Origin of the sequence: Burkholderia sp. NLJ2 (assembly GCF_049487195.1) — a bacterium.
Classification (GTDB): Bacteria; Pseudomonadota; Gammaproteobacteria; order Burkholderiales; family Burkholderiaceae; genus Burkholderia; species Burkholderia pyrrocinia.
Genome location: NZ_CP137808.1, coordinates 1,649,967 through 1,761,886, shown reverse-complemented (window position 1 = coordinate 1,761,886; position 111,920 = coordinate 1,649,967). Strand labels below are relative to the sequence as shown.

The window sequence follows — 111,920 nt, the reverse complement described above, 5'->3', positions numbered from 1 at the left end:
CACTCCGCCCACCAGCCCCGTATTGCGCTTCGCCATCCTTGGTTCTCCAGTGTTGTCGGTATTGCGATGTCGGGCCAGTCTAACGAACGGGTTACATGATTAAAAATAATCGTTCTTCATTTTTTAATACTCAAAAGTGCTAACGCATACGGGATGGACGGTTGCGGCAGATGAACCGGCGTCCGAACGTCACGAAATCACGCCGGAACCGGCGTGATCGCGTCGAACCTCAAGTAACACTTGAAATTCGCGAAGTACTGTATAAAAATACAGCTCACTGTCTATCCATACAGTTGAGCCATGACCAAACTCACCGCCCGTCAGCAGCAAGTGTTCGACTTGATCCGTCGCGCGATCGAGCGCTCCGGATTCCCGCCCACCCGTGCCGAGATCGCGGCCGAACTGGGCTTCAGCTCGCCGAATGCGGCCGAGGAGCATCTGCGCGCACTGGCGCGCAAGGGCGTGATCGAGCTGGCCGCCGGCGCATCGCGCGGCATCCGCCTGCTCGGCCTCGAAGATTCCCCGCACCAGTTCACGCTGCCGCACGCCAGCCTGATGCAACTGTCGCTGCCGCTCGTCGGCCGCGTCGCGGCCGGTAGCCCGATCCTCGCGCAGGAGCACATCTCGCAGCATTACGCGTGCGATCCCGCGCTGTTCTCCAGCAAGCCCGATTACCTGCTGAAGGTGCGCGGCCTGTCGATGCGCGATGCCGGCATTCTCGATGGCGACCTCCTCGCCGTGCAGAAGCGCACGGAGGCAAAGGACGGCCAGATCATCGTCGCGCGTCTCGGCGACGACGTCACGGTCAAGCGCCTGATGCGCCGGCCGGGCGGTCTCGAGCTGATCGCGGAGAACCCGGATTACGAAAACATCTTCGTCAAGGCCGGCAGCGCGGAATTCGCGCTGGAAGGCATCGCCGTCGGGCTGATCCGCTCGGGCGAACTCTGACATTCCGTCTCGCTTAGGAGAACATCATGGAACGCCTTGCCCGCCTGCTGCCTTTCCGTCAATTCGGTCGCCTGCGTCATCTGCGCGGCCGCACGCCTTGCGCGCCGCTGTCCGCGGCAGCGCCTGTGAAAGAAGAAGTCGCAGTCGAACGGCAGGCGTCCCTGCTGCCATCGGCGCTCCCCGCTTTCGCGCGGGTATCGCTGAACGCCGGCCTGAATCATGCGGAACCCGCGCGCCGCGCCCCGGTGCGCGTCTATCACGGCCGGTCGCGCCTGATCATGGTCGGCACGATCGATGCCGTGTGCCGGATGATCGATCACTGCATCGCGGAGGAACGATCGGCCGCGCAAGGCGGTCTCTGATTGCGGAGCATTCCCGCACCGGAGGCAACGTGACTGGATCCTCGGGCCGCACATGGCGGCTCAAGCCACTGCTGATCGTCGTGCTGGCCGTCGCCGTCATTGCGGCGATCGGCTACGCATACGCATCGCCGTACGTCGCGCTCGGTCGCCTGAAATCGGCGATCGATGCACGCGATGCGCAGGCCATCAGTGAATATGTCGATTTTCCGTCGTTGCGCATCAGCCTGAAGCAGCAGGTTACGGAAGAGTTGATGCGCCGGATCGACGCGGTGAAGAAAGACAATCCGTTCGCGGTGATCGGTGCGTTGATCGGGTCCGCGCTGATCGGCCCGCTGGTCGATGCGTACGCGACTCCGGAGGGCGTGGCCGCGCTGATGAGCGGATTGCCGCCACGCGGCAATCCGGGCGAGCGCCCGCCCGAATGGTCGAATCTGCCGCAAGGCAATGCACCGGGCAGTGCACCGGCCGCACCACCCGCCAATCCGGCTCCGGCGAGCGCAGCCGTTCCGGGCAGCAACGCAGCCGCCGCGGCTGCGTCATCGCCGGCGCCGGCCGCCGCCGCACCGGCCAGCGCGAACGATGCAACGCACACGCCGCATCAGCAGCAAACCAGCGCGGGCTACCGGAATGTCGACGATTTCGTCGTGACCTACCAGCGCAGTGCCGACGGCACGCGCTATGCGGCGATATTCCACCGCTTCGGCCTGTTCTCGTGGAAGCTGTCCGCGATCGACCTGCATGCGTAGCCGGCCGCGGTCAACGCCCGCGCCGCTGATGCGGCGCGGCGCCTGACCGGCGCGCATCGCCGGTCAGGCCGTCATTGCGTCATCAGATCATTTGCCGCTCGCCGTGGCCGCTTCACGCTCGCGCGCGATTTCGGCCTTCTGCTCTTCCGCCGACGAACACGCAACCAGAATGCTGCAGTTCACGCGATCGAGCAGTTGCGTATTGCCCGACCCCATCCACCATCTCGACAGCCCGCTGCGGCACCGGTGGCCGACGACGACGAGGTCGACCTTCAGCTCCGACGCGAGATTCGCGATTTCGTCGATCGGGTAACCGAACGCAAAATGGCCTTCGGCCTGCACGCCGCGCTCGCGCAGCCAGTTCACGCCTTCCTGCAGGATTTCGCGCGCGGTTTCCTCGAAGCGGCCACACGCGACATCGGTCAGCAGCCCTGCGCTTTGCGCAATGCTCGATCGCATGTCGACGACCGACAGCAAGTGCGTTTCGGCCTTCAGGTCCATTGCCAGATTGGCGCCGCAACGCAGTGCCTTGCGCCCTTCGAGCGAGCCGTCGTAACACAGCAAAATCTTGTTGTAGCTAGCCATGAAACCTCCCTATCGCGACAACGAGCCTACGCATTCATCATGGTGCGCCGCAATTCAGGACGCAAGGGATGGAAAACGCTGATTCGCCCCGCTCGGCGCGTGCGCGATGATGCGGTGCACGATCGGTGCGCACATGCATCGCATCGTGCAGGCATGCGCTGAAGAGACGCAGCCGATGCACTAGAATGGCCCGTTCGTACCCCAGCGGTTCGTGACGCGCCGGCGTCGTGCGCTTCGGTCATGCCCATGTGACACGCGTTCGCCCGATCCGTTCGCCAACCGGCCACGCATCGGGCGGCGGAAAGCGCCCGCTTACAACGACAACATACCCATGTCCGTCGCACCGATCGATCTCCGCAACGTCGAAAAGCGCTATGGCGACAAGCTCGTCGTCAACGGCCTGTCCTTCAACGTGCAGGCCGGCGAATGCTACGGCCTGCTCGGGCCGAACGGCGCCGGCAAGACCACCACGCTGAAGATGCTGCTCGGCCTCGCGTATCCTGATGCGGGCACCATTTCGCTGTGCGGCGAACCGGTTCCATCGCGTGCACGGCTTGCGCGCCAACGCGTCGGCGTCGTCCCGCAGTTCGACAATCTCGACCCCGATTTCACCGTGCGCGAAAACCTGCTCGTGTTCAGCCGCTATTTCGGGATGTCGGCGCAGGCTGCGCGCGCGCTCGTGCAGCCGCTGCTCGAGTTCGCGAAGCTCGAGAACAAAGCCGATGCAAAGGTCGGCGAGCTGTCCGGCGGCATGAAGCGCCGCCTCACGCTCGCCCGCGCGCTCGTCAACGATCCCGACGTGCTGGTGCTCGACGAGCCGACGACCGGCCTCGATCCGCAAGCGCGGCACCTGATGTGGGAGCGGCTGCGTTCGCTGCTCGCGCGCGGCAAGACGATCCTGATCACCACGCATTTCATGGAAGAAGCCGAACGTCTGTGCGACCGCCTGTGCGTCATCGAGGAAGGCCGGAAGATCGCCGAAGGCGCGCCGCATGCGCTGATCGAATCGGAGATCGGCTGCGACGTGATCGAGATCTACGGGCCCGACCCGGCCGCGTTGCGCGACGAGTTGTCGGCGTTCGCGAAGCACACCGAGATCAGCGGCGAGACGCTGTTCTGCTACGTGAGCGACCCGGAGCCGCTCAGCGCGCGGATCAAGGGTCGTACGGGGTTGCGCTATCTGCATCGCCCGGCCAATCTGGAGGATGTGTTCCTGCGGCTCACGGGCCGCGAAATGCAGGACTGATCGATCATGGATGTCCGCAACTATTCCGCCGCCGCACCTTCGGCCCCGCCGCGCGAGTCACGCTTCGCGATCGCGATGCCGGCGAACGCAACCAACTGGGTCGCCGTTTGGCGGCGCAACTATCTCGTCTGGCGCAAGCTCGCGCTCGCGTCGATGTTCGGCAATCTTGCCGATCCGATGATCTATCTGTTCGGGCTCGGTTTCGGGCTCGGCCTGATGCTCGGCCATGTCGACGGCGTGTCGTATATCGCGTTCCTCGCGGCCGGCACGGTCGGGTCGAGCGTGATGATGTCCGCGAGCTTCGAATCGATGTATTCGGGCTTCTCGCGGATGCACGTGCAGCGCACCTGGGAGGCGATCATGCATACGCCGCTCGCACTCGGCGACATCGTGCTCGGCGAAATTGTCTGGGGGGCCAGCAAGGCAATGCTGTCGGGTGTCGCGATCATGCTCGTCGCGGGCGCGCTCGGCTACGCGCAGTTTCCGTCGATGCTCGTGGCGCTGCCCGTGATCGCGCTCGCGGGCCTCGCGTTTGCCAGCGTCGCGATGATCGTCACGGCGCTCGCGCCGTCCTACGATTTCTTCATGTTCTATCAGACGCTCGTGCTGACGCCGATGCTGCTGCTGTCGGGCGTGTTTTTCCCGATCACGCAGTTGCCGCCGGTCGCGCAGCACGCCGCGCATGCGCTGCCGCTCGCGAACGCGGTCGAGCTGATCCGGCCCGCGATGCTCGGCCGGCCGGCGACGGACGTTGCGTTGCACGTTGCAGTGCTCGCCGGCTACGCGGTCGGCGGATTCCTGCTGTCCGCGTGGCTGTTCCGGCGGCGGATGATGCGCTGACGGCCGGCGCGCACGGCGCCGGCTTCATGACGACGTTACTCGTCGTCGTCGCTCCACGGAATCTCGACGTCGGTCAGGAACGCGACGGTCGCGAGCGGGCCGCCTTCCTGGCGGCCGAGCTTGCCGTCCGCACGATGCCATTCGACGCGGAACTGCGTGCCCGGATCGTCGGCGACCAGAAAGACCGAGCGCAGCTCGTCCTTGTCGGCCTCGTCCACCGGGCCGTCGAACGACACCAGCATCTTCTGCGGCCACAGGCCGTTGACGGGATCGTAAATGCGGTCGCCCTGCGGAATGTCGATGCTGGCGTCGACGCCGATCGTTGCGGAGGCCTCGATGATCATCGTGCCGAGTGCGTTCAGCACGGCAGTCGCCCGCGCGGAATTGGCCTGGCGGATCGCGAGATCGCCGCGCGTCAGCGCCTTTTCGAGTCGAGGATGAATCTTCGGTTGGGTCATGCGTTTTCCTGTTTGCTTCTTGTAAAGGGCGCCGCACGCGTGCAACGGCGGCGCCGGATGAATACGACGATCGCGCCCGCCCGGCGCGCCGCTCGCGCGCGTCAGAACCCGAACGCGACCGCGAGCAAGCCGCTCGCGATCCCGAACACGACGACGAGCGTCGCGACGATCGCCAGCATGTAAGGCTTGAACGAACGCGCGAGCATCGCGAGCGACGGCACGCTGATCGGCGGCAGCGTCAGCAGCAGCGCGGCGGCCGGGCCGACGCCCATGCCGAGCGACAGCATCGCCTGGATGATCGGCACCTCGCCGGCCGTCGGGATCACGAACAGCATGCCTGCGACCGCGAACGCGACGATCCAGCCGAGATGATTGCCGATGTCCGGGCCGATATGCGGGAACAGCCATGCCCGCGCGGCGCCGAGCAGCAGCACGAGCACGATGTATTCGGGCACGAGCCGCACGGCCATGCGGGCAAGCAGCTTCATCCAGCGGACGAACGGATTGCCGGCCGAGGCCTGCTCGGCCGCCAGCGCGGCGAGCTGCGCGTCGTCGATGCTGCGGTCTTCAGGGCGAGCAATGCGGTTCAGCAGATAGCCGATCCCGAACACCATCGCGATGCCGAGCACGAGGCGCAGCGCGCTCCAGTGCCAGCCGAGCACGAAGCCCATGAACACCAGCGCCGCCGGGTTCAGCACCGTGTTGCCGAGCCAGAATGCGACCGCGCCGCCCGGCGACGCATGGCGCGCACGCAGCCCCGCGACGACCGGCGCCGCGCAGCACGTGCACATCATCCCGGGCAGCGACAGCAGCCCGCCGGCGGCGACACTGCCGAAGCCCGTGCGACCGAGCACGCGTGCGACCCAGTGCGCAGGCAGCAGCGCCTGAACGGCCGAACCCAGCAGCAGGCCGAGCACCATCGCCTGCCAGATCGCCTTGCCGTACGCCCACGCGTAGTCGAGCGCGGCCTTCAGCGACGGCTCGGGCGCAGCCGCCGACGTGCCCATCAGGATCGACTGGCCGATCGAATGGTGCTCGGCGGCAACGAACGCCTTGTTGTAGTACGGAAACCATTTCACATAGAACAGTCCCGCGACCGCGATCAGCAGGAAAGTCATCCAGCCGAGGGCCGGATTGGGTTGGGTGCGTGTGGTCGTCATCGTGTGGTCGTGGTTTGGTCTTTATCGGTTGCAGATCCCGCGCCCGCCGCAAGTGCGGCCGATGCGGACAGCCCGGCCTGCGCGAGTTGGGCCAGCAGCGTCTGTGCCTGATCGCGCGCGTCGGCCGCGTTGGGCCGGAACGCGAACGTCAGTACCCGGTTCGGCTTGTTGTATGCCGCGCGATAAGTGCGCGCATAGGCGGGATCGTAATGCTTGTCGATCAGCGTGGTGAACAGTTCGGCCCGTGCGTTCGCATCGATCAATGCTTTCCAGTTCGTCACCTCATCGCGGCTGTGCAGCCCGATCAGCCGATGGAGCTGCGCCTTGAACGCAGCCGGGTCGTCGAACAGGTGGCCGTAATCGTCGAGCAGGAACGCGATGCGCTCGTCGTGTGCCGCTTCGACCTGCACCCACGGCCCCGCGTGAAACGCTTCGACCAGCGCGATCGGCAACTGCACGAGCCCGATCCTGCGGCTTTCCGATTCGACGAATACCGGCCATTCGGGGTCGAAACGTCCGAGCGTTTCGACGAGCCCCGAATCGAACCCCTTCTGCGATGGCTGCGGCGTGCCCGGCAGCGCGCCGAGCAGCGAGCCGCGATGGCACGCGAGCGCCTCGAGATCGAGCGTCTGCGCACCCGCGTCGCGCAGCGCGTTCAGCAGGCGCGTCTTGCCGCAGCCCGTGTGGCCAACGAGCGCGATATAGCGAAAGCGCGTCGGCAGCGTGTCGAGCGTCGCGCACACCGAGCGGCGATACGCCTTGTAGCCGCCGTCGAGCTGGCGCGCCTGCCAGCCGATCAGGTTGAACCAGGTCGTCATCGAGCCGGAGCGCTTGCCGCCGCGCCAGCAATAGATCAGCGGCCGCCAGTTGCGCGGACGGTCGGCGAACGTCGTGTCGAGATGGCGCGCAATGTTGCGCGCGACCATCGCGGCGCCGACGCGGGTCGCCTCGTACGGCGACACCTGCCGGTACATCGTACCGACGAGCACGCGTTCATCGTTGCTGAGCACGGGCGCGTTCAGCGCGCCGGGAATATGGTCCTCGGCGAACTCGAGCGGCGTGCGCACGTCGATGATCTCGTCGAACTCGCCGGCGCGATCGAGGGTGACAATCAGGTTCTTCAATTTGGCGTCGAACAGGGGCGATGCGGCTCGGTGAGCCGCATGGGCGCGGAAGGCGGATTGCCGATTATCTCACGGGCCGGCGTCTCGGGCCGCGCGCGGCGGCCGGCGGCGACGAAGCGATCTGCATCGCGTCGATCAGATGATCGCGAAACGCCCGTACCGACGCGGGCAGATCGCGCCCCGCCATCGTCTGCACCTGAATGCTGCGTTCGCGAAGCTGCGGGTTCGTCACGGGCACGACGACGAAGCCGTCCGCGTCGCAGCGGTCGCGCACCGACAACAGCCCCGTGAACATCACCGCGCCCGTGCGCCGCGCGTAGCCGTACATTGCCGCCGTGTTGTTGCTCGTCAATTCGGGCTCGAGCAGCAGCCCGTCGAGCGCGCACGCGATGTCGATCAACTGGCGCACCGTCGTGCCGGCCTCGGGTAGCACGTGCGGATGCCGCGCGACATCGGCGAGCGACACCGCGTCGCGCGTCGCGAGCGGATGGTCGCGTCGCACCAGCGCGAAGATCGGCGCGCGCTCGGTGTGCTCGACGCGCACGCCCTTCTCCGGCGCGAGGCTGAAGGTCAGCGCGATGTCCACATCGCCATCGCGCACGCGCCGCGTCGCGTCCGCCGGCGACACGACCCACACGGAGAAATCGACGCCCGGGTGACGCGCCTTGAAGCTCGCGAGCGCGCCGGGCAGGAAATCGATCGCGAACCCCTCCGAGCACGCGATCTTCAGCAGGCTGCCGTGCAGCGCGTCGAGCCCGCCGATGTCCTTCATCACATGCTCGGCCTCCAGCAGGCTGCGCTGCGCGAAGGCCAGCAGCCGCTCGCCGGCCTCCGACAGCGTCATCCCGCGCGGCCGGCGCTCGAACAGCGGCGCGCCGAGCTCGCTCTCAAGCTTCGCGATCTGGCGGCTGATCGCCGACACCGCCACGTGCAGCCGCGCGGACGCGTCGCTGATCGAGCCGGTGCGCGCCACCTCGACGAAATACCGCAGCGCCAGGCCATGCAGGAAAGCCGCCATCGTTCTGTCTCCGCGCCGTTCCCGGCCGCGCTGCTTTGCCTTTTCGGCAAAGGAAGGTTCGAAATTCGATCATTGTGACAAAAAAAACGGCTTTCTAGAATCGATCGCACTTCACGCTGCACGCGCGATCCGCGCACGCCGCCAGCCCGACAGAGGAGACCCGACTTGAGCCGTACCGCCGCCATCCAGCATGCGCTGAACCAGTTCGAATCCGGTGCGTTCTTCACGACCCTGAGCCGCCGCGTCGGCCTGCGCACCGAAAGCCAGGAAAGCGGCACCGAAGCCGCGCTGCGCGCCTACCTGACCGACGAGATCGCGCCCGAGGCCGCGCGCCTCGGCTTCACGTCGCGGATCGTCGACAATCCCGTCGACGGCGGCGGCCCGTTCCTGCTCGCGTCGCGCCACGAAGACGACGCGCTGCCGACCGTGCTGATCTACGGTCACGGCGACGTCGTGCGCGGCTACGACGCGCAGTGGCGCGCGCCGCTGTCGCCGTGGACGCTGACGGCCGACGGCGACCGCTGGTATGGCCGCGGCAGCGCCGACAACAAGGGGCAGCACACGATCAACCTGGCCGCGCTGGCGAGCGTGCTCGACGCACGCGGCGGCCGGCTCGGCTTCAATGCGAAGCTGCTGATCGAGATGGGCGAGGAAACGGGTTCGCCGGGCCTCGACGCGCTGTGCCGCCAGGAGCGCGACGCGCTCGCGGCCGACGTGCTGATCGCGTCCGACGGCCCGCGTATCGCCGCCGCACGCCCGACCGTGTTCCTCGGCTCGCGCGGCGCGGTCAACTTCAAGCTGAGCCTGCGCGCCCGCGACGGCGCGCATCACTCCGGCAACTGGGGCGGGCTGCTGCGCAATCCGGCGATCGTGCTCGCACATGCGCTCGCGAGCCTCGTCGATGCGCGCGGCGCGATTCGCGTCGCGGGACTGCGCCCGCCGCCGATCCCGGCCGCCGTGCGCGCCGCGCTCGCCGATCTTTCCGTCGGCGGCGGCCCCGGCGATCCGGCGCTCGACGCCGACTGGGGCGAGCCTGGCCTGTCCGCGGCCGAGCGCGTGTTCGGCTGGAACACGTTCGAGATCCTCGCGTTCAAGGCCGGCAATCCCGAGCACCCCGTCAATGCGATCCCGCCCGTCGCGTATGCGCACTGTCAACTGCGCTTCGTCGTCGGCACCGACTGGCAAGCGCTGCACACGCACCTGCGCGCGCACCTCGATGCGCACGGTTTCGGCGACATCGAGATCGACATCGAGCGCGGCGCACCGGCAACGCGCGTGCCGCCGGACGATCCGTGGGTCCGCTGGGCCGTCGCGTCGCTTGCGCGAACCACCGGCAAAAAGCCCGCGATCCTGCCGAATCTCGGCGGCACGCTGCCGAACGAAGTGTTCGCCGACACGCTCGGGCTGCCGACACTGTGGGTGCCGCACTCGTACCCGGCGTGCTCGCAGCACGCGCCCGACGAGCACCTGCTCGCGAGCGTCGTCAGCGAGGGGCTGCAGATGATGGCCGGCCTCTTCTGGGATCTCGGCGACGACGCGCCGCCCGTTCGCCGCGCGGCACCCGCCGCGGCCGGCGCCGCCCTGTAACGCGCTTAGCCCCTTTCTCGGGACCTGCACACACGATGAATACGACCACCCTAACCGCGCAGGACGCCGCGCGCCCCAGCGCCGCAAAGATCCGGCGCATCATCTTCGCGGCGTCGATCGGCAACGCGCTCGAATGGTTCGACCTGATCGTCTACGGCTTCTTCGCGGTGACGATCGCCAAGCTGTTCTTCCCCGCGACGAGCGAAGCGACGTCGCTGATGCTGACGCTCGGCACGTTCGGGCTGTCCTACCTGATCCGGCCGATCGGCGGCTTCGTGCTCGGCGCGTACGCGGATCGCGCGGGCCGCAAGGCGTCGCTGCTGCTGTCGATCGCGATGATGATGGCCGGCACGCTGCTGATCGCGCTGATGCCGACCTACGCATCGATCGGCATTCTCGCGCCGCTCGGGATCATGCTGTCGCGGCTGATGCAGGGCTTTTCCGCGGGCGGCGAATTCGCGAGCTCGACCGCGTTCCTCGTCGAGCATGCACCGCAGCGGCGCGGTTTCATGTCGAGCTGGCAGTTCGCGAGCCAGGGCCTTGCGACGCTGCTCGCGTCAGGCTTCGGCGCGCTGCTGACGTCCACGCTGACACCCGCGCAACTCGAAAGCTGGGGCTGGCGCGTGCCGTTCCTGTTCGGTCTCGCGATCGGCCCGGTCGGGCTGTACATCCGCCGCTACGTCGACGAGGGCGTCGAGTTCAAGACGCAGGCACGCTCCGAAGCGCCGGTGCGCGAGCTGTTCGCGGACCAGAAACTGCGGCTGCTGCTGTCGATCGGCGCGCTGGTGATCTCGACCGCGATCAACTACATGATCCTGTACATGCCGACCTATGCGATCAAGCAGCTCGGGCTGCCCGCGTCGACGGGCTTTGCGGCGACGCTCGCGACCGGCTTCGTGCTGACGCTCGTCACGCCGGTCGTCGGCCACCTGTCCGATCGCACCGGGCGGATCCGCATGATGGCGGTCGCGGCCGTCATCATGCTAGTCACCGTGTGGCCGACGTTCGCGTGGCTCACGCGCCAAGCGTCGTTCGCGACGATGCTCGCCGCGCTGGTCTGGATCGGTGCGCTGAAGGCGATGTACTGCGGCGCGCTGCCGGCGCTGATGGCCGAGCTGTTCCCGTCGCAGACGCGTGCGACGGGTCTCGCGGTCAGCTACAACACGGGCGTCACGCTGTTCGGCGGCTTCGCGCCGTTCGTCATCACCTGGCTGATCAGCACGACCGGCAACCGGCTGTCGCCGGCGCTCTACCTGATGGGTTGCGCGCTGCTGAGCCTCGCCGCACTGTTCGTCGCGCGCACGCGGCTCAAGATGCGGTAACGCAACCGACGACGGCGCACCAGTGCGCCGCCGATGCGGCCCGTCGCGGCATCGCTGCCGCGCGGGCCGCACGCCGTTTACGGCGCCGGGTTCGGCTGCAGTTCGTGCAGCGCGTCGATCTCGGCGAGAATCTCGTCGGACAGCGTCACGTCGATGCTGCCGATGTTCTCCTTCAACTGCTCGAGCGACGTCGCACCGACCAGGTTGCTGCGCACGAACGGCCGGCTGTTGACGAACGCCAGCGCAAGCTGCGCGGGCGACAGCCCGTGACGCTGCGCGAGCGCGACGTAACGCGACGTCGCCTCGACAGCCTGCGGCTTGCTGTAGCGCTGGAAGCGCTCGAACAGCGTGATGCGCGCGCCGGCCGGGCGTGCACCGTTCTCGTACTTCCCGGACAGCCAGCCGAATGCGAGCGGCGAATACGCGAGCAGGCCGACGCCGTCGCGATGCGTGAATTCCGACAGCCCGTTCTCGAACGTGCGGTTCAGCAGGCTGTACGGATTCTGGATGCTCGCGATGCGCGGCAGCCCGAGCTTCTCGGCCGCGCGCAGGAACTGCGCGACACCCCACGGCGTTTCGTTCGACACGCCGATCGCGCGCACCTTGCCGGCTTTCACGAATTCCGCGAGCACGCCGAGGGTTTCCTCGATCGGCACCGTGTACGCGTCGTCGACCCACGGATACGCGGGGCGGCCGAACGTCGTCGTGCTGCGGTCGGGCCAGTGCAACTGGTAAAGATCGACGTAGTCGGTCTGCAACCGCTTGAGGCTGCCGTCGAGCGCCTCGGTCAGGTTCTTGCGGTCGAACTGGTTGCCCTCGCCGCGAATATGGCGCGGGTTGTGCGGCTGCCGCGCCGGGCCCGCGATCTTCGTCGCAAGCACGATCCGGTCGCGCTGCGCGCGATGCTGCGCGAGCCAGGTGCCGATGTACTGCTCGGTGCGCCCCTGCGTGTCGGGCTTCGGCGGCACCGGATACATCTCCGCGGCGTCGATCAGCGTCACGCCCTGCGCAACCGCATAGTCGATCTGCTCGTGCGCGTCGCGCTCCGAATTCTGCTCGCCCCACGTCATCGTGCCGAGACCGACCAGGCTGACCTCGATGCCCGAATCGCCGAGTGTGCGGTATTCCATGCTGTTCCTGTCGCGTCGGTGGAAAGCAGGAACGCTATCACATTGAAGCGACCGCTTCAGACGTGCGCCACGGACGCTTACAGGCGGCCTTCGATGCCGCCTTCGATACTCGGGCGACGGCGTTGCAACCTGCATCGCCGGTACGCGGCATCCTCCCGCACCCGGCCCCGCTTGCCACGGTTCGTTACTGAGGCCGCTGAATGAAGCAGGTCGCCGACGCATGCGCGACGATCTTGTCGTCCGGCGTCTTCAGCGTGCCCTCCGCGACGCCCAGCGAACGCGACAGGTGAATCACGCGCCCTTCCGCGATCAGGTCGACGTCGCGCGGCACGGGCCGCAGCATCTTCACATGCAGATCGACCGTGCCGTAGCCGACACCCGCGTCGAGCATCGAATGCACCGCGCAACCCGTGACCGAATCGAGCACCGTCGCGGCGAACCCGCCGTGCACGCCGCCCAGCGGATTCAGGTGCCGACCATCCGCGCGCGCCGAAAACTTCACATAGCCGAGTTCGACATCCAGCGGACGCATCGGGATCGTCTCCGAAATCGACGCAAGCGGCGCATCGCCCACCGCCGCGGCACGCAACAGATCGAGACCAGACTGGGAAAGCGGATTCATCGGGTTGTCTCCGGGTTGAAAGCGCGTCGCCGCGCGAGTAAGTTCTAAATTGGAACTTATTATTGTCAGCGATGCCGGCCGTTGTCAACGCAGCCGCGCCCGTTGCAACCGAAGGCGGGTTCTATAATCGAACCCGCTATTTCGCTGAACCGCCGCAAGACGCAAGAGACTCGACGATGAAATGGGATGACATCGGCACGCTGAACTGTTCGGTCGCGCGCACGCTTGCCGTGCTCGGCGACCGCTGGACCATGCTGATCCTCCGCAACGCGTTCCTCGGCTGCCGTCGCTTCGACGCGTTCCAGGCACAGCTTGGCCTCACGCGCCATGTGCTGGCCGAACGCCTCGCTCGGCTCGTCGACGAAGGTGTGCTGGTCAAGCACGCGTATCAGGAGCGCCCGCCGCGTTTCGAATACCGCCTGACGGAAAAAGGCCTCGACCTGTACCCGGCCCTGCTCGCGCTGATGGCGTGGGGCGACCGCTGGAAGGACGACGGCCAGGGGCCGCCGGTGCAATTGCGTCACCGGACCTGCGGCCAGTTGATGCATGCAGTTACCGTGTGCTCGGCCTGCGGCGAACCGCTCGATGCACGCGACGTGCAGCCGGAGCCTGGGCCCGGATGGATCGCGCCCGTCGAAGCCGAGGCGCCTGCCGCCAAGGATTGACGCGCGGCGCGCGCATGACCGTCTGACTCTCGCGCACCAGTTTTTGCACGCTTGCCTCTGTCACGGGCCACACCGAGCCCGCTCGACTGCCCTCGCGCATTGCTTGCACGCCGATATCCCGCAGCAGCATACGCAATCGCACACTGTCGTCAGCAACATCCCCCCATCGACCTGATCGCACACGCGGATGCCACGAACGCAACTTTGCGTCATCGCCCCCGCTTCCGACGATCATCGCGCGAGCAATCCATTCGCATCCGCACGTGACCGCGCCGCCGCGTCTGCGTTACACTCACGGCCCGCTGTCTCGAAATTGTTCGCTGTCCAAGATGTTGTCGCGCAATCGCCTCGCCGCTGCCTGCCTCGCCGCTTCTCTCCTCGCCACACCGTTCGCCGCCTTCGGCAAGACGCAAAGTGAATCGCTGCTCCAGCAGGCGATCGACTTCGTGTCGCGATGGCTGCCGGCGCCCACCCACGAAGCACCCGCGACGCAGGTGGTCGAATCGGCGTTCTCGCCCGACGGCGGCGCCGAGGCGCTCGTGCTGAAAGCGATCGGCGCCGCGCGCAGCTCGATTCGCGTCGCCGCGTATTCGTTCACGTCGCCGCCCGTCACGCGCGCGCTGCTCGCCGCAAAGCGACGCGGCGTCAACGTCGCCGTGGTTGTCGACGACAAGGGCAACCGCGCGAAGAGCAGCAAGCAGGCGCTAAACCTGCTCGTCAACGCCGGCATCCCGACGCGCACGATCGACGCCTATGCGATCCATCACGACAAGTACCTCGTGATCGACGCCGAACATGTCGAAACCGGTTCGTTCAACTACAGCGCGTCGGCGGCCAGCCGCAATTCCGAGAACGTCGTCGTGGTGTGGAACAATCCGCAACTCGCATCTCGCTACCTCACGCACTGGCAAAGCCGCTTCGACCAGGGCACGCCGTACCGCTCCAGCTACTGACGCACGCCGCGCGCTTTCGCACGACCTTCGACACCTCGCATTCGATCCGCCGTGTTACCGATGATCGCCGAGTGTGGCGCGGGTATCAACTCGGCCGAATGGCCAGCACGCCGCCTCGCGCATCGAACGACACACGCAATGGTCCGCGCGCGCTCAATGGATTTCAGGCAACCGCGCGGTCGCGGCACCGACCTGTGTGGTCGGCGCACAGCGGTTCGCGTGCCCGTCGACGCCGCTTGCCGACGACGTCGACAAGCCGTGGGCGCCGCCCGGCAGCGCGCTGCTCACGCAATCCGTGCTGAATGCCAGTGTGTTCTGAACCATCGGGTAAAGGAGATACAGCGCAAACGCGAGATACCCCGCGTACAGGATTCGAACCATGGTGCGATAGGATGCGATGAACGATTGGACTCGTCCTGTTTACGGCACGGCGACGAGCACCTTGAGGCATCGCGCGGCCAATTCCAAATCGGGGCCCCTTGCGCCCGCTTCTCGCCGCATCTGCATCAATCCGCACCGGCGGCTTGGCGACCCGCCGAATAGTGCGCATTCTGTCCGACATACGTTCCGAGTCCCGGCCTTGCAGCCGGGACTCGAGACAAGGCCCGTGCAAATCGCACCGAAACCGTCCGACGAGGCGGCCCGGTTCGATACACTTCATTCGCTCTCGATTCTCGACACACCGCCCGAAGAACACTTCGACGGCCTGACGCGTCTTGCGCGCCATCACGTCGTCGCCGACCTGCTCGCATCGGCCGATCACCGGATGTACGAGGACAAGCAGCGCGGCAAGACGGCCGGCACATAACCGCGCAAAAACTTGCGCGTGTGGATGCCACCGCGCAACCGTTCAACCGCGGTTGCCTGGCTGTGTCAACTCCCGCACGGCGGCGCGCTGGCCATTGCCTCCGCGATCTGCTCGGGCGTCAGGTCGCGCTGATGCGTCGCGAGCGACCAGCGATGCCCGAACGGATCCTCGACCTGCCCATAGCGATCGCCCCAGAACATGTCGGCGGCCGGTATCGTGACCGTCGCGCCGGCCGCGACAGCCTTCGCGATCGCCGCATCGGTGTCCGGCACGTACAGGTGCAGGCAGACGGCAGTGCCTTTCAGCGCCTTCGGCCCGAGCGCGCCGTGCTCGGGCATTTCATCCACCAGCATCAGTGTCGAATCGCCAATCGCGAGGCACGCGTGCGCGAGCCTGCCGTCAGGCATCGCAAGGCGAAACTGCTCGCTCGCATTGAATGCGCGCTTGTAGAAGTCGATGGCTGCGGCTGCGCCGGCGCAGATCAGGTGCGGCGTCAGCGTGCGCATCCCTTCCGGGATCGGTTTGACGGACGTGGACATGGGGTGTCGCTCCTTCAGTCGGTTGTCGTATCGGAAACGGGACGGACGCGCGATGCGCACGCCTCCGATGCTACGACGGACGAACCCGACGGAAATCGACACGGCACCCGACATTTTTTTGTTTTCTTGCGTGCCGGGGCGCTCCGGTCACGCTAATCGGGCGCCATCAGCCCGTTCGGTCGGCCCGGTCGCCCTGCCCGCCGAACTGCCGGCGGCATGCTTCCAGCAATCCGGCCACCGCGTCGAGCGGAAGATCGGCAAACCGGGCGACCGGCAGCATCACGCCGCCCGGCACCTTGATGCGCGACGAATGCGCCGAGAACTGGTAGCCGATGTAGCGATTTCCGGCAACGCTGATGATCCGGGGCGATGACAGGTCTGGACATGGTCTCGTGCGCGTATGCGCTATTCGCTTTTGCCACCGGCTCGCCACACATCGCGTGACCCGTCAAACCGTTCGGTGCGATCGGCAATGCAGCAAGGCAGTTTGTCCGATACTACGCCTCGCGATCGACGTTGTGCGAGCGGCCTCCCGGCCACGTGTCGCAATCGATGCTGCTGCGAACGCTGCCGGCAGTGCGTTGCCTGATCCGGTCAGATCTGCGGAAGATCCCGCAACGTGCGCGATTCGCTCGTCGCATCGATGTCGAGCTCGATGCCTTCCGACGCATCGCGGTACAGCACGCGTTTCAGCCTCGGCCCGACCGCGGTAGCGTCCGACTCCGAGAAGATCGCGCGGACGTCGTTACCGGACGCGAGTGCGCGCGCCACTTCCGCCACCGGCGCCTCGCTCGGCATCGCCGCCCACGACCGGTCGACCGGATTCACGGCCGCCCAGCGCACGTGCGTCACGCGCGCGCTGAGCGGATCGATTCGGACACCATTCACCGCAAACATCGACATCGGAATCTCCTTCGAATTTTTCTGCGGCCCGCCGCACAAATGCGCCGGGTCACGGACAGCCCCAAATCTCGCATACGTTACCCGCAGGGTCCGCCACAGAAATCGCCATCGTGCCATCGCCGTAGTCCCAGGCGTTCAAGATGCCGACGCCGTGCGACTCAAGTCGCGCAACGGCTTCCGAGACGTGCGCCACTTCGATTGCCAGCGCGATTCCATGGCCGGTCGGACGAAATTCCGGATACGGAAACTCGCCGCCCTTGCCCGTATGAACGGTCAGCGTCGCGCCCTGCACGACAAAGCGATGCCACGGATTCCCCGCGGCCGATACACCGTCGGAATGCATCGGAAGCGCGAGCGCCCGACGATAGAAATCAACCACCGCCCGATAGCGATGGTCTTCGACCGGTACCAGAATGCCCTGACTCGCAATCATGTGCGCTTCTCCGGCGAACGCGATTTTCGATGATACATTGGGACGCTTTGCAACCGTCAACAGACAATCGTGTACGGGAGAAACACATGACCGACGCCTGGGGAACCTTCCCTGCCAGAATGGGCGACCATCAGGCTTTCATCAGCTTCAACCACAGCTTCGCGGAAATCGCCGAAGGCGATCCGCGCACATCGCTGCTCAGCGTGCGCGTCCCCTTTGCGCATCCGACGCCTGAAGGCCTGCCGTCCGGCGACGAATTCGCCGACCTCGCGAAGATCGAGGATCTGCTGGACGCCACGATCACCGCGAAAGGCGGCGTGCAGGTCGGCCGCATCACCGTCGACGGCAACCGCGATTTCCTTTTCTACGTGCCGTTCGACGAAGAGGCAGCAGCCGAGATCGTCGACTCGCTGGCCGAACAGACGACCTACGCACTTCAATTCGCACACCAGGACGATCCGGACAAGGAAGCGTACTGGCAGACCCTTTACCCGACCGACGACGACTGGCAGATCATGCGCGACATGCGCGTGCTGGATGCGCTGCGGCAGAAAGGCGACGCCAGCGACGTGAGCCGGCGCGTGATGCACTGGGCGTACTTCCAGGACCCGAGCGACGCACACCAGTTCGCGGACTGGGCCGAAGCGAAAGGCTATCCGGTCGAATCGGTCGCGCCGACCGAAGACGGCAAGTCTGCCGTACGGTTTTCGCACGAAGGCACCATGGCGCTGGCCGACATCACGCGCCATACGATCGCGATCAATCGCGAGGTACGTTCGCTCGGCGGTGAATACGACGGATGGGAAACCAGCGTCGAACAGGCTGGCTGAGCGGATCGACATGCCCGCTGCGCGCGATGTGATGCGATGCATTCGGCGCAAAAAACATCCCGGCAGCGCGGCTGCACGCCGCCGGGATCAAGGCATCGCCAGCCGAAGCCGGCGATGGGCCTGAGGGTTCGCTCAGGCACGAGGAAAGCGATTCGTGCGGACCAGGCGAACGGATGCCGGAGTGCGCGTGGTGCAATTGCGCAGCCTGCCGAACGCCTGTCCGGTTCCGCCGACGCAACTCTGCGGCGTCGGTCGGTCAAAAAGCCCCCGCTCCTGCGCGAGCGAGCGGGGAAATGGTTGACCGGGCCGGGGAAGAACGGTCAACCGGCCAAATTGTGATCGCGGGTCGCGCGACGGTCTGTGCGGCAACTCACCCTTTGGTGACACTGTGGCGGCCTCAGGGAGGTCCGCGAGCCGCCTGGCGTCACGGTCCTGGCGCAAGACCGGCGGACGGCGCGAGCATCACCACGATGACGGGGAACAACACCACTGCCCCGATCATCATCACGCCATCGGCCGCGAGCGTGACGGGTGTCGCGAGCACGCGAACGGCCTTGCCCGCCGTCAGCAGCGTTAATCTTTTCATGTTTGGTGTTCTATTTTGTTTTAGTTCTGGCGGATGTTTTTCAGACCCGACCCAGTTTCCGGTAAGTCGCGGGTGATGTCAAAGCAGGGTTATTCTATTTTTTCGAATGATTTGATTTCGGCTTAATTTTCTGTACCGAATTTCGTGAAACCATGTTTCGCGAATGCAATAACCTGCGTCAGGGAACCCCGGTTTCGTCATCAGGGCGAGCCGCTGGAAAACCAGTCGACGACCATGTCGATCCAGTCGACATCGCTGACGATTTCGATAACGGTTTCGCCGACGATTTCGGCAGTCGATGGGTCTGCTGCCGCCACCGCCCCTGTCGAGGCAACCGCGCTTGCCTTCGCAATTTCGGCCGACGCGCCGGACCTCGGGTCGGCAAGCCGCTCCAGCCAGTCGACGATATTTGCACGCGCATCCTCTTCGTCGGCGAAGTCATTCCGCTCGAGAAAGCGGTCGAACACGATCCACGGAGCGTCTTGCTTCGCGAAGCGGATTCCAGTTTCCAGTCGATAACGCCTGTCCGGCCGGACTCCCTGATTTCGAGCGTCGCTGTGAAACAGTAATCGAGATATTCGATTTCAAGTTTCGACGACATGGTTTTCACCGGTCAATCTGCCCTCTCTGTTCTTTTGACGATCCGCGCCTGCCCGGCTTCGCGACGCTGCATGAAGCCTGCATGAATTCCGCGCCGCGCGTCCTTTCCGCTGGCAGTATCGCGATATTCCCGCAACCTGCCGATATCGACCACCGACGCGTGACAGCATCCGCTTTGCCAAACGTTCCTTCTGCGCTTCCGGTTCCGCAGTGAATCGTTCCGTTTCCCTATTTCCGGTATCGATTTGCTCCGTTGTTGCAATCGCGCTGCTAAACTCCGGCCACGAAGACCGCTTGCGCCACCAAAGGAAATAATGACGCTCGCCCGCGCACAACAGAACGGCGTAGATGTCTGGATTATCCAGCTTCCCGGGCACGCCCCCTATGCCTATACGCACCTCAAGCGGGTATTCGCGTCCGACGACTCGCGACATCGGGTCGTGACGATCGACCTGAAGAAATTGCTGACCTGCGCCGACCGCGACACGACCGACTACGTGCTGCCGTCAGTGCAGTACTGGGCGCCTGGAAAAGCGGCAGGTATTCGCGAATTCCTCGATCCGGACCAGGACAGAATTCCGGACATGCCGTTCATCACGTTTCGCGAAGCGAGAACGCGAACACTGCTCGGCATTCCCGGCCTGTCGAAAGTCGGTGTCGCGTCGTTCCGCAACGGCCAGCATCGCGCACGCTACCTTGCCTATGCAGGCGCGACAACGATACCCGTCGAGATCCACGAGACAGAGGCCGATTTGCTCGTGCGGTATTGCGGCGAGTAACGACGGAACATATTCCGCTTTCGCCCGGCGTGACATCGTAGCGGTCGGAAGTGGCGGCCTGTCGCGAGATCGCTCGTCCGGATGCCCGCAAGCCTTTACGCCTGTATCGCATAGATCCGATCGGTAACCTCCGTCTGGCCGATCCGGCTCGTTTCGATACCGGCCAATTGCCAGCCGTTGTGCTCATAGAAGCCGATCGCACGGACGTTACCTTCCAGCACCTGCAGATGGACCTTGTCCGCGCAGATCGTCCGGGCCCACGCGCGAACGGCTTCGATCATGCGTTTGCCCGTACCGCTGCCGTGATGCGAAGGATGGACGTGCAGGCAGTCGAGCAGCACGCCGAGCGCCGGATCGACAGGACGTTCGGCACTGACGAAGCCGACGGGCTCGCCATGCGACTCGGCGATCAGCACGAGACCCCACTCATCTTCATTGCGGTCGAGATATTTCCGCCACCGGATCGCGTGCTCCGTCGGCACCTCGTCAGCCAGATACGCCGCCGGAAGGATATGGCTGTATGCGGTTTGCCAACTCAGGGTGTGCAGGCGAGCGATGAGGGGCGCGTCGTGCGTTATCGCGACGCGAAGCGTGGCCCGGGTTTCCGGCATGGGTGCGTGACTCCTTCTGCTTGCTCTCTTGATCGGCATGTCTCGTCGCAAAATACACCGTTCTTTGCGGGATGCGAAGTTCGCCACGAACCCGATGCAGTCGTGCGGCGTGAGTGCGATGTCGCCGTCGATGCAATCGCATCAATGCGCATCAGTCGAACTCGGCGACGAAATCGCATGTTGTGACGGCTCGCGTTCGGGATATCGGCGCGCAGGCAAAAAAAATCCCGACACCTTCACTGGTCGTCGGGATCGAACGGCCCTCCAAAGCATGAGGGCACGAGGAACGCATACATTACATCAATGTAAGAGTGTTGCGCTTTGTCGGTTCGCGCCAACGTCCTGCTCTATTCCGCCAAGTTTTCAGTCCGCAGTCGCCGTAAACGAAAAAAGCCTGCTCGCGCGAAACGCGAGCAGGCAAGAAAACGGATCAGCATTCGAGGCACGAGGGCTGTCCTAGGAAGATAACGGCACGGCGCGCGCGAACCTTAGCCGAGAATGCCGCGTCGCTCGCGGATTGCGGTGAGTGTGTAGTCAACGAAGCGCCAAGGAAAGACAACGCACATCGGGTCCTGGCTCGTCGACGGATTTGCGATCCGCGCCGGCGACGCCGCAAACACGAAAAGAAGCGGTGCTATACGCGCTATACAGCCCGTCGTCGAAGAGGCTTTGACGAAAACCGGCTACACGATGTGTTATACGGACGCCAGAAAGCAAAAAGCCCGGTTCGATGAACCGGGCTTTTTGCTTGAATTTTTGGGGTGGCTGATGGGACTCGAACCCACGACGACAGGAATCACAATCCTGGACTCTACCAACTGAGCTACAGCCACCACTGATACTGCTTTCTGCTCTTCGCTGTTTTTGTTTCAGCAGCGAAGAAGCAAGATTATACGAAGTCTTTTGAATCTTGCAAAGCCTTTTTTTCAAAAAATTCTTCGGCTTCGTTCAGATGCGCACGCGCCTCGTCGAACACGGCCAGATCGCCGCGCGCGAGCTTCTTGTTGTCGGACAGCACGCGACGCCAGCCGCGTGCACCGGGCATGCCGCGATACAGCCCGAGCGCATGCCGCACGATCGCACCGAGGTAGGTCCCGCGCTTCAGCTCAGCCGCGCAGTATTCGATCAGTTGCGCTTCCGCTTCTTCACGCGTCGGCACCGCGCCCGTCGATCCGTAGAAGCGCGCATCGACCTCCGCGAGCACGTACGGGTTGTGATACGCCTCGCGGCCGAGCATCACGCCATCGACATGCTCGAGATGCTGCGCAACCTCGTCCAGCGTCGTGATGCCGCCGTTGATGACGATCTCCAGCGACGGAAAATCGCGCTTCAACTGATACGCATAGTCGTACTTGAGCGGCGGAATCTCGCGATTCTCCTTCGGCGACAGTCCCTTCAGGATCGCATTGCGGGCATGCACGACGAACGTTTCGCAGCCGGCCTCGGCCACCGTGCCGACGAAGTCGCGCACGAACGCGTAGTCTTCCACTGCATCGACACCGATCCGGTGCTTTACCGTGACCGGCACCGACACCGCATCGCGCATCGCCTTCACGCAGTCGGCAACGAGCTGCGGCTCGTTCATCAGGCACGCGCCGAACGCGCCGCGCTGCACACGCTCGGACGGACATCCACAGTTCAGGTTGATCTCGTCGTAGCCCCACTGCTCGCCGAGCTTCGCGGCACGCGCGAGATCGTCGCGTTCGCTGCCGCCAAGCTGCAGCGCGACCGGCGATTCGTTCGGCGTGAACGCGAGATGCCGCTGGGCATCGCCGAACAGTAGCGCACCCGTCGTGATCATCTCCGTATACAGCCACGTATCGCGCGTCAGCGTTCTGTGGAACGACCGGCAATGGCGGTCGGTCCAGTCGAGCATGGGCGCGACGGATACGCGGCGGGGAGGAAGCGAGGACGGTACGGGCATGGAATTCGGGCAACAGGCCAGTCGGCGCGGAAACAACCGAACATTTTACCGCAACATGGGCCATACCTGCCCGGCGCCTGCGCTAGTCGCCCTCACCCAACTCCGCATCGACCGCCCGCCGCGCCTCGTCGAACACACGCTCGATCACGCGCCGTTCGGTCAGCAGCAGCCCGTCGACCTTGACGAGCCGCCAGTCGATCCGCACCGCATCGCCCTGCAGCACGCGGTAGTGCGCATGCTCGCCGTCCCAGACCTGCTCGGTCTTCACCTCGATCTCGAAGCCGCGGTACGGCTCGCTGAAATCGCCGAGGTCGCTGCCTCTCGGTTCCATCGCACGCTCCGTGGCGACGCGGCGCCAGGCCGCCCGTGCAGCCGGCGCCGTGCGCTCAATCGTATTCGTCGGATAAAAAGGATTTGCCATCGGCAGTCAGGTCGACCCGGTCGGCCGCCGCCTGATAGATCAGCCCCTCGTTCAGCAACGCATAGACGACGTCGTCGAACGCAGCGGGAACCGGCCGGCTGTCGCCGAACTGGTCGATCCACTTCAGCGCCTCGATGGCTTCGGGGGAAAGGATGGGGGTCATGCGTTGGCCTCCGGCATCGGTATCGTTCCATCCTAACACTTCATCCGGGCGTCGAATACCGAGGCAAACGCGGTGCGGGAATGCCGGACGACGCCGACGGGCAGGCTGCCCGCCGGCGCCGTACTGGCGCAGGAAGCGCGGTCAGAGACGCGCGATCGATACTTCGGTCGACTTCACGAGCGCGACGACTTCCGCACCGACCTTCAGCTCGAGTTCGTCGACCGAGCGGGTCGTGATCACCGACGTGACGATGCCGAACGGCGTCTCGACGTCGACCTCGGACACCACCGGCCCGCGAATGATCTCCTTCACCTTGCCCTTGAACTGGTTACGCACGTTGATTGCAGTGATGCTCATCGGGTTGATCGCTCCGAAGAAAAAAGTCTCAGAACGGGCGGCCGGAGCCGCCCGGATTAAACGGCCCAGCGGATCTGCCCGACCGGTCGAACGTTGTCTGCTTCATGCACCGCGCCCTGTTCTGCCGCGCCAGGCCCGCCGGCGAGCACGCGCTTCAGCACGCGATCTTCCAGCGCCGCAAACGCCGCCGATGCGCGGGCGCGCGGCCGGTCGAGCGGTACGGCCTGGTCGAGCGCCACGCGCCCCTGCTCGATGAGCAGGATGCGGTCGCCGAGCGCGACAGCCTCCTGCACGTCGTGCGTGACGAGCAGCGCGGTGAACCGATGCTCGCGCCACAACCGCTCGATCAGCGCATGCATCTCGATGCGGGTCAGCGCGTCGAGCGCGCCGAGCGGCTCGTCGAGCAGCAGCAGTTGCGGCCGGTGCACGAGCGCGCGCGCCAGTGACACACGCTGCCGCTGGCCGCCCGACAGTTGCGCGGGCCAGTCGTTCGCCCGCTCCAGCAGGCCGACTTCGTCGAGCACCGCACGTGCGTCGTCGCGCGCGCCGCGCCCGAGGCCGAGCATCACGTTCTGCAGCACGGTTTTCCACGGCAGCAGGCGTGCATCCTGGAACATGATCCGCGTATCGAGCGCGCCGCCGCCCTCGCCGCGCGTCACGAGCGCGCCGCTGCTCGGCTGCTCGAGTCCCGCGACGAGCCGCAGCAGCGTCGACTTGCCGCAACCGCTGCGGCCGACGATCGCGACGAAGCTGCCGCGCGCGATGCCGAGTTCGACGTTGTCGAGCACCGTGCGCGCGCCGAAGCGCTTGCTGACGCCCGACAGCGTCACCGCGTCGTCGGGTGCCGGGCTTCCCGCGCGCCGCCGCGCGAGCGGAACGACGGATGCGCTGCCGTCACGATCGAGAATCGCCGCGTCTCGCGCGTCGCCGTCCGCGACGCGCGCCTGCGCGAGCTCGACCTCGAGGTCTGCGCCGGCGAGCGGGCCGTAGGCGGCCGCCGAAGTCGTCGCATTCATGCCTTTGCTCCTGATTGGTAAGCGGGGTGCCAGCGCAGCGTCACGCGCTCGAGCCATTTCGCCAGCACATCCGCCAGCTTGCCGAGCACCGCGTACAGCAGGATGCCGACCACCACCACATCGGTTTGCAGGAATTCACGCGCGTTCATCGTCATGTAGCCGATGCCCGACTGCGCGGAGATGGTTTCCGCGACGATCAGCATCACCCACATCAGCCCGAGCGCGAAACGCACGCCGACGAGGATCGACGGCAACGCACCGGGCAGAATCACGTCGCGGTACAGCGCGAAGCCGCGCACGCCGTAACTCTTCGCCATCTCGATCAGGTTCGCGTCGACCGAGCGGATCCCGTGATACGTGTTGATGTAGACCGGGAAGAACACCCCGAGCGCGACGAGGAACAGCTTCGCCTTCTCGTCGATGCCGAACCACAGGATCACGAGCGGAATCATCGCAAGCGCCGGGATGTTGCGGATCATCTGGATCGTCGAATCGAGCGCGACCTCGGCGGCCTTCGACAGACCGGTCGCAAGCCCCAGTGCGAGACCGACGCCGCCGCCGATTGCAAAACCGAACAGCGCGCGCCACGTGCTCACCTTCACGTTCGCCCACATTTCGCCCGACGTCACGAGCGACCACGCCGCCCGCACGACCGCAACCGGCTCAGGCAGCACGCGGGTCGACAGCCAGCCGGTCCGCGCGCCGACTTCCCACGCGACCAGCAGTGCAAGCGGCACGAGCCACGGCGCGACGCCGCGCCATGCGCGGGCGGCCACGACGGCACCCGTCGTCGACGTTTTCGTTGTCATAGCAGGCCTCCGTTCGCTCAGCTCTGGCTTGCCTTCGGCAGATAGCTGTTGCCGACGATCTCGCCGAACGGCCCCGACAGCGGGCCGGCCGGCCGCTCCGCGCCCTTGCCCTTGATCAGCGGGAACACGAGTTCGGCGAAGCGATACGACTCCTCGAGGTGCGGGTAGCCGGACAGGATGAACGTCTCGATGCCGAGATCCGCGTATTCGCGCATGCGTTCGGCGACCTGCTCGGGATTGCCGACGAGTGCCGTGCCCGCGCCGCCGCGCACGAGGCCGACGCCGGCCCACAGGTTCGGATACACCTCGAGCGCCTCGCGGCCGCCGCGCTTGCCGCCGTGCAGCGCGGCCATCCGACGCTGGCCTTCGGAATCCATGTTCGCGAATGCCTTCTGCGCACGAGCGATCGTCTCGTCGTCGAGGCGGCTGATCAGGCGCTCGGCGTCACGCCATGCTTCGTCCTCGGTCTCGCGCACGATCACGTGCAGTCGAATGCCGAATTTGATCTTGCGGCCGCGCGCCTCCGCGCGGGCGCGGATGTCGGCGATCTTCTTCGCGACGGCCTCGGGCGGCTCGCCCCAGGTCAGATAGGTATCGATGTGATCGGCTGCGATCTCGTGCGCGGCCGGCGACGAGCCGCCGAACCACAGCGGCGGATGCGGGCGCTGCACGGGCGGATAAAGCGCCTTGCCGCCCTTCGACTGCAAATGCTTGCCGATGTAGTCGAAGCCGCCGTTGTCGTGCGACGCGGCAAGCAGCCCGCGCCAGATGTTCAGGAAGTCGTCGGTGATCTCGTATCGCGTATCGTGATCGGCGAACAGGCCGTCGCCTTCGAGTTCGGCCGCATCGCCGCCCGTCACGACGTTGATCAGCAGGCGGCCGCCCGACAGGCGGTCGAACGTCGCGGCCATGCGCGCCGACAACCCCGGCGACGCGATGCCGGGACGGATTGCAACCAGGAACTTCAGGCGCTGCGTTGCCGGAATGAGGCTCGACGCAACGACCCACGCATCTTCGCAGGAACGGCCGGTCGGCAGCAGCACGCCTTCGTACCCAAGCGTGTCGGCCGCGACGGCGACCTGCTTGAAATAGTCGTAACCCGCGGCGCGCGCGCCTTCGGCCGTGCCGAGGTAGCGGCTGTCGCCATGCGTGGGGATAAACCAGAACACATTCATCTGCTGCTCCTGCTTGACTGTTCTTGCCGAAATTTGGGAAAAACCTCGCGCTGCTCGCGTCGCGGATGAGCGGCGCATGCATGGTGTGCGTTCGAATCGGGATGGTTCGCCGGTCAGGCCGTGCGGCGGGCGAATACGCGATTGCACGGCTGTTTCTGGGAAATCAGTCTAGGGATCGGTGCAAGGCTTTGGAACGATTTTTTTGAGCTTAGGTTTTCCGCTTTCGTGATTAGCACGACGCTGGAGCGAATATCGCGGCGGCCGGGCCCTATAATGACGCACCTATCCGAATAACTCCGCGCGTACGGCCCCGGCCGGGCGCGCCTGCGGTGCACTCATCGATGCAGAAAGTCATCCTGCCGTTCCTGTCCGGCTTCCTTGCCGCCCTGTTCTTTCGCGAGGCCACGCTCGCACTCCTTCACACAGCGGACCTGATCGCCGCGGCCGGCTTCTCGACGCAGCCGTTCGCGCCGCTCGGCATTCCTGAATTTGTCGCGAACGCGCTGATCAGCGCGTGCTGCGCGATCCCGATGGCATGGCTGTTGCGCGTGTCGCCGGAACGCGAAGCGTCGTGGATCGGCGCACTCATGTTCGGCGGCATCGTGCTGACTGCAGCACGCGTGTTCGCGATCGATCCGCTGCGCGGCATCTGGCCGTCGGGCAACATGATGCCCGTGCTCGCGGCCGGCTTCGCAGCGAATGCGGTGTGGGGCTTCGGCGCACTCGTGTTCATGCGCGCGTTCATGTCGGACGACGCGTGCGACGCGTAACACCGGAACGGGCTCGGCGCCCTTCGAACGCAGGCCGATCGACATCCATAAACGAAAAGGCCGCCTGCATGTGTGCAGGCGGCCTTTTTCGTTTCTGTCTCGCGCTTTGGTCAGTCCTTCAGGCGCCGCAGCGGATGCGTGTCGGGCGTCCACGGGCTGTCGAACATCGCGAGCACGTCTGCGCGATCGATGTCGGCGGCCGACCTGAAGCGCCAGACCGGCTGTTGATCCTTGTCGACGATCAGCGCACGCACGCCTTCGATCACGTCGCCGCGCGCGAACGTCGAGCGCGTGAGATCGAGATCGCGTCGCAGGCAATCGGCCATCGTCGCGCCGCGTGCGCGTTCGACGACCTCGAGCGACACGGCCATCGACAGCGGCGACAGTTGGCCGCGCATCGCGTGGGTCGCCTTCTCGATCCATCCGTCGACGGCCGCGCAATCCGGCTCGGCATCGAGCGATGCGAGGATCGCGTTGATGTCGGGCTGCGCGAAATGCCGGTCGATCCCGGCGCGCGCATCGGCCAGCGCCGACGTGTCCGGTGTCGGCACGACCTTGTGCGCGGCAGCCGCATCGGCCACGCAGGCGACGGCCTGCGCACCGCTGTCGATGCGCGCGCTGCGCAGCGTGTCGAGCAGCGCCGGCAGCGCGGCATCGGGCAGATAGACATCGGCGAGCTGCGCGTACAGCGCACCGGCCGCATCGAGCGTCGCACCCGTCACGGCGAGATAGCGGCCGAGCGCGCCGGGCGTGCGCGCGAGAAACCAGCTCATCCCGACGTCCGGGAACAGACCGATGCGCGTTTCGGGCATCGCCATCTTCGTCGAATCGGTCACGACGCGCAGGCCGCCCGTATGCCGCGCTGCCTGCGAAATACCCATGCCGCCGCCCATCACGACGCCGTGCATCAGCGCGATATAAGGCTTCGGAAACGTGAAGATCGCATGGTTCAGCGTGTATTCGTCGATGAAGAACGTGTCGACCGCATCGCGGTCGCCGCGCTGCCACGCCTCGTGGAAGAAGCGCACGTCGCCGCCCGCGCAGAAAGCGCGCGGGTGCGGACTGTGCACGACGACCGCGACGACCTCCGGATCGTCGCGCCACGCGTCGAGCGCCTGGTGCATCAGCCGGATCATGCCGACCGACAACGCGTTCAGCGCCTTCGGCCGGTTCAGTTCGAGAAAGCCGATGCGGTTCGCGACATAGGCGCGCACGTCGGGCTGGGCGGATTCGGCGGAGACGGCAGCGGAAGTGGAATCGGTCATGAGGGCCATCCGGCAAATGGCAGTCGCACGTTCAGTGCGCCTGCATCTTCGAGAACAGGTTCAGCACCACGACGCCCGCGACGATCAACCCGAGGCCGATCACTGCCGGTACGTCCGGCACCTGGCGATAGAGCAGCATCGCGACGAGCGTGATCAGCACGATGCCGGCGCCCGACCAGACTGCATAGATGATGCCGACGGGCATCGTGCGCAGCGTCAGCGACAGGCAGTAGAACGCGATGCCGTAACCGGCGACGACGAGCGCCGACGGCCAGAAGCGCGTGAAGCCGTCCGCCGCGCGCAGCGCGGACGTGCCGATCACTTCCGCGACGATCGCGATCGCGAGCCAGGCGTATCCGGGAAGCTGCATCGCTCAGCTCCTCGCGAGGGCCAGCACGGCGTAGTCCTGGCCGAGCTCGGCACACAGCGCCTCGACGACGAATTCGTGGTCCGCGCGCTGCGGCAGCCCCGACGCGGTGATCGAGCCGATCACGCCGGCGCCCGCGACGGTCAGCGGAAACGAACCTCCATGCGGCGAATATTCGGCGATCGGCAACCCGTGCTTGTCCGCCAGCGTGGCGCCGGCCTGCTGCATGCGCAGCCCGATCGCATACGAGCTGCGCCGGAAATGCGCGACGACGTTGCGCTTGCGGCGCACCCAGTCGGCGTTGTCGGGCGTCGCACCGGCGAGCGCCGCGTAGAACAGCGGCTGGCCGAACGTGACGATGTCGATCGCGATGGCATGGCCGCGCGACGTCGCGAGCGCATGCATCCGGTTGCCGAGCGCCCACGCGCGTGCCGGGTCGAAATGGGGAAACACGAGCGCCTGTTCCTGCGCGCCGATCGATTGAAGATCGTGAGCGATGTCCATGAATCCGTCGATGCAATAAGGTGAGTTGCAACGGTGCCGATGCGATCGCGCACGGCGCTGCTGCCGAAGAGACGAAACAAACCGCTCGATTCTAGCGCACGCACCCACCGTGCCGTCCCCACGAGACGCGACACGCGATTGTCAGAAAGTGCTTGCACGCGATCGGGGAACTCCTTATAATTCATTTCTTCGACGGACGCGGGGTGGAGCAGTCTGGCAGCTCGTCGGGCTCATAACCCGAAGGTCGTAGGTTCAAATCCTACCCCCGCAACCAACCCGTCCAGATTCATGCAAAAAGCCCGGTCTCGTACCGGGCTTTTTGTTTTTCCGCACCCGATCCCCGCCCCTTCTTCGCGCACGCACGCCGCTTCGCGCGGCACGCCGCCCGCATGCGCAGGCGTTCAAGAATGCCGCGCCCCGGTGATACACTCGCATCACCTCGTCCCTTCCACTCGACATGAAATTCTGCTCCGTCTGCGGTCACGAAGTCATCGCGCGCATTCCTCCCGGCGACAACCGCGAGCGATTCGTCTGCGATCACTGCGGCACGATCCATTACCAGAATCCGCGCAACGTCGTCGGCACGGTCCCGGTCTGGGGCGATCAGATCCTGCTGTGCCGCCGCGCGATCGAACCGCGCTACGGGTTCTGGACGCTGCCCGCGGGCTTCATGGAAATGGGCGAGACGACGGCCGAAGCCGCCGCGCGCGAAACGCTCGAGGAAGCCGGCGCGCGCGTCGAGGTGCAGAACCTGTTCACGCTGCTCAACGTGCCGCACGTGCATCAGGTCCACCTGTTCTACCTCGCGCGGCTCACCGATCCGGGTTTCGAAGCCGGCGAGGAAAGCCTCGAGGTGAAGCTGTTCGACGAGGCCGACATTCCGTGGGACGAAATCGCGTTCCCGACCGTCAGCCAGACCCTGCGATTCTTCTTCGCCGATCGCGCCGCGGGCGACTACGGCGTGCACACCGGCGATATCTTCCGCTCGCTGCGCAACGGCTGAGCCCGCCCCCATGGTCCCCTGGCTCGGCCCGGACGAACCGTTTCCGCCCATCGAACGCGCGCTCGGTCCCGCGACCGGCGCGCCCGGGCTGCTCGCCGCGAGCGCCGACCTGCTGCCGTCGCGCCTCATCGACGCATACCTGCGCGGCATCTTCCCGTGGTATTCGGACGGCCAGCCGGTGCTGTGGTGGAGCCCCGACCCGCGCATGATCCTCGTGCCGACCGAATTCAAAGTGTCGCCGTCGCTGCGCAAGACGCTGAAGCGCGTGCTGCGCGACCCTGCATGGGAAGTGCGCGTCGATCACGACTTCGCGGGCGTGATGCGCGCCTGCGCGCAGGCGCCGCGCCGCGGGCAGCGCGGCACGTGGATCACGGCCGAGATCATCGACGCCTATACCACGCTCTACCGCTCCGGCAACGCACACAGCATCGAGACGTGGCACGACGGGCGCCGTGTCGGCGGCCTGTACGGCGTGTCGTTCGGGCGGATGTTTTTCGGCGAGTCGATGTATGCGGATGCCACCGACGCATCGAAAATCGCGCTGGCCACGCTCGTCGCCCACCTTCGCGACCAGGGGCTGGAGATGATAGACTGCCAGCAGAATACGTCGCATCTAGCGTCGCTCGGCGGCCGCGAGATCGCACGCAAGGCCTTTGTCGCTCACGTGCGCAGCGCGGTAGCCGAACCGCCGATTCCGTGGCAGTTCGACAAGCGCGTGCTCGCCGCGCTGACGGGCCCCGCCGAAACGGCGGCGCCCTCCGGGATCGAGCGCTAGCGCGGCACTCCTTCCCTGCATCGAGAGCTGCCCATGACTCACCCGACTGAGCTGCCGCTTTCACCGCTTTCGGCGCTGCAATTCTATGCAACGGCGCCCTATCCGTGCAGCTATCTGGACGGCCGTATCGCGCGCTCGCAAGTCGCGACACCGAGCCACCTGATCAACTCCGACATCTACACCGAACTCGTGAAGGCCGGCTTCCGCCGCTCGGGCGTCTTCACGTATCGCCCGTACTGCGACGGCTGCCGCGCCTGCGTGCCGGTGCGCGTGCCTATCGACGCGTTCGTGCCGTCGCGTACGCAGCGCAGGATGTGGAAGCGGCACCGCGCGCTCGTCGCAACGGTCTCGCCGCTGCACTACGACGAAGAGCACTACGCGCTGTACATGCGCTACCAGTCCGCGCGCCACGCGGGCGGCGGAATGGATCGCGACAGCCGCGACCAGTACGAGCAGTTCCTGCTGCAGAGCCGGATCAACTCGCGCCTCGTCGAATTCCGCGATCTCGACGCGCCGGGCGGCGAGCCCGGCAAGCTGCGCATGGTCAGCATGATCGACATCCTCGGCGACGGGCTGTCGTCGGTCTATACATTCTTCGAGCCCGACGACCGGCACACGAGCTACGGCACCTACAACATCCTGTGGCAGATCGAGCAGGCCAAGAGTCTCGGGCTGCCGTACGTGTACCTCGGCTACTGGATCCGCGAGAGCCCGAAGATGGCGTACAAGGCGAACTTCCATCCGCTCGAGGGGTTGATCGACGGGCGCTGGAAGATACTCGATCCGGATCGGGTCGACCTGCCGCCCGTTGACGCGGCGCTGGCCCGCGCGCCGTTGCCGGGCGGGCATTCCGGCTCGGGCTGACGTGCGCCGCGGGGGCGACGAAGCAAAGCACGCCCCTGCCGCGCAACTCCCGGTAAAATAGCGGGTTGTCATTCATTCCGGCTGTCCGCCCAATTCCCGTGTTCAGTTCCCTTTATCCGCTGGCCCGCGCATCCCTGTTCAAGATGGATGCGGAAGACGCTCACCACCTCACGCTGCGCGCGCTCGGCGCGGCCGGCCGCACCGGCCTCGCCTGCGCGCTGTCGGCCCGCGTGCCCGACGCGCCGCGCACCGTGATGGGGCTCACGTTCCGCAACCCGGTCGGCCTCGCGGCCGGCCTCGACAAGGACGGCGCGGCCATCGACGGCCTCGCGGCGCTCGGTTTCGGCTTCATCGAGGTCGGCACGGTCACGCCGCGCGCGCAGCCCGGCAACCCGCGCCCGCGGATGTTCCGCCTGCCGCAGGCCGAAGCGCTGATCAACCGGATGGGCTTCAACAACCACGGCGTCGACCAGTTCGTGAAGAACGTCCAGGCCGCCCGCTATCGCGGCATCCTCGGCCTGAACATCGGCAAGAATGCCGATACGCCGATCGAGCGCGCCGCCGAGGACTACCTGTACTGCCTCGAGCGCGTGTATCCGTTCGCGAGCTACGTGACGATCAACATCTCGTCGCCGAACACGAAGAACCTGCGCCAGCTGCAGGGCGCGGGCGAGCTCGACGCACTGCTCGCCGCGCTGAAGGACAAGCAGCAGCGTCTCGCCGACCTGCACGGCAAGCTCGTGCCGCTCGCGCTGAAGATCGCACCCGATCTCGACGACGAACAGGTCAAGGAAATCGGCGACACGCTGCTGCGCCACAAGATCGAAGCGGTGATCGCCACCAACACGACGCTCTCGCGCGCGGCCGTCCAGGGCTTGCCGCATGCGGACGAAGCCGGCGGCCTGTCGGGTCGCCCGGTGTTCGACGCGTCGAACGAAGTGATCCGCAAGCTGCACGCCGAAGTCGGCAGCGAAGTGCCGATCATCGGCGTCGGCGGCATTTTCTCGGGCGAGGACGCCCGGGCGAAGCTCGCGGCCGGTGCGTCGCTGGTCCAGCTTTATACGGGCTTCATCTACCGCGGCCCCGCGCTCGTCTCGGAATGCGTGAAGGCGATCGCCCGCGAGCGCACCGCATAAGTAATATAGGCATAAACAAACGATATTTATCGATCGATTGCGTTTTTGCTATCATCGGTCGCACTATCAGAATCATTGACCCGGACAGGGCAAGGAAACACACGATGAAATTTTCGCTGCTGAAGAAGCTGCTGGTTGCCGGCCTGATCGGCACGTCGTTCGCCGCCGCCACCGCGCATGCGGCCGACCTCCTCGAGCAGGTGAAGCAACGCGGCACGCTGCGGGTCGGTCTCGAAGGTACGTTCCCGCCGTTCAACTCGAAGAACCCGCAAGGCGAACTTGTCGGCTTCGACGTCGACATCGCGAAGGCCGTCGCAGCGAAGCTCGGCGTGAAAGCCGAGTTCGTGACGACCGAATGGAGCGGCATCATCGCGGGCCTGCAGGCCGGCAAGTTCGACGTGATCGCCAACCAGGTCGGCATCACCGACAAGCGCAAGGAAACGCTCGACTTCTCGCCGGCATACACGTACTCGTCCGCGCAACTGATCCAGCGCAAGGACGACTCGCGTGACTTCAAGTCGCTGGACGACCTGAAGGGCAAGAAGCTCGGCGTCGCGCTCGGCACGAACTACATGGACATGGCGAAATCGGTGCCCGGCATCGACGTGAAGACGTACCCGGGTGCGCCCGAGTACCTGCGCGATCTCGCGGCCGGCCGTCTCGACGCAGCGCTCAACGATCGCCTGATGCTCGCGTACCTGACGAAGAATTCGCAGCTGCCGCTGCGCCCGGGCGCGAACGTCGGTTCGGCGAACCCGTCGGGCATCCCGTTCAAGAAGGGCAACCCGAAGTTCCAGAAGGCGATCGACGACGCGATGGCGCAACTCGCGGCCGACGGCACGTTCACGAAGATCTCGGACAAATGGTTCGGCATCGACGTCACGAAACCGATCAAGTAAGCACGCCTGCATTTCCCGCCTGACGGCGGGCCGGACAGGGCGGCATCCGCAACGATGCCGCCCTTTGTTTTATTCGTCCGGTTTATGATTGCGCTTTCGCGCTCGCATTCGATTCGTATTCCATGTCGACAACGTCCCTGCTCGTCCAATCGCTGCCGGTGCTCGCCCAGGGCGCCGTACTGACCGTCAAGTTCGCCGTACTGTCGATGGTGTTCGGCCTGCTCGGCGCCGTCGTGCTCGCGATGATGGGCATCCGGCAAAGCGAGCCGCTCGACGGCTTCGAACGCATCTGGGTCAACGCGCTCGCAGGGCTCGCGCGCGCGTACGTGAGCCTGATGCGCGGCACGCCGCTGCTCGTGCAGATCTTCGTCATCTACTACGGGCTGCCGAGCCTCGGCATCTCGCTCGACCCGACGCCGGCCGGCGTCATCGCGCTGTCCGCGAACGTCGCGGCTTACATGTCCGAAAGCATGCGCGGCGCGATCAACGGCATTCACCGCGGCCAATGGCTCGCGTCATACAGCCTGGGGCTGTCGTGGGGGCAAACGCTGCGCTACGTGATCGGCCCGCAGGCGCTGCGCATCGCGGTGCCGAGCCTGTCGAACAGCCTGATCAGCCTGATCAAGGACACGTCGCTCGTGTCCGTGATCACCGTGACCGAACTGCTGCGCAGCGCGCAGGAGGTGATCGCGGCGACTTACCAGCCGCTGCCGCTCTATCTGGCCGCCGCGGCCGTGTACTGGATCCTGTGCCAGATCCTCGAATGGGCGCAGCGTTGGTACGAAAAGCGCCTGTCGCTGCCGTCGCGGCACTGAGCGCACGCCATCCGCCGGGCCGCGCACGCGGGCCCGGCACCTTCCCGCCTATTCGCCCGAATAGCGCACGCCGAGCGCGGCACGCGCGGCATCGGTCATCGCGATCATCTGCCGCGAATGTTCGTGCGTCATGATCGGGCTCTCGGTTTTGCCCGCGCGCAGCAGGTCGCAGAAATGCGCGGTCTCGTAGTTCAGCCCGCCGCCGTCGACCGGCGCGTCGAGTTCGACGGTGCGCCCGTCCGCATAGCGGATCGTCGCGCGCGAGGGGTTCCACCACTTTTCGTGAATCGTCACGTGCCCGCCGGCCGCGGCGATCAGCGCGTCGCCGCGCCCCATCACGTCGAGCCCGCAAAAGAGCTGCGCGATCCCGCCGTTCGCATGCAGGCTGTTCAGGCTCGCGAACATGTCGACACCCGTCGTGCCGACGCGGCCGAGCGTCTGCACGTCGAGCGCCGCGCCGAGCCAGTCGACCGCGAGAAACGCCTCGTAGATCCCGATATCGAGCAGCGCGCCGCCCGCGCGATCGAGGCGATAGACGGAATGGTCGCCGGGTACCGACGACGATGCGCACCCCGCGCGCACGAGCCGGATCTCGCCGATCGGATCGTCATGCAGGCGCGCACGCAACTGACGGTACAGCGGAAAGAACGGCGGCTTCATCGCTTCCATGAAGAGCCGCCCGGCGTCGCGTGCCGCACGCAGCACGGTGTCGAGTTGCGCCGCGTTCAGCGTCGCGGGTTTTTCGCACAGCACGGCCTTGCCGGCGGCGAGCGCGGCCAGCGTGTACTGCGCGTGACTGTCATGGAGCGTCGCGATGTAGATCGCGTCGAGATCGCTCGCGAGGAGCGCTTCGAGGCTCGCGGCAGGCGTGCCGCCGCATGTCTCGCAAAAGGCTGCCGCTGCGTCGGCGCGGCGGGCCCAGGCGCCGGCGAGCGTGGCGCCCGGCACGTGTGCGAGGCTTTGCGCGAAGCGGCGCGCAATGCTGCCTGCACCGACGATGCCGAAGCGCACCGGGCGATGGTCGTTGTCGTTCATCCTGATCTTCCGTGTCGGTCGTATGACGGTGGCCGGCACGCTGCCGACCGGCCGTCATGATAAACGGCTCGCCGGCACACGGATGAGCGACACGAGCAGCGTCAGGCGCGCACGGGCACGTCGACGGAGAAATCGCGCGAAATCTCGTCGGCGCTGAAATCGATCAGCGCGAGCGAGGCCGCTTCGGCTTCGCGCGGATCGCGCCGCTCGATCGCGTCGACGACACGCGCATGCGCTTTGACGACGATTTCGTGTGCGCCCTCCTTCTTCACGACACGCGGATTCACGAGGCGCACCGCACCGCGCACGATCGCCGCCATCTGCTGGAAGAACTGGTTGCCGCTCGCCTGCACGATCCGCGTGTGCAACAGTTCGTCCGCCGTGTCGTAGCCGGGGTCTCCCGGATGCAGCACCTTGAACGCATCGAATGCTTCGCGAATGCCCGCGATGTCGGCGGCCGTCGCGCGCACGGCCGCCTGCGCAGTCGCGCGCGGTTCGATCAGCATCCGGAATTCGATGACGTCGCGCATGAACTGTGGATCGGGTTTTGCCCGGAACCGCCAGCTCACGACGTCTTCGTCGATCATGCGCCAGTCGCGCATCGACCGCACGCGCGTGCCGACTTTCGGCCGCACGTCCAGCATGTCGCGCGCAAGCAACATCGACAACGCTTCCCGCATCACAGTGCGACTCACGTCGAACTCTTTCGACAGCACGTCCTGCGGCGGCAAGATGCCGCCGTACTTGTCTTCGACGATACCCGAGACAAGCCCATCCATCACTTTGGCGACCAGTGACCGGTCTTTGCCCTGCTCCATGACACCTCCCCGTGCGTCGATTTGCGAACACCTGCTCCGCAGTTCCGCCGGCCCTGGTTACTACTGTTCTTATGATCTATAAGTTGATGAGTTCGAGGATATTTCGCTATCTGGTAAACACCTGACAGGGTTATCCCTCTTTTTGACGGGGTGATTTATAAGGCTACAAAAAAGGCCCGGGAAGCGCGCTGCGCCTGCCGGGCCTTGATTTCCACAAGATTTAAACATGCAATCCATTACGGGTCCCTGACACCGTTACGGACTGCTTCTCATTCAATTCGATTCGGCCGAATAAACGATCGTTTCAACGCCGTTTTCCGTGCCGAGCAAGCACAGATTCGCGCCGCGCTCGGCAAACAGGCCGACCGTCACGACGCCCGGCCATGCATTCACCTGCGCTTCGAAACCGCGCGGATCGGCGATCTGCAGCCCCTTCACGTCGATGATCTCGTTACCGTTGTCGGTGATGTAGGGTGCGCCGTCCTTCGTCACGCGCAGCACGGGCACGCCGCCGAGCGCAGTCACACGCCGGCCGATCGCCGTGCGCGCCATCGGCACGACCTCGATGGGCAGCGGGAACGCGCCGAGCACCGGCACGCGCTTGCTGGCATCGGCGATGCAGACGAACGTGTCGGCCACCGACGCGACGATCTTCTCGCGCGTCAGCGCGCCGCCGCCGCCCTTGATCATCGCGCCGCTCGCGTCGATCTCGTCGGCGCCGTCGACGTACACCTGCAGCGAGTCGACCTCGTTCAGGTCGAACACCTTGATGCCGTGCGATTTCAGGCGTTCGGTCGTGGCGACGGAGCTCGACACGGCGCCGCGATAGCGCGACTTGACGACGGCGAGCGCGTCGATGAAGCAGTTGGCGGTCGAGCCGGTGCCGACGCCGATCACGGCGCCTTCCGGCACGTTCTGGATCACATAATCGGCGGCGGCCTGGCCGACGAGGCGTTTGAGTTCGTCTTGAGTCATGGCGTAGTAATGCTGCTGGATTGCGGAAAACCGCCAGTTTACCGGACTCGGATGACGGCCCGCGTTTTTCGGCGCGCGGTGCGCCGTGCGTTCAGGGTGCGCCCGCCGCGGGCGCGTGGTCCGCCGGTTGCGTGCCGGGGAAGTATTTGTCGAGCAACGCCTGCGCGATCGCGTCGCTTTCGGCGTCCGGATTGCCCGCATAGTCGGACGGACGGAAATGCATCTGGAACGCCGCGAATACACGCCGCGTGCGTGCGTCGAGCACGCCGTCGGTCGGCACTTCGTAACCGTAGCGCGCGAGCTTGAGCTGCAGTTCGCGCACGTCGACCAGTGCGTGCGGATCGTGGCCGCCGAGCCGTGCGGCCACGGTCGCATCGTCCGGCCATGCACCGACACCGGCCAGTGCGAGCGCGTGCCACGGGAACAGCGGACCCGGATCGATCTTGCGTTGCGGCGCGATGTCGCTGTGCCCGACCACGCGCGTCGGCGGGATCGCGTGGCGTGCGACGATGTCCTTCGACAGGCGAATCAACGCATCGACCTGTTCGGGCGGATACGGCTGCCAGGTGCGATTCTGCGGATCGAGCGGGCCACGGTTCACGTTCTCGATGCCGATCGACGCCGCGTTCAGCTCCGTCGTGCCCTGCCACTCGCTGACGCCCGCGTGCCATGCGCGTTTCGATTCCGGAACGAGCTGGTAGACGACGGGCATCCCGTGCTCGATGCGCGGCTGCGGCAGCACGACGTAATGCACGCTGACCGAATCGCCTGTCAGCGTGCGCAGCGATTTCGCTTCGTCGCTTTCGGTGTAATGCATCACGAGAAAGCGGATCCGCGAATCGGCACCGCGTGCGTGCAGGCTCGTGTCGGCGTAGTAGGCGCTGCGTTCGACGAGCGACGGCGACGTGCAGGCAGCCAGCAGGCATAGCACGGCGCATGATGCGCCGAGGCGAAACAGGGTCATCGGTCGCGAGTTCCGCAGAGCCGCGTGCCGCATCGCGTCGCGGCACGCGTCGTTCGGGTCATCCCGGGCCCGCGCACATCGCGCGAGACAGGTTGCGTCAGCCCTTCACGCGCCGCTGTCGCACGGCTTCGTACAGGCACACGCCGCTGGCAACCGACACGTTCAGGCTTTCCACGCTGCCGGCCATCGGGATGCTCATCACGTCGTCGCAGGTGTCGCGCGTGAGCCGGCGCATGCCTTCGCCTTCCGCGCCCATCACGAGCGCGACGGGGCCGTCGAGCTTCGTATCGTAGAGCGTCGACGACGCCTCGTCCGACGTGCCGATGATCCACACGCCGGCTTCCTTCAGCTCGCGCAGCGCGCGCGCGAGGTTCGTCACCGTGATGTACGGCACCGTATCGGCCGCGCCGCTCGCCACCTTGGCCGCGGTCGCGTTCAGGCCGACCGCACGGTCGCGCGGCGCGATCACCGCGTGCGCGCCGGCCGAATCGGCAACGCGCAGGCACGCGCCGAGGTTGTGCGGATCGGTGACGCCGTCGAGCACGAGCAGCAGCGCGGGCCCCTGGATGCCGTCGAGCAGCTCGGACAGGTTCTGCGCGAGCGGCACGTCCTCGACACGCGCGACGACGCCCTGGTGGCGCTCGGTATGGGCGAGGCCCCACAGGCGCGTTTCGTCGGCCGCGATCAGCCGCACGCCCGCTTCTTTCGCGGTGTGCAGGAAGTCCTGCATGCGGCGGTCGCGGCGCGTCTGGTCGTACAGCACCTCCGCAACCGTCGATGCATCGTGCCGCAAACGTGCGGTCACCGCATGAAAACCGTAAAGAACCTTCAGACGTGACATGACTGGAACAACCTTCGATCAAACGTGCGGCCGCGCGACGCGCGCAGCCGCGATCCATGGAAAAGGAAAGCGCCGCGTTGCCGGCCGATGACCGGTGACGCGGCGTCTCTCGATACTGCAGGGCGTGCGCATGCGCCGCCCCGAATGCTCAATACTTCTTGCGGGCGCGCGGCTTCTTCGCGGTCGGTTTCGCCGTCGCGCCGCCACTGCCACCGCCGCTCTTCTTCTTCGCGGCGGCACGCGCAGCCTGCGCTTCCTTCACCGCGGCGCTCGGCGCGCTCGCGGCCTTCTTGCGACGCGGCGCGAACTCCTCCGCCGGCGGCAACGCGCGTACGCGCGGGCCGTTGCGATCGGCACCGGCGCCTGCGGCAGCCGGCGCGGGCGCCGGGCGCGGCGCCTTCACCGGCGTATCGCGCACGAGGCGGAAATCGATCTTGCGCGCGTCGAGATCGACGCGGCTCACCTGCACGCGTACGCGGTCCGACAGGCGATAGCGGATGCCCGTCCGTTCGCCGCGCAGCTCGTTCTTGATCTCGTCGTACTGGAAATAGTCCGAGCCGAGTTCCGTGACGTGCACGAGCCCTTCGATGAACAGCGTGTCGAGCTGCACGAAGATGCCGAACGACGTGACGCCGTTCACCATCCCGCCGTACTCCTCGCCGAGCTTGTCGCGCATGAAATAGCACTTGAGCCATGCTTCGACATCGCGCGACGCTTCGTCCGCACGCCGCTCGTTCGCCGAGCAGTGCAGGCCGAGCTCTTCCCAGATCGCCGTGTTCGAGCGCGAGCGATTGCGCGCCTCGTCGTCGGCCTGCTGCATCGCGCGGGCGCGCGGCGACAGCGCGGTGTTCAGTTCGAAGCCTTCCGGCGCCTTCGGCACATACTTCTTGCCGGACAGGATCGAGTAGATCGCGCGGTGCGTGAGCAGGTCGGGATAACGGCGGATCGGGCTCGTGAAGTGCGCGTACGCCTCGTACGCGAGACCGAAGTGGCCGATGTTGTCCGGGCTGTAGACGGCCTGCTGCATCGAACGCAGCAGCATCGGCTGCAGCATCTGCGCGTCGGGCCGGTCGCGGATCTGCGCCATCAGCGCCGCGTAGTCGCTCGCATGCGGCTTGTCGCCGCCGCCGAGCGACAGGCCCATGCCGCGCAGGAACGCGCGCAGGTTCTCGAGCTTTTCCGGCGTCGGCCCCGCGTGCACGCGGTACAGGCCCGGATGCTTGTTGCGCTTCAGGAAGTCGGCCGCGCAGACGTTCGCGGCCAGCATGCATTCCTCGATCAGCTTGTGCGCATCGTTGCGCTGACGCGGCACGATCTGCTCGATCTTGCCCTGCGAGTTGCAGACGATGTAGGTCTCGGTCGTGTCGAAGTCGATCGCGCCGCGCTTCTGCCGTGCGGCGAACAGCGACTTGTAGACGCCGTACAGGTTCTGCAGGTGCGGCAGCAGGTCCGCGCGGCGCGCGGCCTCCGGCCCCTTCGTGTTCGACAGCACGGCCGCGACTTCGGTGTACGTGAGGCGCGCAGCCGAATGGATCACGGCCGGATAGAACTGGTACGCCTTGATCTCGCCGCGCGCGGTGATCACCATGTCGCACGCGAGCACGCAGCGATCGACCTGCGGGTTCAGCGAGCACAGGCCGTTCGACAGTTTCTCCGGCAGCATCGGGATCACGCGGCGCGGGAAATACACCGACGTGCTGCGTTCGAGCGCGTCGGCATCGAGCCCGTTGCCCGGCTGTACGTAGTACGACACGTCGGCGATCGCGACGATCAGCCGGAAGCCGTCGCCGCGGCCGACCTTGACCGGTTCGCAGTAGACGGCGTCGTCGAAGTCGCGTGCGTCCTCGCCGTCGATCGTCACGAGCGGTACGTCGCGCAGGTCGACGCGGAATCGCAGGTCGGCCGGCCGTACCTTGTCGGGCAGCGCGGCGGCTTCGTCGAGCGCCGGCTGGCTGAATTCATGCGGCACGCCGTACTTGCGCACCGCGATTTCGATTTCCATGCCCGGATCGTCGATGTCGCCGAGCACTTCGACGACACGGCCGAGCGGCTGCGAATGACGGCTCGGGAAATCGGTCAGCTCGACGACGACGACCTGCCCGACCTTCGCCTTCTTCACGTTCTGCGTGATCAGGATGTCGTGGCCGATGCGCTTGTCTTCCGGCGCGACGATCAGTGCTCCGTTCTCGTTGAGCAGGCGGCCGATCACGCGCTTGTTCGCGCGCTCGGTGACTTCGACGACATGCCCTTCCGGCCGGCCGCGGCGATCGTAGCCGACGATTCGCGCGAGCACGCGATCGTTGTGCATCACCTTCTGCATTTCGCCGTTCGGCAAGAACAGGTCGTCCTGGCCGTCGTCGCGGATCACGAACCCGTAGCCATCGCGATGCCCCTGCACGCGCCCGGCGACGAAGTTCGACGGATGGGTCAACTGGTAGTGGCCGCGCTTGTCGAGTCGGATCTGGCCGTCGCGCTCCATCGCGGCGACACGCCGGAAGAACCCCTCGCGCTCCTGCCGCTTGATCGACAGTGCTTCGGCGATGTCGTTGGCAGCCAGCGGCGCGTCGCTCGTACGCAGCACGCCGAGAATTTCTTCACGGCTCGGAATGGGGTACGGATATTTGCTCAAGGGTTTGTCGATGATTGTTCTCGTTGCGTTGACTGATGGTGCACGGCATCAACATAGAGGTGTCCGTCAGACAGTTCTATATTGACGGCGGCGGGTCATTCTATCATCCGGCTGTGTCGCCAAATGACGGGAATGCCGCGGGTAGCCGCGACGGCGGCCGGTTTGCGATGCATCGCAAAAAAGTGTTGACACGAATAATTGGGGCGCTATAATTTCGCTTCTTTGCAGCAAGCAGCTACTGCAAAACGTGCCCAGGTGGCGGAATTGGTAGACGCACTAGGTTCAGGTCCTAGCGGTGGCAACATCGTGGAGGTTCGAGTCCTCTCCTGGGCACCATCTGTTTTCAAAAAAAGGTCGGCTTTTGCCGGCCTTTTTTCATTTCAAGCCCAGGAAGCAAAGCGCCTGCGCGCTTTGCGTGAGGACTCGAAAGGCTGCGCTTGCAAGCGCAGCCGGGGTCGCGCTCGTGTGACCGAGTCCTCTCCTGGGCACCATCTGTTTTCAAAAAAGGTCGGCTTTTGCCGGCCTTTTTTCATTTCCGGCCCGGAAAAAGGCGCGACTTACTCGCCGATGAACTTGCGCAGCAACCGGCACAGTTCGTCGAACCCGGCCTTCGTAAATTTCCGCAGAAGGCATTGAGCACCTTCGGTGCGATCTCCGGAATCCGCGCGGCGACAGCCTGCCCCGCTTCCGTCGGCGCGAGGTTCACAGCCCGCCGATCGCTCATGCTGCGCGAACGATCGACGAGCCCCTTGCTCTCCAGTTTGTCGAGCAGGCGCGTCATCAACCCCGTGTCGACCCAGAGCAACTTCGACAACTCGAAAGGCGTCGTCGTGCTGCCAGTCCGCATCGACAGCAGGACGCCCATCTGCTGAGTCGTGATGTCGAGATCCTTCCATGCCGCATACCGTCGCGCCTTGATACCGGCGGGTATCCGCCTCCTTATGCCCGCCAGTCGGATTGATAGCAGAATTTATCGGTTATCGTCTGCCCTTCCCGTTGGTACGTTTGCCGACTCGATTCACCGCAACGAACCCGACGAGGAACAAGACTCATGACGCCGATGAACCGTCGCGTGTTCACGCGCGCAATGCTGGCCGCTGGCCTCACTGTCGCGGGCGTCCGAACGCACGCCGAGAACGCGCCTGCCGCACTGCGCATCGGCTACCAGAAATCGTCGACGCTCATCACGCTGCTCAAGACGCGCGGCACGCTCGAGCAGGCGCTTGCGCCGCTCGGCCTGCGCGTGTCGTGGCATGAGTTCGCGAGCGGGCTGCCGCTCACCGAAGCGCTCAACGTCGGCGCCGTCGATTTCAGCGCCGACGTCGCCGACACGGTCCCGGTCTTTGCGCAAGCCGCGCGTGCACGTTTCGTGTACGTCGCGCAGGAAGCGCCGTCGCCGAAAGCACAGGCGATCGTCGTCAAGCAGGACAGCGCACTGCGCACGCTCGCCGATCTCAAGGGCAAGCGCATCGCGGTCACGAAGGCCGCCGGCAGCCACTACCTGCTGCTCGCCGCGCTCGCCCGCGCGAAGCTCGCACCCGCCGACGCGGCGATCCACTACCTGACGCCCGCGGACGGCCGCGCGGCGTTCGAGCGCGGCAGCGTGGATGCATGGATCACATGGGATCCCTACGTCGCGTCGGTCGACCGGAATCCCGACGTGCGGATTCTGGCCGACGGCAACGGACTCGCGTCGTACCAGCGCTACTACCTCGCATCGAGCAGTTTTGCCGCCGCGCGGCCCGACGTCGTGCCAATCCTGTTCGACCAGTTGTCGCAGGCCGGCACGTGGCTACGCGATCACCAACAGGAGGCCGCGAATACGCTCGCGCCGATCTGGGGGCTCGACGCGGCGACGATCGTGCGCGCGAACGCGCGACGCAGCTACCTCGTCCGCGCAGTCGTCGCGCAAAACTTCGGCGAACAACAGAAAATCGCCGACACGTTCCTCGTGGCCGGACTGCTGCCGGCCCGCGTCGATACGGGACAGGCGCTGCGCTGGAATTTCGCGGCGAAACGCGCGGATCCGGTCGGCGCGTGAGCCCCCGTCGCACAAGAGCGCCATATTTTTATCGTTTCGGATGAAATTGTGTTGACAGTCTCCGAAGACACGCTATAATAGCGGTCTTCGCATCGCAGCAAGCGAAACGTGCCCAGGTGGCGGAATTGGTAGACGCACTAGGTTCAGGTCCTAGCGGTGGCAACATCGTGGAGGTTCGAGTCCTCTCCTGGGCACCATCTGTTTTCAAAAAAGGTCGGCTTTTGCCGGCCTTTTTTCATTTCAAGCCCAGGAAGCAAAGCGCCTGCGCGCTTTGCGTGAGGACTCGAAAGGCTGCGCTTGCAAGCGCAGCCGGGGTCGCGCTCGTGTGACCGAGTCCTCTCCTGGGCACCACTTATTTAAAAAGGTCGGCTTCTAGCCGGCCTTTTTTCATTTCCAGCCCGGAACACCAAGCGCGATCCGGGCCGCGAATTCGAGATATTCAACGAACGTAGCCGGCACGCGTCAAGCACTTCGATCACGCATCGGCCCCACCCATCTGCCAGCCTGACAACCATCAAGACACGGCCGCCCGGCCATCGATTTCAGGCGCCGTTCCAGCGTTTCGCGGCAATCGCGACGCGCTCGCCCAGCAGTTCGGCCGTCTTTTGATCGCTATCGAGAATCGCATCGCCACCCTCGTCCGCATTCGCCTGCGCCATCGCACCGAGGAACGACCCGAGCCGATTCAGATCGTTGACCGAACCCTTGCTGTTGTTGTTGCCGGGCATCAGGCCGAGGCTGACCCACAGCATCTGATGCTGGGCAGCGAAGATAGCCAGCTGCTGCAGTGTCGCCAGCTTGTCGCCGCTTTGCGATGCCGACACCGTAAAGCCGGCCGCCAGCTTGTCTCGCCACTTGCCCCAATGCTTCGACGATGCATCCATGAAGCCCTTGAACTGCGCGGACGCGCTGCCCATGTAGGTCGGCGAACCGAAGACGATCGCCTTGGCGTCGCGCTCCAGGTACTCCCAGTGTTCGTCGATCGCGTCGACGGGGATCAGCTTGACCGACGCTCCATCGACTTTCTCGACACCACGAGCGACTGCGTCCGCAATGACGGCCGCATGGCCGTAGCCGCTATGAAAAACCACTGCGATTTCAGACATGAGGAACTCCTTGGCGCGGACCATTCCGCAAAAACGTTACTGCGATGGTAACAGAAATAATCACGATGCAAATGACTTCGCTTGCATGTGCCGCGCGCTCCATTGCGGCCGGCGAATACACGATGCGCATGGTGTCGCCAAGCAAGCGGACAATTGCGGCGCCCGCTGCCTGCATTCGCGAGTCGGCGCGGCACGACAGGCACCCACCGACGATAACTTCTCCGGCAACGGACTTGAACATGCGTTCTGGAAATTCGCTCGTTCGTCTCCGGCGGTAATCCTTCGCATCGGGATCGACCCGGCGGCGATATCCAAACAGGCGCATCAAGCACGCACCTCTTTCTCGCATCTCCCCAAAAGCCGCGCAAAATCTGTTGACAAGCCGTTCGGGCACGCTATAATTGCGGTCTTTCGCATCGCAGCAAGCGAAACGTGCCCAGGTGGCGGAATTGGTAGACGCACTAGGTTCAGGTCCTAGCGGTGGCAACATCGTGGAGGTTCGAGTCCTCTCCTGGGCACCATCTGTTTTCAAAAAAGGTCGGCTTTTGCCGGCCTTTTTTCATTTCAAGCCCAGGAAGCAAAGCGCCTGCGCGCTTTGCGTGAGGACTCGAAAGGCTGCGCTTGCAAGCGCAGCCGGGGTCGCGCATGTGTGACCGAGTCCTCTCCTGGGCACCACTTATTTAAAAAGGTCGGCTTTTGCCGGCCTTTTTTCATTTCCGGTCCTGCATCATTCCCACCGCCCCGTTGATCCAACGGTGTGACATCCCCCTTCCCTCGCCATCTTCCGGATGGACAAATCGTCGTCGCTTCCCCGGCGAACGCACGCCCACCCGGCGAATTCCAAAGGTTTCTCCCCCGGCATCAGCGACCCGTCCCCGTTTCCCAAGGCCCGCACCGCCCCCTTCACCCACGGCAAGAACCGGGATTTCCCTAGGCTGACATGCCGGCGCTCACGCGGTTAAATAAATCAACGTGATTTATTTAATGCGCCGCCGCATGGCGCAACATGGAAGGAGACGCCATGAGAAGCCCGCACATCGGCCAGGGAAGCAATTCGGCCAACGTGCGCCGTTACAACGAGCGCCTGCTGCTGAAGACGCTGCGCCGCGCAGGCAGCGCGTCGAAGGCCGACCTTGCGCGTCTCGCGAGCATGACGGGCACGGCGGTCGGCAGCATCATCGCGTCGCTCGCCGACGCGAAGCTGATCGAATTCGCGGGCCGCACCGAAGGCCAGCGCGGCCAGCCGGCGTCGTTGATCCGCCTCGACCCGCGCGGTGCATTCGGCATCGGCGTCCATCTCGACCGGATGCGCATCGAGACCGCGCTCGTCAACTTCGCGGGCGACGTGCTCGGCCGCCGCTCGCACGACACGCTTCTGCCCCCGCCCGCCGACGTGCTCGAGATCGTGCGTCACGACATCGAAGCGATGCAGGCCCTGCTCCCCGACCACGAACGCGCCCGCCTGACCGGCATCGGCGTCGCGCAGCCTTACAACCTCGGCGCGTGGATGCGCGAACTCGGCCTCGCGCCCGACACGTTCCGCGCGTGGGAAGACGTCGATTTCGCGAGCGATCTCGGTCGCGCGCTGTCGCTGCCCGTGTTCGGCGAAAACGACGGCAACGCGGCCGCGATCGCCGAACTGTTCTACGGATACGGCCGGCAGTGCGACGACTTCGTCTACCTGTTCATCGGGCCGGCAATCGGCGGCGGCATCGCGATCGACGGCGACTGCCTGCGCGGCGTGACCGGCAATGCAGGCGACATCGCCGTGATTCCGGTACCGCCAAGCCGGCTGGCATCCGCGCCGCCGCCGCGCGGCCCGTGGGACATCCTGCTCGCGCGCGCCTCGCTGCATGCGCTCGTGCGCCATCTGCGCCATCACGGCGAGACGGTCGAGAACCGCGCCGATCTCGAAGCGTGCATCGCCCGCGGCCTGCCGGCCGTCGACGAATGGATCGACGACTGCGTCGACGCGCTCGCGCCGGCCTTGCGCGCGGTGCTGTGCGTGGTCGATGCGCCGGTGGTCGTGATCGACGCCGATACCGACGCCGGCCTGCTCGACGCGGTCACGACGCGCCTGCGCTCGGCGCTGGTTGCCACCGCACCCGAAGCGCGCGGCACGCCGACGCTCGTGCGCGGCACGTTCGGCGCCGACGCCGGCGCAATCGGCGCGGCCACGCTGCCGATGTACTTCAACTTCTCCCCGCGGGCCGGCATCCTCAAGGGCGCCCGCACCGATTCGCAGGAGGTCAACCATGTCGCGATCTGAGTCGCCCCGCCCGCTGCTCGAAATGCGCCGGATCAGCAAGACGTTCCCGGCCGTGCGCGCGCTCGACAACGTCAGCCTGACCGTCTACCCGGGCGAGATTCATTCGCTGATGGGCGAGAACGGCGCCGGTAAATCGACATTGATGAAGATCCTGTCGGGCGCGTACCGCGCCGACGCCGGCGGCGAAATCCTGATCGACGGCGAACGCATCGACATCGACGGCCCGCTCGCCGCGCGCGACGCCGGTGTCGCGGTGATCTACCAGGAGCTGTGCCTCTCGCCGAACCTGACCGTCGCGGAAAACATCTACGTCGGCCGCGAACTTCGGCGCGGCAACCGGCGCTGGGGCACGATCGACCGCGCGGCGATGGCGCGCGGCTGCCAGGACGTGCTCGCGCGCCTCGGCGCATCGTTCGGGCCCGAAACACTCGTCGACACGCTGTCGATCGCCGAACAGCAGCTCGTCGAGATCGCGCGCGCCGTGCACACCCGCGCACGCATCCTCGTGATGGACGAGCCGACGACGCCGCTGTCGTCGCGCGAGACCGAACACCTGTTCCGCCTGATCCGCCAATTACGCGAGGAAGGTCTGGCGATCATCTACATCAGCCACCGGATGGCGGAGATCTACGAACTGTCCGACCGCGTATCGGTGCTGCGCGACGGCGCGTACGTCGGCACGCTCGAACGCGAATCGCTGTCGGCGGAGCGTCTCGTCTCGATGATGGTCGGCCGCGACATCTCCGGCTTCTACAAGAAGGAACATGCGCCGTACGACCCCGGCCACCTGCTGCTGTCGGTGCGCGACATCGCCGACGGCGCGCGCGTGCGCGGCTGCAGTCTCGACCTGCATGCCGGCGAGGTGCTCGGCATCGCCGGGCTCGTCGGCGCGGGCCGCACCGAACTCGCACGGCTGATCTTCGGCGCCGAACCGCGCGTGCGCGGCGACGTGAAGCTGGGCGACCGCACGTTCGGTTCGCACTCGCCGCGCGACGCGATCGACGCGGGCCTCGTCTACCTGACCGAAGACCGCAAGCGCCAGGGCCTGTTCCTCGACATGAGCGTGCGCGACAACATCAACATCTCGGTGTGCAACCGCGATGCACGGCTCGGCGCGCTCGACCTCATGCGCGGCGCCGAACGTGCGCGCGACGCGATTGCGTCGCTGTCGATCCGCGTGCCCAACGCGAACGTCAACGTCGGCGCGCTGTCGGGCGGCAACCAGCAGAAAGTGCTGCTGTCGCGCCTGCTGGAGACGAAGCCGCGCGTGCTGATCCTCGACGAACCGACGCGCGGCGTCGACATCGGCGCGAAATCCGAGATCTACCGGATCATCAACGAACTGGCCCGTGCCGGCGTGGGCGTGATCGTGATCTCGAGCGAGCTGCCGGAAATCATCGGCGTCGCCGACCGCGTGCTCGTGATGCGCGAAGGCGAGATCGCGGGCGAACTCGGCGGCCACACGCATACCCCCATCACGCAGGAAGCCATCATCGCGCTCGCGACCGGCTCGCAGGCCGAACTCGCCGACGCGCACTGAGCCGCGCTCTTTCACTCGACTCTTACATTCAGGTTACCGAAATGATCAACCCGACCAAGCAGCGGAATCTCGCTTCCGCGACAGCCCATCCGGTGGGCGATCGTACGCCTCAGGTGCGCGCCGCCGATCATCGCGCACGCATGCAGTCGCTGATACGCACCGCCGGCATGCTGCCGGTGCTGCTGGTTCTGTGCATCGGCTTCGGCTTCCTGACCGACGGCTTCTTCACGCTGCAGAACCTGTCGATCGTCACGCAGCAGGCGTCGATCAACATCGTGCTCGCCGCCGGCATGACCTTCGTGATCCTGACGGGCGGCATCGACCTGTCGGTCGGCTCGGTGCTCGCCGCCGCGGCCGTCGCCGCGCTGCTGGCCTCGACCATCCCCGGCTGGGGCTGGCTCGGCGTGCCCTTCGCGCTCGTCGTCGGCCTCGTGTTCGGCGCGATCAACGGCGGCCTGATCTCGTTCCTGCGCCTGCCGCCGTTCATCGTCACGCTCGGTGCGATGACGGCCGTGCGCGGCGTCGCGCGCCTGATCGGCAACGACACGACCATCTTCAATCCGCAGTTGCCATTCGCGTTCATCGGCAACGGCACGATCCTCGGTGTGCCGTGGCTCGTCGTGATCGCGTGCGCGGTGATCGCGATCTCGTGGTTCATCCTGCGCCGTACCGTGCTCGGGATGCGGATCTATTCGGTCGGCGGCAATCCGGAAGCCGCACGCCTGTCGGGCATCAACGTGCGGGCGATCCAGATGTTCGTGTATGCGGCGTCGGGGCTGCTCGCGGGCCTCGGCGCAGTGATGTCGGCCGCGCGGCTCTATGCGGCCAACGGCCTGCAACTCGGCCAGTCGTACGAACTCGATGCGATCGCCGCGGTGATCCTCGGCGGCACGAGTTTCGTCGGCGGCGTCGGCTCGATCGTCGGCACGCTGATCGGCGCGCTGATCATCGCAGTACTGACAAACGGCCTCGTGCTGCTCGGCGTGTCCGACATCTGGCAATACATCATCAAGGGGCTCGTGATCATCGGCGCCGTCGCGCTCGATCGCTACCGCCAGCGCGATTCGGCGCGCACCTGACCCCTTCCCGTCCATTCAACCTTGCGGCGCAGGCCGGTCCTCCTGCGCCCGTTTGCCCACAGACCTCACGGAGACACAACGACATGTTCAAGCACAAAGCCGCCCTGACCGCCATCGCCTGCGCGCTCGCATTCGGCGCTTCCGCCGCACACGCAGCCGACAAGCCGCTCAAATCGATCGGCGTCACGGTCGGTTCGCTCGGCAACCCGTACTTCGTCACGATCGTCAAGGGTGCCGAAGCGCGCGCCAAGCAGCTCAACCCGAACGCGAAAGTCACGGCCGTGTCGGCCGACTACGACCTGAACAAGCAGTTCACGCAGATCGACAACTTCATCTCCGCACACGTCGACATGATCCTGCTCAACGCGACCGACCCGAAGGCGATCGAGCCGGCGGTGAAGAAGGCGCAAGCGGCCGGCATCACGGTCGTCGCGGTCGACGTCGCGGCAGCCGGCGCGAACGCGACCGTGCAGACCAACAACGTGAAGGCCGGCGAGCTGGCGTGCGACTACATCGCGAAAAAACTCAACGGCAAGGGCAACGTGATCATCGAGAACGGCCCGCAGGTGTCGGCCGTGATCGATCGCGTCAACGGCTGCAAGACCGTGCTCGCGAAAAACGCGGGCATCAAGCTGCTGTCGAGCGACCAGGACGGCAAGGGCTCGCGCGAAGGCGGGATGAACGCGATGCAGGGCTACCTGACGCGCTTTCCGAAGCTCGATGCGGTGTTCACGATCAACGACCCGCAGGCGATCGGCAGCGATCTCGCCGCGAAACAGCTGAACCGTCCGGGCATCGTGATCACGTCGGTCGACGGCGCGCCCGACATCGAGGTCGCGCTCAAGTCCGACACGCTCGTGCAGGCGTCGTCGAGCCAGGACCCGTGGGCGATGGCGCAGCAGGCCGTCAACGTCGGCTACGGGATCATGAACGGCCAGAAGCCGGCCAATCCGATGATCCTGATCGAGCCGACGCTCATCACGCGCGACAACGTGAAGACCTACAAGGGCTGGAGCTCCCCGCGCTGATCGCGCCGATCGCTCTACTCGCCCACCGAACCGGGCGGTGCCGGGCCACGTCGCCGCGCGCGACGGCCGGCGCCGCCCGCCCGCTCACTTCAACCGCTGCACGGCCGCGCCACAAGGTTTCAACATGACGACGACGCTCCCCCGCCTGATCGTATTCGGCGAAGCGCTGACCGATTTCATCCGCGACGACGCGCAACGCTGGCACAGCGTCGCCGGCGGCTCATGCTGGAACGTCGCACGCGTCGGCGCGCGACTCGGCGTGCCGACGGCATTCGCCGGCACGGTCAGCCGCGACATCTTCGGCGACGAACTGATGCGCAAGAGCGCCGACGCGGGGCTCGACATGCGCTTCATCCGGCAGGTCGACCGCGCGCCGCTGCTCGCGATGGTCGTGTCGAAGCAGCCGCCCCACTATTTCTTCATCGGCGAGAACAGCGCCGATCTCGCGTTCGATCCGGCAGATCTGCCCGCCGGCGCGCTCGACGCCGCCGAGATCGTGCACATCGGCTCGCTCGGCGTCGTGCGCGAACCGCTCGCGTCGCGCCTGATCGAGGTGGCGCAGGCCGCGCGCGCGGCCGGCAAGCGAATCTCGTTCGATCCGAACTACCGTGCGCCGATGGCCGCGCCGTCGTATCGCGACACGCTGCGCCGGCTGGCCGGGCTCGCCGACTGGATCAAGGTATCCGACGAAGATCTTCACGGGCTGTTTCCCGAACTCGACGAAGCGGCCGCACTCGCGCAACTGCGCGCGTGGGCGCCCGACGCGACGATGCTCGTCACGCGCGGTGCATCCGGCATGCAGCTCCTGCATCGCGACACCGTGCTGTTCCAGCCCGCGTTCCCGACCGAGGTCGCCGACACGGTCGGCTGCGGCGACGCCAGCATCGGCGGCTGGCTCGCGAGCCAGCTTGCGAGGCCCGATGCATCGGCCGCCGAGCATCTGCGCTACGCGGCCGCGTGCGCGGCCGTCGCCTGTGCGCACGCAGGCGCCTATGCGCCGACGGCCGCGGAAGTGGCCGACATGATCGATCGCGCTGCCGACACCGTGCTTTCGCAATAGCCCGCGGCGACGCGCCGCCTCGTCACGCGGCGGTCGTTCCGTCGCTGCCGCCCGGCGGCATGCCGGCCTGCAGCAGTTGCAGGCTCTCGTCGACGCTCAGTTCGGACATCCCTTCGTCGTGCAGCGTATCGTCCGCCGCGCGGCGCAACGCATGCAGCGCGTGCACCTTGAGCCGCACGATCGCGAGCCGCAGCCCGCGCGCCGTGCATTCGGCCGCGAAGGTGCGCAGAGATTCAATCGTCGTACCGTCGACATCCGGCGTTTCCTCGAGGCTCAGCAGCACGGTATGCGTATCCGGCGCGGCCTTCATCAGCGTGCGCACGCGATTCAGCATCCGGTCCGCGTTCGCGAAGAACAGTTGCGCCTCGGGCCGCACGATCAGCACGCCCGGCACCGGCTTCGCTTCGGCATGGCTCGCGACGTCGACGAAGTCATGGCTGTCGCGCAGCCGGCCGAGCACGCTGACGTTCGGCTCGGACAGCTTGCGCAGCGTCAGCAGCAGGCTGACGCCGATGGCCGCGAGCAGCCCGTGCAGCACGCCGAGCACGAGCACCGCGAGCAATGCGGCGATCACGACGAGCCGGTCGCGATGCCAGGCCCAGTACGGCTTGAATACGGACGGATGCAGCGAGTGGCTGACCGCGAAGATCACGATCGCCGCGAGCACGGGCTCCGGTGTGCGCGCGAGCTGCGGCAGCAACAGCCAGACGATCAACGCGACCACGCCCGCTGCCCACAAGCCGGCAAAGCGCGACTGCGCGCCGGCCGCTTCGTTCGCCGAGGTCGCCGAATAACCGGCGCCAACCGGCATCCCGTGCAGCAGGCCCGACACGAGGTTCGCGCAGCCGAGCGCGACGAGGTCGCGGTTCGGCGATACGCTGTCGCCGTGCTTCAGCGCGAAGTTGCGGATCGACCCGTACGACTCCGCGTACAGGATCAGCATCAGCGCGAACGCGAGCTCGACTGTCTGCATCCACGCATTGCGGTCGAGATCCGGCAAGCCGAATTCGAGGTGCCGAAAGTCGATATGGCCGACGATCGCGATCCCGTATCGCTGCCAGTCGATCGCATAGCCGGCCGCGATCGACAGCACGATCACGACAAGCGTCGCGGGCACGCGCGAGCGGCGCCCGAGCACGAACAGCAGCGCCAGCGCGGTCGCGCCGACCACGGCACTCGCGAGGTTCGCATGCGGCGCACCGGTGACCAGGTCGAGCGCGACATGCGGCGCATCGCTGTGCTGCACCGAAATCGCAAGAATCTTCGGCAACTGCTTGATGACGATCGTCAGCGCAAGGCCGAACGTGAAGCCGCGCAGCACGGGCCGCGCGACGAAATCCGACATGCCGCCGAGCCGCGCGGCGCCCGCCAGGATGAACAGCACGCCCGTCATCGCAACCAGCGCCGCCGCAAGCGCGAGTTGCGCGGCCAACGCCATCCCCGATTCGGCGAGCACGGTCGCCGCGAGCACGGCGGCCGACGACGACGTCGACGACACGATCGCGAAGCGGCTGCTGCCCGTGAGCGCATAGACGACGAGCCCCGACAGCAGCGCGATGAGACCGGCCTGCGGCGGCAGGTTGGCCAGCCCCGCATACGCGACCGCCTCGGGAATCAGCAACCCGGCGATCGACAGGCCGGCCAGCGCATCGAGGCCGATGCGCCGCGTGGGCGGCGGCGGGGCCGCATCGAGCGCGGAGAAATGGTCGGCATGCTGCAGGCCGGCGTCGGGGCGGATCGGGGCGCTCGTCATGAGGCGGTCGGTGCCGGTCAGGGTTTGACGGCGATGACGCCGGACCAGCCGGGCAAGTAGCGCGCATCCTGCTCGTGCGCGCGATGCAGCGCGACGTCGAGCGCCTTCGCGAAGTTTTTGCGGATCTGGTCGAGCGACACGTGCTGGCGCAGGTAATCGGCCCACAGGAATTCGCTGAACGGCGTCGCGTCCTTCGCGTAGCCGCCCGCCGTACGCAGTTCGCCCGCGAGGCTGCGGTACGGATCGTCCTCGAGCCCGGTCAGCACCTTCGGCAAATTCGCATAGTCGCGGCGCGTCCCGTCCGCGCCGAACGGATGCACCCACTGGTTGTGCTCCATCATCCGCCAGAAGATCGTGTCGTCGAGCCACGACAGATCCTTCAGCAGCATCGCGTTCACGCGCGACTCGCCCTCCTCGATCAGCGCGAGGCCGAGATGATGGTGATCGGTGATGTAATGCAGCCCGTCCGGGCCGAGGACGGCCGGGAACCAGTGCGATTCGATCGCGGCCTTGCGCGCGCGCTTGTCGAGCGCTTTCCAGTGCTTGCGCTTCGCCTTGACTTCGCGATAGCCCACCGTCATTTGCGTCGGACGCAGCGCGTCGAGCCTGACGGGAATGAGATGAACGTCGGTGCCGAGTGCCATGGTCGTACCCCATGTTGCGAAATTCTGGCAACGATACTCCTGATCGCACGAGCCGTTAATACGTCATGACCTCGATACGCCGGCGATTGACGATCTCTGACAACCGCCCGCACGCGCGCACCACGCGACACTAGGCGCGCAGATCGTTGCGCTCGAGACGATGACGAATGTAAGGAATGCCGTCGTGCACGACGCTCACGCGACGCATTCCGAGCTTGCGCGCGACGTTCAGCGACCCGCTGTTGGCCTCGGCGATATCGGCGATCACGCGCGGCAGGCGCACGGTATCGAATGCGTGACGCACGACAGCGGCCGCGGCCTCGCTCGCGATGCCGCGCCCCCATGTCGTGCGCACGAGCCGCCAGCCGATCTCGACGTCGCGCGCACCGTCCGCATAGTCTGGGATCAGCAGGACCCAGCCGATGAACGCATCGGGCGCAGTCTTCTCGAAGATCGACCAGTAGCCGAGGCCCGGCGGGTAGTCGCGCGTGATCCGGTGCGTGACGAAGCGGCCATGCTCGTCGGGATCGTGCCACGGGCCCGCGATGTGCCGCGTGACCTCGGGATCCCGATCCATCGCGACGCATGCATCGAGATCGGCCAGCACGCGCGGACGCAGCCACAGCCTGGCGGTTTCGAGCACCGGCAGCGCAGCGGCGGAACGTTCGTTCATCGGGACTCCTGATTCGGTGACGATGCGCATCGAGCGCATTACAGAACAAATACAAAAACCTTCCGGAATGATACAGATGCCTGTCGCCGGTCCGGCGCGGCGCCGTTTCAGTTTCCGAAACAGTTCATTTCGTAGGGATTATTCCCGATTCGGCGTTATCGCGCCCCACATCGCACGGCGCCGCGGCCTACACTCGATCCGTGCCCCCGCACCGCGCGCGCAAGCCGGGCCGGCATCCGCATGCACATGCGTGAGCGCGCAAGCCAACGAGGAGACTTCGGACATGAGCTGGACCCGCGAACAACGCAACGTCACGATCGCCGCCTACCTGGGCTGGACGCTCGATGCGTTCGATTTTTTCCTGATGGTTTTCGTGCTGAAGGACATCGCCGCCGAATTCGCGTCGACGATCCCCGCCGTTGCGTTCGCGCTCACGCTGACGCTCGCGATGCGGCCGCTCGGCGCGCTGATCTTCGGCCGGCTCGCCGACCGCTTCGGCCGCCGCCCGACGCTGATGGTCAACATCGCATGTTATTCGCTGCTCGAGCTCGCGTCGGGTTTCGCGCCGAGCCTGACCGCGCTGCTGGTGCTGCGCGCGTTGTTCGGCATCGCGATGGGCGGCGAATGGGGCGTCGGCTCCGCGCTGACGATGGAAACCGTGCCGACCCATGCGCGCGGCTTCGTATCGGGATTGCTGCAGGCAGGTTATCCGAGCGGCTATCTGCTCGCGTCCGTCGTGTTCGGCCTCTTCTACCAGTACATCGGCTGGCGCGGGATGTTCATGATCGGCGTGCTGCCGGCGCTGCTCGTGTTGTACGTGCGCACGCACGTGCCCGAATCGCCCGCGTGGAAACAGATGGAGAAGCGGCCGCGCCCCAGCCTCGGAGCCATGCTGAAGCAGAACTGGAAGCTCACGATCTACGCGATCGTGCTGATGACGGCGTTCAACTTCTTCTCGCACGGCACGCAGGATCTTTATCCGACGTTCCTGCGCGAACAGCATCACTTCGATCCGCATACCGTGTCATGGATCACGATCGTGCTGAACATCGGCGCGATCGTCGGCGGGCTGTCGTTCGGCACGATCTCGGAGCGGATCGGCCGGCGTCGCACGATCTTCATCGCCGCGCTGATCGCGCTGCCCGTGCTGCCGCTGTGGGCGTTCTCGAGCGGCCCGCTTGCCCTCGCCGCTGGCGCGTTCCTGATGCAGATCTCGGTACAGGGTGCGTGGGGCGTGATTCCGGTTCACCTGAACGAGATCTCGCCCGACGAGATCCGCGCGACCTTCCCCGGCGTCGTCTACCAGCTCGGCAACCTGCTCGCGTCCGGTAACGCGACGATGCAGGCCTCGCTCGCCGTTTCGCACGGCAACAATTACAGCTTGGCGCTCGCGCTCGTGGCCGGCACCGTCGCCATCGTGATCGCCGTGCTGATCCCGTTCAGCCGCGAGCGGCGCGGCATCGACATGACGCAATCGGTCAATACGCGTAGCGCGGTCGGCTAAACCTGCGCATTGCCGCATCGCACCATCGCGCGTGCCCCGTCCCGCCGGGGCCGCGCGCCATACTTTCCGCATTCGCACATCGAACTAGAGGAATTTGTCCAGATTCCCCGCTTGCCCGCTCGGCCCGCGATTTTTTATCTTAATAAAAACGACTGTTTGAATCAGATAATCAAATCACCTGTTCGCGGCCGGGCGACCGGCATGGGAGGCGGAACATGGCAGTAAGTCAGGAGGGGCGGCCGTCCGCGGGACGGCCGTCCGGGGCACGGTCATCCGGCACTCGGCAGACCGGCGGGACGAAGGCGCGCATCCTCGATGCGGCCGAGGACCTGTTCATCGAGCATGGCTTCGAGGCGATGTCGATGCGGCAGATCACGTCGCGCGCGGCGGTCAACCTCGCGGCGGTCAACTACCACTTCGGCAGCAAGGAAGCGCTGATCCACGCGATGCTGTCGCGCCGGCTCGATCAGCTCAACCAGGAGCGCCTCGGCATCCTCGACCGCTTCGATGCGCAGCTCGGCTCGCACATCACCTGCGAGCACGTGCTCGGCGCGATGTTCATTCCCGCGCTGAAGGCATCGCGCAACCCGGACCGCGGCGGGCCCGGGTTCCTCCGGCTGATCGGCCGCGCGTACACCGATCCGTCGCCGTTCGTGCGCAACTTCCTGACCGCGCACTACGCGAGCGTCGCGGGCCGCTTCTTCGACGCGTTCCAGCGCGCGTTGCCGCACCTGCCGCGCACGGAGCTCGGCTGGCGGCTGCACTTCGCGATCGGCGCGCTGTCCGGCGCGCTCGCGGGGGCCGAGACGGAAAGCCTGATCGACGAGTTCTCGCAAGGCCGCACGATGAACGACGTGCAGATGATCGCGCGGCTGTCATCGCTGATCGTCGCCGCGCTGAAGGCGCCAATGCCCGACAGCGCGCAACTGTCGATCTTCGCGGCGGTACTCGACGACGCGGGAGCAAGCGAAGCGTTCGGGCTGCCGTCGGGTGCGGCCGCCGCCGATACGGCGACGCTGCATTCCGCGAACTGAGCGCACGAGGCCACGCGCGACTTCCTGTTCACGAATCGATTTGTACGCGGGGTCATGCGGCGCGTCGAGGCGCCCGTGTCGATCGCGCGTGAAGCATGGGGCGCGGGCAGGCGTTGAAGCGCCTGCCCGCGCCGAAAGCAAAGACCGGAGACACGTCATGTCATCTTCCGCAGCAACCGCAGCGCCCCAGGTTCCGCCGAACACCGACGGCATCTGGTACGCGTCATACCCGCCCGGCGTACCGCACGAAATCGACGTCGCGCAATACGCGTCGCTCGTGCAGTTCTTCGACGAATGCACGACACGCTTCGCCGGGCGCGTTGCCTACGTGAGCGCAGGCGCATCGATGACCTATCGCACGCTCGCGCAGAAAGTCGACGCGTTCGCGTCGTATCTGCAAAGCCTCGGCGTGAAACCCGGCGACCGCGTCGCGATCATGCTGCCGAACACGTTCCAGTATCCGGTTGCGCTGTTCGGCACGCTGAAGGCCGGCGCGATCGTCGTCAACGTCAACCCGCTCTACACCGCGCGCGAACTCGCGCACCAGTTGAAGGACAGCGGCGCGCAGACGATCGTCGTGTTCGAGAACTTCGCGAGCACGCTGCAGGAGGCGCTGCCGGAAACGCAGGTGAAGAACATCGTCGTCACCGCGCTCGGCGACCTGCTCGCCGACGGCTTCAATGCGAAAGGACGCCTGATCAATTTCGTGCTGAAGCACGTGAAGAAGCTCGTGCCGGCCTACCACCTGCCGCAGGCGATCCGGCTGCGCTCCGCTCTCGCGCTCGGCGCGCGCGGCAAACCGCAGCCCGTGCAGACGACGCGCGACGACCTCGCGTTCCTGCAATACACGGGCGGCACGACCGGCGTCGCGAAAGGCGCGATGCTCACGCACGGCAACCTGATCGCGAACCTGCTGCAGGCGAAGGCGTGGATCGCCGACCAGGTCTCGGGCGACGTCGAAACCGTGCTCACGCCGCTGCCGCTCTATCACATCTATTCGCTGACGGTGAACGCGTTCATCTTCATGGGGCTCGGCGGGCGCAACATCCTGATCGCGAACCCGCGCGACATGAAGATGGTGATGAAGATCATCCGCAACGAAACGTTTACGGGGATCACCGGCATCAACACGCTGTACAACGCGTTCCTCGACAACGAGGAATTCCGCAAGCGCGACTTCTCGAAGCTCAAGCTCGCGATGGCGGGCGGGATGGCGATGCAGCGCGCGGTCGCGGAGCGCTTCCAGCAGGTGACGGGCCGGCCGGTGGTCGAAGGCTACGGCCTCACCGAATGCTCGCCGATCGTCACGATGAACCCCGTGAACCTGAACGACATGGCCTCGTTCAGCGGTTCGATCGGCCTGCCCGCCCCGTCCACCGTCGTGCGCTTTCGCCGCGAGGACGGCACCTGGGCCGCTATCGGCGAGCCGGGCGAGCTGTGCGTGCATGGTCCGCAGGTGATGCGCGGCTACTGGCAGCGTCCCGACGAGACCGCCAAGGTGATCGACGCCGACGGCTGGCTCGGCACCGGCGACATCGGCGTGATGGACGAACGCGGCTTCATTCGCCTCATCGACCGCAAGAAGGACATGATCCTCGTATCCGGCTTCAACGTGTATCCGAACGAGATCGAGGAAGTGCTCGTGATGCATCCGGGCATCAGCGAGGCCGCCGCGATCGGCATTCCGGACGAGGTGCAGGGCGAGCGGATCAAGGTGTTCGTCGTGCGCCGCGACCCGTCGCTCACGGCCGACGACGTGCTCGCGCACTGCCGCAAGAACCTGACCGGCTACAAGATGCCGAAACTCGTCGAGTTCCGCGACGCGCTGCCGCAGACGAACGTCGGCAAGATCCTGCGCCGCGCGCTGCGCGACGAGGAACTCGCCAGGATCAAGGCCGCGAAGCAAGGCTGAACGCTCCATCGCTCCGGGAGATGCTGTCGATGAACGAAGGAAAGAAGCGCAGCGCGCGGCATGCCGCCGCCGCGGCAGTCGCATGCATGTTGTCGCTCGCGCAGCCGGGCCTGCATGCGCAGGAAACGACCGAGGCCGCAAGCGCGGCACCGGAAGTCGCACTGCCGGCCGACCTGGCGAAAGTCACGCGCGAGCCGGTCGCGCAACAGGCGCACTGGTTGCGCACGGCCGCGCAACGCGGGACGCTCGCGCAGCTGGATGACGCGACGCTCACGACGCTCTTCAAGGCGCTCGATCCGCTCGCCGTGCCGCTCTACATCCGTAATGGTCCTAACGGCTATCCGGCGTACCAGTTCACGATGGTGCGTCAGGAGCGCATCAGCGGGAAATGGTCCGACACCCCCGACCGCATGCTCGTGAAAACCACGCGCGAGCCGCTGCGGGTGTATGCGAAATGGCTGCCGGGCGGCGCGCATGCCGGACAGGAGACGATCTACGACACGACGCAGCGCAAGGACGAGATGTATGGCCATCTCGGCGGCCTGCTCGGCAAGATTCCGTTGTGGACGGCGCTCGACGGCGCGCTCGCGCGCGCCCAGTCGAATCACCAGGTGAAGGATCTCGGCACCGAGTTCATCACGAACCTGTACCTGACCGAAGGGAAGAAATACGTGGAAGCCGGCGTGCAGCGGCCGACCCAGGTGGAGGCAAAAACGATCGGCGGCGTGCGCGTCGTCGCGCTCACCTACGAAACGCCGACCGGCCGGCCGCAGTTCTACGCGAAGAAGGAAGTCCTCGGGCTCGACCTGCACACCCCCTATTTCCGGACCGTCGAGTCCTACGACAACGACGGCAGGATCTTCGAGCGGATCGTCATCGAGAAAATCGCGCCGGCGACGCTCGACGACACCGCATTCGACCCGAAAAACCCCGACTACGCGTTCTGATTCGCGCCGGCGGGGCCGGCCCCGGGATCAATCGTCATCGTCGTCGCCGTGGTGCTTGTGCCAATGCTTGTAGTAGTGCTTGCGCCACTTGCGATACCGATCGTCGTCGTCATCGCCGTAGTAGCCGTATCCGTAGCCCGGATAGGCGACCACGGCCGGCTGCGGCGCCACATAGACCGGCGCCGGCTCGACATAGACCGGCGCGACCGGTACGCCGATGCCGACCGACAGGTCGACATGCCCCGCCATTGCACTGCCGGAAGCCAGCAACGCCACGCCGCCGACCCACCCTGCCCATCGCCTCTTGTTCATGTTCTGGATCCCTGATATGCCGGCCCATCCGGCTCGCGCGAGTAATGTAGGCGCAGCGCGCGCACCAAGGTGATACGGCGCTGCGAGAGTCGTAACGCGACGTAACGAAACAGTCCTGGCCGTTCGGCCGAATCGCGAAAATGCGCTGGAACGTCTATAGTGGGTTACGGTTCGACACAATCACGACTGCGCGCTTCCTCATCGAACAGGGTAGAATTCCGCCAAACGCCTTGTGGACGAACCCGTCACACACACGCACAACATATTCTCTGACGCAGGCTCCTGCCGCACCTCAATGGCCAATCCCGCAGAATCCCATCCGCAAAACGACTTCATCAATTCGGCGCGCAAGGAACGTAAGCGCGTTGAAATCTATCTCGTCAACGGTATTCGTCTGACGGGGTGTATCGAGTCGTTCGACCAGTATCTGGTGATGCTGCGCACCCCCGTGGGTCTGCAAGGCATCTACAAGCGCGCGATTTCCACGATCCAGCTCGACACGGGCGGCTCGCGCCCGGGCGGCGGCGGCCCCCGCGGGCCGCGCACCGGCGGGCGCCCCGGCGGCCGTGAAGGCGGCGGTCACAGCCCGTACGGCTCGCACGGCGGCCCGCGCGAATCGCGTGGCGACGGTGGCGGCTACGGTTCCCGCGAACCGCGTGAAGGCTATGGCTCCCGCGAGCCGCGCGAGGGTTACGGCTCGCGTGAACCGCGCGAAGGCTACGGCGCACCGCGCGAACCCCGTGAACCGCGCGAAAGCTACGGCGCGCCGCGCGACACCGGCGACGCATCCGGCAACGCGTCGCCGTCGGATGCACGCGGCGGCAACGGGCCGGTGATCGTTACGCGCCGCCGGCGAATCGTGCCGGACGGCCAGTAAAACAAAAGGGCAAGCCAACTGGCTTGCCCTTTTTTCTTGTGCGGCCGGCGCGGCATGTCGCCGCACACCGCCACTCTCCGCTCAGCGTGCCGCCGTCGGCAGGCCCGCGTTGGCCTCGCGCTGCAGCGAACGCACCTGCTGCTGCAACGCGCGCAGTTGCGACTGGAGCTCGGCCTGTTGCGCCTGCAACGCGGCCGTCTCGCTGCGTACGCTCTTCTGGCGATCCGTGACCGCTGCCTGCTGCTGGCGTGCGATCGAGATATCGGCCTGCAAGCGCCGCGCGCGGTCCTGCGTGACTTCGATCTGCTTGTCCATTTGCGCCTTCTGCGATTCCAGCTTCGCCGCGCGCAGTTCGTTGACGGCCAGCCGCTCCGCCTGGCGCGAGAAATCGCGATAGATCGCTTCCGCGCGCGTTTCGTCGTAAGTCTTGATCACGCGCCAGAACGCCTTCTGCTGGAACAGCGCGACGAAGTACGCCCCGTCCTTCACGTTGAACAGCAGGCTCGCACCGTAGCTGCCGTTGTAGCTCGTGCGCATTTCCGTCAGCGAGTGCGCCTGGATCTGGCGCTGCAGATCGTCGACCGTGCTCGGCCCGGTCGTCTCGCCCGCCTGCGGCTGCACCGACGTCTGGACCTGCGAATCGATCACCGGGATCGCGGCCACCGACGCCGATGCCTGCTGCACCGCCGGCGAATCGCTGGCTGCCAGCCCCTGCGCGTTAGCGCCCTGCATGCCTCCCACCACTGCGAGCAACACGCACGCCCGCCCCAACCCCGTCATATGGCTCATGAAGTTTTATTCCCGCCCGTGTCGTTGTAATTCTGCGCGATTTTATCTCATTAATTACTCGCTTTCGCGTGTCTCGGGCTCTTCGTCGAAGATCTGATACTTGCGCATTTTTTCCCACAATACCTTGCGGCTGATGCCGAGCTGCTGCGCCGTGTCCTGACGCCGCCAACCATTTGCGTCGAGCGCCGCGATGACGCGGTTGCGCTCGTTCATGTCCCACTTGCTGCGATCGACGAAGACCTCGGCCGCACTCTCCGCCGGCACCGGCTGTGCCGAGTTGCGCGCGTGCGCAATCAGCCGCTGCAGCCGCGCGGCGTCCCACCCGCCCGTCTGCCGCACCGTCACGCCGACCCGCTCCGCGAGGTTGCGCAGTTCGCGCACGTTGCCGGGGAAATAGCTGTCCGCGACCGAATCCGTCAGCCAGTACGGCAGATCGGACAACTCGGCGAGCCGGTTCTCGCCGACGACCTGTGCGACGAACGACTTGAACAGCGCGATCTTGTCGACCGCGCCGCGCTCCTCCAGAGACGGAATGCTCAGCTCGATCACCGCGAGCCGGTAGTAGAGATCGGCGCGGAACAGGCCGTCCTTCACGAGTTGCGGCAGCTTCTTGTTGCTCGCCGCGACCAGGCGGAAATCGACCTTGACCGATGTCGCCGCGCCGACGCGCAGCACCGCGCCGTCCTCGAGCACGCGCAGCAGCTTGACCTGCTGGTACAGCGGCAGATCGCCGACTTCGTCGAGGAACAGTGTGCCGCCCGCCGCCTGCTCGAAATACCCTTTATGCGCAACAACCGCGCCCGTGAACGACCCTTTCGCATGGCCGAAGAACAGCGATTCGAACAGGCCGTCGGGAATCGCGCCGCAGTTCACCGGCACGAATTCGCCGTGCCGGTAGCGCGAATGCTTTTCGTGCAGCAGTTGCGCGATGCGCTCCTTGCCGACGCCGGTTTCGCCGTGCAGCAGCACGTTGGTGTCGCAGTCGGCGAACGTATCGACTTCATGCAGCAGCGCCTGCATCGATTCCGAGTGCGCGACGAGTTCGGACGGCTGTAGCGTTTCGGCCGCGTGCGCACGCAGTTGCGTGACGAGCTTGCCGATCATGCCGCGCAGCTCGGCGCACGTGAAGTCGAGCGGCAGGATGTGCGAATACTCGGGCGGATACTGCGACGAGTCGTGGTCGCGCGCCGCGCCGACCCAGACGACCGGCATGCCGATGTTGGCCTGCCAGTCGCGCAGGAACGCCGCGCCGGTTTCGATCATCGATACGCTGATGATCGCCAGCGACGGCCGCAACGCGGCGCGCTCGGGCGAGATCTCCGCGTTGTCGGCACGGATCACTTCGACGTCGAAGCTCGCCATGCACCGGGCGACACGGTCGACGATGTCGGCCTTGCCTTCCCAGACGTACAGGTCGAGCTCTTCGATTGCGGGCGTGGTTCTCATGATTCGGGTGCGGCTTCAGTAATTGACGAGTTGCTCGGCATTGCAGGCCCGTGACCGGTTGCGGGCGGCAACGACGCCGCCTGCTTCGATAACGGAACGTTCAGGCATTCATTGAACAAGCATGGGATTGCCGCATTTGATCGAGTCCGGTGTGTTCGTGACATAGGCGTTCCCCAGGCTCAGGCCGAGCAGGCCCGTGACCGAGGTCAGGAGCGAATCGATCGGTTGCAGGAGTAGCGGAACGAGTGTGGTCGCCAGCGCGGACAAGATCGGCCCGGTTACGACGCTCAGTATGGGATTCACTAAGACGCCCAGCCACGAGAGCACACCGCTGTTCGCCGACAGTTGCAACGACAGGCCGCTGTTCAAGATACCTTGAACGGCGGGCGACAGGAATTGATCCGTTCCCGTGCTCAGCATGTACGGCGACGTCGGGCTCGGCGAAGCGGACGACCCGGGCCCGGGATACGTGAACACCAACGGTGTCGGACTTTGATTGGCGACGGGAACCGTCAGCTGTCCGGGCAACAGGTTGATGTTGATCGAGATATCGGTCAGGTCGACGATCCCGAGCGTCAGCGTTTTGACCAACGTCGTTAGCCCGGAAACCAATCCGCCGAGGTTCAACAGATTGAGCAGGCTTTGCAGATTGACAGACACCAGCGTAATCGGTGCTGCGCTGCCGTCGGGAACATAACCGCTGGGCGCATTGAGATTGATCGGCGTATTCGCCGCGCCGCCGATGTAGACGGCCACGACCCCGGTCTGCACGTTGACCTGCGCGCTTTTCGTGCCGTCCGCGGTACAGGTGACGGACCTCAGGCCCGCCTTCGCCGGCGCCACATACGCGGTAATCGGCAGATGAACGGCTGTCAGCGGCGTCGCGTTGCCGGACGGGCAACTGCCCCCCGGAAAGACCAGCGAGCCGTTGGAGCACGTCGACAGCAGCGAGATCGACGTATTGAGGAACACGTTCCCCTGCGCGGTCGACGTGTTGGTCGTGCAATCGGACGTCCCGCAACTCGCCGGTCCGGGCGGACCGCTCGCGGTGGACGGCGGATTCGCCCCCAGCTTCACGGAACCCGACACGGTCGCATTCAGCAGCGGCGCGAGCGCGGTCGGCGTCTGGACCGTGACACTGGGAATGCTGACCGAATTCGTACCGTTCGCGATCTGCAACGCCGTCGACAACAATCCAAGCGCATTGACGCTGGCATTGACGGCGGAGCTTCCCGTAGCGGTTGCAGCGGAAACCAGCTGGCCAAGCGCGATCTGCGGCCCACCACAGATGCCGTTCGAGCAAAGCGCCACGACGATCGCGTTCAGCACGTTCAGGTTCGCCCCGACCAGATTCTGCTGCGTCGCCGCCTGTACTGTCGCGTTGGCCAGTTGGCCAAGCGTCACGGTGCCATTCAGCACGGACGTGCTCGTGCCGACCGGCAGATTGGCGAGAATACCGGCCAGCTTCAGGTTGACCTGCGCGAGCCCCTGATAATCGACGGCCTGCAGACTCAGCGCATTGGGCGAACCCGTCAGCACCTTGAGCAACTGATTGGCCAGTCCACCGTTCAACGCCGCAAGCGACGTGCTCAGCGTAAAGGTATCGGTCGGTACGCTCTTGGCAATGGCCGACGCGCTGATCGTTACTCCATTGATGAAAAGCCCGGTCACGGGTTCGGAGACGGTGACGCAAACGGCGTTGACCGATTGACCGTTGCTGACGACTCCGCCCGACAAGCCAGCACATTGATTATTGGCGGGCAGCGGTGCGCCCGACGTGCGAGTGAACTGTGCGCTGCCGCCGCTGGTTTGCGGCGCGGTCCAGATGCCGCACGTCACGGTAGCGGACGGTTTTCCCGATAGCAGGCTCGCCGGCACGTTTGTGACTTGATTGACCGCAGTCGTTGCCGCGGTGCAAGTGGCGTCGCCGGCAACCTGCGTAACAGCGGAAAGCGCGGCCGCATCGGCGGCCGCCTGCATATGGCGTCGTTCGGCATAGTAGCGGCCGATATCGGTCGCGCCCAGCACGATGACCGCGATCGCCAGGAAGATCGTCACCATGATCGCAGCGCCGCCACGCTGGTAACGTCTCCGTGAGCAGCCGGCTCGGCGCCGCCAAGCCGCATGTGATTGATCTGTGCGCATCGCCGCCTCGCCTACTGCTGCGCACCTTGCCCGCCACCCGACATGCCGCTGGCAGAACCGAGCTGCGAATTCATCGTGTCCGGAATCTTGTTCTTGAACGAGTCGAGATAGCGCTGATAGACGAGCGTCGCAACCTCTCCGAGCATCGGCTGCGTCGGCGCCGCCGCGCGATTGTCGCGCTGCATTGCGAGCCAATCCTTTGCAGAGCGCCCGACGTCGGATGCGCGAGGTGCGTCAACATCTTGCGCGTATGCGACAGTCGAGCCCGCTACCAGCAAGACGATCGCGCCCAGCACCGCAATCCGGCCGACGTGCATGTTTCGATCATGTTTGTTGTTCATGTCGTTCCCCGGATGTCTGTTCATTGTGCAAAGCGCTGCAACAGCGGCACGGTCTGGTCGTAGCCGAAGTTGTTCGCCATCGGTGTAATCGGGATCGTAGCGGCACGGCGCGACACCACTGGCGGCGTCGCAACCGCGCGCTGCTGCGCACGCGCCGCCGCGACAATCTTCGCGGCGTCGCCATTGATGTCCTTGCGGATATCCGCCGGCAGATGCTGCTGGTTCATCAACCGTTGCGCATCCTGTGCGCGCCCCGCCGCAATCAGGTAAAGGGCGAGATTGCTGACGATCTTGGGATTGCGTTGATCCAGTTCGGCCGCCTTCATCAACGGTACCCGCGCACCGACGACGTCGCCGCTGCGCAGCTTCGCGTACGCGAGATCGGACAGCAGCGACGCATCGGTCGGCGCGAGATCCGACGCCTGCGCAAGCACCTGCGCCGCACGATCGAAATCGCCTGCCGCGCCCGCGATCAATCCGAGCCCGCGATAGCCTCGCGCGGCAAGCGGCGTTTTCAGCAGTTGCGTGTAGGCGGCCGCACTCGCGGCCGCCTGGTCGGTCATTCGCAGTGCGTCCGCGCGCAACAGGATCGACTCCGGGATCGCTCCATATGTCTTGTCGTATGAGTCGATGTGCGCGAGCGACGCAAAGTAGAGGCCCTGCGCCTGCATCCGCTGGATCAGGCCCAGATACATCCCCGGTGTATCCGGGACGGACTGCTTCTGATCGGCCGCCTGCATCAGCGACGCGCGCTCGGTCTGCGCGCTGACGCCGTACCCGTTATCCTTGGTCGCGCAGGCGCCGAGCAGCAGCACCGCTGCCGCCACGCCCGCTTGCACTGCCATTTCGCTGATCCGCTTCATCGTCTTTCCTTCCACCGTCAATGACGCGACGACAGCGCGTGCGTCACCGCCAACAAGCCCGGCCCGGCCGTCACGATCAGCAATGCGGGCAGCAACGTCAGCACCATCACCCCGGTCATCTTCACGGTCAACCGGCCGATCCGTTCGCGCAGCATCGCACGACGTGTCTCGCGCAACCGGTCGCCGAACTGCTTGAGCGGCTCCTGCACCGCGCCGCCATGCTTGTCGACCTGGACCATCAATCGCACGATCGCGCGCAAATCCTCATTGTCGAATCCGCCGGATAGCCGCTGCAACGACTGTTCGCGCGTCCGGCCCGCCGCGAACTGGCGCTGCGCAATCCCCATCTCCGACGACAGTACCGGCATCATCCCGCGAAAATCGTTCGTCACGACCTGCAGGCTCTGATCGAGCGACAAGCCGACGCCTTGCAGCAAGCGCAACATGTCGACGAACAACGGGAGTTCATCGACCACGCTCTGCCGCCGCGCCGTCGCACGGCGCTGCACGTAGAGCTTCGGCAACATGAAGCCGAGCCCGAACGCGGCGAACATGCCGATCGTCCAGATACCGCCCTTCATGCGCCCGCTCGCGAAGATCGCGAACAGCAGCGGCAGCCCGATCCCGCACGCGACGCGCGCGCTGAGGAACAACCCGCGCGTGCGCGCGTCGACATAACCGCATTGCTCGAGCAGGCGGCGATCCTCCTCCGCGACAACGTATTTGCCGAGCCCGGTATCGAGCCACCGCACGCCCGCCGCCGACAGCCGGTCGAGAAAACGTTCGACACGCTGCCTGCCGCGCACGTCGGGCTTCGCGGGCGCATCGCCATCCGGCGCAGTCCGCGCTTTCGCTGCCTCGAGCGCAGCCATGCGCCGGTTCAGCGCATCGACAAGCGCGCGCTCGGCACGCGTCGCGGCACTCGCACGCAACAACGCGATCATGCCGAACAGCAGCACGCCGAGTGCGCCGCTCGCCAGGGCAATCGCTCCGATCTGAGTCGCTGTCATAGCATCACCTGAGCCGAGCCATTCGATACAGCCAGACACTGCCGGCCAATTGCAACAGGAACGCGAACATGAGCAGCGTCCGTCCACCCGGATCGTTCCACATGCCGTGCAGATATTTCGGATTGTTGACGACGATAAAGCTGCCGATCGCGATCGGCAACATCACGAGCACAAACGCCGACAACCGTGTCTCGGCCGACATCGCGGTCAGCTCGCGCTCCGCCTGTTCGAGATCGCGCATGAACACGGCCATGCGTTCGAGCATCACGTCCGCGCGGCCGCCATACTTGACCGACAAACGCAACACGGAGCCGACAAGTTCGAACTCCTCGGTTCGGTAGATCTTCGCGATGTGGACCATTGCGCGATCGATTTCGACACCGCCGCGCAGCATCCGCGACACGAGGTCGAGACAACCGCGCAGCGGCTCCTCGGTCGTCAGCAACGCCGACTGGAATGCCGCCGGCACGCTATTGCCAAGCGTCACGAGACGCACGATCCCGTCGAGGAACGACGGGATCTGCCGCACAATCTTCAGCCTGCGCCGCTGAATTCGCGACGCGAGCCAGACGCCGAGTATCGAGCTGCCACACGCGAGCGCGGCGAAGCACGCAAGCGCGCCACCGCGACTGCCCGCGAATCCCGCGACAACCACCAGCACGACGAGTGCGACGAGCGTCTTGCCCCGCGCATCCTCGATCCCCGCGCGACTCGCGAGGTTCGTCAGATACTCGGATGCCGTCGCATACCAGTGCGCCCAAAATGCGTCGGACGATACATTCCGTGCCGCGCCCGGTTGCGGCACGGCACGCGCCGCACCGGCCGCGGACTGCCGTGCCGGCTGCGCAGCGGCACCGGCACGTGCGCCGGGTTCGAGCCGGCTGTCGATAAAACGCTTTGCGTCGGTCCGCACGCGCCGGGTCTCCGCGTGACGCCACAGCATCATCGCCGCCGCGACGCACAGCATCGCGCACGCCAGCGCCCACACCATCGCGCTATACATTGAAGCCCCCGCCGCCGCGGCCGAACCCGCCACCGCCGAAGCCGCCGCCAAACCCGCCATCGCTGAATCCGCCGCTCGTCAGCGTCTGGCGGAAGCGCGCAAGCTTCGGCGAATGCGGATGAATGCCCAGCGTTTCCCAGTGGTCGACCTCCTCGCCCTCCGGCGTCACGCGCGCTTCGTAGCGATAAAGCTCCTGCGTCGCGATGATGTTGTCGGACAGCCCGGTCACTTCGGTGATCGACAGGATCCGCCGCCGCCCGTTCGACAGGCGCCCGATCTGCACGATGAAGTCGATCGCGTTCGCGATCTGCCGGCGCAGGCTCGACTCGGTCCCCTGGAAGCCCGCGAAGCCCGCCAGCATCTCGAGACGGTACAGGCACTCGCGCGGCGAACTCGCGTGCACGGTGCCCATCGAACCGTCGTGACCGGTGTTCATCGCCTGCAGCATTTCCAGCACTTCGCCGCCGCGCACTTCGCCGACGATAATCCGGTCCGGGCGCATCCGCAGCGTATTGCGAAGCAGGTCGCGAATCGACACGACGCCGGTGCCGTCGAAGCCGCCCGGCCGGCTCTCCAGCCGCACGACGTGCGGGTGGTTCAGCGACAGTTCCGCCGTATCCTCGATCGTCACGACACGCTCGATCTCGGGAATGTGGAACGCCAGCGCGTTGAGCAGCGACGTCTTGCCGGAACTCGTCCCGCCCGACACGAGAATGTTGCAGCGCGCCTCGACCGCCGCCTGGAGCAGCGTGTTGATCTCTTCGTTGAAGGTCCCGTTGCCGAGCAGGTCGGACGGCTTCAGCGGATCCTTGCGGAATTTCCGGATCGATACGACCGGACCGTCGATCGACAGCGGCTCGATCACGACGTTCACGCGGCCACCATCGGGCAGCCGCGCATCGACCATCGGGTTCGACTCGTCGAGACGGCGGCCGATCGGCGCGAGGATGCGACGCACGATCCGCAACAGGTGCGCGTTGTCGGTGAAACGCACCGGCAACTTCGCGAGGATCCCGTGACGCGATACGTACACGTCGTTGTAGCCGTTGATCAGGATGTCCTCGACAGCAGGGTCCGCGAGCAGGTCCTCGATCGGCCCGAAGCCCGCGAGCTCCTTCGTCAGCGCCTCGGCGATCGCACGCACCTCGGTCTCGTTGAGCGGGATGCGGCGCAGGCGTACGAAACTGTCGATCTCGAGATCGACGAACTGGTTGATCGCCTGGCGGGACCACCGGCCGAATTCGGCGCCCAGTTCTTCGATGCGTGTCAGCAAGTGCTCGTGCGCGGCATTCTTGATGTCGTGGAATTGCTGCGTCTGGGAGAACGGCGCTGCGCCGTCGGCGAATTGAATGTCGTGTGCCATCGCTTACGACCGCTTGGACGAGGGTTGAATGAAACGCTTCAGCGCAGACAGGCCGGACGCCGGACGCGGTGCCGCCGATCTGACCGACACGCCTGGCAGCCGCGCGGCGAGCGACTCGAGTGCGCGCACGTACGGGTCGCGCTCCGCCATATCGACGATGAGCCGGCCCTGGTTCGCCGCACGGCCGATCGCGACACGGCGCGACGGCAAGGTACCGACCAGCGACAAGCCGAGGCGCTCGGTGATCTGCGCGGGTGTCAGGTCGAGTGCGGGGTCGTACTGGTTGACGACGAGCCGTACGCGATCGGTATCGACGCCCGCATCGCGCAGCCCGGTAAGCAGATCGGCCGCCGACACGATCGACGCGACGCCCTGATCGCAGACGAGCCACGCTTCGTCGGCCGAGCTTGCGATCTGGGCGACGAACTCGCGGTTCGAAAAACCGCCGAGATCGACGATCTGCTGATCGAAGAATGCGCGAAACCGGTTCAGCAAACCGGCACACGACGCGTACGAGACGTCGCGCAGCCCGCCGAGATCGGCCGGCAGCGTCGTCAATGCGACGCCGCTCTCATGCCGGGTCAGTGCGGTATTCACGAAGGTGCGGTCGATGCGGCGCAGGTTGTGAACCGCATCGATGAAATGGAATTCGCAGCGGGTATTCAGGAACAGCGCGCCATCGCCTGCCGGCAGCCCCAGGTCGACGAGCGCGGTCTGGCGACCGGCCGGTGTGCCGCCATTCGGCACGCCGCCCGCCCCCGGGCTCGCCGCGCGCTTCTGCAGCCATACGGCGAGATTCGCCGCGAGCGTGCTCACGCCCATTCCGGCGCGCGCACCCAGCAACGCGACGAGCTTGCCGTGGCGGCTCGCCGGCTCGGCGACGTTCGCAAGCAGCCCGCGCGTCGTGCGCAACGCTTCCTCGGCCGGTGCCGACACGTCGATGAAATCGCGAACGCCGGCGCGCAATGCGGCGAGCGTACTCTCCGGCTGTGCGAGCGAACCGAGCGCGACGATCGGCAACCCCGGATGCGTAGCGCGGACTGCGGCGGCGGCAATGCTCGCGGCCGTGCTGCCGTCCGAGAAATCGATGAAGACGAGCGCCGGATTGAGGCCCGTGATGCGCTGTGCAAGCACGCCCGGTTCGAGCGATGCGGCCTCGACCGCACCGGCCGACACGAGCGTATCGGCCAGCCAGCGGACATGCGCCTCCTGTTGAGATGCGCAAACGAAATAGTCGGTCACGGCGGGTTCACACAATGATTGGATTCGCGCGTTCATGCTGAACACCCCCGATTACGCAAGGTGTGCCGATGCACCGCAACACGCGATGCTTCGCACTCATTTCGAAAAACCCGGTGCGGCGTCCGGCGACGCGGCACCGCCCAGATACGACTGCCATACCGGCCCGTTGCGCTGTTCGGACAGCTCACCCGGCGTAGCAGGCAGCACCGCACCCTTCGCAATTGGCGCGACGAGATGCGGCGTCACGATGATCAGCAGTTCCTTGTCGTTCTGCTGATAACTCAGATTCTTGAAGAAGGTGCCGATGATCGGCAGATCGCCGAGCAACGGCACCTTGCTCACGTTCGACATCGTCTGACGATCGATCAGGCCGCCGATTACGAAGCTCTCGCCGTCGCCGAGTTCGACGGTCGTGTCCGCGCGGCGAGTCGTGATGCCGGGCACCGCGACGCCGCTGATCGTCACGCTGTTCACGAAATCGAGCTGGCTCGACTCGGGTGCGACCTTCAGCGCGATCCGGCTGGGACTCAGGACCGTCGGCGTCAGCGAAAGCCCGACGCCGTACTGCTTCCACTGGATCGCGGTCGAACCGAGCCCTTGCGGGGACGGCACCGGAATCTCGCCGCCCGCAAGAAAGCTCGCGCTCTGCCCCGACAGCGCGACCAGCGTCGGCTCCGCCAGCACGCGCGCGAGATTGTTCGCCTCGAGCAGCGACAGGTCGGCAAAGATGCCGCGTCCCGCAGCATTGACGACCAGGTTGAACGCGGATGCGACGGGCGACCCGAGCGTCGGAATGTAACCCGCGGTACCGGGGCCCGACCCGCCGCTATAAGACTGCACGCCGCCCGGCGAAAACGATCCGAACGAGAAGCCGTTGCTCTGCTTGAAGAAATTGAACCCGACCTGTTTGAGCACCGAGCGGCTGAATTCGACAACCCGCACGTCGACCTGTACGACATTCTTGCCGGTGACCGTCGAACGGTCGATCACGACGCCCTTCCCGCTCATGTTCTTGCCGACCGCGGCTGCGCGCGCATGCGCATCGAGCGACGCCGCCGATCCCTGCAACACCGCCGTGCCGCCATATGCATTCACGCGCGGCGTGGAGCCATCGAGCACCGCTTGCGCTGCAGCGTCGACGACTGCGACGTTCCACACCGTCGGTTCGTCATGACCCCGCTCCCACAGCATCACGTTCGTCGCGCCAGGCGCCTTCGCGGTCAGCAACACGGTACCCGAGCGGCTGCCTTTCATGATCAGCACGTCGGCAATCGCCGGATCGCCGACCGCGACGCGCTGCAGCGTGCGGCCCGCCGAAATCTGCCGTTGCGCGCCGACCGCGAGCTCGATCGTGCCGCTCGCACTCGCGAACGATGCGAAAGTCATGGTGCAGATAGCAATCGCGAATGCAATCAGTGTGTTTTTCATTGTTTGGTAGACCGTCGCGCGGCCCTTTACTTGTCGTCGCTGATATCGATGGCCGTCGATGTCGTTCAATAGGCAACCGTTTCCGACCGGCCGCCGCGGATCACCTCGATGCCGCCGCCGCCCCCGCTCGGCCGCACCGCCGGCGGCAGACGCGACGGCAACGGCGGCACGTTCACGTTGGCCACCGGCGTTCTCGGTGTGCCGGACAACTGTTGCAGCGAGACGCCGGCGGCGGCAATTGCCGACGGCGACAGCTTGTTGTCCGTACGCACCGCGACCGTCTGTATCGCAAGCTCGTCGTCGCGCGGATTTCGCAACGCGAAGGTCAGGCGGCCGCTCGCCTCGCCGAGCGTCAACGCATCGACCTGCGCGGTCGGCACCGCGAGCACCGCGATGCGGGCGCCGGACGCTTGACCGTTGTTGCCGGTGTTGTTATTGCCGCTGTCGCGATCGGGTGTCGCATCGCCGAACGACAGCACCCGCACCCTCGACAACAGTAGCCGCGCCTGCGTCTGCGACACTTCGCCGTCAAGCATCGTGCCGCCTTCGCGCTTCAGGTTCAGGAACACATCGACGAAATTGCCGGGCCGCAGCCGGTTGCCGACCGCATTGGTTTCATCGACACGCACCGCGACCGCACGCTCGCCCGGTTGCACATCCTCGGCAAGCCCCGAGACCAGCGCGCCCGCGACGACCGGCGACGATGCCGGAATGTCCGCCGCCGGCACCCGTCCAACGAGCGTGGACGGATCGGTGAATGCGCCCGTCGGCGCCGGCGTGGTCGGCTGAATCTTCAGCGCGTCGGCCGTGATCGGCTGGCCGACGGGCAACACACGCGTCGCGACCACGACCGGAACCGGACTGGCCGCAACGGTTTGTTGGACCGGCACGGGATTCGGCGTACTGCGTCCGAGCATCCATGCGTAGATTCCGAGCAATACGGCGATCGCAATCAGCAGCCCCGCGATGATCTTCGTTAAATTGTTGGCCATGTTGTCGTATGGATGCCGGAATAAAAGTCCGATAAGTTCTTTTTGCCCGATTCGCGAGTCAGCGTGCCCGTCGCGTCACGATGCGTACTTCACAGGATCGACTGCGGAATTTGCACGACCGCCGTGCTCGTCAACGGTTGAGTCAGTATGGATCCCAAAAATGGCATGCTCGTTATCCAGCTCTGGGGGGTGTAGTTCACCGTGACCGACAGGCAGTACAGCGACGGCGGAGTCGACTTGTCATAACTGCATTGGGGCGCCACGACCTGTGGCGTGCCGACATTCAGCCAGGCCACGACGCTCTGTGCAGTCGTCGTTGCGTTCGTCATGCGTGCGGCAAGACTTGGGGCGTAACTCAACCCGGCCCGTGCGCCCTCACTGGCAGCAAACGTCAGGCTCTGCTGGATCGTGAAAATCATCCCGAAACTGAGGATGCCGTAGAAAATCACGAACAACAGCGGAAATACGATCGCAAACTCGACCGCCGTCGCGCCACGCTGCCGCCGGCGTCCACGCGGCTGCCTCTGTCGTGTCATCGCACGCCCCCCGTTGCGACAAGAAAGACAACCCATGCAGCAGCCGGTGCCGCGAGGCATGCCGCATAGGGTGTTGCCCGGTATCCGCCGAGCGCCATCGCCGGTTTGCCCCGCCGCCACAACGCGCCGATCGACGTGCGCGACAACAGCATCAGCGCAAGGGCATGAATACCGGCGACGAGACTGGCGGCAACCCAGATCCACAGCAGCGCATTCGCGCCGCACCACACGCCGATCACGGCAAAGATCTTGACGTCCGCCGCGCCCATGACGCGAAGCAAAAAAAGCGGGAAAAAGGCGACCAACCCGACCAGCAGACCGATCATCGCCTGCGCCGGGAGAATGCCGAACGGACTGGCGTTCAAGTACGCTCCGCTCAAGCCACAGGCCAACCCCGCCAGGACGAGCGAATTCGAAACGCGCCGAAAGCGGATGTCGCTGGTCGCGACGAACGCAGCCCAGACCAGGAACACCCCGCTGAAAATGAAATGTGCCATCGCACCGCAACCCGCCAAAAATGTCGCGATGGGCGGACTACCAAGGGTAATCCGCCCACCACAACACCAAGACGACCCCGTGTTTCGAGGTCGTACCAATTAACGCCAGGTGGGTTACGTAAAGATTTTGGCAACCGTGCAGTTCGCGCCGCCCGGGGTGGTGATACATGACCCGAGATTCGTGAACATATTGCCAAGACTGGTGCCGATCGACGAAGCACCAGCCAGGATCGCGACAGCGATAAGACCCGCAATCAGACCGTACTCGATCGCGGTAACCCCGTTGTTTTCCCTAAGGAAACGCTTGATGATTGCTTTCATTTTATTCCTCGTGCCTGTATTTACGTTCTTTGGCCTTTTATACGTGTACATCCCCGCATATCGGCCCTTGCCCCATGCCGTTCGCCACATCTTCTGCAGCGACAACCGGGTGCGCTTTCTTTATATATCGCCCCGAAGGGAATGCCTCACCATTTGATGCAAGTTAACATTCGCGATAGTGACCCTCCTCGAACGTTGTGTACCGAACCGTACATTTGCTTACATCTGCTCCGGATTCTATATCCGATCCTATTTACTTTCCAACCTCTTTTAACAGCTCGGATCGAAAAAAATGACCGGGAGCACGACGTATTTGTACGGCGTTTCGGTACGTCTTACACATAGGATTTACGATAGGTTAGATGTGCACACCTAATCCACCAGTAAAACAATTGCCTCGTCCACCAAGCCTCCGCGCACCCCACGTTACGCCGTACGCGTAACGCCAATGTTGTGACGTTACGTTACGAAACGGCCGAAACCGTTCTCATTCGTCTGCACTTAAACAGATTCAACAATCTTTCAATTGCCATAACTTCCTTTTCCGACAAGGAATTGCCTCGTTTAAAACCTGTTGTCGAACCGTCGGGCATCGAAATGGCACGACAGTTGCAGAGTAGTCCTCGCACCACTCAACACAACGCAGTTCACAACACATTTTTAATGCGAGGAAGAAATGGACATTAAGGTTATCCCTCATGGCGTGTTCCGGACGACTCTGATCGCGGCCACCGTTGCAGCCATGCTTTCCCTCTCCGCGTGCGGCGGCTCCGGTTCCATCAGCCAGGGGCTCGGCAGTGGCCACACGAGCTCGGGCGGCGGCGATTCGATCTCGACGTCGGGCGGCGGCACCTCGGGCGGCACGTCGGGTTCGACGAGCGGCAGCACGTCGGGCAGCACCAGCGGCTCGACCAGCGGCAGCACGAGCGGTTCGACGAGCGGCAGCACCAGCGGATCGACGAGTGGAACGACCAGCGGCACGAGCGGCACCTCGGGTGTGTCGTCGAACGCGGTGGGAAATGTCCTCGCAAACGGCAGCAATCTCGTTACGGGCGTCGGCGGAACCGTCTCGGGTCTCGGCTCCGTCATCGCCAGCCAGTCGCTGCCGGGCGTGAACCCGGCCACCACGCAAGCGGCGGGCGGCATCGTGCAAAACGTAGGCGGTGCGGTGACCGCACTCGGCAACGGCCTCGGCAATGGTCTCGGCCAGCTCGGCGCAACGAAGGATCCGATCGGCACCACGGTCGCCAGCACGGGCGGCGTGGTCAATCAGCTCGGCGGTGCAGTCACGCAGACCGGCAACCTGGTCACGAGCCTCGGCAGCGGCCCGCTGTCGCCGCTCGCCCCGGTCACGGGCGCCGTCGGCGGCCTCGTGTCGACGCTCGGCGGCGCCGTGTCGAACGGCGGCACCACCCTCACCAACGCGCTGTCGACCGGCCCGATCCAGCAGGTCACGCAGACGGTCAGCTCGGCCATCACGCCGATCACGACGATGGTCGGCCAGACGACCCAGACGATCGGCACGGCGACCGGCCTCGGCGCACCCGTCAACACGCTGCTCGGTACGGTCGGCAACGGCCTGAACCAGGCCGGCGCGCTGCTCGCGTCTGCAGGCGGCAACCCCGTCACGACGGGCCTCGGCAACACCGTCTCGGCGACGGGCAATACCGTGAAGGCCGTCGGCGGCCTGCTCACGGGCGGCACCGGCGGCGTGACCAACCCGCTCGCACCGCTCACGGGCCTCGTCTCCACGGTCACCGGCGCACTCGGTGGCGCAACGGGTGGCGGCAGCGGCCCGCTCGCCCCGGTCACCGGTCTCGTCTCCACGGTTACCGGCGCACTCGGTGGCGCAACGGGTGGCGGCAGCGGCCCGCTCGCCCCGGTCACCGGTCTCGTCTCCACGGTTACCGGCGCACTCGGTGGCGCGACGGGTGGCGGCAGCGGTCCGCTTGCTCCGGTCACCGGCCTCGTCTCCACGGTCACCGGCGCACTCGGTGGCGCAACGGGTGGCGGCAGCGGCCCGCTCGCTCCGGTCACCGGCCTCGTCTCGACGGTCACCGGCGCACTCGGTGGCGCTGCAGGCGGCAGCGGCGGCCCGCTCGCCCCAGTCACCGGCCTCGTCTCGACGGTTACCGGCGCACTCGGTGGCGCTGCAGGCGGCAGCGGCAGCCCGCTCGCACCGGTCACAGGCCTCGTCTCGACTGTCACGGGCGCGCTCGGCGGTGCAACGGGCGGTACGAGCGGCGGCCCCCTCGCGCCGGTCACGGGTCTCCTCGGTGCAGTCACGGGCGCACTCGGCGGCGCGACGGGCGGCGCAGGCGGCAGCAGCCCGCTCGCCCCGGTAACGAATGCCGTGTCCACGGTCACCAGCACGGTCGGCGTACCGGCACTGAGCGGCGGCACGGGTGCCGTCACGAACTCGGGCTCGTCGTCGAATCCGCTCGCGCCTGTCACGTCGCTGATCGGCGGCCTGCTCGGCGGCACGCACGGCAAGTAAGCCAAATTCCATTCATCGACAAGACAGCGAGGAGTCCTTCATGTCCCAGCAACGTTCTCTCACGACGGCCGCCCTGCGCCAGTGGCGCGCGCCCCTCACCGCCTTCGCCGCAGCCTGCCTGCTGGCCGCCTGCGGCGGCGGCGGCGTCAGCTCGCCACCGACCAGCGCCAACAACAGCGGCTCGTCCAGCGGCACGAGCGGTACGTCCGGCACGAGCGGCACCAGCGGCACGCCCACCGGCACCAAAGGTGTCGTCAGCACGGTCGGCCAGACGGCCACCGACCTCGGCAACACGGTCGGCAACGTCAGCCTGCCGGGCCTCGGCGACGGCGTGACGAAGGGCGTCGGCAGCACGCTCTCCAGCACCGGCACGATCGTCGGCGCAGCCGCCGATGCCGTAAGCAACGGGCTGGGACAGATCGGCTCGACGAAGGATCCGGTCGGCACGACAGTTGCCGGTCTCGGTAATGTCGTCGGCGCGACGAGCAACACGGTGTCCGGCCTGAGCTCGACGGTCAAGGCGCTCGGCACGGGCCCGCTCGCGCCGCTCGCGCCCGTCACGACCCCGGTCGGCACCGTGCTCGACACCGTCGCCAACGGCCTGACGGCCGCCGGCACGACGATCGGCTCGACGCTGTCGTCGGGTGCCGTGCAACAGGTCACGCAGCCGCTCAGCTCGGCGATCACGCCGCTCGTGATCACCGCCGGCCAGGTCACGCAACAGGTCGGCACGACGACCGGCCTCGGCCAACCCGTCTCGGGCCTGCTCGGCCAGGTCGGCGGCGCGATCAGCTCGGCTGGCAAGCAGGTCGGCAGCACGTCGAACCAGCCGCTCGTCGGCGATGTCGGTCAACTCGTGACCGCGGTCGGCAACACCGTGACCAACGCGGGCGGTCTCGTCAACCCGAACGGCCCGAACGGTGCCGCACCGATCCCCGGCCTGATCACGAGCCTCGTCGGCGGCTCGACAGCTGGCGTCCAGAACGGCACGTCGTCGGGCTCCGGTTCGACGAACCCGCTCGGCGGCCTGCTGTCGGGTCTCGGCTCGACGCCGCTCGGCTCGCTCGCGGGCGCACTCGGCGGCGCAACCGGTGGCACGAGCAGCGGCCCGCTCGCTCCCGTCACCGGCCTCGTCTCGACGGTCACCGGCGCACTCGGTGGCGCGGCAGGCGGCAGCGGCGGCCCGCTCGCCCCGGTCACGAATCTCGTGTCGACGGTCACGGGCACGCTCGGCGGCGCAACGGGTGGCGCAGGCAGTGCAAACCCTCTCACACCTGTCACCGGTTTGCTGAATACTGTCACCGGAGCGGTCGGCGGCGCAGCAGGAACCGGGGGCTCGAGCCCGCTCGCACCGATCACGTCTCTGGTCGGCGGCGTGTCGGGTACCGCATCGTCGGGCGGTGGCTCGACGGGTCTGCTGGCACCGGTAACGGGGTTGCTGGGTACGCTGGGTAGCGTTGGCAAGTAAGAAGGACGGTCGCACCTTCGCAGCCGGAGCGGATGGCGCGGCCGTACGAATACAACCGGCATTGCGGCACGCGGCGCGCGACACCCTGGTGTCGCGCGCCTGCATTAGAAAGAAGATGAAAAGCAAGGCCTACGAGGAAGAACAATGAAATCCAGACTCGACAGATGGATGATGCTGCTCGCCATCGCGGCAGCAAGCACGGCACATGCACAAACGCGCGTCGCGGGTAACCCGCTCGACTCCCTTCCCCAGATCAACGCACCGAAGACGGGCCCTAACGTCACCGTGCAGGTCGCCTCCCAGGCGCCGCAACTGCAGGAGCTGCTGTCGCGACACCTGACGCCGACGACGTTCCAGGTCGAAGGCGTGAAGTCGGTGCCGTTCGAGGAAATCTCGCAGCGCTTCACGCCCCTCGTCGGCAAGGACATCACGATCGGCCAGTTGATCGAAACCGCCAACGGCGTGACGAAGCTGTACCAGGATCGCGGCTTCGCGCTGTCGTTCGCGTTCGTTCCCGCGCAGGCGTTCGAGAATGGCGTCGTGCGTATCACGGTTGTCGAAGGCTATGTGTCGGACGTCAAGGTCACCGGCAAACCCGGAGCGATGGAATCGAAGATTCGCGCGATCGCCGCGCATATCACGGCCGACCGCCCGCTGCGCCGCGCGACGTTCGAGCGCTACGTGAATACCTTCGGCCTGCTGCCCGGCCTCACGGTGAAAGCGAATGTGCCGCCGCCGCAAACCACCGACGGGGCCACGACGCTCGAACTCGCGGTCGACCGCAAGCCGTTCAACGTCAGCACCGGTATCGACTTCAATCACCCGGGTGTCCAGGGCCTCATCACCGCGACCGAAAACGGCCTGACGTCGTTCGGCGAGCAACTCAGTATCTCAGCACTGGCGCCGCCGGGGCGTGACAAGCAGACCTACTTCGCGTTCAGCGGCGCGGTACCCGTCGGCAGCAGCGGCCTGATCACGCGCCTCGACGCAAGCACGTATCGCGGCAAGCCGACCGACAACCCGGGTTTGCCGTCGACCGTCGAGCGGACCGTCAAGAACGAAAAACTCGGTCTTTCGGCATCCTATCCGTTGCTGCTGAACAACCAGCGCAGCCTGCTCGGCACCGTGTCGGGTTATGCATCGCACAACGAAGACCGTTACCAGAACAAGATCAACGGCGCGACCCTCGATAACCGATCGCAAGTGCGCGTGATGCAACTGCAACTCGACTACACGAGCGTCGAGCCGAAGCAGGTACGGAAACTGAGTGTCAACGTCGCCAAGGCATTCGACATCCTCGGTGCGTCAAAATCGCAGATCGGCACGAATGGCGGCACCACGACTACCTATGCAGACCCGATTTCGCTGACCTTCGTCCGCACCGGCGCGACCTTCACGCAAACCAACGAATGGCCGTTCCGGATCGGCACGTCGGTTTCGCTGACCGGGCAATACAGCCCCGACTCGCTGCCGACGTCCGAGCAGATCTCGTTCGGCTCGACCCGCTACGCGCTCGGCTACCAGCCCGGCGAAACGTCGGGCGACTCGGGCTGGGGGATGTCGCTGGAGGTCAACCGCGGCTTCACACCGGGCTGGACGTATCTGAAATCCGTCACGCCGTATATCGCATACGACATGGCGCGCGTGTACCTGCACGCGGGCACGCCGTCGCCGAACCGCCTGTCGTCGGTCGGCATCGGCGTGCGGTTCACGGACAGCCGCTACTACAGTCTCGACCTGAACGTCGCGAAACCGGTGGGCGACGCACCGGTCGAAAGCGCATCGCGCAGCCCGCGCATCAACGCCGCATTCTCGTATCAGCTCAACTGATCGGTCGGCAAACAGCCCGCGTCACGCGGGCTGTTTCGATTAGAGTCCCCTCTATCAAACGTGGCGCGCGGATTCACGTATTCTGGTGAAGCTCGCAACATGCCCGCCCCATGCAGACGGTCGTGCGAGCGAATCGAACACGACATGCAAAACAAGGAGGATGACAATGATTCAACTGACCCGCCCGTTGCGTGCAATGGCCATCGCCGGCGCACTGCTCGCCTGCGCAGCACCCACGTTCGCTCAAGCCGACAGCCCGCTCGGCATGTGGCAGACGATCGACGACAACACCCATCAACCGAAGGCACTCGTGCAGATCGCCGAGGACGGCGACGGTGCGCTGACGGGCAAGGTCGTCAAGGGTCTCGGCGCGAACGACACGCCCGATCGCCGCTGCACCGCCTGCACGGACGAGCGCAAGGATCAGCTCATCAAGGGCATGACGATCATCAAGGCGATGAAGAAGGAAGGCGACCACTGGGACGGCGGCAACATTCTCGACCCGGAGAACGGTAAGGTCTACAAGTGCAAGATGACGCTTGAAGACGGCGGCCAGAAGCTCGTCGTGCGCGGTTACATCGGCGTGTCGCTGCTCGGCCGTTCGCAGACGTGGGTTCGCCAGCAATAACGCAGCACGCGCCGAAACGCGCGACTCAATGAAAAAATCGGCCTGCGACGGAGTCGTCAGGCCGATTCTCTTTTGGTGCGTGCGTAGAAGCAAACGACGGACATCATGCCGCGTGCTTCAGCGCGTCCGGCGCATAGCCGCCCGGTGTGCGACTCGCGGGCGCCACGCTGCTACGCGCCTCCGCTGCCTTCGATTGTGCGTGCTTGCGCATCCGTGTGGACAATTCGTTGCACAGACTCACGCCCGAATCGCCATAGAGCTCACGCATCACGTTCAACAACGTGCCCGTCTCGTGCCAGACCTTGAAGCGGCGATGACATGTCTGATACGAAGGGTAACGGCGCGGCATGGCGGACCACGTTGCGCCGCTGTAGATCACCCAGAGCACGCCGTTCAGTACGGCACGCGTATTGGCTAGCGGTCGGCCGCGCAACTCCGTGCGCGGCTGCATTTCGGGCAGAAGCGGCGCGACGCAGCGCCACTCGTGGTCGGTCAGATCGCGATACGGTGTCATGGACATCTCCAGCCTTGGTAACCATGACACAACGATATCGGCTCACCTCAACGATGAATATAAGACAAATCCGAAAATACCCCGAGATTGCATGGATTTGACCGGAATTGACGTTTGAATCGCGCCAATTACCGAGAATCGCAATCAGGTCAGCGAAGTATCGACGATACGGCGCGGCGTTTCAAGATACTCCTTCGACTGCATCTCGACGATACGCGAGACCGTGCGCGCAAATTCGTTGGCCATCGGGCCTTCGACGTACAACTGCTCCGCCGGCACCGCCGCGGACATCAGCAGCTTGACCTTGTGGTCGTACAGCACGTCGATGAGCCAGGTGAAGCGACGCGCCTCGGACGCCATCCGCGGCGACATCTGCGGCACCTCGGACAGCACGATCGCGTGGAAGCGGCTTGCGAGTTCGAGATAGTCGTTCTGCGATCGCGGGCCGCCGCACAGCGTCGCGAAGTCGAACCATACGACGCCGTCCGCCTTGCGCAGCGCCTTCAGTTCGCGCTTCTCGATATGCAGGATCGGGCTCTCGTCGGGTACCGCGGCGAGCTTCGCGAATGCATGACGCAGTTCGCGATCGGCGTCGGCGCCGAGCGGCGTGTGATACATCTTCACCTGCGCGAGCGTACGCTGGCGATAGTCGACGCCCGCGTCGACGTTGAGCACGTCGAGCTTGTCCTTGATCAGCGCGATCGCCGGCAGCATGCGGTCGCGATGCAGCCCGTCCGGATACAGGTCGTCGGGATCGTAGTTGGACGTCATCACGAACTGCACGCCGTTGTTGAACAGGCGATCGAGCAGACGGTACAGGATCATCGCGTCGGCAATGTCCGACACGTGGAACTCGTCGAAGCAGATCAGCCGGTAGCGCTTCGCGATGCGCCGCGCGAGTTCGTCGAGCGGATCGGCCTGCCCTTTCAGCTCCTCGAGCTCGCGGTGCACTTCGCGCATGAATTCGTGGAAATGCAGGCGCGTCTTGCGCTGCACGGGTACGACCGCGTAGAAGCTGTCCATCAGGAAGCTCTTGCCGCGACCGACGCCGCCCCACATGTAGACGCCGCGCGGGAGGTCCGGATGAATGATGAGCTTCTTGAACGCGTTCGAGCGGCGCGCCTTGTATTCGACCCACTCGTCGAAACAGCGCTGCAGGCGATCGACGGCCGCGCGCTGCGCGGGATCGGACTGATAGCCGCGCGTGGTCAGTTCGCGCGTGTAGTATTCGGTGACGTTCATCGGGCAAACCGGAAAGAACGAAGGCGAGCGGGAAACCCCGCCCGCCTTCGTCATCAAACGGCGGCGCCGGCCGGACGCCGGCCGGCGCGATACCGCGCTTAGCTGTTCAGCGAGCGCTTGTCGACGGCGAGCGCCGCTTCGCGCATCACTTCCGACATCGACGGGTGCGGATGGCAAATGCGGGCGATGTCTTCCGACGCCGCCTTGAATTCCATCGCCACCACGGCTTCCGCGATCAGGTCCGACGCGTTCGCAGCGATCACGTGCACGCCGAGCAGTTCGTCGGTCTTCGCGTCCGCGATCATCTTCACGAAGCCGTCCGGTGCGTTCATGCCGAGCGCGCGGCCGTTGATCGAGAACGGGAACTTGCCCGTCTTGATCTCGCGACCTTCCGCCTTCAGTTGCTGCTCCGTCTTGCCGACCCACGCGATTTCCGGGTACGTGTAGATCACCCACGGAATGCAGTTGTAGTCGATGTGCGGCTTCTGGCCGTCGATCACTTCCGCGACCAGCACGCCTTCGTCTTCCGCCTTGTGCGCGAGCATCGGGCCGCGCACCACGTCGCCGATCGCATACACGTTCGGCACCGCCGTGCGGCAGTGGTCGTCGACGTCGATGAAGCCACGTTCGTTCGCCTTCAGGCCGATCGCCTCGAGGCCGAGGTTGTCGGTGTTCGGCACGCGGCCGACCGACACGATCAGGCGGTCGGCGTCGAGCGTCTGCGCGTTGCCGTCCTTGTCCGTGTAGGCGATCGACACGCTGTCCGCGGTCGTCTTCACTTCGCCGATCTTGACGCCGAGATGGATGTCGAGGCCTTGTTTCTTGAACAGCTTGGCCGCTTCCTTCGCGAGCGCTTCGTCGGCTGCGCCGAGGAACGCCGGCAGCGCTTCGAGCACCGTCACTTCGGCGCCCAGGCGACGCCACACCGAGCCGAGTTCGAGGCCGATCACGCCTGCGCCGATCACGGCGAGCTTCTTCGGCACCGAGTCGAACGTCAGTGCGCCTTCGTTGTCCGACACGATCTTGTTGTCGACCGGGACGCCCGGCAGGTGACGCGCCTTCGAGCCCGTCGCGATGATCACGTTCTTCGCGGTGACGACTTCGGTTTCACCCTCGCCGCTCACTTCGATCTGCACGCCGGCGTCGGTCTTGCCGGTGAACTTGCCATGGCCCTTCAGCCAGGTGATCTTGTTCTTCTTGAACAGGAACTCGATCCCGCTCGTCATCTTCTCGACGATCGCATCCTTGCGGCCGAGCATCTTCGCGATGTCGAGCTTCACGCCTTCGACTTCGATGCCGTGGTCGGCCAGGTGATGCGACGTGTTCTCGAACTCTTCCGACGATGCGAGCAGCGCCTTCGACGGGATGCAACCGACGTTCAGGCAGGTGCCGCCGAGCTTCAGCGCGCCGGCCGGGTTCTTCCACTTCTCGATACAGGCAACGGTCTTGCCGAGCTGTGCGGCGCGGATCGCTGCGATGTAGCCGCCGGGGCCGGCGCCGATCACGACGACGTCAAATTCCTTGGACATGACAATCCTTTCTTCTTGTGCATCCGCGCGGGCGCGCGTTTCGCGCACCCGTGCGGAGCGGGTCAATGCAGTGAACCTGGCTTACAGATCGAGCAGCAGGCGTGCCGGATCCTCGAGCGCATCCTTCATCGCGACGAGCGACAGCACGGCTTCGCGGCCGTCGATGATCCGGTGGTCGTACGACAGCGCGAGGTAGTTGATCGGACGGATCACGATCTGGCCGTTTTCGACGACCGGACGCTCCTTCGTCGCGTGCACGCCGAGGATGGCCGACTGCGGCGGGTTGATGATCGGGGTCGACAGCATCGAGCCGAACACGCCGCCGTTCGAGATCGAGAACGTACCGCCCGTCATTTCCTCGATCGACAGCTTGCCGTCCTTCGCCTTCTGGCCGAACTCGGCGATCTTCTTCTCGATGTCGGCGAGGCTCAGTTGATCCGCGTTGCGCAGGATCGGCACCACGAGGCCGCGCGGCGAGCCAACGGCGATACCGATGTCGAAATAGCCGTGGTAGACGATGTCGTTACCGTCGATCGACGCGTTCACGAGCGGGAACTTCTTCAGCGCATGCACGGCCGCCTTCACGAAGAACGACATGAAGCCGAGCTTCACGCCATGTTCCTTCTCGAACTTGTCCTTGTACTTGTTGCGCAGCTCCATGACCGGAGCCATGTTGACTTCGTTGAACGTCGTCAGGATCGCGTTGGTCTGCTGCGATTCGAGCAGACGCTCGGCGATACGCGCACGCAGGCGCGACATCGGCACGCGCTGTTCCGGACGGTCGTTCAGCCAGGTCGTCGCCGACGCCGGCACCTTCACGTCCGGCAGCGACGGCTTCGCAGCGGCCTTGGCCGGTGCGGCGGCCGGTGCGGCCTTCGGTGCGCTGCCTGCAGCCAGCGCGTCGCCCTTCGTGACACGGCCGTCGCGGCCCGAACCTGCGACGTCGCCCGCCGACAGGCCCTTCTCGGCCAGCAGCTTCGACGCGGCCGGCGATGCGGTGGCCGACGATGCCGCTGCGGCGACCGGCTGTGCTGCCGGCGCGGCTGCAGCAGGCGCTGCTGCCGGCTGGACTTCGGCGGCGCCCGCCGCTGCTTCGGCGGCGCCTGCCTTCGCTTCGGTGTCGATCGTCGCGATCAGCTGATCGGCAACCACCGTGTCACCGTCGTTCTGCAGCACTTGCGCGAGCACGCCCGCGGCCGGTGCCGGCACTTCGAGCACGACCTTGTCGGTCTCGAGTTCGATCAGGATTTCGTCTTGCGCAACTGCTTCGCCCGGCTTCTTCTTCCACTGCAGCATGGTGGCTTCCGAAACCGACTCCGAAAGCTGGGGGACTTTGACTTCTACGATAGCCATGTGATTTTCCTGGATGCTTAATCTGGGGTGTGACGAGGTTCGTGCGATTCCTTCGGCCGGTGCGGCGCGCGACGCGCCCGGCGGGCCAAAAGAGACGGGAAAGCGCAGCGCGCCTTCCCGTTTCGCTTCCGTCGGTTATTTCGCGATCGATGCGCTCTTCAGGCGGCCGAAAGCACCTTCGATCAGTGCCTTCTGCTGCTCGTAGTGCTTCGCGTAGTAGCCAACCGCCGGCGAGGCCGAAGCCGGACGGCCGCTGTATGCCAGCTTCTGCCCTTCCTTCATGCCTTCCTTCAGATGGTGCTCGACGTAGAACCAGGGGCCCTGGTTCTGCGGCTCGTCCTGCACCCAGACCACTTCAGTCGCGTTCTCGTACTTCTTCATTTCGGCTTCGAACTGCTTGTGCGCGAACGGATACAGCTGCTCGATACGGATGATCGCGACGTCGTTCGCCTTCGCTTCGCGGCGATGTGCGACGAGGTCGTAATACACGCGGCCCGAGCATGCCAGCACGCGCTTGACCTTCTTCGCGTCGATGCCGCCGTCGGTTTCGCCCAGCACCGGCTGGAACGAACCCTTCGCCAGTTCCGACAGGTCCGACACCGCTTCCTTGTGACGCAGCAGCGACTTCGGCGTTGCGACGATCAGCGGCTTGCGGAACAGGCGGATCATCTGGCGACGCAGCAGGTGGAAGATCTGCGCCGGCGTCGTCGGCTGGACGACCTGCATGTTGTGATCCGCGCACAGTTGCAGGAAACGCTCGATACGGGTCGACGAGTGCTCCGGACCCTGGCCTTCGTAGCCGTGCGGCAGCAGCATCGTGAGACCCGACACGCGGCCCCACTTCACTTCGCCCGACGAGATGAACTGGTCGATCACGACCTGCGCGCCGTTGACGAAGTCGCCGAACTGCGCTTCCCACAGCACGAGCGTGTTCGGTTCGGCGGTCGAGTAACCGTATTCGAAGCCGAGCACCGCTTCTTCCGACAGCACCGAGTCGATCACCGTGAACTTCGCCTGGCCTTCGGCGATGTTCTGCAGCGGCACGTACGTGCCGTCGTTCCAGCGCTCGCGGTTCTGGTCGTGCAGCACCGCGTGACGGTGCGTGAACGTGCCACGGCCCGAGTCCTGGCCCGTCAGGCGCACCGAGTAGCCCGATGCGACGAGCGACGCGAACGCGAGGTGCTCGCCCATGCCCCAGTCGAGCGGCTGGTCGCCGCGCGCCATGTTGCGGCGGTCGTTGATCACGCGCTCGACGAGCGGGTGGACCTTGAAGTTTTCCGGGACCGTCGTGATGCGTTCGCCGAGGCGCTTCAGTTCGGCGAGCGGCACGGCCGTGTCGGCTGCATCCGTCCACTTGCGGTTCAGGAACGGAACCCAGTCGACCGCGTACTTGCTCTTGTAGTTCGACAGGACCGGGTCGACCGTGTGGTGACCGTCGTCCATTGCCTTGCGGTACGCCTTCACGAAGTTGTCGGCGTCTTCCGCGGTGATCACGCCCTGCTGCACGAGCTTCTCGGCGTACAGCGCACGGGTGCCCGGGTGCTGCGCGATCTTCTTGTACATCAGCGGCTGCGTGACGGCCGGCGTGTCCTGCTCGTTGTGACCCAGCTTGCGGAAGCAGACGATGTCGATCACGACATCCTTGTGGAACTGCATCCGGTAATCGATCGCGATCTGCGTCGCGAGGATCACGGCTTCCGGATCGTCGCCGTTCACGTGCAGCACCGGCGCCTCGATCATCTTGACGACGTCGGTACAGTACAGCGTCGAACGCGCATCGCGCGGGTCGGACGTCGTGAAGCCGATCTGGTTGTTGATGACGATGTGCAGCGTGCCGTGCGTGCCGTAACCGCGCGTCTGTGCGAGGTTCAGCGTTTCCATCACGACGCCCTGGCCCGCGAAGGCCGCGTCGCCGTGGATCTGCACCGGCAGCACCTGCAGGCCGTCTTCGTCGCCGCGACGGTCCATCCGCGCCTTCGCGGAACCTTCGACCACCGGGTTCACGATTTCGAGGTGCGACGGGTTGAACGCGAGCGACAGGTGGACCGGGCCGCCTTGCGTCGACACGTCCGACGAGAAGCCCTTGTGGTACTTCACGTCGCCGGCCGGCAGGTCGTCGACGTGCTTGCCTTCGAATTCGGCGAACAGGTCGGCCGGCATCTTGCCCAGCGTGTTGACCAGCACGTTCAGACGGCCGCGGTGGGCCATGCCGATGATGATTTCCTGCACGCCGCGCTTGCCCGCGTGCTGGACGACTTCGTCCATCGACGCGATGAAGCTTTCGCCGCCTTCGAGCGAGAAGCGCTTCTGGCCGACGTACTTGGTGTGCAGGTAGCGCTCGAGGCCTTCAGCGGCCGTCAGGCGATTCAGGATGTGCTTCTTCTCGCCTGCCGAGAAATTCGGCGTCGCGCGGGTCGATTCCAGGCGCTCCTGCCACCAGCGCTTCTGCTCCGGATCGCTGATGTACATGTACTCGGCGCCGATCGTGCCGCAATACGTGTCGCGCAGACCCTTGACGATGTCGCGCAGCGAAGCCTGGTCGAAACCGAAATACAGGTTGCTCGCGCTGTACGTCTGGTCGAGGTCGCCTTCCGAGAAGTCGTAGAACGCGGGTTCGAGTTCGGGAATGGCGGGACGTTCACGACGCTTCAGCGGATCCAGATTGGCCCATTGCGAACCAAGGAAGCGATATGCGCTGATGAGGGACTGGACGTGAACCTGCTTGCGCGCCGCAGCCAGATTGGTGCCGCTTTCGCGCGGGATGAAGGCATTGGCCTTCGCACGCTCGGCAAACGACTCGACGATCGGGAAATGCGCGACGTCATTGGCATTCGAACCGTCCGTTGCAGGCACATTCTGCAACGCGTCGAAATACTCTCGCCAGTTCTCTGGCACTGACGCCGGATTGTTGAGGTATGCATCGTACAGTTCTTCAACGTACGAAGCATTGCCGCCGAACAGATAGGAGTTCAGCTGAAACTGCTTCATTACATCTGACATTTTACGCTCACCTTTCTTCGAGCTTCTCGAGAAATAGCGGGTTGCTCAACCTTCCGCGACACGGCCTGACCGTTTAGCGGATTGCGAATCAAGTCTTGCTTGGAAGGACCTAAAACTTGCGTGCGCGCAGCATATCACAGAACCGATACCAAAGTTCACGGCGAAATCTGCCTGAAAGCACCGCGTGGCGGGGTTTTGCCGGATTGCCACAACCCGTGGGAACAGTGTTTTGCAGACAGCCCGATTGCGCATCGCGCAGATGCAAAAAAGGCCGCCCCAAGGCAGCCTTTTCCGTGATGCATGGGAACGGTCGAAACACTCAGTCGACCGCGCCTTCGCGGCTCGCGCGGCGACGCTCGTGCTCCTTCAGGTGGCGCTTGCGCAGACGGATCGACTGCGGTGTCACTTCGACCAGTTCGTCGTCATCGATGAATTCGACTGCGTATTCCAGCGACATCTGGACCGGCGGCACCAGACGCACGGCTTCGTCGGTGCCCGACGCACGCACGTTGGTCAGCTGCTTGCCCTTGATCGGGTTCACGACGAGGTCGTTGTCGCGGCTGTGGATGCCGATGATCATGCCCTCATACAGCGCGTCGCCCGGCTTCACGAACATGCGGCCGCGGTCCTGCAGCTTCCACAGTGCGTACGCCACGGCTGCGCCGTCGTCCTGCGAGATCAGCACGCCGTTGCGGCGCTCGAAGACCGAGCCTTCCTTGACCGGTGCGTACGAGTCGAAGATGTGGCTCATCAGGCCCGTACCGCGCGTGAGCGTCAGGAATTCGCTCTGGAAGCCGATCAGGCCGCGCGCCGAGATCCGGTATTCCAGACGCGTACGGCCACGGCCGTCCGACGCCATGTCGAGCATTTCGCCCTTGCGGCGACCAAGTTCTTCCATCACGCCGCCCTGGTGCTCGTCTTCGACGTCGACCGTCAGCAGCTCGTACGGCTCGTTCTTCACGCCGTCGATTTCCTGCATCACGACGCGCGGACGCGACACGGCCAGCTCGTAGCCTTCGCGGCGCATGTTCTCGACGAGAATCGTCAGGTGCAGTTCGCCGCGCCCAGACACTTCGAACACCGTTTCATCGCCGGTGTCCTTCACGCGCAGCGCGACGTTGTGGTTCAGTTCCTTCATCAGGCGGTCGCGAATCTGGCGGCTCGTCACGAACTTGCCTTCGCGACCGGCGAGCGGCGACGAGTTGACGAGGAAGTTCATCGTCAGCGTCGGCTCGTCGACGGTGATCATCGGCAGCGCTTCCGGCGTATCCACCGCACAGATCGTCGCGCCGATGCCGACATCTTCAATACCGTTGATCAGCACGATGTCGCCCGCTTCGGCCGACTCGACCTGCACGCGCTCGAGGCCCGTGAACGACAGCACCTGGTTGATCTTGCGGTTCAGCACATCGCCTTCCGGGCCGAAGCGCATCACGACCGGCTGGCCCGGCTTGATGCGACCGCGCGTGATGCGGCCGACGCCGATCCGGCCGACGTACGTCGAATAGTCGAGCGACGTGATCTGGAGCTGCAGCGGCGCTTCCGGATCGGCCGGGCGGACCGGCACGTGCTCGAGGACCGCCTCGAACAGCGGGCGCATGTCGCCCTCGCGCGCAGCCGGGTCGAGCGACGCATAGCCGTTCAGGCCCGATGCGTAGACGATCGGGAAGTCGAGCTGCTCTTCGGTTGCGCCAAGCTTGTCGAACAGGTCGAACGTCTGGTTGATGACCCAGTCGATCCGCGCGCCCGGACGATCGATCTTGTTGACGATGACGATCGGCTTCAGGCCGAGCGCGAGCGCCTTCTTCGTGACGAAGCGCGTCTGCGGCATCGGGCCCTCGACCGCGTCGACGAGCAGCAGCACCGAGTCGACCATCGACAGCACGCGCTCCACCTCGCCACCGAAGTCCGCGTGCCCCGGCGTGTCGACGATGTTGATGTGCGTGCCTTCGTACTCGACCGCGCAGTTCTTCGCGAGAATCGTGATCCCGCGCTCCTTTTCGATGTCGTTCGAATCCATCACCCGCTCCGCAATCTGCTGGTTCTCGCGGAAGGTGCCGGACTGGCGGAGCAGTTGGTCGACGAGCGTAGTCTTGCCGTGGTCGACGTGGGCGATGATGGCGATGTTGCGAAGGGCGCGGGTCATAGAAACCTGGAAATCGTTTGAACGCGCAAACGCGCCCGCTCGTTTTTCACGGGCGCGCGCATTGCAGCTTGGAAAGCCACAAATTATAGCACGTGAGAGTGACGAGAGCTGACCGGCCCGTTGCGACGCAGCAAACCGGGCAGACCCGCCCTCCCCGCGAACGCACACATCGGCCGACGGCCCTGTCGCCGGCAGGCCGAAAAACCTTATCGGCACAAGGGATTCTTGCAACACGAAGCGCGCGCCTTGTCGTTCGATTAACATTTGCCGCGGCAAGCAATTGTGCCTATACTGCTGCCTAGTCAACTATTGCAGCTTCAGGGTTTTATGTCGGATTCTCCTACTCAACCGCCCGTTTCACCGCTGTCCACCTATCAGATGAACGACAGCGTCGGTTATCTGATGTCGCGCGTGAAGTCCGTGATGACCAACCTCGTCACGCAACGCACGCAGGAAGAGCTCGGCATCACGGGCACGCAGGCGAGCATGCTGTTCATGATCGCGGTCGGCAAGTGCTCGACGGCCGCCGAGCTCGCGCGCGAATACGGGATCGACGCGAGCGCGGTCACGCGCCTGCTCGACCGGGTCGAGAAACGCGGCCTGCTGTCCCGCGTGCGCAGCATCGAGGATCGGCGGGTCGTGCGCCTCGAACTGACCGACGAAGGCCGCGCGCTGGCCGAGCGGCTGCCGCCCATTTTCCGCAGCGTGCTCGACCAGGTGCTCGACGGGTTTACGCCGGAAGAAGTCGGGTTCCTGAAGAGCATGCTGCGCCGCATTCTCAGCAACTATTGCGAGACGGCCGGCGGCAGCATCACGTAATAGTTGCCATAACAATTACTTTTGACAGATTAATGTAAGGAAATCCTTGCAGTGTCCATCATTCATTCCGAGTCAGGGGTCAGCGCGATGAAATCCTCCCCGTTGTCCGTGCACGCCGGGTCGTGCCGCGCTGCCGTCGCCGCGGCGGTCACCGCACTGGCGCTGGCGGGCTGCGCAAATTACATCGGCATCAAGAGCGACAAGCAGATCGCCCCCGCGTCGCAATTCGAATCCGCGCAGAGCCTGCCGGCCCAGGGCGGCCAGTGGCCGGCGCTCGACTGGGCCAACCAGTTCGGCGATCCGCAATTGCCCAAGCTGATCGACGAGGCCCTCCAGGGCAATCCGTCGATCGCGCAGGCGCAGGCGCGTATCGCGAAGGCATCGTCGTACATCGAATCGTCGCGTTCGAACCTGTTGCCGAAGGCCGAAGCCAGCTATTCGTGGACGCGCGAGCTGTATTCGTCGAACGCGCTGTTCCCGCCCCCGTTCGGCGGCCAGTGGTACAGCGAGAACAACGCGCTTGCGAGCGCATCGTGGGAACTCGACCTGTGGGGCAAGAACCGCGAACGCCTGCACACCGCCGTGTCGCAGGCAAAGGCCGCCGAAGCCGACATGCAGCAGGCACGTATCACGCTCGCGTCGTCGGTCGCGCGTACCTATAACTCGCTCGCGCAACTCTATGCGCTGCGCGACATCGCGCAACACGAGATCTCCAACCGCGAGACGGTCGGCAAGATCACCGACGGCCGCGTCTCGGCCGGCCTCGACACCAACGTCGAACGCCAGACGGCGCGCGGCAATATCGCGACGACGCAGGCTTCGCTGTCGGATCTCGACGGCCAGATCACGACGGTGCGCTACCAGCTCGCCGCGCTGCTCGGCAAGGGTCCGGATCGCGGGTTGCAGATCGCGGCACCCGTGATGAACCCGAGCGGCGAGGTCGCACTGCCCGGCAACCTGCCGGCCGATCTCGTCTCGCGCCGCCCCGACATCGTCACCGCGCGCTGGCAAGTCGAGGCCGCGATGCACGACGTGAAGGAAGCGAAGGCCGAGTTCTACCCCGACGTGAACCTCGCGGCCGGCTTCGGCTTCGACGCGTTCGGCTGGGGCAAATTCCTGAACTTCGCGAGCCGCCAGGCACAGTTCGGCCCGGCGATCCACCTGCCGATCTTCGACGGCGGCGCGCTGCGCGCCCAGCTCAAGGGCCGCTATGCGGACTTCGACCTGTCGGTGGCGAACTACAACCAGACGCTGATCAGCGCGCTGAACGACGTCGCGACGCAGGTCGCGTCGATCCGCGCGGTCGATCGCCAGATGGGCGACGCGCAACGCGCGCTCGACGCGTCGACGCGCGCGTACGACCTCGCCGTGATCCGCTACAAGGCCGGCCTGTCGCCGCAACTGCAGGTGCTGACCGCGGACAGCAACCGCCTCGCATCGGAGCAGACGGTGACCAACCTGAAGATGCGCCGGCGCGACATGCAGCTCGCGCTGATCAAGGCGCTGGGCGGCGGATTCGACGCGACCGGCACGCCGCTCGCCGCACCCGACGCCGACAAGCCGACAAAACAGGCCGCCAACTGAACCGGCGCCACCACTACGCAGACACTCGAAATAACGGACGGAGAAAATCGCCATGAGCGACCCTCAACAAAACGCCGCCAGCGCGCAGTCGCAAAGCAACGGGAAGCGCAAACGGATGATGACGCTGCTCGTCGCGGTCATCGTGATCGCGGCCATCGCGTACGGCCTGTACTACTTCCTCGTTGCCCGCTTCCATGAAGGGACCGACGATGCGTACGTGAACGGCAACGTCGTGCAGATCACGCCGCAGGTCACCGGCACCGTGATCGCCGTGAAGGCCGACGATACGCAGACGGTCAAGGCCGGCGACCCGCTGGTCGTGCTCGACCCGGCCGATTCGCAGGTCGCGCTGCAGCAGGCGGAAGCCAACCTCGCGCAGACCGTGCGCCAGGTGCGCGGCCTGTTCGTCAACGACGACCAGTACCGCGCGCAGGTCGCGCTGCGCCAGTCCGACCTGTCGAAGGCCGACGACGACCTGCGCCGCCGCATGGCCGTCGCGCAGACGGGCGCGGTATCGCAGGAAGAAATCTCGCACGCACGCGACGCCGTGAAGGCCGCGCAGGCGTCGCTCGATGGCGCGCAGCAGCAGCTCGCATCGAACCGTGCGCTGACCGCGAACACGACGATCGCATCGCACCCGAACGTGCTCGCCGCAGCCGCGAAGGTTCGCGACGCCTACCTCGCGAATGCGCGTAACGTGCTGCCCGCGCCGGTCACCGGCTATGTCGCGAAGCGCTCGGTGCAGGTCGGCCAGCGCGTGTCGCCGGGCACGCCGCTGATGTCGGTGGTGCCGCTGAATGCCGTGTGGGTCGACGCGAACTTCAAGGAAGTCCAGCTCAAGCACATGCGCATCGGCCAGCCGGTCGAACTGACGGCCGACATCTACGGCTCGTCGGCCGTGTACCACGGCAAGGTCGTCGGCTTCTCGGCCGGCACGGGCTCGGCGTTCTCGCTGCTGCCGGCGCAGAACGCGACCGGCAACTGGATCAAGGTCGTGCAGCGCCTGCCGGTGCGTATCGAACTCGATCCGAAGGATCTCGACAAGCATCCGCTGCGCATCGGTCTGTCGATGCAGGTCGACGTGGACATCAAGGACGAACGCGGCAACCAGCTCGTCAACGCACCGAACACCGTCTACGAGACCAGCGTGTTCGCAAAGTACGGCGACGAAGCCGACGCCGAAATCGCGCGCATCATCGCCGAAAACGCAGGCGGCAATGCGTCGGCGCCGGTCGCGGCGAAGCAAGGCAGCGCCGCGAAGATGATGTAACCGCTCCGACTCCGGAAAAACAACCGACATGGCACAAGCTCCTGTCTCCTACCCGCCCTTGCAGGGCGGGCAACTCGTGCTCGGGACGATCGCCGTGTCGCTCGCGGTGTTCATGAACGTGCTCGACACGTCCATCGCGAACGTCGCGATCCCGACCATCTCGGGCGACCTCGGCGTGTCATCCGACCAGGGCACGTGGGTCATCACGTCGTTCGCGGTCGCGAACGCGATCTCGGTGCCGCTGACGGGCTGGCTGACCGACCGCTTCGGGCAGGTCCGCCTGTTCCTCGCGTCGATCATCCTGTTCGTCATCTCGTCTTGGATGTGCGGGCTCGCGCCGAGCCTGCCGTTCCTGCTCGCGTCGCGTGTCCTCCAGGGAGCGGTCGCGGGGCCGATGATTCCGCTATCGCAGTCGCTGCTGCTGTCGAGCTATCCGCGCGCGAAGGCGCCGATGGCGCTCGCGCTATGGTCGATGACAACACTGATCGCGCCGGTCGCGGGCCCGATCCTCGGCGGCTGGATATCGGACAACTACTCGTGGCCGTGGATCTTCTACGTGAACATCCCGGTCGGCATCGCCGCCGCGCTCGCCACGTGGTCGATCTATCGCACGCGCGAATCGACGGTGCGCCGCGCGCCGATCGACGGCGTCGGCCTTGCGCTGCTCGTGCTGTGGGTCGGCTCGCTGCAGATCATGCTCGACAAGGGCAAGGATCTGGACTGGTTCGCATCGACGACGATCGTCGCGCTCGCGTTGATCGCCATCATCTCGTTCGCGTTCTTCGTGATCTGGGAACTGACCGCCGAGCACCCCGTCGTCGACCTGTCGCTGTTCCGCCGGCGCAACTTCACGGGCGGCACGATCGCGCTGGCGGTCGGTTACGGGCTCTACTTCGGCAACCTCGTGCTGCTGCCACTGTGGCTGCAGACCCAGATCGGCTACACGGCGACCGACGCAGGCCTCGTGATGGCGCCGGTCGGGCTGTTCGCGATCCTGCTGTCGCCGCTGACCGGCAAGTTCCTGCCGCGCACCGACCCGCGCTACATCGCGACCGCCGCGTTTCTCATATTCGCACTGTGCTTCTGGATGCGATCGGGCTACACGACGGGCGTCGACGAGTGGTCGCTCACGCTGCCGACGCTCGTGCAGGGTGTCGCGATGGCCGGCTTCTTCATTCCGCTCGTGTCGATCACACTGTCCGGCCTCCCCGGCCACCGCATTCCGGCGGCGTCCGGTCTGTCGAACTTCGTGCGGATCATGTGCGGCGGCATCGGCACGTCGATCTTCCAGACTGCGTGGGATCATCGCAACAACTTCCACCACGCGCAGCTGGTCGAGCAGACGAACGTGTACAACCCGACGTTCAACCAGGCCGTCACGCAGATGGGCAATCTCGGGCTGACGCAGGACCAGGCGCATGGCCTCATCAACAACCTGGCCACGCAGCAGGCGGCGCAGCTCGGCGTAAACGACCTGTTCTACATCTCGGCGGCGATCTTCGTGCTGCTGATTGCGCTGATCTGGATCACGAAGCCCGAACGCGCGGGCGGCGGCGATGCCGGTGCGGCGGCATCGGCGGCGCACTGAGCGCCACCCGACACCGCGCCACCGCGCGCCAAACAAAAAGCCCGGTCGAAATCGACCGGGCTTTTTCTTGCTCCGACGGCGCGCTCGCGCCGCTGCATCAGGCGGCCGTCACGACGAGCCGTTCCGGCGCAAGCACACCGTTTGCCTTGCGCGCCACGCCGAGCAGCCGCGTCGCGTCGTAGACGCGCACGCGCTCGCCGTCGGCCGCATCGATCGGGCTAAGCTCCGACAGCGGCAGGCGCTGGCCGTGCAGGAACCGCTTCGCGCCCGCGTCGTCGAGACGAACCGACGGAAACGTCGACAGCAATGCATCGACCGGCTGAAGCCACGCATCGCGCGCCGATTCGTCGGCGTCCGACAGCGCATCGAGCGTCACCGCATGCTCGAGCGTCAGCGCGCCGACGCCCGTGCGGCGCAGCATCGTCAGATGCGCACCGCAACCGAGCGCCTCGCCGATATCCTCTGCCAGCGTGCGCACATAAGTGCCCTTGCTGCAGGTCACGCGAAACGTCACGTCGGGCAGTTCGCAGGCGAGCAGGTCGAGCCCATGGATCGTCACGTTGCGGCCTTCGCGCTCGACGGTCTGGCCTGCGCGCGCATATTCGTACAGCGGCTTGCCGTCGCGCTTGAGCGCCGAATACATCGGCGGCACCTGCACGATCTCGCCGGTGAAGCGCACGAGCGCGGCTTCCACCGCTGCGCGGTCGCATTCGACCGGCCGCATGTCGACCACTTCGCCTTCCGCGTCGCCGGTGGTCGTGCGCAGGCCGAGACGCATCGTCGCTTCGTAGGTCTTGTCGGCCTCGAGCAGATCCTGCGAAAACTTCGTCGCCTCGCCGAAACACAGCGGCAGCAGGCCCGAAGCCAGCGGGTCGAGCGTGCCGGTGTGGCCGGCTTTCTTCGCGAGAAGCAGCCGCTTCGCGCGAATCAGCGCGTCGTTGCTCGACAGGCCGATCGGCTTGTCGAGCAGTAGGACACCGTCCAGCGTGCGCCGGGGCACGCGCGGACGTTGGGATGCTGCATTCGTCATAGGCCGGTCGAGCTCAGTCGTCCTTGGTGGGCGCGTCGGCCTCGTCGTCGTCCTTCGCACGCGTCGAGTTCGCTTCCTTGATCAGGCGCGACATTTCCACGGCCTTCTCGATCGTCTGGTCGTAGTGGAAATGCAGCGTCGGCACCGTGTGAATGTGCAGGCGCTTGAACAACAGGTTGTGCAGGTGACCGGACGCATGGTTCAGCGCCTCCTGCGTCTTTTCCGGATCGCCGGTGAGCGCCGTGAAGTAGACCTTCGCATGTGCGTAGTCCGGCGTGAGCTCCACGCTCTGGATGGTCACGATGCCGATGCGCGGGTCTTTGACCTCGCGCATGATGAGTTCGGACAGATCTCGCTGAATCTGGTCGGCGATCTGAACGTTGCGATTGGGGGAAGTACGTTTCCTGGACATGATCGATCCCTGATTCGTTTATCAGGATAATGCGGCCGCCTTTTGGCGGACCGCCATGAAAAATGGGCGGGACAAGCCCAAGCCTGCCCCGCCCATGAGCCGATACGCGACGATTACAGCGTACGCGCGACTTCGGTCACTTCGAAGACTTCGAACTGGTCGCCTTCCACGATGTCGTTGAAGTTCTTCACCGACATGCCGCACTCGAAGCCTTGCTTGACTTCCTTCACGTCGTCCTTGAAGCGCTTCAGCGATTCGAGCTCGCCCGTGAAGATCACGACGTTGTTGCGCAGCACGCGAACCGACGACGAGCGCTTGACGATACCGTCCGTGACCATACAGCCGGCGACCGCGCCGATCTTCGGCACCTTGAACACCTGGCGCACCTCGACCGTACCGGTGATGACTTCGCGCTTCTCCGGCGCCAGCATGCCCGACATCGCCGCCTTCACCTCATCCACTGCGTCATAGATGATGTTGTAGTAGCGGATATCGACACCATTGGCTTCCGCGAGCTTGCGCGCCTGCGCATCCGCACGCGTGTTGAAGCCGATGATGACAGCCTTCGATGCCGTTGCAAGGTTGACGTCGTTTTCGCTGATACCACCCACCGCGCCGTGCACGATCTGCACGCGCACTTCGTCGGTCGACAGCTTGAGCAGCGACTGCACGAGTGCTTCCTGCGAGCCTTGCACGTCGGCCTTGACGATAAGCGGCAGGTTCTGCACTTCGCCTTCGCCCATCTGCTCGAGCATGCTTTCCAGCTTCGCGGCCTGCTGCTTCGCGAGCTTCACGTCACGGAACTTGCCCTGACGGAACAGCGCGATTTCACGTGCCTTGCGCTCGTCCGGCAGCACGATCACTTCCTCGCCCGCGCCCGGCACTTCCGACAGACCCTGGATTTCGACCGGGATCGACGGGCCGGCTTCCTTCGTCGGCTTGCCGTTCTCGTCGAGCATCGCGCGCACGCGGCCGTAGGCCGAGCCCGCGAGCACGATGTCGCCACGATTCAGCGTACCGGACTGCACCAGGATCGTCGCGACCGGGCCCTTGCCCTTGTCCAGCTTCGCTTCGATCACGATGCCCTTGGCCGGCGCTTCGACCGGTGCCTTCAGTTCCAGCACTTCGGCCTGCAGCAGCACGTTCTCGAGCAGATCGTCGATGCCCGCACCCGTCTTCGCCGACACCGGCACGAACGGCGAATCGCCACCGTACTCTTCAGGCACGACGCCTTCCGCGACCAGCTCCTGCTTGACGCGATCGGGGTTCGCTTCCGGCTTGTCGATCTTGTTGATCGCAACGACGATCGGCACGCCACCCGCCTTCGCGTGGGCGATTGCTTCCTTCGTCTGCGGCATCACGCCGTCGTCGGCCGCCACCACCAGCACCACGATGTCGGTCGCCTTCGCGCCGCGTGCACGCATTGCCGTGAACGCTTCGTGACCCGGCGTATCGAGGAACGTGATGACGCCGCGCGGCGTATCGACGTGATACGCGCCGATGTGCTGCGTAATGCCGCCCGCTTCGCCCGCCGCAACCTTCGCGCGGCGGATGTGGTCGAGCAGCGAGGTCTTGCCGTGGTCGACGTGACCCATCACCGTGACGACCGGCGGACGCGGCAGTTGCTCCGCATCGGTGGTCGTTTCGCCTTCGACGAGCAGCGCTTCCGGATCGTCCAGCTTCGCGGCAACCGCGCGGTGGCCCAGTTCCTCGACGACGATCATCGCCGTTTCCTGGTCCAGCACCTGGTTGATCGTGACCATCTGGCCCATCTTCATCATCACCTTGATGACTTCGGAGGCCTTGATCGACATCTTGTGCGCGAGATCGGCAACCGACACGGTTTCCGGCACGTGCACTTCACGCACGATCGGCTCGGTCGGCGCCTGGAACGACGATGCGCTGTCCTGATGACGGCCGCGACCCTTCGGGCCACCGCGCCAGCCGCGGTCGACGCCGCCGCTCGAATCGCCGCGCGTCTTGATGCCGCGACGCTTCGCCGCGTCGTCCTGCCAGCCGCCCTTGCCTGCGCCCGGCTTCTTGTTGCGGTCGCCCGCGCCTGCCGGTGCCTGCGTCGTTGCCGGAGCAGCAGCGCCGGCCGGCTTCTTCACCGCCGGACGCGCCTGCGCGCCTTCCGGCTTCGCCGGCTTGTGCAGCGTGCCCTTCGCTTCAGCCGGCTTCGGCGGCTCGACCGGCTTCGGCGGCTCGACTGCCTTGACCACGGCCTTGCGGGGCGTGTTCATCATTTCGCGGATCGCGCGCGCTTCGGCCTCGGCGGCCGCACGGCGCTTGCTGATCTCTTCCTGCTCGGCGCGTGCCTTGTCCGCCGCCTCGCGGGCAGCATCCTCGGCCTTCTTCGCCGCTTCGCGCTGCGCCGCACGTTCGGCAGCCGCGCGGGCTTCGGCGGCCGCGCGCGCTTCGTCCTGCGCGGACTGCGCACTCGGCGCTTCCGGCTCGGCCGCGGCGGCCTGCTGCGCTGCCACCTGCTGCTGCGCCGCAGCGGCTTCGGCAGCGGCACGCTTCGCCGCCGCTTCTTCCTCGGCGCGACGGCGCTCGGCTTCAGCCGCTTCCTCGCGGGCGCGGCGCTCGGCTTCCTCGCGTTCGAGGCGCTCCTGGCGCTCGCGCAGTTCCTGCGCCTGCTTCTCGAGCAGCTCGGCCTCGCGGCGCGCTTCTTCCTCGCGACGCTTCAGTTCTGCATCGTCGTCCGCTTCGGCGACCTGCGCCTGACCCTGTTCCGCACCATCGCTCACGTCGTCGCGCTTGACGAACGTGCGCTTCTTGCGGACCTCGACCTGAATGGTGCGAGCCTTGCCCGTCGCGTCAGATTGCTTGATCTCCGACGTATGCTTGCGGGTCAGCGTGATCTTGCGCTTGTCGCCGTCGGTTGCGCCGTGCGACTTGCGCAAATGATCGAGCAGACGCGCCTTGTCCGCTTCGGACAGCGCATCGTCTTCACTCGCTTTCTGGACGCCCGCTGCCTGCAGCTGTTCGAGCAGCACACCAGCAGGCATTTTCAGTTCCGCGGCAAATTGGGCTACGTTGTTACTCGCCATTCATTCCTCTTAGTGCAAGGACCGATTCCTTGCGGTTAGCATCGGGTCAGGCCATACGGCCGCCATCAAATCAGTGCGCCATGGTCATTTCTCACTGGAACCAGTGTTCACGTGCTTTCATGATCAACGCCTTAGCGGCATCCTCTTCCATCCCGGTCAGGTCGACCAGTTCATCCACTGCAAGCTCCGCGAGATCGTCTCGCGTCTGCACGCCGTGTTCGGCCAGCTTCGCGAGCAACTCCGGCGTGATGCCGTCGAGGCTCTTCAGATCCAGCGCTGCGTTCTCTACCTTTTCTTCGTTCGCGATGGCCATCGTCAGCAGCGCGTCGCGTGCGCGGTTGCGCAGCTCATGCACGGTGTCCTCGTCGAACGCCTCGATTTCGAGCATTTCGTTGAGCGGCACGTAAGCGATCTCTTCGAGGCTCGTGAAGCCTTCGTCGATCAGGATGTCGGCAACTTCTTCGTCGACGTCGAGACGCGCCATGAACAGCGCACGCAGCCGGTCGCGCTCTTCACCCTGCTTCAGGGCGGATTCGTCCGGCGTCATGATGTTGATCTGCCAGCCGGTCAGTTCGCCGGCAAGGCGAACGTTCTGACCGCTGCGGCCAATCGCGACAGCCAGCTCGTTCTCGTCGACGACGACGTCCATCGAGTGCTTTTCTTCATCGACGACGATCGACTGGACTGCGGCCGGCGCGAGCGCGCCGATCACGAACTGGGCGGGATCCTCCGACCATAGCACGATGTCGATGTTTTCGCCACCGAGCTCGTTGCGCACGGCCTGCACGCGCGAGCCGCGAATGCCGACACAGGTGCCGATCGGATCGATCCGCTTGTCGTACGCGATGACGCCGATCTTCGCGCGCACGCCCGGGTCGCGGGCTGCCGCCTTGATCTCGAGCAGGCCCTGCTCGATTTCCGGCACTTCCATCTCGAACAACTTCATCAGGAACTCGGGAGCCGTGCGCGACAGCTCGATCTGCGGGCCGCGCGCGGTGCGGTCGACCTTCGCGATGTACGCGCGCACGCGGTCGCCCACGCGCAGGTTTTCCTTCGGGATCAGTTGGTCGCGGCGCAGCAGCGCCTCGACACGGCCCGATTCGACGATGAAGTTGCCCTTGTCGAGGCGCTTCACCGTACCCGTCATGATCTTTTCGCCGCGCTCGAGGTAGTCGTTCAGGATCTGCTCGCGCTCCGCGTCGCGCACCTTCTGCAGGATCACCTGCTTCGCGGCCTGCGCGCCGATGCGACCGAACTCGATCGACGGAACGGGTTCCTCGACATATTCGCCGACTTCGACGTCGGGCTTCTGCTCACGTGCTTCGAACAGCAGGATCTCGCGATCCGGCTCCTGCAAGCCAGCCTCATCGGGTACGACGAGCCAGCGACGGAAGGTTTCGTGCTCGCCGCTTTCGCGATCGATATGGACGCGGATTTCGGCGCCTTCGTCGAACAGCTTCTTGGAAGCGGACGCGAGCGCAGCCTCGAGGGCGCCCAGCACCACATCCTTGTCGACGTTTTTCTCGCGCGCCAGCGCATCCACCAGCATCAACACTTCGCGACTCATTATTTGCGGCTCCTAAAGTCAACTTGCGGAATCAGGCGGGCTTTATCGATATCGGCCAGCGTGAAATCCAGCATGGCTGCCTCGCCCTTCTTCCCCTCAAATTCCAAACCGATCGTTTCGCCATTCGGCGCGTGCAGAATGCCCCGGTACGTCTTGCGCCCGTCCAGCGGCTTTTTCAAGGTCACGGAAACTTCGCTGCCGGCGAAGCGCTCGAAGTCGGCCAGCTTCTTCAACGGGCGGTCGAGCCCCGGGGACGAGACTTCGAGCCGTTCGTAATCGATGTTTTCGACCGTCAAGACGTGCTGGAGCTGACGCGTGACCTTTTCGCAATCTTCGAGCGAGATGCCGGCAGGCTGATCGATATAGATGCAAAGCATGCCGCGCCCGGTGCGCTCGAGATCCACCAGCTCGTAGCCGAGCCCGGTGACCGTGGTTTCTATCAGTTCCGTCAGTTGCACTGTGTCCTCTCAGGTGTTCGCGCCCGCCGCTCGCGATTACACCCGCGGGCGCGCGCCTTAGCCGGCGCAGGAAGCGCTACCCGAGATGCCTAACCGTTTCAGCAAAAAAAAATGGGCGGAACGCCCATCTTCTTACTGGTGGTCGCACCTGAGCCGCACATTGAATCCGTACGCCCAGCGACTCCGCGATTATAGCGATTTTTGGCGCAAACGCCAAGCCAGCCGGTAAAAGCAGCGCGTCGCCTGCCTTTACGGACCGAAAATGCGAAATCGGACTGCCCGATCGACCGGCGCCATCCTGCCGCGCCGGAAATCGGCCATGCCGGCGGCCATCCAGCGGCACGCGGCATATATATACAGTCGAAAGCAATCAACGCGACGCGTCGTGCCGACAAAAAGCGGACCGATGCCGATCCTGCCGGCACGCCGGCGGCCTTGCGCCACCGCGTGCCCGAACGCTCAGCGGCTGCGCGTGCGACTGCGTTGCGGACGCTGGCCGCCACGCGGGCCGCCGCTGTTGCCGCCGCCTTCCGGACGATTGCCGTTCGGATTACGATTGCCGCCCTTGGCACCGCCGCGCTTGACGCCCGCGCTCTCGCGCTTGGGGCCTGCGCCGTATGACGCGCGGTTGCCATCGACATCACGGCCGCCGCCAGCGCGGTTCCCATCTCGGCCGCCGCCGCCCGAGCGGTTGCCATCGCGGGCGCCGCCAGCACGGTTGCCATAGCCCGACGGCGCGACCGGCAGGCTGCCGTAGCCGCTCAGGCCCGGCAGGCCCGGCCCGCCGCGACGGCCACCGCCGCGACGCGGCTGGTCGAGCTGCCCGTGCGTCGTCAGCACCGGCTCGCGGCCGATGAAGCCCATCGACGTCTGCATCGGATCGGGCTGGCGACGCTCGGCCTGGTCGGCACCGCCTCGCTTGCCCTTCTCCTCGGACGGCGCCTTCAGGCCGACGGTCGCCATCAGCTTGCGCACCTGCGCATCGTCGAGCTCCTCCCAGCGGCCGCGCTTCAGGCCGCGAGGCAGCGGGATCGGGCCGTGACGCGTACGGATCAGCCGGCTCACCATCAGGCCGGCCGCTTCGAACATCCGGCGCACTTCGCGGTTGCGGCCTTCGGCCAGCGCGACGTGATACCAGTGATTCGTGCCTTCGCCACCGCCGTCGCGGATGCGCAGGAAGTTAGCCGGACCGTCATCCAGCTCGACGCCGTGCAGCAGCTTTTGCCGGTTGCCTTCAGTAAGCTCGCCGACAACCCGCACCGCGTACTCGCGCTCCACGCTGTAGCGCGGATGCATGAAGCGGTTCGCGAGGTCACCCGAAGTCGTCAGCATCAGCAGACCTTCGGTATTGAAGTCAAGGCGACCCACCGCAAGCCATTTCGCCGTCTTCATCGGCGGCAGGCGGTCGAACACCGACGGACGGCCTTCCGGATCCGCGTGACTGACGATTTCACCCGTCGGCTTGTGGTACAGCAGCACGCGCGGCGGCTTGTTCGGCAGCTTGCGCTTGACCGGCTTGCCATTGATCCGCACCTGGTCGGTCGGCATGATGCGCTGGCCGATGTGCGCGGGCTCGCCGTTCACCGACACGCGGCCGGCGACGATCAGCTCTTCCATTTCGCGACGCGAGCCCATGCCCGCTTCCGCCAGCACCTTGTGCAGCTTCGGTGCGTCGTCGTCCGGCGACAGCACGCGCTTGTTCGCCGGCTGGCTGCGGCCGCGACGCAGCATCGGCGCACGCACGCCGCTACCGCCAGCGGAGTTGTCCGCGTCGAATGCGGGCGACGTCACGTATGCGAACAGTTCATCCTGGGACGCATCGCCTTCCGCCTTCGCCGGACCACCTTCAGACTTCGGCGCGCCGCCACGGCGGCCTTGGCCGCCCTGCGCACCCTGGGCGGCGCCCTTGGCCGCGCCTTCGCGCTTGCCGGCCGGCTTGCGGCCGCCCTTGGCCGCACCTTCCTTGCGCGGCGCGCGCGCGGGCTGCGCTTCGGCGGCCTCGGCCGGCTGGGCGTCCGCGCCCTCACCGCCCTGCGACTCGCCTTCGGCGCCCTTCGACTTGGCCGCCGCGCGACGCCGCGCGATCAGGCTACGCGGGCCTCGCCGCAGACCGCGGCGGGGACGCTCGTCGCCACCCTCGGCCGAAGCATCCTGCTCCGGTGCATCGTCGGCACGCGCTGCCTGCACGGCAGGCGCGGACGATTCAATATCGTGGATATCTGTCAAAACAACCTCAAAATGTCAGGTCTCGCGCCCGGCGCGGGCGCGGCAAGAAGTTGGCCGCGTTCAGGCGCGACGCTGTTCGGGTTCTGCTTCGTCGTCCGGCAGCGCGTCGGCGCCGATCGGCGCACTGGCGCTTCGTACGGCATCGGCGAGACTGTCGGACGTGTCGTCCAGCATCTCGCCGTCCGCGGGACGGGAACGGAAGGCGTCGGCCTGGCCAGCCTCGCCGGACATGTCGCCGGCCGCTTCCGCTCCGTCTCCGGCAGCCACTTCGGCGGCCGGCTTGCGATCTTCCTCGCTCCAATCCGCGCGCAGCGGCTCGGGCTGCACATTGGTCGGCACTGCTTCGGCACCAACCTGTTCCGTTTGTTCCGCTTGCCCGAGATCACCATCGAGCGTAGCGCGGTTCGGCATTTCCTGCATCGACGCGGCATCGCCCGGCAATCCGGCGGATGCTTCATCCGCGTGCGCTTGCGGCACGTCAGCCGCTGCGTCGCCGGCTTGCGGCGCGTCGTCGGCAACCGGTACGTCGCCGCCGAAGTCCATTGCCTGCTGCGCAAGCAGCGCGGCCTCGATATTCGCGGCCGGCTCTTCTAGCGCAGGCAGGTCGTCGAGCGCCTTCAGGCCGAGATCGTCGAGGAACTGCTTGGTCGTCGCATACAGCGCCGGACGTCCGGGCACGTCACGATGACCGATCACTTCGATCCAGCTGCGATCCTCGAGCTGCTTGACCACCTGCGTATTGACCGTGACGCCGCGAATCTCTTCGATGTCGCCGCGCGTGACGGGCTGCCGGTACGCGATGATCGCGAGCGTTTCGAGCACCGCGCGCGAATATTTCGGCGGCTTCTCGGGATGCAGGCGATCCAGATAGTGACGCATCGCCGGCTTGCTCTGGAAGCGCCATCCGGTCGCCAGCGCCACCAGTTCGACGCCGCGGCCGGACCAATCCTGTTTCAGATCTTCGAGCAACGTGCGGACCGTGTCAGCCGACACGCCGTCGGCAAAGAGCTTGCGCAAATCGCCGAGCTTCAGCGGTTCCTGCGCGCAGATCAAAGCAGTCTCGAGGACGATCTTCGCCTCTTGGGTATTCATGCAGCTAGGCCAGACCCTGTGGTCAAACGAACCGGATCAACAAACAGACGAAAGGAACGGAAGACGCGCTCGCCCGATTCTGATCGGTCATATTGATGGGAGCACGAACCGGGGGCGGCGAACCAACTTCAGGCCAGGCCCAAACCGGACGGAACAGCACGGCTCAACGACGGAACCGCGTGACTGAGCGCCATATTACGCAAAATTGCCCGGTGCGTAAAGATGAGCAGATTGGCTCGCCGCCAGTGCGCCGCGCCCGCTCCGGCCCCGCTTCAGCGGGCGGCCGCGCCGAGCGCGAGAAACCGGCGCAGCCGCTCGACGCCCGCATCGAGTCGCGCCGGATCGCATGCGTAGCACCAGCGCACGAATCCTTCCCCCTCCGGGCCGAATGCCCGCCCGGGCGCAAGCCCGAGCCCTGCGTCGCGCACCAGCGTCTTGCAGAACGCGAGACTGTCGGCCGCACCCGGCAATCGCAGGAACAGGTACATCGCGCCCGGCGGGGGTGGCACCTCGACGCCCGGCAGCGTCCGCAGCGCGGCGACCAGGTGATCGCGCGCGTCGCGCAGCGCCGCGACGAACGACCGTACGAACGGTTCGCCGTCGCGCAGTGCGACTTCGCCCGCGGCCTGCACGAAGCCGGGTGCACACGACGTGTTGTATTCGACGAGCTTCGACAGGTCGCCCATCACCGATGCCGGCGCAACGAGCCACCCCAGCCGCCAGCCCGTCATCGCCCATGCCTTCGAGAACGAATTCACGACAACGACCCGCTCGTCTCGCGAGGCGATATCGAGGAACGACGGCGCGCCGCCCTCGCCGAACGCGAGCCGTTCGTACACCTCGTCGGCTACCAGCCAGATGCCGTGACGGCGGCAATGGGCGAGCACCGCCTGCTGATCGTCGCGCGACATCGTCCAGCCGGTCGGATTGTTCGGTGAGTTGACCAGCAGCATCCGCGTTTCGGGCGTCAGCGCGGCGAGCAGTTGCTCGACATCGAGCCGCCAGCCGGCGTCGCCATAACCGAGCGGCACGCATTCGACCTGCGCGCCGAGGATTTTCGGAATCTCGACGAGATTCGGCCAGAGCGGCGTGACCGCGACGACGCGCTCGCCCGGGCCGACCAGCATCTGCGCGGCCAGCATCAGCGCGTTCACGCCCGAACTCGTCACGGCCACCGTGTCGGCCGCGGTCGCACCGTGACGCTCGCTCACGTAGGCTGCAATCGCATCGCGCAGCGGCGCCGTGCCGAGGTTGTGTGTGTAGAAGGTCGCACCATCGCGCAGCGCCGCCGTTGCCGCATCGCGGATGAAGTCCGGTGTCACGCGGTCCGACTCGCCGAACCAGAACGGCAGCATGTCCGGCACGCCGAAGCCGGCGTTCGCCACCTCCCGGATCAGCGACGGCCGCAGCGCGTGCACCGCGGCGCGCGCCGCCGGCTCGCCGGTCGCCAAGGAAAAATCTGAGGAATGCACCATCGAGAACCACCGTCGAGGAACACGATCCGCATAGTGTACCGACCCGCAAGCCGGGCAGTCGCACGTCCTCGCGCGTCAGTCGAGGTCTTCCGCCCTCGCCGGCATCTGCCGCACCAGCTCCCAGATCGCCTGCGCCGCAGGCGACAACGACCTGTCGCGGCGGCGCACCAGTTCGACGGTGCGCTCGGTACGCGGCGTGAGCGGCCGCGCGACGAGTGTCGAGCCGGCCGGCAGCGGCAATGACAGCCACGGCTGCACGCTCACGCCGACGCCGGCCTCGACGAGCCCGAACACGGTCGCCGAATGCCCGAGTTCCTGCATGACCGTTGCGTTGACGTGGTGGGCGGCCAGCGCGGCATCGATCAGCGGCCGGCTGCCCGACGCATGATCGAGGAGCACGAGGCGCTCGCCGTCCAGCGCCGTCCACGGCACCTCGGCACGCGCCGCGAGCGGATGGTCGGCACGCGCGACGAGGCAGAACGAATCGGTCATCAGCGGCTCGCAGACGAGATCGGCGACCATCAGCGGCCCGATCACGACGCCGAAATCGACTTCGCTCGACTTCACCTTGCGCAGCACGTCACTCTGCACGTCGTCGCGCAGGCCGAGCGTCACGAACGGAAACTGGCGCTCGCACGATGCCACCACGCGCGGCATCAGCCGGCAGGCGATCGTCGGGCTCGCCGCGACGATCACGCGCCCGCGGCGCTGCTCGCCGATCTCGCGAATCTCGCGCAGCGTGTCGTCCAGATCGTCGATCAGACGCGACACGCTCGCGATCAGGTTCGCGCCGACGTCGGTCAGTTGCACGTCGCGCGTCGTGCGGTCGATCAGCTTCAGCCCGAGCTCGGCCTCGAGCTCGCGTACGCAGCGGCTGACCGCGGACTGCGTGAGCCCGATCTCGTCACCCGCGCGACTGAAGCTCTTGAGCCGCGCTACCTCGATGAATACGCGAAGCTGGCGCAGCGTGACGTTCATCCCCTGACCTCATCAATCGTCGATATCGATTCGTAATTTTAATGCGTGAATCCGGCTTTGATGCGCGAATCCGGCACTGGCCGCACATGTTTCGCTGCGGTGCAATACACACGCAAACGCACGTAGCGCGGGCGAACTGCACAAGATTGGTGATTGTCCCGATTTGCTGGCGGGTTATTTTGGCGTCTTATACGCCCCTAGCTGACTTAGCCGTTAGCTCGCTGCCAAGCGGCTCTCGAGGGATTCGCCTCCGACATGGCACGCTTCGTGCGTTACCTGTCGTACAGGGCGCAGGTTTCGTCGGATGGAAAGGCAAAAACGCCGCTGCCGGCCAACCGGACGCCCCCACCCGGCACTCGACGATCGAGTGCTTGAAGAGTGCGCGGCGCAGGGCAGCGCACCGGAGTTAGCTTCGCTGAGGTGAGGACATGATGCTGTTCGACGATTTGAGAGATAACGAGTGGGCGCTGGTCGAGGGTCTGTTTTGCTCGGAACCCGCACGGAGTGAGCGGCGCGGCCGTCCCCGCGTGGAAGCCCGCTCGGTGGTGAACGCCGTGTTGTGGGTGCTGTCGACGGGTGAAGGCTGGTCGAAGCTGCCGGGCCGCTATCCGTCACCGCCGACCTGCCGCCGTCGCTTCGACGAATGGCAGGCGGACGGCACGCTCGCCGAAATCGTGAAGCGACTCGGCACGAGCGGCCGGCAAATCTCGCTGCGCGGGCGCATCGGCGCGAGCGCCGCGAAGCCGCCCGCACCGCCGAGCCGCGACCGGTTGCGCGGCGCCTTCTGGACCAATCCGGAATCCTGGCGCGCGCCCGTCAAGATGGCGTAACGAATGCTCGATCGGGCGGCTTCGGCCGCCCGGTTTCTTTCTGCGACGCGATCTTTTCGCGACGCCTGCGTTGCCGTCGATTACCGCTGTCGTGCCGCGATACATCTATTTACCAATATTTACAGCAAGCCTGCACTCCCGCGCTTACCTTAGCGATATATCAACAGGCCGCATCGACGGCTTGAAGGGAGCCCCCGCCATGAAACCAATGTCACTGCTCGTCGCATGCGGCATTGTCATTTCCCTGGCGCTGACCGCTCCAGCTCACGCCGACGATCGCACGAAACCACCCCATCGCCAGCAGGATCACGGCAACACGCTCCGTCAGCCGCCGTCTGCCGCCCAGTCCGGCCGGCAGACCGTGCCGCGCGGCGACCTGCGCGGCGACATCGCCAGCAATGCGCGTGCGCGCATCGGCTCGCAGCCGTCCGACATGCCGCGTCATCCTTAGTCCTGCCAATTTCAGGATTTCGTCAAAGAAAATGCCCGCTTTCGGGAACTGCGCCGCATGCGGCGAGTCACATCGTTGCCATGAGCACAGCGTGGCAACAGCAAAAGTATCCGGTATGCCCGTATCCTCGCGATACGGGCTTTTTTTTGGTGTCGCCGGCTCGCGCGGCGACACACCAGGCGGGATGGCCAGCCGCTACAGGCGGCTTTCGAGAATCGCCACGGCGCTCGCTTCGCTCAATGCGTAGTCGTCCATACGGCGATCGGTCCAGGAAAGTAATTTCTCGTCGCGCTCGAGGCGGGAAAATTCGGCTCGACCGCTGTCGGTCAGCACCGCGATATCCACCGGTGCGTGGAAACCCGGTGCGGGGGCAACGGTCTTCTGCCTGACCGTGTCCATCAGCCCGAGCGAACGGAGATACTCGAACACGCCCGGGCGGCGTGCCCACGGTACCTGGCGGTACTGCACTCGTCTCAATGCGTCGAGCACCGCTTCGTTGGAATACGTGGCCATCTCGATTCTTTCTTAAAGTGCAGCGACAATGCGAAGCGGCGCGCCGGGCAGGGTCTCCGCCCGCCGATACCGCCACCGATTCTGGAGGCCGACGTTCGGCGTCGCTTCAGGGCCGGATCGTCAGCCGTCCATAAAAAGACACCATACCCCAATCAAATTGATTCTGTTCGATTCATTTGTACTTCTCTTCATCTGTTTCATGCTCTGCCGCAAGCGGCGACGATTCATCGCG

General features: G+C 65.6%; 107 protein-coding genes, 5 tRNA genes and 3 pseudogenes (2 of these 115 cut by a window edge). 45 read left to right on the top strand and 70 right to left on the bottom strand.

Translation table 11 applies throughout. From position 1 onward, the window contains the following. Positions 1-36, bottom strand: partial view of a sulfate ABC transporter substrate-binding protein gene (locus R9B84_RS08145; protein WP_423759900.1) — the beginning only. The gene continues 1,002 nt to the left of window position 1, outside the view; only the first 36 of its 1,038 coding nucleotides appear in the window; the start codon lies at positions 34-36; its stop codon lies off the left edge, out of view. Between the two features lie 264 nt (positions 37-300). Between R9B84_RS08145 and lexA the strand changes: the two genes are divergently transcribed. From lexA to R9B84_RS08130, 3 genes are read left to right on the top strand one after another with little or no spacing between them, the layout of a single operon-like run. After that, positions 301-948, top strand: coding sequence for a transcriptional repressor LexA (lexA, locus tag R9B84_RS08140; protein WP_423759899.1), 648 nt, complete (start codon positions 301-303; stop codon positions 946-948). A gap of 26 nt (positions 949-974) precedes the next feature. Continuing rightward, positions 975-1,310: a hypothetical protein gene (locus R9B84_RS08135; protein ID WP_047900599.1), complete on the top strand. Its 336-nt coding sequence runs from the start codon at positions 975-977 to the stop codon at positions 1,308-1,310. 29 nt (positions 1,311-1,339) lie between these two features. Next, positions 1,340-2,056: a DUF2939 domain-containing protein gene (locus tag R9B84_RS08130; RefSeq protein WP_423759898.1), complete on the top strand. Its 717-nt coding sequence runs from the start codon at positions 1,340-1,342 to the stop codon at positions 2,054-2,056. 87 nt (positions 2,057-2,143) lie between these two features. Here R9B84_RS08130 and R9B84_RS08125 read toward each other — a convergent pair whose 3' ends face one another. Continuing rightward, positions 2,144-2,641 (bottom strand): universal stress protein, encoded by a 498-nt coding sequence (locus tag R9B84_RS08125; RefSeq protein ID WP_034184109.1) that lies wholly within the window; start codon positions 2,639-2,641, stop codon positions 2,144-2,146. Positions 2,642-2,972: 331 nt separating this feature from the next. On the opposite strand from R9B84_RS08125, the gene nodI reads away from it, so the two are divergent. Beyond that, entirely contained in the window at positions 2,973-3,887 is a 915-nt protein-coding gene (nodI, locus tag R9B84_RS08120; RefSeq protein WP_423759897.1) for a nodulation factor ABC transporter ATP-binding protein NodI, read from the top strand. A gap of 6 nt (positions 3,888-3,893) precedes the next feature. Continuing rightward, positions 3,894-4,727 carry an ABC transporter permease gene (locus R9B84_RS08115; protein WP_096470853.1) on the top strand — a complete coding sequence of 278 codons (834 nt, stop codon included), beginning with the start codon at positions 3,894-3,896 and terminating at the stop codon, positions 4,725-4,727. A 35-nt stretch (positions 4,728-4,762) separates the two neighbouring features. Here the strand turns inward: R9B84_RS08115 and R9B84_RS08110 are convergent, their stop codons facing one another. From R9B84_RS08110 to R9B84_RS08095, 4 genes are all read right to left on the bottom strand, one after another. Continuing rightward, entirely contained in the window at positions 4,763-5,185 is a 423-nt protein-coding gene (locus R9B84_RS08110) for a hypothetical protein (RefSeq protein WP_423759896.1), read from the bottom strand. 101 nt (positions 5,186-5,286) lie between these two features. Next, positions 5,287-6,345 (bottom strand): permease, encoded by a 1,059-nt coding sequence (locus tag R9B84_RS08105; protein WP_423759895.1) that lies wholly within the window; start codon positions 6,343-6,345, stop codon positions 5,287-5,289. Further along, positions 6,342-7,469, bottom strand: a complete 1,128-nt coding sequence (mnmH, locus tag R9B84_RS08100) for a tRNA 2-selenouridine(34) synthase MnmH (RefSeq protein WP_423759894.1) — start codon at positions 7,467-7,469, stop codon at positions 6,342-6,344. Before mnmH ends, R9B84_RS08105 begins: the two co-directional genes overlap by 4 nt. Before the next feature lie 64 nt (positions 7,470-7,533). Further along, positions 7,534-8,487, bottom strand: a complete 954-nt coding sequence (locus tag R9B84_RS08095; protein ID WP_423759893.1) for a LysR family transcriptional regulator — start codon at positions 8,485-8,487, stop codon at positions 7,534-7,536. Positions 8,488-8,652: 165 nt separating this feature from the next. Here R9B84_RS08095 and R9B84_RS08090 point away from each other — a divergent pair, with 165 nt between their 5' ends. Together R9B84_RS08090 and R9B84_RS08085 are read left to right on the top strand one after the other, a co-directional pair. Then, a complete protein-coding gene (locus R9B84_RS08090) occupies positions 8,653-10,074 on the top strand; it encodes a M20 family metallopeptidase (protein WP_423759892.1) in 1,422 nt (473 codons plus the stop codon). Positions 10,075-10,109: 35 nt separating this feature from the next. Continuing rightward, positions 10,110-11,396: an MFS transporter gene (locus tag R9B84_RS08085; RefSeq protein ID WP_423759891.1), complete on the top strand. Its 1,287-nt coding sequence runs from the start codon at positions 10,110-10,112 to the stop codon at positions 11,394-11,396. A gap of 77 nt (positions 11,397-11,473) precedes the next feature. On the opposite strand, the gene R9B84_RS08080 is transcribed toward R9B84_RS08085, so the two are convergent. After that, a complete protein-coding gene (locus tag R9B84_RS08080) occupies positions 11,474-12,526 on the bottom strand; it encodes an NADP(H)-dependent aldo-keto reductase (RefSeq protein WP_423759890.1) in 1,053 nt (350 codons plus the stop codon). A gap of 184 nt (positions 12,527-12,710) precedes the next feature. Next, positions 12,711-13,148 carry a PaaI family thioesterase gene (locus R9B84_RS08075; protein WP_423759889.1) on the bottom strand — a complete coding sequence of 146 codons (438 nt, stop codon included), beginning with the start codon at positions 13,146-13,148 and terminating at the stop codon, positions 12,711-12,713. Between the two features lie 176 nt (positions 13,149-13,324). Here R9B84_RS08075 and R9B84_RS08070 point away from each other — a divergent pair, with 176 nt between their 5' ends. Next, positions 13,325-13,813 (top strand): winged helix-turn-helix transcriptional regulator, encoded by a 489-nt coding sequence (locus R9B84_RS08070; protein ID WP_423759888.1) that lies wholly within the window; start codon positions 13,325-13,327, stop codon positions 13,811-13,813. A 329-nt stretch (positions 13,814-14,142) separates the two neighbouring features. After that, positions 14,143-14,766, top strand: coding sequence for a phospholipase D family protein (locus R9B84_RS08065; RefSeq protein WP_011351878.1), 624 nt, complete (start codon positions 14,143-14,145; stop codon positions 14,764-14,766). Between the two features lie 153 nt (positions 14,767-14,919). On the opposite strand, the gene R9B84_RS08060 is transcribed toward R9B84_RS08065, so the two are convergent. Next, positions 14,920-15,147 (bottom strand): hypothetical protein, encoded by a 228-nt coding sequence (locus tag R9B84_RS08060; protein ID WP_423759887.1) that lies wholly within the window; start codon positions 15,145-15,147, stop codon positions 14,920-14,922. Positions 15,148-15,373: 226 nt separating this feature from the next. Here R9B84_RS08060 and R9B84_RS08055 point away from each other — a divergent pair, with 226 nt between their 5' ends. Beyond that, entirely contained in the window at positions 15,374-15,574 is a 201-nt protein-coding gene (locus R9B84_RS08055) for a hypothetical protein (protein ID WP_423759886.1), read from the top strand. 65 nt (positions 15,575-15,639) lie between these two features. Here the strand turns inward: R9B84_RS08055 and R9B84_RS08050 are convergent, their stop codons facing one another. The 4 genes and pseudogenes from R9B84_RS08050 to R9B84_RS08035 form a co-directional block, all read right to left on the bottom strand. Continuing rightward, positions 15,640-16,113 (bottom strand): VOC family protein, encoded by a 474-nt coding sequence (locus R9B84_RS08050; RefSeq protein WP_096470843.1) that lies wholly within the window; start codon positions 16,111-16,113, stop codon positions 15,640-15,642. Positions 16,114-16,279: 166 nt separating this feature from the next. Then, positions 16,280-16,501, bottom strand: a pseudogene (locus R9B84_RS08045) (aspartyl-tRNA synthetase); the annotation flags it as partial. A 206-nt stretch (positions 16,502-16,707) separates the two neighbouring features. Beyond that, entirely contained in the window at positions 16,708-17,016 is a 309-nt protein-coding gene (locus tag R9B84_RS08040) for a phosphatidylserine/phosphatidylglycerophosphate/cardiolipin synthase (protein ID WP_423759885.1), read from the bottom strand. Between the two features lie 49 nt (positions 17,017-17,065). Further along, a complete protein-coding gene (locus R9B84_RS08035; protein ID WP_423759884.1) occupies positions 17,066-17,449 on the bottom strand; it encodes a VOC family protein in 384 nt (127 codons plus the stop codon). An 86-nt stretch (positions 17,450-17,535) separates the two neighbouring features. Between R9B84_RS08035 and R9B84_RS08030 the strand changes: the two genes are divergently transcribed. Then, positions 17,536-18,279: a DUF695 domain-containing protein gene (locus R9B84_RS08030; protein ID WP_423759883.1), complete on the top strand. Its 744-nt coding sequence runs from the start codon at positions 17,536-17,538 to the stop codon at positions 18,277-18,279. 424 nt (positions 18,280-18,703) lie between these two features. Here R9B84_RS08030 and R9B84_RS08025 read toward each other — a convergent pair whose 3' ends face one another. Continuing rightward, complete coding sequence (locus R9B84_RS08025; RefSeq protein ID WP_423759882.1) at positions 18,704-18,865, bottom strand: hypothetical protein; 162 nt, start codon at positions 18,863-18,865, stop codon at positions 18,704-18,706. A 200-nt stretch (positions 18,866-19,065) separates the two neighbouring features. Further along, the gene (locus R9B84_RS08020) at positions 19,066-19,332 is read right to left on the bottom strand and encodes a hypothetical protein (protein WP_423759881.1); all 267 of its coding nucleotides are present in this window, start codon (positions 19,330-19,332) and stop codon (positions 19,066-19,068) included. Between the two features lie 447 nt (positions 19,333-19,779). On the opposite strand from R9B84_RS08020, the gene R9B84_RS08015 reads away from it, so the two are divergent. After that, positions 19,780-20,244 carry a plasmid fertility inhibition factor family protein gene (locus R9B84_RS08015; protein WP_423759880.1) on the top strand — a complete coding sequence of 155 codons (465 nt, stop codon included), beginning with the start codon at positions 19,780-19,782 and terminating at the stop codon, positions 20,242-20,244. Between the two features lie 95 nt (positions 20,245-20,339). On the opposite strand, the gene R9B84_RS08010 is transcribed toward R9B84_RS08015, so the two are convergent. From R9B84_RS08010 to ssuD, 9 genes are all read right to left on the bottom strand, one after another. Then, complete coding sequence (locus R9B84_RS08010; RefSeq protein ID WP_423759879.1) at positions 20,340-20,855, bottom strand: GNAT family N-acetyltransferase; 516 nt, start codon at positions 20,853-20,855, stop codon at positions 20,340-20,342. Between the two features lie 757 nt (positions 20,856-21,612). Then, positions 21,613-21,688 (bottom strand) — tRNA-His (locus R9B84_RS08005). Positions 21,689-21,744: 56 nt separating this feature from the next. Continuing rightward, positions 21,745-22,731 carry a tRNA dihydrouridine(20/20a) synthase DusA gene (gene dusA / locus R9B84_RS08000; RefSeq protein WP_423759878.1) on the bottom strand — a complete coding sequence of 329 codons (987 nt, stop codon included), beginning with the start codon at positions 22,729-22,731 and terminating at the stop codon, positions 21,745-21,747. A 130-nt stretch (positions 22,732-22,861) separates the two neighbouring features. Further along, complete coding sequence (locus tag R9B84_RS07995; protein WP_423759877.1) at positions 22,862-23,110, bottom strand: hypothetical protein; 249 nt, start codon at positions 23,108-23,110, stop codon at positions 22,862-22,864. A gap of 55 nt (positions 23,111-23,165) precedes the next feature. After that, positions 23,166-23,363: a hypothetical protein gene (locus tag R9B84_RS07990; RefSeq protein ID WP_423759876.1), complete on the bottom strand. Its 198-nt coding sequence runs from the start codon at positions 23,361-23,363 to the stop codon at positions 23,166-23,168. A 141-nt stretch (positions 23,364-23,504) separates the two neighbouring features. Beyond that, positions 23,505-23,720, bottom strand: a complete 216-nt coding sequence (locus R9B84_RS07985) for a TOBE domain-containing protein (RefSeq protein WP_006400187.1) — start codon at positions 23,718-23,720, stop codon at positions 23,505-23,507. 56 nt (positions 23,721-23,776) lie between these two features. Beyond that, positions 23,777-24,736, bottom strand: coding sequence for an ATP-binding cassette domain-containing protein (locus R9B84_RS07980; protein ID WP_423759875.1), 960 nt, complete (start codon positions 24,734-24,736; stop codon positions 23,777-23,779). Then, positions 24,733-25,545 carry an aliphatic sulfonate ABC transporter permease SsuC gene (gene ssuC, locus R9B84_RS07975; RefSeq protein ID WP_049036196.1) on the bottom strand — a complete coding sequence of 271 codons (813 nt, stop codon included), beginning with the start codon at positions 25,543-25,545 and terminating at the stop codon, positions 24,733-24,735. Before ssuC ends, R9B84_RS07980 begins: the two co-directional genes overlap by 4 nt. A 17-nt stretch (positions 25,546-25,562) precedes the next feature. Beyond that, positions 25,563-26,720: an FMNH2-dependent alkanesulfonate monooxygenase gene (gene ssuD, locus R9B84_RS07970; RefSeq protein WP_423759874.1), complete on the bottom strand. Its 1,158-nt coding sequence runs from the start codon at positions 26,718-26,720 to the stop codon at positions 25,563-25,565. A 341-nt stretch (positions 26,721-27,061) separates the two neighbouring features. On the opposite strand from ssuD, the gene R9B84_RS07965 reads away from it, so the two are divergent. Beyond that, a complete protein-coding gene (locus tag R9B84_RS07965) occupies positions 27,062-27,490 on the top strand; it encodes a hypothetical protein (RefSeq protein WP_423759873.1) in 429 nt (142 codons plus the stop codon). A 110-nt stretch (positions 27,491-27,600) separates the two neighbouring features. Here the strand turns inward: R9B84_RS07965 and R9B84_RS07960 are convergent, their stop codons facing one another. The 3 genes from R9B84_RS07960 to R9B84_RS07950 are packed head-to-tail and all read right to left on the bottom strand — an operon-like array spanning position 27,601 to position 29,626. Next, positions 27,601-28,755: an enoyl-CoA hydratase/isomerase family protein gene (locus tag R9B84_RS07960; protein ID WP_423759872.1), complete on the bottom strand. Its 1,155-nt coding sequence runs from the start codon at positions 28,753-28,755 to the stop codon at positions 27,601-27,603. Between the two features lie 31 nt (positions 28,756-28,786). Further along, complete coding sequence (locus R9B84_RS07955; RefSeq protein ID WP_006758010.1) at positions 28,787-29,125, bottom strand: DMT family transporter; 339 nt, start codon at positions 29,123-29,125, stop codon at positions 28,787-28,789. 3 nt (positions 29,126-29,128) lie between these two features. Continuing rightward, positions 29,129-29,626: a heme-degrading domain-containing protein gene (locus R9B84_RS07950; protein WP_034184078.1), complete on the bottom strand. Its 498-nt coding sequence runs from the start codon at positions 29,624-29,626 to the stop codon at positions 29,129-29,131. A gap of 197 nt (positions 29,627-29,823) precedes the next feature. Between R9B84_RS07950 and R9B84_RS07945 the strand changes: the two genes are divergently transcribed. The 7 genes from R9B84_RS07945 to R9B84_RS07915 all read left to right on the top strand — a co-directional run bounded on the left by R9B84_RS07945 (position 29,824) and on the right by R9B84_RS07915 (position 35,118). Beyond that, a tRNA-Met gene (locus R9B84_RS07945) sits at positions 29,824-29,900 on the top strand. Positions 29,901-30,083: 183 nt separating this feature from the next. Further along, entirely contained in the window at positions 30,084-30,629 is a 546-nt protein-coding gene (locus tag R9B84_RS07940; protein WP_021161562.1) for an NUDIX hydrolase, read from the top strand. A 10-nt stretch (positions 30,630-30,639) separates the two neighbouring features. Then, a complete protein-coding gene (gene aat / locus R9B84_RS07935; protein ID WP_423759871.1) occupies positions 30,640-31,404 on the top strand; it encodes a leucyl/phenylalanyl-tRNA--protein transferase in 765 nt (254 codons plus the stop codon). A 33-nt stretch (positions 31,405-31,437) separates the two neighbouring features. Further along, on the top strand, positions 31,438-32,268 hold the full coding sequence (locus R9B84_RS07930; protein ID WP_423759870.1) for an arginyltransferase: 831 nt from the start codon (positions 31,438-31,440) through the stop codon (positions 32,266-32,268). Between the two features lie 98 nt (positions 32,269-32,366). Then, complete coding sequence (locus R9B84_RS07925) at positions 32,367-33,404, top strand: quinone-dependent dihydroorotate dehydrogenase (RefSeq protein ID WP_423759869.1); 1,038 nt, start codon at positions 32,367-32,369, stop codon at positions 33,402-33,404. A gap of 104 nt (positions 33,405-33,508) precedes the next feature. Beyond that, positions 33,509-34,303 (top strand): cystine ABC transporter substrate-binding protein, encoded by a 795-nt coding sequence (locus tag R9B84_RS07920; protein WP_423759868.1) that lies wholly within the window; start codon positions 33,509-33,511, stop codon positions 34,301-34,303. Positions 34,304-34,425: 122 nt separating this feature from the next. Then, positions 34,426-35,118 carry an amino acid ABC transporter permease gene (locus tag R9B84_RS07915; RefSeq protein WP_047900564.1) on the top strand — a complete coding sequence of 231 codons (693 nt, stop codon included), beginning with the start codon at positions 34,426-34,428 and terminating at the stop codon, positions 35,116-35,118. A 48-nt stretch (positions 35,119-35,166) separates the two neighbouring features. On the opposite strand, the gene R9B84_RS07910 is transcribed toward R9B84_RS07915, so the two are convergent. The 6 genes from R9B84_RS07910 to rnr all read right to left on the bottom strand — a co-directional run bounded on the left by R9B84_RS07910 (position 35,167) and on the right by rnr (position 42,380). Beyond that, entirely contained in the window at positions 35,167-36,153 is a 987-nt protein-coding gene (locus tag R9B84_RS07910; RefSeq protein ID WP_423759867.1) for a Gfo/Idh/MocA family protein, read from the bottom strand. 101 nt (positions 36,154-36,254) lie between these two features. Then, on the bottom strand, positions 36,255-36,971 hold the full coding sequence (locus R9B84_RS07905) for a FadR/GntR family transcriptional regulator (RefSeq protein ID WP_423759866.1): 717 nt from the start codon (positions 36,969-36,971) through the stop codon (positions 36,255-36,257). A gap of 273 nt (positions 36,972-37,244) precedes the next feature. Further along, positions 37,245-37,946, bottom strand: coding sequence for a ribose-5-phosphate isomerase RpiA (gene rpiA, locus R9B84_RS07900; protein ID WP_423759865.1), 702 nt, complete (start codon positions 37,944-37,946; stop codon positions 37,245-37,247). A 91-nt stretch (positions 37,947-38,037) separates the two neighbouring features. After that, a complete protein-coding gene (locus tag R9B84_RS07895; protein WP_423759864.1) occupies positions 38,038-38,910 on the bottom strand; it encodes an N-acetylmuramoyl-L-alanine amidase in 873 nt (290 codons plus the stop codon). A gap of 97 nt (positions 38,911-39,007) precedes the next feature. Beyond that, on the bottom strand, positions 39,008-39,751 hold the full coding sequence (gene rlmB / locus R9B84_RS07890) for a 23S rRNA (guanosine(2251)-2'-O)-methyltransferase RlmB (protein WP_048243915.1): 744 nt from the start codon (positions 39,749-39,751) through the stop codon (positions 39,008-39,010). A gap of 148 nt (positions 39,752-39,899) precedes the next feature. Beyond that, entirely contained in the window at positions 39,900-42,380 is a 2,481-nt protein-coding gene (gene rnr, locus R9B84_RS07885; RefSeq protein WP_423759863.1) for a ribonuclease R, read from the bottom strand. 249 nt (positions 42,381-42,629) lie between these two features. Between rnr and R9B84_RS07880 the strand changes: the two genes are divergently transcribed. Then, positions 42,630-42,716: transfer RNA gene (locus R9B84_RS07880), tRNA-Leu, on the top strand. Between the two features lie 221 nt (positions 42,717-42,937). On the opposite strand, the pseudogene R9B84_RS07875 reads toward R9B84_RS07880, so the two are convergent. Beyond that, positions 42,938-43,281 (bottom strand): annotated as a pseudogene (locus R9B84_RS07875) (MarR family winged helix-turn-helix transcriptional regulator); the annotation flags it as partial. A gap of 150 nt (positions 43,282-43,431) precedes the next feature. Between R9B84_RS07875 and R9B84_RS07870 the strand changes: the two are divergent. Next, complete coding sequence (locus tag R9B84_RS07870) at positions 43,432-44,421, top strand: aliphatic sulfonate ABC transporter substrate-binding protein (RefSeq protein WP_423759862.1); 990 nt, start codon at positions 43,432-43,434, stop codon at positions 44,419-44,421. A 110-nt stretch (positions 44,422-44,531) separates the two neighbouring features. After that, positions 44,532-44,618 (top strand) — tRNA-Leu (locus R9B84_RS07865). A gap of 345 nt (positions 44,619-44,963) precedes the next feature. Here the strand turns inward: R9B84_RS07865 and R9B84_RS07860 are convergent. Together R9B84_RS07860 and R9B84_RS07855 are read right to left on the bottom strand one after the other, a co-directional pair. Continuing rightward, on the bottom strand, positions 44,964-45,527 hold the full coding sequence (locus tag R9B84_RS07860; RefSeq protein WP_423759861.1) for a flavodoxin family protein: 564 nt from the start codon (positions 45,525-45,527) through the stop codon (positions 44,964-44,966). Next, entirely contained in the window at positions 45,520-45,855 is a 336-nt protein-coding gene (locus R9B84_RS07855; RefSeq protein ID WP_423759860.1) for a hypothetical protein, read from the bottom strand. The genes R9B84_RS07860 and R9B84_RS07855 overlap by 8 nt, the downstream gene beginning before the upstream one ends. Before the next feature lie 106 nt (positions 45,856-45,961). Here R9B84_RS07855 and R9B84_RS07850 point away from each other — a divergent pair. The 6 genes from R9B84_RS07850 to R9B84_RS07825 all read left to right on the top strand — a co-directional run bounded on the left by R9B84_RS07850 (position 45,962) and on the right by R9B84_RS07825 (position 52,503). Next, positions 45,962-46,048, top strand: a tRNA-Leu gene (locus tag R9B84_RS07850). Positions 46,049-46,548: 500 nt separating this feature from the next. Further along, the gene (locus R9B84_RS07845; RefSeq protein WP_423759859.1) at positions 46,549-47,796 is read left to right on the top strand and encodes an ROK family protein; all 1,248 of its coding nucleotides are present in this window, start codon (positions 46,549-46,551) and stop codon (positions 47,794-47,796) included. After that, complete coding sequence (locus tag R9B84_RS07840; RefSeq protein WP_423759858.1) at positions 47,783-49,336, top strand: sugar ABC transporter ATP-binding protein; 1,554 nt, start codon at positions 47,783-47,785, stop codon at positions 49,334-49,336. The genes R9B84_RS07845 and R9B84_RS07840 overlap by 14 nt, the downstream gene beginning before the upstream one ends. Before the next feature lie 41 nt (positions 49,337-49,377). Then, the gene (locus R9B84_RS07835; RefSeq protein WP_423759857.1) at positions 49,378-50,415 is read left to right on the top strand and encodes an ABC transporter permease subunit; all 1,038 of its coding nucleotides are present in this window, start codon (positions 49,378-49,380) and stop codon (positions 50,413-50,415) included. Between the two features lie 83 nt (positions 50,416-50,498). Next, on the top strand, positions 50,499-51,443 hold the full coding sequence (locus R9B84_RS07830; RefSeq protein ID WP_423759856.1) for an ABC transporter substrate-binding protein: 945 nt from the start codon (positions 50,499-50,501) through the stop codon (positions 51,441-51,443). Positions 51,444-51,567: 124 nt separating this feature from the next. After that, positions 51,568-52,503, top strand: a complete 936-nt coding sequence (locus R9B84_RS07825; protein ID WP_423759855.1) for a carbohydrate kinase family protein — start codon at positions 51,568-51,570, stop codon at positions 52,501-52,503. A gap of 22 nt (positions 52,504-52,525) precedes the next feature. Here R9B84_RS07825 and R9B84_RS07820 read toward each other — a convergent pair whose 3' ends face one another. The 3 genes from R9B84_RS07820 to R9B84_RS07810 form a co-directional block, all read right to left on the bottom strand. Further along, positions 52,526-54,256 carry a SulP family inorganic anion transporter gene (locus tag R9B84_RS07820; protein WP_423759854.1) on the bottom strand — a complete coding sequence of 577 codons (1,731 nt, stop codon included), beginning with the start codon at positions 54,254-54,256 and terminating at the stop codon, positions 52,526-52,528. Between the two features lie 17 nt (positions 54,257-54,273). Then, entirely contained in the window at positions 54,274-54,900 is a 627-nt protein-coding gene (locus R9B84_RS07815) for a ParB-like protein (RefSeq protein ID WP_423759853.1), read from the bottom strand. 130 nt (positions 54,901-55,030) lie between these two features. Further along, positions 55,031-55,573, bottom strand: coding sequence for a GNAT family N-acetyltransferase (locus R9B84_RS07810; RefSeq protein ID WP_423759852.1), 543 nt, complete (start codon positions 55,571-55,573; stop codon positions 55,031-55,033). A 283-nt stretch (positions 55,574-55,856) separates the two neighbouring features. On the opposite strand from R9B84_RS07810, the gene R9B84_RS07805 reads away from it, so the two are divergent. The 4 genes from R9B84_RS07805 (at position 55,857) to R9B84_RS07790 (ending at position 60,970) form a co-directional block, all read left to right on the top strand. Then, the gene (locus tag R9B84_RS07805; RefSeq protein ID WP_423759851.1) at positions 55,857-57,077 is read left to right on the top strand and encodes an MFS transporter; all 1,221 of its coding nucleotides are present in this window, start codon (positions 55,857-55,859) and stop codon (positions 57,075-57,077) included. A gap of 215 nt (positions 57,078-57,292) precedes the next feature. Next, on the top strand, positions 57,293-58,111 hold the full coding sequence (locus R9B84_RS07800; protein ID WP_423759850.1) for a TetR/AcrR family transcriptional regulator: 819 nt from the start codon (positions 57,293-57,295) through the stop codon (positions 58,109-58,111). A gap of 157 nt (positions 58,112-58,268) precedes the next feature. After that, on the top strand, positions 58,269-60,023 hold the full coding sequence (locus R9B84_RS07795; protein ID WP_423759849.1) for an AMP-binding protein: 1,755 nt from the start codon (positions 58,269-58,271) through the stop codon (positions 60,021-60,023). A 29-nt stretch (positions 60,024-60,052) separates the two neighbouring features. Next, positions 60,053-60,970, top strand: a complete 918-nt coding sequence (locus R9B84_RS07790; protein ID WP_423759848.1) for a DUF1571 domain-containing protein — start codon at positions 60,053-60,055, stop codon at positions 60,968-60,970. A 27-nt stretch (positions 60,971-60,997) separates the two neighbouring features. Here R9B84_RS07790 and R9B84_RS07785 read toward each other — a convergent pair whose 3' ends face one another. After that, the gene (locus tag R9B84_RS07785; protein ID WP_047900549.1) at positions 60,998-61,282 is read right to left on the bottom strand and encodes a PXPV repeat protein; all 285 of its coding nucleotides are present in this window, start codon (positions 61,280-61,282) and stop codon (positions 60,998-61,000) included. A 295-nt stretch (positions 61,283-61,577) separates the two neighbouring features. Between R9B84_RS07785 and hfq the strand changes: the two genes are divergently transcribed. Then, complete coding sequence (gene hfq / locus R9B84_RS07780; RefSeq protein ID WP_342309682.1) at positions 61,578-62,159, top strand: RNA chaperone Hfq; 582 nt, start codon at positions 61,578-61,580, stop codon at positions 62,157-62,159. 81 nt (positions 62,160-62,240) lie between these two features. On the opposite strand, the gene R9B84_RS07775 is transcribed toward hfq, so the two are convergent. The 14 genes from R9B84_RS07775 to R9B84_RS07710 form a co-directional block, all read right to left on the bottom strand. After that, positions 62,241-62,948 (bottom strand): DUF2968 domain-containing protein, encoded by a 708-nt coding sequence (locus tag R9B84_RS07775; protein WP_423759847.1) that lies wholly within the window; start codon positions 62,946-62,948, stop codon positions 62,241-62,243. A gap of 54 nt (positions 62,949-63,002) precedes the next feature. Next, the gene (locus tag R9B84_RS07770) at positions 63,003-64,394 is read right to left on the bottom strand and encodes a sigma 54-interacting transcriptional regulator (RefSeq protein ID WP_047900546.1); all 1,392 of its coding nucleotides are present in this window, start codon (positions 64,392-64,394) and stop codon (positions 63,003-63,005) included. A gap of 108 nt (positions 64,395-64,502) precedes the next feature. Continuing rightward, complete coding sequence (locus R9B84_RS07765; protein ID WP_423759846.1) at positions 64,503-66,455, bottom strand: pilus assembly protein TadG-related protein; 1,953 nt, start codon at positions 66,453-66,455, stop codon at positions 64,503-64,505. Between the two features lie 95 nt (positions 66,456-66,550). Next, positions 66,551-66,904: a DUF3613 domain-containing protein gene (locus R9B84_RS07760; protein WP_423759845.1), complete on the bottom strand. Its 354-nt coding sequence runs from the start codon at positions 66,902-66,904 to the stop codon at positions 66,551-66,553. Then, the gene (locus tag R9B84_RS07755; RefSeq protein ID WP_423759844.1) at positions 66,901-67,743 is read right to left on the bottom strand and encodes a tetratricopeptide repeat protein; all 843 of its coding nucleotides are present in this window, start codon (positions 67,741-67,743) and stop codon (positions 66,901-66,903) included. Before R9B84_RS07755 ends, R9B84_RS07760 begins: the two co-directional genes overlap by 4 nt. Positions 67,744-67,760: 17 nt before the next feature. Next, on the bottom strand, positions 67,761-68,753 hold the full coding sequence (locus R9B84_RS07750; RefSeq protein ID WP_423759843.1) for a type II secretion system F family protein: 993 nt from the start codon (positions 68,751-68,753) through the stop codon (positions 67,761-67,763). A gap of 4 nt (positions 68,754-68,757) precedes the next feature. Further along, complete coding sequence (locus R9B84_RS07745; RefSeq protein WP_423759842.1) at positions 68,758-69,756, bottom strand: type II secretion system F family protein; 999 nt, start codon at positions 69,754-69,756, stop codon at positions 68,758-68,760. Next, positions 69,749-71,119 (bottom strand): CpaF family protein, encoded by a 1,371-nt coding sequence (locus R9B84_RS07740; RefSeq protein WP_423759841.1) that lies wholly within the window; start codon positions 71,117-71,119, stop codon positions 69,749-69,751. Before R9B84_RS07740 ends, R9B84_RS07745 begins: the two co-directional genes overlap by 8 nt. Positions 71,120-71,122: 3 nt before the next feature. After that, entirely contained in the window at positions 71,123-72,397 is a 1,275-nt protein-coding gene (locus tag R9B84_RS07735; RefSeq protein WP_423759840.1) for a fimbrial protein, read from the bottom strand. A gap of 60 nt (positions 72,398-72,457) precedes the next feature. Next, positions 72,458-73,789, bottom strand: a complete 1,332-nt coding sequence (locus tag R9B84_RS07730; protein WP_423759839.1) for a type II and III secretion system protein family protein — start codon at positions 73,787-73,789, stop codon at positions 72,458-72,460. A 65-nt stretch (positions 73,790-73,854) separates the two neighbouring features. After that, positions 73,855-74,781 carry a Flp pilus assembly protein CpaB gene (gene cpaB / locus R9B84_RS07725; protein ID WP_423759838.1) on the bottom strand — a complete coding sequence of 309 codons (927 nt, stop codon included), beginning with the start codon at positions 74,779-74,781 and terminating at the stop codon, positions 73,855-73,857. Positions 74,782-74,870: 89 nt separating this feature from the next. Continuing rightward, positions 74,871-75,317, bottom strand: a complete 447-nt coding sequence (locus R9B84_RS07720) for a TadE/TadG family type IV pilus assembly protein (protein WP_423759837.1) — start codon at positions 75,315-75,317, stop codon at positions 74,871-74,873. Continuing rightward, positions 75,314-75,814: an A24 family peptidase gene (locus R9B84_RS07715; protein WP_423759836.1), complete on the bottom strand. Its 501-nt coding sequence runs from the start codon at positions 75,812-75,814 to the stop codon at positions 75,314-75,316. The genes R9B84_RS07720 and R9B84_RS07715 overlap by 4 nt, the downstream gene beginning before the upstream one ends. 114 nt (positions 75,815-75,928) lie before the next feature. Beyond that, complete coding sequence (locus tag R9B84_RS07710; protein WP_047900536.1) at positions 75,929-76,135, bottom strand: Flp family type IVb pilin; 207 nt, start codon at positions 76,133-76,135, stop codon at positions 75,929-75,931. 676 nt (positions 76,136-76,811) lie between these two features. On the opposite strand from R9B84_RS07710, the gene R9B84_RS07705 reads away from it, so the two are divergent. The 4 genes from R9B84_RS07705 to R9B84_RS07690 all read left to right on the top strand — a co-directional run bounded on the left by R9B84_RS07705 (position 76,812) and on the right by R9B84_RS07690 (position 82,558). Beyond that, on the top strand, positions 76,812-78,632 hold the full coding sequence (locus tag R9B84_RS07705; protein WP_423759835.1) for a collagen-like triple helix repeat-containing protein: 1,821 nt from the start codon (positions 76,812-76,814) through the stop codon (positions 78,630-78,632). A 40-nt stretch (positions 78,633-78,672) separates the two neighbouring features. Next, positions 78,673-80,100, top strand: coding sequence for a collagen-like triple helix repeat-containing protein (locus R9B84_RS07700; RefSeq protein ID WP_423759834.1), 1,428 nt, complete (start codon positions 78,673-78,675; stop codon positions 80,098-80,100). 144 nt (positions 80,101-80,244) lie between these two features. Next, complete coding sequence (locus R9B84_RS07695; protein ID WP_423759833.1) at positions 80,245-81,930, top strand: ShlB/FhaC/HecB family hemolysin secretion/activation protein; 1,686 nt, start codon at positions 80,245-80,247, stop codon at positions 81,928-81,930. Positions 81,931-82,096: 166 nt separating this feature from the next. After that, complete coding sequence (locus tag R9B84_RS07690) at positions 82,097-82,558, top strand: DUF2147 domain-containing protein (RefSeq protein WP_047900532.1); 462 nt, start codon at positions 82,097-82,099, stop codon at positions 82,556-82,558. A 103-nt stretch (positions 82,559-82,661) separates the two neighbouring features. On the opposite strand, the gene R9B84_RS07685 is transcribed toward R9B84_RS07690, so the two are convergent. The 6 genes from R9B84_RS07685 to typA form a co-directional block, all read right to left on the bottom strand. Continuing rightward, entirely contained in the window at positions 82,662-83,072 is a 411-nt protein-coding gene (locus R9B84_RS07685) for a transposase (RefSeq protein WP_423759832.1), read from the bottom strand. Positions 83,073-83,216: 144 nt separating this feature from the next. Then, positions 83,217-84,314: a cell division protein ZapE gene (zapE, locus tag R9B84_RS07680; protein WP_096470789.1), complete on the bottom strand. Its 1,098-nt coding sequence runs from the start codon at positions 84,312-84,314 to the stop codon at positions 83,217-83,219. A 98-nt stretch (positions 84,315-84,412) separates the two neighbouring features. Beyond that, positions 84,413-85,843, bottom strand: a complete 1,431-nt coding sequence (lpdA, locus tag R9B84_RS07675) for a dihydrolipoyl dehydrogenase (protein ID WP_423759831.1) — start codon at positions 85,841-85,843, stop codon at positions 84,413-84,415. Between the two features lie 81 nt (positions 85,844-85,924). Next, positions 85,925-87,196, bottom strand: a complete 1,272-nt coding sequence (gene odhB / locus R9B84_RS07670; RefSeq protein ID WP_047900528.1) for a 2-oxoglutarate dehydrogenase complex dihydrolipoyllysine-residue succinyltransferase — start codon at positions 87,194-87,196, stop codon at positions 85,925-85,927. Between the two features lie 135 nt (positions 87,197-87,331). Continuing rightward, positions 87,332-90,196, bottom strand: a complete 2,865-nt coding sequence (locus R9B84_RS07665) for a 2-oxoglutarate dehydrogenase E1 component (protein ID WP_423759830.1) — start codon at positions 90,194-90,196, stop codon at positions 87,332-87,334. 319 nt (positions 90,197-90,515) lie between these two features. After that, a complete protein-coding gene (gene typA / locus R9B84_RS07660; RefSeq protein ID WP_321792041.1) occupies positions 90,516-92,342 on the bottom strand; it encodes a translational GTPase TypA in 1,827 nt (608 codons plus the stop codon). Positions 92,343-92,669: 327 nt separating this feature from the next. On the opposite strand from typA, the gene R9B84_RS07655 reads away from it, so the two are divergent. The 4 genes from R9B84_RS07655 (at position 92,670) to R9B84_RS07640 (ending at position 97,603) form a co-directional block, all read left to right on the top strand. Then, the gene (locus R9B84_RS07655; protein WP_423759829.1) at positions 92,670-93,161 is read left to right on the top strand and encodes a MarR family winged helix-turn-helix transcriptional regulator; all 492 of its coding nucleotides are present in this window, start codon (positions 92,670-92,672) and stop codon (positions 93,159-93,161) included. An 87-nt stretch (positions 93,162-93,248) separates the two neighbouring features. Beyond that, the gene (locus tag R9B84_RS07650; RefSeq protein ID WP_423759828.1) at positions 93,249-94,745 is read left to right on the top strand and encodes an efflux transporter outer membrane subunit; all 1,497 of its coding nucleotides are present in this window, start codon (positions 93,249-93,251) and stop codon (positions 94,743-94,745) included. Between the two features lie 52 nt (positions 94,746-94,797). After that, positions 94,798-96,015 carry an efflux RND transporter periplasmic adaptor subunit gene (locus R9B84_RS07645; RefSeq protein ID WP_423759827.1) on the top strand — a complete coding sequence of 406 codons (1,218 nt, stop codon included), beginning with the start codon at positions 94,798-94,800 and terminating at the stop codon, positions 96,013-96,015. 28 nt (positions 96,016-96,043) lie between these two features. After that, complete coding sequence (locus R9B84_RS07640) at positions 96,044-97,603, top strand: DHA2 family efflux MFS transporter permease subunit (protein ID WP_423759826.1); 1,560 nt, start codon at positions 96,044-96,046, stop codon at positions 97,601-97,603. 97 nt (positions 97,604-97,700) lie between these two features. On the opposite strand, the gene truB is transcribed toward R9B84_RS07640, so the two are convergent. The 9 genes from truB to R9B84_RS07595 form a co-directional block, all read right to left on the bottom strand. Next, on the bottom strand, positions 97,701-98,633 hold the full coding sequence (gene truB / locus R9B84_RS07635) for a tRNA pseudouridine(55) synthase TruB (RefSeq protein WP_423759825.1): 933 nt from the start codon (positions 98,631-98,633) through the stop codon (positions 97,701-97,703). A 13-nt stretch (positions 98,634-98,646) separates the two neighbouring features. Next, on the bottom strand, positions 98,647-99,045 hold the full coding sequence (gene rbfA, locus R9B84_RS07630; RefSeq protein ID WP_034184029.1) for a 30S ribosome-binding factor RbfA: 399 nt from the start codon (positions 99,043-99,045) through the stop codon (positions 98,647-98,649). A gap of 113 nt (positions 99,046-99,158) precedes the next feature. Next, positions 99,159-102,098: a translation initiation factor IF-2 gene (infB, locus tag R9B84_RS07625; protein ID WP_423759824.1), complete on the bottom strand. Its 2,940-nt coding sequence runs from the start codon at positions 102,096-102,098 to the stop codon at positions 99,159-99,161. Between the two features lie 91 nt (positions 102,099-102,189). Continuing rightward, the gene (gene nusA / locus R9B84_RS07620) at positions 102,190-103,665 is read right to left on the bottom strand and encodes a transcription termination factor NusA (RefSeq protein WP_048020756.1); all 1,476 of its coding nucleotides are present in this window, start codon (positions 103,663-103,665) and stop codon (positions 102,190-102,192) included. Next, complete coding sequence (gene rimP / locus R9B84_RS07615; RefSeq protein WP_011351796.1) at positions 103,665-104,123, bottom strand: ribosome maturation factor RimP; 459 nt, start codon at positions 104,121-104,123, stop codon at positions 103,665-103,667. The genes nusA and rimP overlap by 1 nt, the downstream gene beginning before the upstream one ends. Positions 104,124-104,582: 459 nt before the next feature. Further along, on the bottom strand, positions 104,583-106,349 hold the full coding sequence (rluB, locus tag R9B84_RS07610; protein WP_423759823.1) for a 23S rRNA pseudouridine(2605) synthase RluB: 1,767 nt from the start codon (positions 106,347-106,349) through the stop codon (positions 104,583-104,585). 60 nt (positions 106,350-106,409) lie between these two features. After that, entirely contained in the window at positions 106,410-107,441 is a 1,032-nt protein-coding gene (scpB, locus tag R9B84_RS07605; RefSeq protein ID WP_423759822.1) for an SMC-Scp complex subunit ScpB, read from the bottom strand. A gap of 272 nt (positions 107,442-107,713) precedes the next feature. Beyond that, complete coding sequence (locus R9B84_RS07600) at positions 107,714-108,916, bottom strand: pyridoxal phosphate-dependent aminotransferase (RefSeq protein WP_423759821.1); 1,203 nt, start codon at positions 108,914-108,916, stop codon at positions 107,714-107,716. A gap of 75 nt (positions 108,917-108,991) precedes the next feature. Beyond that, positions 108,992-109,894 (bottom strand): LysR substrate-binding domain-containing protein, encoded by a 903-nt coding sequence (locus R9B84_RS07595; RefSeq protein ID WP_423759820.1) that lies wholly within the window; start codon positions 109,892-109,894, stop codon positions 108,992-108,994. 431 nt (positions 109,895-110,325) lie between these two features. On the opposite strand from R9B84_RS07595, the pseudogene R9B84_RS07590 reads away from it, so the two are divergent. Together R9B84_RS07590 and R9B84_RS07585 are read left to right on the top strand one after the other, a co-directional pair. Continuing rightward, positions 110,326-110,721, top strand: a pseudogene (locus R9B84_RS07590) (transposase); the annotation flags it as partial. A 202-nt stretch (positions 110,722-110,923) separates the two neighbouring features. After that, positions 110,924-111,175 (top strand): hypothetical protein, encoded by a 252-nt coding sequence (locus R9B84_RS07585; RefSeq protein WP_423759819.1) that lies wholly within the window; start codon positions 110,924-110,926, stop codon positions 111,173-111,175. A gap of 195 nt (positions 111,176-111,370) precedes the next feature. Here R9B84_RS07585 and R9B84_RS07580 read toward each other — a convergent pair whose 3' ends face one another. Then, positions 111,371-111,688, bottom strand: coding sequence for a hypothetical protein (locus R9B84_RS07580; protein ID WP_006495354.1), 318 nt, complete (start codon positions 111,686-111,688; stop codon positions 111,371-111,373). A 157-nt stretch (positions 111,689-111,845) separates the two neighbouring features. Between R9B84_RS07580 and R9B84_RS07575 the strand changes: the two genes are divergently transcribed. Beyond that, positions 111,846-111,920: the 5' portion of a YdcF family protein gene (locus R9B84_RS07575; RefSeq protein ID WP_423759818.1), read on the top strand. 642 nt of this gene lie beyond the right edge of the window; only the first 75 of its 717 coding nucleotides appear in the window; the start codon lies at positions 111,846-111,848; the stop codon falls past the right edge of the window.

Excerpts from the sequence above, each read along its gene's own strand:
- R9B84_RS08135 (WP_047900599.1), top strand. The coding sequence starts at position 975 with ATGGAACGCCTTGCCCGCCTGCTGCCTTTCCGTCAATTCGGTCGCCTG.
- dusA (WP_423759878.1), bottom strand. The coding sequence starts at position 22,731 with ATGCTCGACTGGACCGACCGCCATTGCCGGTCGTTCCACAGAACGCTG.
- rpiA (WP_423759865.1), bottom strand. The coding sequence starts at position 37,946 with ATGACTCAAGACGAACTCAAACGCCTCGTCGGCCAGGCCGCCGCCGAT.
- R9B84_RS08065 (WP_011351878.1), top strand. The coding sequence starts at position 14,143 with ATGTTGTCGCGCAATCGCCTCGCCGCTGCCTGCCTCGCCGCTTCTCTC.
- R9B84_RS08030 (WP_423759883.1), top strand. The coding sequence starts at position 17,536 with ATGACCGACGCCTGGGGAACCTTCCCTGCCAGAATGGGCGACCATCAG.
- R9B84_RS07800 (WP_423759850.1), top strand. The coding sequence starts at position 57,293 with ATGGCAGTAAGTCAGGAGGGGCGGCCGTCCGCGGGACGGCCGTCCGGG.
- R9B84_RS07795 (WP_423759849.1), top strand. The coding sequence starts at position 58,269 with ATGTCATCTTCCGCAGCAACCGCAGCGCCCCAGGTTCCGCCGAACACC.
- R9B84_RS07665 (WP_423759830.1), bottom strand. The coding sequence starts at position 90,196 with ATGTCAGATGTAATGAAGCAGTTTCAGCTGAACTCCTATCTGTTCGGC.
- cpaB (WP_423759838.1), bottom strand. The coding sequence starts at position 74,781 with ATGGCCAACAATTTAACGAAGATCATCGCGGGGCTGCTGATTGCGATC.
- R9B84_RS07835 (WP_423759857.1), top strand. The coding sequence starts at position 49,378 with ATGATCAACCCGACCAAGCAGCGGAATCTCGCTTCCGCGACAGCCCAT.
- R9B84_RS07920 (WP_423759868.1), top strand. The coding sequence starts at position 33,509 with ATGAAATTTTCGCTGCTGAAGAAGCTGCTGGTTGCCGGCCTGATCGGC.
- R9B84_RS07950 (WP_034184078.1), bottom strand. The coding sequence starts at position 29,626 with ATGGACATCGCTCACGATCTTCAATCGATCGGCGCGCAGGAACAGGCG.
- odhB (WP_047900528.1), bottom strand. The coding sequence starts at position 87,196 with ATGGCTATCGTAGAAGTCAAAGTCCCCCAGCTTTCGGAGTCGGTTTCG.
- R9B84_RS07990 (WP_423759876.1), bottom strand. The coding sequence starts at position 23,363 with ATGACCCCCATCCTTTCCCCCGAAGCCATCGAGGCGCTGAAGTGGATC.
- R9B84_RS07790 (WP_423759848.1), top strand. The coding sequence starts at position 60,053 with ATGAACGAAGGAAAGAAGCGCAGCGCGCGGCATGCCGCCGCCGCGGCA.
- R9B84_RS08010 (WP_423759879.1), bottom strand. The coding sequence starts at position 20,855 with ATGCCGGAAACCCGGGCCACGCTTCGCGTCGCGATAACGCACGACGCG.
- R9B84_RS07755 (WP_423759844.1), bottom strand. The coding sequence starts at position 67,743 with ATGAAGCGGATCAGCGAAATGGCAGTGCAAGCGGGCGTGGCGGCAGCG.
- R9B84_RS07845 (WP_423759859.1), top strand. The coding sequence starts at position 46,549 with ATGAGAAGCCCGCACATCGGCCAGGGAAGCAATTCGGCCAACGTGCGC.
- ssuD (WP_423759874.1), bottom strand. The coding sequence starts at position 26,720 with ATGAATGTGTTCTGGTTTATCCCCACGCATGGCGACAGCCGCTACCTC.
- R9B84_RS08110 (WP_423759896.1), bottom strand. The coding sequence starts at position 5,185 with ATGACCCAACCGAAGATTCATCCTCGACTCGAAAAGGCGCTGACGCGC.
- R9B84_RS07700 (WP_423759834.1), top strand. The coding sequence starts at position 78,673 with ATGTCCCAGCAACGTTCTCTCACGACGGCCGCCCTGCGCCAGTGGCGC.
- R9B84_RS08075 (WP_423759889.1), bottom strand. The coding sequence starts at position 13,148 with ATGAATCCGCTTTCCCAGTCTGGTCTCGATCTGTTGCGTGCCGCGGCG.
- R9B84_RS07760 (WP_423759845.1), bottom strand. The coding sequence starts at position 66,904 with ATGAACAGACATCCGGGGAACGACATGAACAACAAACATGATCGAAAC.
- R9B84_RS07595 (WP_423759820.1), bottom strand. The coding sequence starts at position 109,894 with ATGAACGTCACGCTGCGCCAGCTTCGCGTATTCATCGAGGTAGCGCGG.
- R9B84_RS07695 (WP_423759833.1), top strand. The coding sequence starts at position 80,245 with ATGAAATCCAGACTCGACAGATGGATGATGCTGCTCGCCATCGCGGCA.
- R9B84_RS07995 (WP_423759877.1), bottom strand. The coding sequence starts at position 23,110 with ATGGAACCGAGAGGCAGCGACCTCGGCGATTTCAGCGAGCCGTACCGC.
- R9B84_RS07930 (WP_423759870.1), top strand. The coding sequence starts at position 31,438 with ATGACTCACCCGACTGAGCTGCCGCTTTCACCGCTTTCGGCGCTGCAA.
- R9B84_RS07805 (WP_423759851.1), top strand. The coding sequence starts at position 55,857 with ATGAGCTGGACCCGCGAACAACGCAACGTCACGATCGCCGCCTACCTG.
- R9B84_RS07960 (WP_423759872.1), bottom strand. The coding sequence starts at position 28,755 with ATGACCGATTCCACTTCCGCTGCCGTCTCCGCCGAATCCGCCCAGCCC.
- R9B84_RS07765 (WP_423759846.1), bottom strand. The coding sequence starts at position 66,455 with ATGGTGACGATCTTCCTGGCGATCGCGGTCATCGTGCTGGGCGCGACC.
- R9B84_RS07720 (WP_423759837.1), bottom strand. The coding sequence starts at position 75,317 with ATGACACGACAGAGGCAGCCGCGTGGACGCCGGCGGCAGCGTGGCGCG.
- R9B84_RS07585 (WP_423759819.1), top strand. The coding sequence starts at position 110,924 with ATGAAACCAATGTCACTGCTCGTCGCATGCGGCATTGTCATTTCCCTG.
- R9B84_RS07655 (WP_423759829.1), top strand. The coding sequence starts at position 92,670 with ATGTCGGATTCTCCTACTCAACCGCCCGTTTCACCGCTGTCCACCTAT.
- lpdA (WP_423759831.1), bottom strand. The coding sequence starts at position 85,843 with ATGTCCAAGGAATTTGACGTCGTCGTGATCGGCGCCGGCCCCGGCGGC.
- R9B84_RS07940 (WP_021161562.1), top strand. The coding sequence starts at position 30,084 with ATGAAATTCTGCTCCGTCTGCGGTCACGAAGTCATCGCGCGCATTCCT.
- ssuC (WP_049036196.1), bottom strand. The coding sequence starts at position 25,545 with ATGACAACGAAAACGTCGACGACGGGTGCCGTCGTGGCCGCCCGCGCA.
- R9B84_RS07690 (WP_047900532.1), top strand. The coding sequence starts at position 82,097 with ATGATTCAACTGACCCGCCCGTTGCGTGCAATGGCCATCGCCGGCGCA.
- R9B84_RS07685 (WP_423759832.1), bottom strand. The coding sequence starts at position 83,072 with ATGACACCGTATCGCGATCTGACCGACCACGAGTGGCGCTGCGTCGCG.
- R9B84_RS07750 (WP_423759843.1), bottom strand. The coding sequence starts at position 68,753 with ATGACAGCGACTCAGATCGGAGCGATTGCCCTGGCGAGCGGCGCACTC.
- R9B84_RS07735 (WP_423759840.1), bottom strand. The coding sequence starts at position 72,397 with ATGAACGCGCGAATCCAATCATTGTGTGAACCCGCCGTGACCGACTAT.
- lexA (WP_423759899.1), top strand. The coding sequence starts at position 301 with ATGACCAAACTCACCGCCCGTCAGCAGCAAGTGTTCGACTTGATCCGT.
- rbfA (WP_034184029.1), bottom strand. The coding sequence starts at position 99,045 with ATGTCCAGGAAACGTACTTCCCCCAATCGCAACGTTCAGATCGCCGAC.
- R9B84_RS07745 (WP_423759842.1), bottom strand. The coding sequence starts at position 69,756 with ATGTATAGCGCGATGGTGTGGGCGCTGGCGTGCGCGATGCTGTGCGTC.
- R9B84_RS07645 (WP_423759827.1), top strand. The coding sequence starts at position 94,798 with ATGAGCGACCCTCAACAAAACGCCGCCAGCGCGCAGTCGCAAAGCAAC.
- R9B84_RS08015 (WP_423759880.1), top strand. The coding sequence starts at position 19,780 with ATGACGCTCGCCCGCGCACAACAGAACGGCGTAGATGTCTGGATTATC.
- R9B84_RS07830 (WP_423759856.1), top strand. The coding sequence starts at position 50,499 with ATGTTCAAGCACAAAGCCGCCCTGACCGCCATCGCCTGCGCGCTCGCA.
- R9B84_RS07580 (WP_006495354.1), bottom strand. The coding sequence starts at position 111,688 with ATGGCCACGTATTCCAACGAAGCGGTGCTCGACGCATTGAGACGAGTG.
- R9B84_RS07600 (WP_423759821.1), bottom strand. The coding sequence starts at position 108,916 with ATGGTGCATTCCTCAGATTTTTCCTTGGCGACCGGCGAGCCGGCGGCG.
- R9B84_RS07815 (WP_423759853.1), bottom strand. The coding sequence starts at position 54,900 with ATGGCACTCGGCACCGACGTTCATCTCATTCCCGTCAGGCTCGACGCG.
- hfq (WP_342309682.1), top strand. The coding sequence starts at position 61,578 with ATGGCCAATCCCGCAGAATCCCATCCGCAAAACGACTTCATCAATTCG.
- R9B84_RS08085 (WP_423759891.1), top strand. The coding sequence starts at position 10,110 with ATGAATACGACCACCCTAACCGCGCAGGACGCCGCGCGCCCCAGCGCC.
- R9B84_RS07905 (WP_423759866.1), bottom strand. The coding sequence starts at position 36,971 with ATGGAGCAGGGCAAAGACCGGTCACTGGTCGCCAAAGTGATGGATGGG.
- R9B84_RS07985 (WP_006400187.1), bottom strand. The coding sequence starts at position 23,720 with ATGAGCATCACTGCAATCAACGTGCGTAACCAGTTCAAGGGCAAGGTG.
- R9B84_RS07895 (WP_423759864.1), bottom strand. The coding sequence starts at position 38,910 with ATGACCCTGTTTCGCCTCGGCGCATCATGCGCCGTGCTATGCCTGCTG.
- R9B84_RS08080 (WP_423759890.1), bottom strand. The coding sequence starts at position 12,526 with ATGGAATACCGCACACTCGGCGATTCGGGCATCGAGGTCAGCCTGGTC.
- nusA (WP_048020756.1), bottom strand. The coding sequence starts at position 103,665 with ATGAGTCGCGAAGTGTTGATGCTGGTGGATGCGCTGGCGCGCGAGAAA.
- R9B84_RS08050 (WP_096470843.1), bottom strand. The coding sequence starts at position 16,113 with ATGTCCACGTCCGTCAAACCGATCCCGGAAGGGATGCGCACGCTGACG.
- R9B84_RS07775 (WP_423759847.1), bottom strand. The coding sequence starts at position 62,948 with ATGAGCCATATGACGGGGTTGGGGCGGGCGTGCGTGTTGCTCGCAGTG.
- truB (WP_423759825.1), bottom strand. The coding sequence starts at position 98,633 with ATGACGAATGCAGCATCCCAACGTCCGCGCGTGCCCCGGCGCACGCTG.
- R9B84_RS07770 (WP_047900546.1), bottom strand. The coding sequence starts at position 64,394 with ATGAGAACCACGCCCGCAATCGAAGAGCTCGACCTGTACGTCTGGGAA.
- R9B84_RS07955 (WP_006758010.1), bottom strand. The coding sequence starts at position 29,125 with ATGCAGCTTCCCGGATACGCCTGGCTCGCGATCGCGATCGTCGCGGAA.
- R9B84_RS07965 (WP_423759873.1), top strand. The coding sequence starts at position 27,062 with ATGCAGAAAGTCATCCTGCCGTTCCTGTCCGGCTTCCTTGCCGCCCTG.
- R9B84_RS07860 (WP_423759861.1), bottom strand. The coding sequence starts at position 45,527 with ATGTCTGAAATCGCAGTGGTTTTTCATAGCGGCTACGGCCATGCGGCC.
- R9B84_RS07910 (WP_423759867.1), bottom strand. The coding sequence starts at position 36,153 with ATGAACGACAACGACCATCGCCCGGTGCGCTTCGGCATCGTCGGTGCA.
- R9B84_RS08105 (WP_423759895.1), bottom strand. The coding sequence starts at position 6,345 with ATGACGACCACACGCACCCAACCCAATCCGGCCCTCGGCTGGATGACT.
- R9B84_RS08115 (WP_096470853.1), top strand. The coding sequence starts at position 3,894 with ATGGATGTCCGCAACTATTCCGCCGCCGCACCTTCGGCCCCGCCGCGC.
- R9B84_RS07810 (WP_423759852.1), bottom strand. The coding sequence starts at position 55,573 with ATGAACGAACGTTCCGCCGCTGCGCTGCCGGTGCTCGAAACCGCCAGG.
- R9B84_RS08040 (WP_423759885.1), bottom strand. The coding sequence starts at position 17,016 with ATGTCGATGTTTGCGGTGAATGGTGTCCGAATCGATCCGCTCAGCGCG.
- rlmB (WP_048243915.1), bottom strand. The coding sequence starts at position 39,751 with ATGTCACGTCTGAAGGTTCTTTACGGTTTTCATGCGGTGACCGCACGT.
- aat (WP_423759871.1), top strand. The coding sequence starts at position 30,640 with ATGGTCCCCTGGCTCGGCCCGGACGAACCGTTTCCGCCCATCGAACGC.
- nodI (WP_423759897.1), top strand. The coding sequence starts at position 2,973 with ATGTCCGTCGCACCGATCGATCTCCGCAACGTCGAAAAGCGCTATGGC.
- R9B84_RS08125 (WP_034184109.1), bottom strand. The coding sequence starts at position 2,641 with ATGGCTAGCTACAACAAGATTTTGCTGTGTTACGACGGCTCGCTCGAA.
- infB (WP_423759824.1), bottom strand. The coding sequence starts at position 102,098 with ATGGCGAGTAACAACGTAGCCCAATTTGCCGCGGAACTGAAAATGCCT.
- R9B84_RS07740 (WP_423759841.1), bottom strand. The coding sequence starts at position 71,119 with ATGGCACACGACATTCAATTCGCCGACGGCGCAGCGCCGTTCTCCCAG.
- R9B84_RS07640 (WP_423759826.1), top strand. The coding sequence starts at position 96,044 with ATGGCACAAGCTCCTGTCTCCTACCCGCCCTTGCAGGGCGGGCAACTC.
- R9B84_RS07840 (WP_423759858.1), top strand. The coding sequence starts at position 47,783 with ATGTCGCGATCTGAGTCGCCCCGCCCGCTGCTCGAAATGCGCCGGATC.
- R9B84_RS07915 (WP_047900564.1), top strand. The coding sequence starts at position 34,426 with ATGTCGACAACGTCCCTGCTCGTCCAATCGCTGCCGGTGCTCGCCCAG.
- R9B84_RS07820 (WP_423759854.1), bottom strand. The coding sequence starts at position 54,256 with ATGACGAGCGCCCCGATCCGCCCCGACGCCGGCCTGCAGCATGCCGAC.
- R9B84_RS07710 (WP_047900536.1), bottom strand. The coding sequence starts at position 76,135 with ATGAAAGCAATCATCAAGCGTTTCCTTAGGGAAAACAACGGGGTTACC.
- R9B84_RS08025 (WP_423759882.1), bottom strand. The coding sequence starts at position 18,865 with ATGAAAAGATTAACGCTGCTGACGGCGGGCAAGGCCGTTCGCGTGCTC.
- R9B84_RS07785 (WP_047900549.1), bottom strand. The coding sequence starts at position 61,282 with ATGAACAAGAGGCGATGGGCAGGGTGGGTCGGCGGCGTGGCGTTGCTG.
- scpB (WP_423759822.1), bottom strand. The coding sequence starts at position 107,441 with ATGAATACCCAAGAGGCGAAGATCGTCCTCGAGACTGCTTTGATCTGC.
- R9B84_RS07650 (WP_423759828.1), top strand. The coding sequence starts at position 93,249 with ATGAAATCCTCCCCGTTGTCCGTGCACGCCGGGTCGTGCCGCGCTGCC.
- typA (WP_321792041.1), bottom strand. The coding sequence starts at position 92,342 with ATGACCCGCGCCCTTCGCAACATCGCCATCATCGCCCACGTCGACCAC.
- R9B84_RS07825 (WP_423759855.1), top strand. The coding sequence starts at position 51,568 with ATGACGACGACGCTCCCCCGCCTGATCGTATTCGGCGAAGCGCTGACC.
- R9B84_RS07715 (WP_423759836.1), bottom strand. The coding sequence starts at position 75,814 with ATGGCACATTTCATTTTCAGCGGGGTGTTCCTGGTCTGGGCTGCGTTC.
- R9B84_RS08095 (WP_423759893.1), bottom strand. The coding sequence starts at position 8,487 with ATGGCGGCTTTCCTGCATGGCCTGGCGCTGCGGTATTTCGTCGAGGTG.
- R9B84_RS07705 (WP_423759835.1), top strand. The coding sequence starts at position 76,812 with ATGGACATTAAGGTTATCCCTCATGGCGTGTTCCGGACGACTCTGATC.
- zapE (WP_096470789.1), bottom strand. The coding sequence starts at position 84,314 with ATGAACGTCACCGAATACTACACGCGCGAACTGACCACGCGCGGCTAT.
- R9B84_RS07730 (WP_423759839.1), bottom strand. The coding sequence starts at position 73,789 with ATGAAAAACACACTGATTGCATTCGCGATTGCTATCTGCACCATGACT.
- R9B84_RS07870 (WP_423759862.1), top strand. The coding sequence starts at position 43,432 with ATGACGCCGATGAACCGTCGCGTGTTCACGCGCGCAATGCTGGCCGCT.
- R9B84_RS07980 (WP_423759875.1), bottom strand. The coding sequence starts at position 24,736 with ATGAATGCGACGACTTCGGCGGCCGCCTACGGCCCGCTCGCCGGCGCA.
- R9B84_RS08070 (WP_423759888.1), top strand. The coding sequence starts at position 13,325 with ATGAAATGGGATGACATCGGCACGCTGAACTGTTCGGTCGCGCGCACG.
- R9B84_RS08035 (WP_423759884.1), bottom strand. The coding sequence starts at position 17,449 with ATGATTGCGAGTCAGGGCATTCTGGTACCGGTCGAAGACCATCGCTAT.
- R9B84_RS08060 (WP_423759887.1), bottom strand. The coding sequence starts at position 15,147 with ATGGTTCGAATCCTGTACGCGGGGTATCTCGCGTTTGCGCTGTATCTC.